The following is a 115,343-nucleotide window of genomic DNA, read 5'->3' as shown; positions in this document are numbered from 1 at the left end:
TTCTTGAGGACGTTCTTCAGGGTGTGGTAGACCTCGACGCCGGCCTGGAGGGCCTCGGAGTAGGTGTCGAAGCCGTACGGGGAGATCATGTACTCCTGGATGTCGGTGGCGAAGTCCGCGTGGGCGCCGCCGTTCATGATGTTCATGTTCGGCACCGGCAGGATGTGGCCGTTGGTGCCGCCGATGTAGCGGTACAGTGGCTCGTCGGCGGACTCGGCGGCGGCGTACAGGGCGGCCAGGGAGACGCCGAGGATGGCGTTGGCGCCCAGACGGCCCTTGTTCGGGGTGCCGTCGAGCTCGATCATCAGGTCGTCGAGGGCGCGCTGGTCGGAGGCATCCATGCCGATGACCTTCGGAGCGATCTCCTCGTTGACGGCCTTGACCGCGTTCAGAACGCCCTTGCCGCCGTAGACGGACTTGTCGCCGTCGCGACGCTCCCAGGCCTCGGCCTCACCGGTGGAGGCACCGGACGGGACCAGACCCAGACCGCGGGCGCCGTCCTCGGTGTCCAGAACGACCTGGACGGTCGGGTTGCCGCGGGAATCGAGAATCTGACGCGCGTAGACGCTTTCAATTGCTGCCACAACTACTCCTTTAACGTTAGGTTGTGATGACATCGTCAAGAATAGTGTGATTGATGGACTACGCGCAAGGGTTGCGCATTGCGTGTTGTGAGCGTTCACATCCCACTGTTCACCGATATTTCAACGTTGTTTCACGCCCCGTTCGACTCCCGTCGACGTTCCACGGTCCGGACAGGCACCACATCCGCCGACTAGACTGGGCCCGCATGAACGACATGCACATCCGCCGCGCCGAGAAGCGCGACATCCCCGAACTCCACCGCCTGCTGCGGCAGGTGGCGGACGTCCATCACGCCGGCCGCCCCGACCTGTTCAAGGCGGACGCGACGAAATACACCGACGACGAACTCGCGGGAATCCTCGCCGACGACGAACGCCCGGTCTTCGGCGCGTTCTCGGACGCGGACGACGCGACGCTCTACGGCTACGCGTTCTGCGTGTTCGAGCGGCATCCGGGCAACCACGTGCTCACCGACGTGACGACGCTCTACATCGACGACATCTGCGTCGACGAGGCGGCGCGCGGGCGGCACGTGGGTACCGCCGTCTACCGGCACGTGCTCGATTTCGCCCGCGGCGCCGGCTGCTACAACGTGACGCTCAACGTGTGGTCGTGCAATCCTGGCGCGCAGGCGTTCTACGAGCGAATGGGCCTCAAGCCCTACAAGATCGGCATGGAGACGATCCTGTAGGGCCTTGCAGGGTCCGCGCCCCGCCCCGCTCCCCCGCCGCTCGGCTACCGGCGTTTGCCCGGCACGTAGGCCAGGTCGTTGAGCAGGTCGGACACCCAGTCCATCACCTGCTCGCCGGGCATCGGCCCCTTGCCGAGGGAGCCGCCGAACGGCGTGGGGATGATCATCTGGTGCGTGACCGGCCGGTACTGGAACCCCTTGTAGATGCGCGACATGCGCATGAGCATCGACTCGGGCGGGTCGACGCGGCCGACGCGCAGACGGTTCGACTGGGCGAGGATCTCGGAGATGCCAAGCTTCCTGGCCCTGAACTTGAGGCGCGCCACGCCGAACAGCATCTCGAACTCCTCCGGCAGCGGGCCGTAGCGGTCGGCGAGCTCCTCGGCGAGGTCCTTGAGGTCGTTCTCGTCGCGGGCGGCGGCGAGCTTGCGGTACGCCTCGAGGCGCAGCTTGTCCGAGTCGATGTAGTCCACCGGGATCGACGCCTCGACCGGCAGGTCGATCGACACGTTCGCCGGTTCGGCGGCCTTGTCCGGCTCCTTGTACTTCTCGACGGCCTCGGAGACCATGCGCACGTACAGGTCGAAGCCGACGCCCTCGATGTGGCCGGACTGCTGGTCGCCGAGCAGGTTGCCGGTGCCCCTGAGCTCCAGGTCCTTCATCGCCACGTCGAAGCCGGAGCCCAACGCCGTGTTCTGCGCGATCGTCGCGAGCCTGTCGTGCGACTGCTGGGTCATCGGCTTGGACGGATCGTACAGGAAGTACGCGTACGCGCGTTCTCGGCCGCGGCCGACGCGTCCGCGCAGCTGGTGGAGCTGCGAGAGGCCGAAACGGTCCGCATGGTCGACGATCAGCGTGTTCGCGTTCGAGATATCGAGGCCCGTCTCGATGATCGTCGTGCACACGAGCACGTCGATGTCGCGGTGCCAGAAGTCGCGGATGATCTGGTCGAGCTGCTTCTCGCCCATCTTGCCGTGCGCGACGCCGACCTTCGCCTCCGGCACGAGCGTGTGGATCCTGTCGGCGATGTGCGCGATGTCCTCCACGCGGTTGTGCACGTAGAACACCTGTCCGCCGCGCAACAGCTCGCGGCGCACCGCGGCCGTGACCTGCGCGTCCTCGTAGGCGCCCACGTAGGTGAGCACCGGCAGACGGTCCTCCGGCGGGGTGGCGAGCGTCGACATCTCGCGGATGCCGGTGACGGCCATCTCCAGCGTGCGCGGGATCGGCGTCGCGGAGAGGGACAGGACGTCCACGTTGGTGCGCAAGGCCTTGAGCGTCTCCTTGTGTTCGACGCCGAAACGCTGTTCTTCGTCGATAATGACGAGGCCCAGGTCCTTGAACCTGATCTTCGGGTTGAGCAGCTTGTGCGTGCCGATGACCACGTCCACGGTGCCGGCCGCCAGCCCCTCGATGGTCTCCTTGATCTCCTTGGGTTTCTGGAAGCGGCTCATCGCCGCCACGTTGACCGGGAAGCCCTCGTAGCGTTCGGTGAACGTCTCGTAGTGCTGCTGGACGAGCAGCGTGGTGGGCACGAGCACGGCCACCTGCTTGCCGTCCTGGATGGCCTTGAACGCGGCGCGCACCGCGATCTCGGTCTTGCCGAAGCCCACGTCGCCGCAGATGAGGCGGTCCATCGGGCGGGGCTGCTCCATGTCGTGCTTGACCTCGTCGATGGTGGTGAGCTGGTCGGCGGTCTCCTGGTAGGGGAACGCGTCCTCCAGCTCCTTCTGCCACGGGGTGTCCGGGCTGAACGCGAAGCCGGGCGTGCGCTGGCGGGCCGAATACAGCTTCACCAGGTCGTCGGCGATCTCCTTGACGTGCTTGCGCGCCTTCGCCTTGGTGGCCGCCCAGTCGGATCCGCCCAGCTTGTTGAGCTTGGGCGCTTCGGCGCCGATGTACTTGCTCACCTGGTCGAGCTGGTCGGTGGGGATGAACAGCTTGTCCGGCGGGGCGCCCCGCTTGCTCGGCGCGTATTCGATGACGAGGTATTCGCGCGTGGTGCGGTTCGCGCCGGTGCCGATGGTGCGCTGGCGCATCTCGACGAACCGGCCGATGCCGTGCTGCTCGTGCACCACGTAGTCGCCGGCCTTGAGCTCCATGAGATCAATGGCCTTGCGGCGGCGCTTCGGGGTCTTCGCCTGCGCCATCGCCGAGGTGCGGCCGGTCAGGTCGCGTTCGGTGAGCAGGGCGGTCTTCGCCTGCCTGTCGACGAAGCCGTCGACGGCCTGCGAGCGGATCGCGTCGAACCGCGTGATGCCGGTCGCGTTGACGGCGCGCTTGAGTCGTGCGAGCGTGCCCTTGGCCGCCGCGGTGATGGCGACGTCGAATCCGGCGTCGATGAGGCCTTCGATGCCGGCGGCGGCCTTCGACTCGTCGCCGCGGTACTCCCCCGGATTCGTCGCGTCGACCTGCACGCGTCCCGGGCGCGAACCGTCGACGGTGAAGCTGGTGAGGCGGATCACGTCGTGCTTCGAGTTCTCGAGCGCGGATATCGCCTCGTCATAGTCGATGAAGCTCGCCTGGTCGAAGGTGATGGGCGCGCCGGCGCCGTGGCCGGACGCGGCGACGTGCCAGCTGGCGGCGAGGAACTCGTTCGCCGTCTTGGCGAGGTCCTCGGCGGAGCGGCGCAGCTTCTCCGGGTCGCTCAGCAGGATGACGGCGTTCCCGGGCAGCAGGCCGGCGACCGGCTCCATGTCGTCGATGAGCGCAGGCATCAGCGATTCCATGCCTTCGACGGGGACGGCGTTCGCGATGGATTCGAGCATGTCGTCGGCGTTCGGGATGGAGCCGATCAGCGATTTCGCGCGGGCGCGCACCCGGTCGGTGAGCTGCAGCTCGCGGCATGGCGTCGCCCAGATGGTCGTAAGGCCGTCGCCGTAGGTGCGCTGGTCGGAGGCGTGGAATTCCCTGATGCCGTCGATCTCGTCGCCAAAGAACTCGATGCGCACCGGGTGGGGCGCGGTAGGCGGGAACACGTCGAGGATGCCGCCGCGCACCGCGAACTCGCCGCGGTCCATGACGAGCTCGACGCGCGTGTACGCGTTCTCGACGAGACGGTCCGCCGCCTCGTCGAGCGGCAGGTCCTCGCCCCGCGTGAACACGAGCGGTTCGACGTCGGCGAGGCCGGCGACGATCGGCTGGATGAGCGAGCGCACCGGCATGACGAGGATGCGGATGCGGCCGAACATCGGATCGGCGTCGCTCGGATGCTTCAGGCGACGGAACACGGCCATGCGGCTGGCGACCGTGTCGGCGCGGGGGCTGAGCCGCTCGTGCGGCAGCGTCTCCCATGCCTCCAATTGGGCGATGTCGTCCGGATTCCCGTCATACCAGGAGCGTAGCGCGCCGACGGTCTCCTCGGCCTCGCGCCCGGAGGCGACGACGAGCACGACCGGCTTGCCGGCCTTGCCTGTTGTGCCGTCTGTGCCGCCCACACCCTGTGCGATGGCGGCGGCGAGCGCCGGGCGCATGCCTTCGGGCAGGCCGACGACGATCGCGTCGTCGACGCCCTCCGGCGGTTCGATGTCGCCGGACGCGACCTTGCGGAACGCGGGATCGCCGTCCGCGAGCCGTTCGAGCAGCCCGGCGAGCGAGCCGTCGACGAGGCCGAGTTCGGACGTGACGGACGCGGGCGTCTCCTTGGCGTCAGCGGCCATTGAACTTCTCCTGGGTCTTGGCGAGTCCCTTGAAGATGATGTCCTCGGCGGCGTCCGCGCCGTCCATGAGGAATTCGGGCAGCTGCTTGCGCTGGTCGGGGCCGAAGCCGCCGAGCACCCAGTTGATGGTGTTGTCGTGCGCGTTGGCGCCGCGGCGGGCATGGCCGACGCCCATGCGCACGCGCGCGTACTTCGGCGTGCCCAGCGACTTGTCGATGGATTTGATGCCGTTGTGGCCGCCGGCGGAGCCGCCGGCCTTGACCTTGATGCGGCCGAAGTCGAGGTCCATGTCGTCGTGGATGACAATGACGTGGTCGGGCTGGATCTGGTAGTAGGAGCAGATCGAGGCGACCGCGTTGCCGGACTCGTTCATGTAGGTGAGCGGCTTGGCGAGGAAGAACTTGACGGCGCGGCCGTCGAGGTGCATCGCGCCCTTGCCGAGCATGGCGAGCCCCTTGTGGTCGGAGAAGGCGACCGACCAGCGTTCCGCGAGCACGTCGGCGGTCATGAAGCCCATGTTGTGCCGCGTGTCCTCATACTTCTTGCCCGGGTTGCCCAGTCCCGCGATCAGCCAGAAATCCGATGCCATATGCGTTGCTCCTTACTGCGCCTTACTCGTTTTCGACCGAACAGATTGTACCCACCGCCTCAGTCAAGGGCGCGGACGCGCAGGTGCCGGCGCCGGCGCCCCGGTCACAGGTCGAGGTACCAGTAGGACATGTCGTGCATGACGCCGGTCGCGTCGGTGGCGGCGGCGGGGAGGAGACCGAACCGAGTGAAGCCGAAGCGGCGCATCAGGGCGGTCGATCCGGCGTTGTCGGCGAAGATGATGCCGATGGCCTTGCGCATGCGGCGGGCCCTCGCCTCGTCGAGCAGGTGGTCGAGCAGGAACGTGCCGATGCCGCGATGCCGCCACTGCGGCGCGATGTAGTAGGCGAGGTCGGTGACGCCGTCGTAGCCGGCGCGGTCGTAGAACACGGACAGCGCGCCGAAGGCGACGACCTTGCGGGGACGAGCGCCGTCGCGATCCCCCTGAACGGTCTCCACGCCGTCGCGTGCGACCTCTTCGTCACCACGGGAGGCATCGTCACCGTCGTCCGTCGCCTCGACGACGAACACCCCGTAGGGCGGCTGGTGCGATTCCACCCATGCGCGGCGTTGGTCGAGGGTGCGGGGCGCGAGGTCGGCGGTGGCGCCGCCTTCGACGACGGACGCGTTGTAGATGTCGGTGATGGCCTGGAGATCGGATGCGGTCGCGGCCCGGAACAGATAGGACATGCCGACAGCCTAGCACCCGGCGCAAGAAATCCCGGAGAACGTCCCCATCGCCCGGGAATCCTTGCGCTGACGGCATCTCAGCACAACATATCCCGGAAGATACAGCCCTTTCCCGGGAATCCTTGCGCCGGGAAGGACTCAGCACTAACAATCCCGGAAATCGCCACTGTCGTCCGGGAAAAGTCGCACTGACGATGGGTCAATGCAGGAAATCCCGGAGAATCGCAACGATTCCCGGGATTTCTTGTGCTATGCGGTGGCCTGGGGATGTATTGGAGGCGTCGGCTACGGGGTTTCCGATGCCCTCGCTCCCGAAACTACTGTTCCAGTTCGATGGCCTTGTTCAACGCGTCCTCGAGGGCCTTCTGGGCTTCGCCATAGGCGGTCCAGTCGCCGTTCCTCATGGCGTCCTGGCTGTCCTTCATCGCCTGGGCGGCGTCGTCGAGCGCCTGCTTGAGCTCAGGGCTGCGCGCGGCGGACGAACCCGACGAACCCGACGAACCCGACGACGAACCGGAATCCTTACCGTCACCTGAACCGGAACCGCCCTTCGACGTGTCACCCGACGAACCGGACGAACCCGCCGAGCCGGAACCGCCCGAACCGCCCGCGACGTTCGCCGCGTCGCCGGCGGACGCGCCGGAGTCGCCGCCGAACACCTGGTCGAGCGCCTCGTCGAGCGTGTCGGCGAACCCGACCTGGTCGCCGAACGCGACGAGCACCTTCTTGAGCAGCGGGAACGACGTGGCGCCCGAGGACTTCACGTACACGGGCTGCACGTAGACGAGGCCGCCGCCCAACGGCAGGGTCAGCAGGTTGCCGCGCACCACGTTCGTGGAGCCGGACTGCAGGAGGTTCAGCTCCTTGGACACGTCGGCGTCGGCGTTGAAGTTGTTCTGCGCCTGTCCGGGGCCGGGCACGTTCGAATCCTTCGGCAGCTCCTGCAATCTGAGGGTGCCGTAGTTCGGCCCGATCTCGCCCTTCGTCGAGCCCGCGTCCGAGTCGACGGAGAGGAATCCGGTGAGGATCTCGCGCGTCGACGTGCCGGCGGGGATGTACGAGGAGGTCAGCGAGAACACCGGCTCCTTGGTGCCGCCGGTCTGGAGGGTCAGATAGTAGGGCGGCTGGAGGATGTCCTGGTCCTGCGCCTGCTGCGATTCGGTCGGGTCGACCGGCGTCTGCCAGAAGTCCTCGCCCGAATAGTACTGGCTGGCGGAGGTCACGTGGTACTTGGCGAGCAGTTCGCGCTGCACCTTGAACAGGTTCTCCGGATAGCGCATGTGGCTCATCAGGTCGCCGCTGATCTCGCCCAGCTGGTGGTACTGGCCGGGGAAGATCTGCTCCCACGCCTTGATGACCGGATCGGACTTGTCCCACACGTACAGGTCGACGGAACCGTCATACGCGTCGACGGTGGCCTTCACCGAGTTGCGGATGTAGTTCGCCTGCTGCGTGCCGAGTCCGGTCACGGTGGACGACGAGACGGTGGTGGAGTCCTTGGTCGCCGACCCGAGGTCGGTCATCTGCGAGTACGGGTAGGCGTCGGACGTGGTGTAGCCGTCGACGATCCACTTGACGCGGCCGTCGACCACCGCCGGGTAGACGCGCCCGTCGAGCGTCAGATACGGGGCGACCTTGGCGACGCGCTCGCGCGGCGACCGGTCGTAGAGGATCTGCGAGGCGGAGGTCACGCGGTCGGAGAAGAGGATCTGGTCGGAGCCGAAGCGGATCGCGTACAGGAGACGCGCGAACAGGTTGCCGACGGACGGGCCGCCGTTCCCCTTGAACGTGTTGGTCGCGCCCTTCGACCCGGTCGGATAGTCGAACTCCCATGCGGCGGTGCCCTCCGGCGCGCCGACGATCGAGTATTCGCCCATGTTCGGCGAGAAATAGATGCGCGGCTCGTACTTCTCGGATTCGGTGAGCTTGCCCTGCGTGGGGATGCCGGATTCGAAGAACTCGGGCTGGCCGTCGGCGGTCACCTTGTTGCCGTAGGCGGCGACGACGCCGTAGCCGTGCGTGTACACGGTGTGGTCGTTCACCCAGTTGCGGTTGTCGTTGCCGGCGAGGTCGAGCTCGCGGGCAGCAATCACCGTGTCCTGGCTCTTGCCGTCGATTTCGTACTTGTCGACGGCGAGCGTGTCGGCGAACGTGTAGTACTGCTTGGACTGCTGGAGCTGCTTGAACGTCGGGGAGACCACCTGCGGGTCGAGCAGTCGGATCTGCGCCGTGGTCTCGCCCTCCGAGCTCAACGCGCCGGATTCGCCCTTCGTCGTGGCCTTGTAGTTCTCGGTCTTGAGCTTGTCGAGGCCGTAGGCGGCGCGCGTGGCGTCGATGTTGCGCTGGATGTACGTGGATTCCATCTCCTGCGCGTTCGGGTTGACGCGGAAGCGCTGCAGCACCGCCGGCCACACGATGGTCAGGACCATGGAGACGACGACCACGACGGCGATGGCGACGATCGGGGTGCGCCACGCCTTCAAGGCGGCGGAGGCGCGCACGCCGAGCGGCTGCGCGCCCTCCAGCGCGTGCGAGCGCATGAGCCACACGCCGAGCACGACGCCGAGAATCGCGATGAGCGCGGCCATGATGAACGTGACCGGGATGGTCGCGTTGACGGTGGTGTACGTGGCGCCGGTGATGCGCGAACCCTGCTGGGTCAGGTGTGCGAACACGCCGAGCGCGGTGGACGCGGCGAGCGCGAACATGTTGAGCATGAGCCACACGGCGATCTGGCGACGGGCCCGCTTCGTGATGGCGAACAGGCCACGGCCGTTCACCGGCATGGTCAGGCGGATGCCGCCCATCATCACGTGCGTGGCGACGGAGAAGACGATGCCGACGAGCAGCAGCATCGACACGGCGGACATGACGAGCCTCAGGCCGGGCAGCACGAACACGTAGAAGCCGTTGTCGAGACCGAACTGCGGGTCCTCGACGCCGAAGCTCTGCGCGTGGAACATGAGCAGCACGTCGGCCCAGTTCGCGTTGAACTGCGCGCCGAACACGGCGCCCACGATCACGGAGATGACGGCGGCGACGCGTCGCGCGGTCTTCGAGCTGACGGTCTGTTTCACCTCGACCACGTCGCCGTTGACGCGTACGCGCGAGCCGTCGGCCGCGTCGGGACGGGCGCGGATCGCCAGCCATGCGGACAGGAATCCGACGAGTCCCATGAGCAGCGCGTACGCGACCCACAGGCCGACCTTCACGCCGAGCTGCGTCCAGACGACGGATTGGAAGCCGAGCTGCCCGTACCACATGAGGTCGGTGAGGAACCGGGCGAGGCCGAAGAACAGGCCGACGAGGATGGCGAGCGCCGCGACCACGCCGATGAGGATCTTCGTGCCGCGGTCCGGGCCGCCATGCGGGCCTTTGCCCGGACGCGAGGGTCTGCGCGTGATGCGCGGGAATCCGGGGCCGAACGGGGGTCGTCCCGCTCCCCCGCCGTGTCGCGCTCCGGAGCCGGCGGCACCGGCGCCCGCTCCCGCGCCCGACGGCCTTGCGTCGTCGCCGTCCGTCTCGACGTCGATGATGATCGGATCGTCGTCGGAGCGTTCCGCCCGCACCCGCGATCCGTTCCGACCGGACCGCCCGCGATCGCCGCGCGGGTCGAAATCGGGGTCGAACATACCGAATATATCTGCGAATGACATGTTCCCAGCCTACAAACAGGTGGGGAATGTCAATTCGCGTCCGTTCGCCGGGAGCCGAGCCGTGCCGGCGTGTATTCTCGTGCGCGGATACGGACGGCCATCGGATATCCGATGGCCGGTGGCCGATGACCGATATCGATGACGGAAAATGATGGAAAGGGGACGTCTGTGCTCACGGGGAATCGTCGGGACGGTGGTGCGACGAGGCGCGGAGGCGCGATGCCGACGCTCGTGACGGCCGTCGCCGCGGCGCTCGCGGTCGTGCTGGTCGTCGTGCTGGTGGTCCTGCCGCGGGTGCGCGACGCCCGGCATCCGGCGGCTCCGTCGGGCCGGACCGCGCACATGTCGCGTTCGGCCGTCCCCACGCCCGGGGATCCGACGTCGATGCGGGCGCGGCGAATCGTCGACGGCATGGATGTGGAGGAACGCGTCGGCCAGCTGGTGATGGCGCCGTTGTTCGCCGGCAGCGAGCCGTCCGCGTTGAAGGACGCGATCGCCGACCGTCACGTCGGTTCGGTGCTGCTCATCGGCAACTGGCGTTCCGGCGTGTCCGGCGTGCGTAAGGCGGTCGACGGGCTGCAATCCTATGTGGGGGACGGTTCGCGGCTGATCGTCGCCACCGATCAGGAGGGCGGCCAGGTGCAGCATCTGACCGGTTCCGGGTTCGACGCGATGCCGAGCGCGGTCGAGCAGGGCGCGATGACGTCCGACCAGCTGCGCGCGTCGGCGGCCGGTTGGGGTGGTCAGTTGGCGGCGGCCGGCGTCAACGTCGATCTCGCGCCGGTCACGGACACGGTTCCCGGCGACCGCAAGCAGAACGATCCGATCGGCGCGTTGGACCGTGATTTCGGTCTCGACGCCGCCGGCAACGCGGCGCATGCGGCGGCGTTCGTCGCGGGGATGCGCGACGCGGGCGTGCAGTCGTCGATCAAGCATTATCCGGGTCTGGGCGCGGTCAAGGGGAACACGGATTTCACGGCGGACGGCATCCTCGACACGACGACCACGGCAGACGGCGCGGAGATCGGCGCGTTCCACACGGTGATCGCGCAGGCGCGGCCGGCGATGGTGATGATGTCGCTCGCCACGTACCAGCGGATCGACGCGGATAATCCGGCCGCGTTCTCCTCCACGATCGTGGACGGCGTGCTGCGCGGCAGGCAGGGCTATGACGGCGTGGTCACGTCGGATTCGCTGTCGGCGGCCGCGGTGAGCGGCACGCCGACCGACCAGTTGGGCGTGCGGTTCGTCGAGGCGGGCGGCGATCTCGTATGCATCGGCCAGAGCGCCTATGTCACGCCGATCCTCGACGGGTTGGCGGCGAAGGCGAAGTCGGATGACGCGTTCGCGGCCAAGGTGGAGCGTTCGGCGGAGCGCGTCGTGCGGCTCAAGCTCGAGATGGGGCTGATGGACTAGCGATACAGGCCGTGCTTGCCGATGTATTGGACGACGCCGTCGGGCACGAGATACCAGACGGGCTCGTCGTGTTCGGCGCGGCGCCGCACGTCGGTGGAGCTGATCGCCAACGCGGGGATCTCCAGCGTGTCCACCTTGCCTTCGGGCAGCCTCACGCCTTCGGGCGACGAGTAGCCGGGTCGGGTGACGGCGACGAAGTGGGCGAGGTCCCACATCTTCTCCGCGTCCTTCCACTGCATGATCTCGGCGACCGCGTCCGCGCCGGTGATGAAGAACAGTTCCGCGTCGGGGCGTTGCGCGCGGATGTCGCGCAGCGTGTCGATCGTGTAGGTGACGCCCGGGCGGTCGATGTCGACGCGGCTGACGGTGAACTTCGGGTTGGAGGCGGTGGCGATCACCGTCATCAGATACCGGTCCTCGGCGTTGGTGACGTGCTTGTCGAGCTTGAACACGGGCCGTCCGGTGGGCACGAAGATCACCTCGTCGAGGTCGTACACCCACGCCACTTCGCTGGCGGCGACCAGGTGGCCGTTGTGGATCGGGTCGAACGTGCCGCCCATGATGCCGATGCGCGGCGTCGCATGCCAGTTGCCGCGCGCCGACCGGCGGACGGCCGCCCCGTGCCGCGCGGCGGCGGGGCCGGATTCGGAACCGCCGGTGCCGGGCGCGCCGGCGTTGGCCACGTTGGCGGTCGCCTCCACCGAGTCGACGGACAGGTCGGACATCCGCCGTTCGCCGGCGGTCATTCCCTCCGCATCGATGCCGGCCGTGTTCACGCGCGTCCCTCCGCCTTGCGTTCGGCCGCCTCCTCGCGCAGTTCGACGTGCTCGGCCTGCTCGGTCTCCTGTTCGATCTCCATGGCGGTGGGGCTGCCGTCCTTCGGGTCAATCTTGCCCATGTCCTCGTCCCATTCGTCCTGCACGACACGACGGATCTCCGCGAACGTGGGCAGCGGGAAGTCGGGCTGGTAGAGGCGGCGCACCTCGGCGACGCGTTCGGTCACGCGGATGAGCGTGTCGGTCATGCCGTCCACGTCGCCTTCGCGTTCGAGCGTGGAGAAACGCGCGATGTAGCTTTCCATGAGGGTCATGTGCTCGCGCACCGCGTGCAGCTGCGCGTCGTCCAGGTCCGCCACGTCCGGCGCGTGCTCGTCGGGCCAGCCGATGAGCACGGCGTCCGCGTATTCGAGCGAGGCGCGTTGGGACGCGGAGGCGATGCCGTCCTCGATCTGCACGAGGAACACGTAGCGCACGATGCTGAGGCGTTCGGCGGCGATCTTGAGCCCGCAGCGCGGGTCGTCCAGGTCGAGGTCGTCGCGCAGTTCGGTGATCGGCACGCTCATGCCGTCGTTCGCGGTCTTCTCGTCGGTCGTCTCGTTCATGTCGCTCATGCGCGCACCTGCCCCCTGCCGTATCCGATCCATTTCGTGGTGGTCATCTCCCTCAGGCCCATCGGCCCGCGCGCGTGCATCTTCTGCGTGGAGATGCCGAGTTCGGCGCCGAAGCCGAACACGCCGCCGTCGGTGAACCGCGTGGACGCGTTGACCATGACGACGGCCGAGTCGATGCGCGCGGTGAACTCTTCGACGGCCGTGTAGTCCTCGGCGACGATCGCCTCGGTATGGCCGGTGGAGTGCGCGTTGATGTGGTCGACGGCCTCGTCGAGCGAGTCGACGACCTTGATCCCCATTTCAAGCGCGAGGTACTCGGTGTCCCAGTCCTCGGCGGTCGCGTGCGTGAGCAGCCCGTCCGCCGCGGCCTGCGGCGCGGCGGCGTCGATGATCGCGTAGGCGCGTTCGTCCGCGTGGAGCGTCACGCCCGCGTCGAGCAGCGCGGCGGCCGCCACGGGAAGGAACGCCGCGGCGACGCGCTCGTGCACGAGCAGCTTCTCGGCGGCGTTGCACACGCCGACGCGCTGCGTCTTCGCGTTGATGATGATGGGGATCGCCTTGGCCGGGTCGCCGGAGGCGTCCATGTAGATGTGCACGTTGCCGGCGCCCGTCTCGATGACCGGCACCTTCGAGTTCTCGACGACGGCGCGGATGAGGCCCTTGCCTCCGCGCGGCACGAGCAGGTCGATGTGGCCGCGCGCCTCCATCATCGCGGTCGCGCCGTCGCGTCCGAAATCGTCGACGGTGGCGACGAGCGACGGGTCGAAGCCTTCCGCGCGCAGCGCGTCGCCGATCACGGCGAGCGTGGCGGCGTTCGTGCGTTCGGCCGCGTGACCGCCTCGCAGGATCGCCGCGTTGCCGGATTTGAGGCACAGGGACGCGACGTCGACGGTGACGTTCGGACGCGCCTCGTAGATCATGCCGATGACGCCGATCGGCACACGCGTCTGGGTCAGGCGCATGCCGTTGGGCAGATTGTAGCCGCGCACGATCTCGCCGACCGGATCGGGCAGGGAGGCGACGTGACGCACGCCGTCGGCGGCGGCCTTGACACGCGGGGCGTCGAAGAGCAGGCGGTCGAGCTTGCCGGCGTCCATGCCGGCCTCGCGCGACACGTCCATGTCGGCGGCGTTGGCCGTCTCGATCTCGCCGGCGCGGGCGTCGAGCGCGTCGGCGATGGCGTGCAGCAGACGGTTCTTGGCGTCCGTGTCCGCGCGCGCGAGCGCCCGCTGCGCGCGTGCGGCGGCGTCGGCGCGGACGCACACGGCATCGAAGACGGCTCCCGCGACCGCGGTTTCCTCGTTGTTCGTCATAACCACCCACCTTACCGCAACACGTGCGCAAAGTCCGGAATACGAAAAGGCTCCCCCGCCGGGCGAGGGAGCCGATATGGACCGATCAGTGGATCTGGTCGAGGTCCGGGTAGAGCGGGAAGTCCTCGACGAGCTTGTCGACGCGGGCCTTGAGGGATTCGACGTCGGCGGACGGGCCGGCGGCGAGCGCGGTGCCGATGATGTCGGCGACCTCCTCGTACTCCTTCGGTCCGAAGCCGCGGGTGGCGAGCGCGGAAGCGCCGATGCGAAGGCCGGAGGCGACGGAGGCGGGACGCGGGTCGAACGGCACGGTGTTGCGGTTGATGGTGATGCCGCACTGGGCGAGCAGGTCCTCGCCCTGCTTGCCGTCCATCTCGCTGTTGCGCAGGTCGACCATCACCAGGTGCACGTCGGTGCCGCCGGTGAGCACGCTGATGCCGTTGGCCTTGACGTCGTCGGCGAGGAGGCGCTCGGCGATGATCTTCGCGCCTTCGAGCGTGCGCTCCATGCGGTTCCTGAACTCCGGAGTGCCGGCGACCTTGAAGCTGACGGCCTTGCCGGCGACCACGTGCATGAGCGGACCGCCCTGCTGGCCGGGGAACACGGAGGAGTTGAGCTTCTTGGCGTACTCCTGCCTGGCGAGGATGAAGCCGGAACGCGGGCCGCCGAGGGTCTTGTGGGCGGTGGAGGAGACGACGTCCGCGTACGGGACGGGGCTCGGATGCAGGCCGGCGGCGACGAGGCCGGCGAAGTGGGCCATGTCGACCCAGAACTTGGCGCCGACCTCGTCGGCGATCTCCTTGATGGCCTTGAAGTCCTCGATGCGCGGGTAGGCGGACCAGCCGCCGATGATCATGGCCGGGTGGGTCTCGAGGGCGCGCTGGCGGATGATCTCCGGGTCGATGCGGAAGGTCTCCGGGTTCACGCCGTAGGCTTCGGCGTGGTAGAACTTGCCGGAGAAGTTGATCTTCATGCCGTGGGTGAGGTGGCCGCCGTGGTCGAGGGCGAGGCCGAGCACGGTGTCGCCGGGCTTGACGAGCGCCTGGTAGACGGCGGCGTTGGCCTGGGCGCCGGAGTGGGGCTGGACGTTCACGTATTCGGCGCCGAACAGCTTCTTGGCGCGTTCGCGGGCGATGGTCTCGATCTGGTCGACGAACTCGCAGCCGCCGTAGTAGCGGCGTCCCGGGTAGCCCTCGGCGTACTTGTTGGTGAGCACGGAGCCCTGGCACTGCAGCACGGCGCGCGGCACGAAGTTCTCGGAAGCGATCATCTCGAGGCCGCCCTGCTGGCGGCGGAGTTCGGAGTCAAGCAGCTCGGCGATCTCCGGATCGGCGGCGCTGATGGGCGCGTTGAATGCGTCGGTGGCCTTCTGTGCGAGGGGTGAAGCGGTCATGTGTGCTCCTTAAACGGTGTGGGTAACGACTGGTTTGCCGTTCGGGCGACGAGTGTACGGTCCGTTTGTGGCGAACCTGTTTCCGCCGTATGACGAATCTCACACCGTGGAACGCCTCCCCGCGACCCCCACCCCCGCCCGTCATGCCCATGGTGCGGCAAACCCCTCATGGTGCGGTCGCCCGAAACGGCGTGATTCCGCCGTTGTGTGGATTATGTGTGACCGCACCATGGGAGATTCGCCGCACCATGGGAGGGTCGCCGGTAGACTTGTGGATGGTTTATCGTCCCCGTTTCGCGTATGAAGGATCCGCCGTGGCCACCACATTCCATTCCACCCGTTCCACCACCGATTCGCTGACCGCCAAGCAGGCGATCCGCAAGGGCATCGCCGACGACGGCGGCCTGTTCGTCTCCGACCAGCTGGGTTCCGTGAAGGTCGAGATCGGCGATCTGGCCGGCAAGTCCTATCAGGAGATCGCGCGCCGCGTGCTGGGCGCGCTGCTGCCCGACTTCACGGCCGAGGAGCTGGGCGCGTGCATCGACGCCGCCTACGGCGACCAGTGGTCGGACGACCGCATCACGCCGTTGAAGCCGCTCGGCGACGACTTCATCCTCGAACTGTTCAACGGCCCGACCTCCGCGTTCAAGGACGTGGCCCTGCAGATCCTGCCCCGCTTCATGGCGCGCACCACGCCGGCCGGCGGCGACGCGGACGAGAGGATCATGATCCTCACCGCCACCTCCGGCGACACGGGCAAGGCGGCGCTGGCCGGCTTCGCCGACGCCCCGGGCACCGCAATCACCGTCTTCTATCCGGAGGGCAAGGTGAGCCAGGTGCAGGAGCTGCAGATGACCACGCAGACCGGCTCGAACGTGAACGTGGCCGCCGTGGAGGGCAACTTCGACGACGCGCAGTCCGCGGTCAAGCGCATCTTCGGCGACAAGGAGCTCGCCGCGAGGCTCGCCGGCGACTCGCACGTGGTGCTCTCCTCCGCGAACTCAATCAACGTGGGCCGTCTCGTGCCGCAGGTCGTCTACTACTTCTCCGCGTACGCGCAACTGCTCGAACAGCAGGTCATCAACGTGGGCGACGAGGTCGAGTTCGTCGTGCCGACCGGCAACTTCGGCGACATCCTCGCCGGCTACTACGCGAAGCTGCTCGGCCTGCCCGTCAAGCATCTCGTGGTCGCCTCCGACAAGAACAACGTGCTGTTCGACTTCCTCACCACCGGCACGTACAACCGTCAGCGCCCGTTCTTCCAGACGATCAGCCCGTCGATGGACATCCTCATCTCCTCGAACCTGGAGCGCATGCTCTACTACCTGTCCGACGGCGACACGCGCCTCATCGCCATGCTGATGAACGACCTCAAGAACTGGGGCACGTACGAGATCCCGGAGCCGCTGCTCGCCAAGATCCGCCAGCTGTTCGGCTGCGGCTGGGCGGACGAGGACCAGGTGCGCGAGATGATCGCCGACTGCTGGGAGAAGAACCGCTACGTCATCGACCCGCACACCGCGTGCGCGTACTTCGTCGCGCAGCAGATGCCGCGCGATCCGCTGACCCCGCGCGTGATCCTCGCGACCGCGAGCCCGTACAAGTTCCCGCGCGTCGTGAACGAGTCCCTCGGTTTCGACGCGACCGGCACCGATTTCGAGTGCATGGACGTGCTCGCGCATGAGACCGGCACGACCGCCCCGGCCGCGCTGCGTGGCCTTGAGACCGCCGATGTCCGCTTCGATACGGTCGTCCCGATCGACGGCATGGAGTCCTTCGTCGAGCAGGCCGCCAAGGCGCTGTGATCGCGTTTCGCAATCCCCCTCGGTAAGGAAATCCCCTTCAGCCCGTACCGGCGGCTGAGGGGGATTCTCTTACAGCAGGGCGAACACGACCGGCATGCCGATGATGACGACAAGCAGCGCGGCGATTCCCGCCCACGCTCCCGGACGCGCGAAGTTGCAGGTCCAGCCGATGCCGAAGCGTTTCGGCACGATCACGGCCGGATCGTCGCGGTTCCAGTAGATCACGCCGCCGATCCAGTATCGGTCGTCATCGCGGGGCATCGTCCCGCCGCCATCGCCGTCCCCGGCCGCATCACCGTCGTCCTCATCGAACACGCGCGCGCCGTTCTGTCCGTAGCGCACGCCCATGCCGATGGCGCCGACGACCGCGGCCACGGCGACGAGCGCCAGCAGCACGCCGACCGTTCCCGCGCCGACCACTCCGATGAGCGAGAGCTGGAAGCCAAGTCCCATCGCCGCGGCGACGAGCAGGCCGACGACGACCAGATACACGCTCCACGCCCGCGCGTACACACCGTAGGCATAGGCGCTGGATGCGGGCCGTTCCGGGTCCACCGGCCGCCGGGAACGCAACAGCACCGCATGGCAGACGACCATCACCGTGGCCATGACCAATTGCACAAGCACCGGATACCAGATCACGGCCGGCGACTTCACCGCCCATGAATCCACATGTCCGGCGAAATCCATGTGCATGGGCACGCGATCGGGCATGCGGTCGTAGCCGAGCACACCGACGAGGGTCGTGACGGCGAGCGCCACGGCCTGCAACGACTCCCAGCCGAATCCGAGAGGTTCGGGCGCGGCGGTTTCGGCAACGGCTGCCGCACGCCGGTCGCCGTCCGCCACCCATCCGCGTTCCCGTTTGACCGTCATGACCTTGCGGCGGCACGCCTGCTGCGCGACGACGGCGAGGACGGCGACGAGTACGGTCGCCATGCCGGCGGCCCACAATGCACCGGTCGCGCCGGCGAGAAGCCAGACCGCGAGCGAGACAGCGACGCATGCCGCGCCGGCCCCGACGACGGCACGCAGATATCCGGTCTTCAGCGTGCGGATGCGCGGGTCGCGGTGCGCGACGGGAGGCACGGTCACGCCGAAGACCTCACGCCGATCGGTCAGCCACGGCGTGAGCGCCATGGGGACGGCGACGAGCGACGGGAGGATGAGGACCGTCAGCAGCAGGGCAACGGTCGCGATGGTCGCGTTCATGGTGATTCTCCTTCATCCCGTCATTCGCCGTATACGCGGGCGAGTTGCGTGTGCACGAGGCCAAGGAACGACGCCGCGTCTCCCCCGCCCGCCTTGTGTTCGAGTATGAGCCGGTGGAGTTCGCCTTCGATGCGCGCGTCGCCGGGCGCGTCCGCGGCTCCGGCGCCTCGTTCGGCGACGACGGCGCCGGAGCCGCGTCGCATCGTGATATAGCCGTCGTCGCGCAGGAGCGCGTACGCCTTGTTGACCGTGTGCAGGTTGATGCCGAGGTCGACGGCGAGCGCGCGCACGGACGGCAGACGGTCGCCGGGCGCGAGTTCGTCGTTCGCGATGCCGGCGATGACGCCGCGTCGCAGCTGTTCGTAGATCGGCACGTCGCTGCGGGCGTCGATGTCGATGATCATCGGCATGCCCCCTTCCCTAAATCGTTCTGCCTGTTCCATATCAACTATAACACTTTTTGTGATCGCGGCGTTGCGCGTATGAACCACGGCGAAACGTCGACCGTCGGCACGGACCGCGACGCAACATAGCAAACATAGCAATCGACATGTTATGATGGTTGTTATGTAGAAACGTCAAAGGAGGCATGATGTGGTCGGAGGAAGAGATCGACGCGCTGCTCGAACCGCTGCGTCATGCCGACAGCGACGATCAGAGCGTCGAGGTCAAGGAGGCCGTCGGAGGATTGCCGACTTCGTTGCCCGAAACCGTCTCGGCGTTCTCCAATGGAAACGGCGGCACCATCATCCTCGGCGTTTCCGAACGCCATGGGTTCTCCTCCATCGATGGATTCGACGCCAGATCGATCGCGGACGCGATGGCGCAGATGTGCCGAGAGAAGCTGATGCCACCGGTCCGCCCGGTCATAGAAATCGCGGCATATCGCGGCTCGAAGGTGGTCGTCGCCGCCATCGACGAAATCGACCCACTGGACAAGCCTTGCTATGTACGTAACAGGGGCCGCTACAGCGGCTCGTTCATTCGTATATGGGATGGAGACAGGAAGCTCAGCCAATACGAGATCGACCGTCTGCTGGAGAACCGTGCACAGCCCACATACGACAAGGAGGTCGTCGACGAGGCCGCCGTCGACGACCTGATTCCGGATGCGCTTCAGGGCATTCTGGATTTATGCCGCAGGCAACGGCCGCGCATTTTCGGGAGAATCTCGGACGATGAGGCCTTGTGCATGCTGGGCGTCACGGGAACCGGCGCCGACGGCGGCATCCATCCCACGCTTGCGGGACTGCTCGTCGCGGGCGGCTACCCGCAGCAGTTCTTTCCGCGTCTGAACATCACGTTCACCCGGTATCAGGGGTACAGCAAGGTGTTCGCCGGTGGGGTGAAGTACATCGACAACCGGACCTTCGACGGCCCGATTCCCGAAATCCTCGAGGAGACGTTGCTCGCCGCGCGCAGGAACATGCGCATCGGCGGCGTGTTGGACGGTCCCCTGCGCAAGGACACCTTCGAGTATCCCGAAGAGGCCATACGCGAAGCGGTGGTCAACGCCGTCATGCACCGCGATTATTCGCCGATGGCCCGTGGCGGCCAGATCCAGGTCAACATGTATGCGGACCGGTTGGAGATACTCAGCCCCGGCGGACTGTACGGCGCCGTGACCACGGACACCATCGGCATGCCCGGCGCCACGTCCACCAGAAACCAGACGTTGGCCAAGCTGCTGGAGCTCACGCCGTTCCGCGGCGGGACCGTCGCGGAGAACCGGGGCACGGGATTCGAACTCATCACGGCCACCCTCACGGAGAACGGCAACGGCGCGCCCGAGATCGCCGACACCTTGACGGCGTTCCGCATGACCTTCCGATCGGCCGACACCGCCAGGCTGCCGGACAGCCGCAGGGATCGACGCTACGCCGCGCAGGGCGAACAGGCAGACGTCGACTACAGCGCCTCCGTGGGATTGGACCATGGCAAGGTGCCGAAACCCACGCATCCGAAGATCGTGCCGTTCCCCCATGGCGGCATCGACGTGCAGGACATCACCGACCGGGAGCTGTACGACCAGACCATCAAGGGCACGCCATGGCTGGAGGAACCATATGCCCGATACATGGGCATCGAACGGGATTCCCGGTCGGATGAAGGGACCGTGCCGGCCGAAGACACCGTGCCTGCGGCATCTTCAGCTATCAGCGCCGTCACGCCCATCGGCGACGACTCCGCGGCTCCACCTCACGAGGATGCCGGATACTCGCCGTTGGAGGAGGCGCTGCTGACGCTCATCGGCGAGCATGGCACCATGGCGACACCGCAGCTGGTGGAGGCGACCGGTGCCCCGCGTTCGACCGTCACCTACCAGTTGCGCAAGCTGCTGCGCTCGGGAGCCATCGAACGCACCCAGCCGGCCCGCAGCCCCAAACAGGAGTACCGTCTCAAGGCCACCTAGGCAAGCGGCACGACGACCCATGTGAATTGCCGGTTAACTCCGTCGCGCCGCACGGCGCATCGTGCCTACAATGGCGAGACGAAGGGAGCAATCATGCCTGACAACAACGCTGTTACGCTGCGCAAGACCGAACCGTCCGATTATCCGCTGTTCGCACGGTGGTGGAACAACCCGTCCGTCGCCGACGGCTGCCGGAAGACCCTGGACGAGACAGCCGACGATGAGGCGGAACGCCTGTTCCACGAATGGAGCGACGTCGACGACGACACCCGTTTCGGGCGGACGGTGCTCGACCCGTTCGGCAACCCCATCGGATTCGTCTCAGCCTGGGACGGCGGGGAACCGGACCGCAATCCCACGATGTCGGTGCTCATCGGCCCGTACTATCAGGATCGCGGCTTCGGCAACCAGGCCATGAAGCTCGGCATCACGCTGGCCGCCGAACAGCTCAAGGCGAAGAAGATCACCGTCAAGGTGTGGTCGTTCAACCTGCGCGCCCGCCACATGGTCGAATCCCTCGGGTTCGTCGAGGTCGACCGTCACGAAGGCGTCGTGGAGCGCGGCGGGCGCACGTTCGGCGAAGTGGTCTACCAGGCGCCGATCGCGCGCCTCACCGGCCGCATCACCGCCGAGGCCGCCGAGCGTGAGGAGGGCGAGAAGCTCGAGGCGCAGCGTTTCGCCGCCGAACGCCCCTCCGACCTCATGCCGGTGCGCTGAAGCCGAACCGGAACGAGTCCTTTAGCGGCGACGGGATTTGACCGGCGTCAGTCGCCGGCGTGAGTGGGAGTCACGGCCACCACGCACCGACTCCCGCTCACGCCGCGCTTGGGCGGCGGCACGAGACTTGGCGGCGCTCTCCTCCTCGAGGGAGGGCAGACCGGCGGCGGCACGACGGCCGTTCTCGCGTCGGTGGCCCCGCTCGTCCTTGCGTTCCGCGGCGATGGAGCCGGGAGCGGGGAACCAATGCAGCTGGACCAGCGTCTGGGCGAGGTTCCACAGATTGTTCGTCATCCAATAGAGCAGCACGCCGAACGGCAACGCCACGCCCGAGACCACGTAGATGGCCGGGAAGACGAACACCGTCATCCTCTGCATGCGGAACTGCGGAGAATCCATCGTATCCTTCGGCGTATTGCGGTGGATGAGCATCCATTGCATCGCGAACAACGACACACACATGACCGCGACGACCATGCCGATGACGGCGCGAGGCCCCACGGATTCGGCCGTACCGAATGTTTCGGACAGACGCACGCCGAACACCGATGACGATTCGACGCTGCCGGCAAGCACACGATCCATGGCACCGAGTGGCTCGGCCTTGCCCGACGCGATGGAGGGCAGCGACTGCAGCACGTAGTACAGGGAGCATAGGATCGGCGCCTGGATCATCGCGGGCATGCATGAGCCGAGCGGTTCGGCGCCATGCTCACGTTGCAACGCCATGAGCTCGCGTTGCAATGCCTCACGGGAACGTTGATCCCTACGTGCCGCGTATCTGCGCCTGATGCGCTGCATTTGCGGCTGGATGGCCTGCATCGCCCGCATGCCGCGCAGCTGACGGACGAACAGCGGGATCAGACATACGCGGATGACGACGACCAGGCACATGACGGACAGGCACCATGCGGGATCGGGACCGTCCGGCAGTCCGGCGGCGACGAACACGGCATGGATGAGGGTGAGTAGTTGGGCGATGACCCATTCGATGGGTCGGAACAGGGGCATGAGGGCATTCATGATGCTAAACGCTTTCCGGATAACGGTCCCGGTCCGGGTCCTGCATGGACCGGGACCGGCACGATGACGAATCTGAATATGAGAGGAACCGGCCGTGACCATGTCACGGCGTACATGAGCAAACAGAAGAGGAAAATTCAGATTCGCGGTTCGGGAAGCGTGTAACGGGCCCAACGCGGCACCCATTGCGGGCGCGCCCACGAGCGCACCTTGTCGCACAACACCGCATCGAAGCGGAAATCACGCGGCAACGGCTTGCGGCCGGCGCAGGACGCGCAGAGGGCGAGCGCATGTACGGCGACGCCTACGACCGTCGCAATCACGATGACGGCACAGGATGCGGCCAACGCGACGACGGCGAGCGCCGTACCGGACGTGTCGGACGCGAACCCGCCGGCCATGCCGATGGACAGCGTCACGACGGTCAATGTAAGCAGGACGGCGAACGACGCCGGTCGGACGACGAGACCTCCACGTGAGAACAATGCAAGCCGTGTCGCGGCGACATGCCGCGTGATCTCCTGCACCAGCACGGCGGGAATGACGACGGGCGCGAGCATCACGAGGAGCATGGCATATCCCAGCCATGTGCCAAATCTGATGCCATCCATGCCGTTGTCGCCCCCCTGACCGTATATCACGTATATCATTCGCCGTACGTTGCGGCCAGTATACGCCCTACAGGTCGCGGGGCGCGTCGTGGAAGTCGAAGAGGACGCCGTCGGCCTCGTCGCAGATCGTGGCCCAGTCCGCATCGGACGAGTCGTCGTGCATGGCCCATACGCGCATGCCCGCGGACTTCGCGGAGCGCACGGCGACGAGCAGGTCCTCGAATACCGTGCAGTCGCATGGTTCCACGCCGAGACGGGCGGCGGCGAGCAGGTAGACGTCCGGCCGGTCCTTGCCCACGTCGTTCACGTCGTCGACGGAGACGATGGCGTCGAACAGGTCGAACATGCCCACGTGCCGCAACGCCGGTTCCCTGAGACGCGGCGGCAGCGAGGTGGCGACGGCGAGCCGCACGCCGCGCGCCTTCAGGTCGCGCAGATAGCCGAGCGCGCCCGGTTTCGCCTCGACGGTGGTCGCGTAGGCGACGCGCGCCATCTCGTCCCACTCGTCCATCAATGCCTCGGGCGTGTCCTTGAGGCCGAACCGCGCGATCGTGTATTCGGCGATCTGCCGGAACTGCATCGGCGCGACCTTGGCCATGTAGTCGTCGGGCACGGCCAGCCCGCGCTTGGCGAGGAAATCGATGTCAACCTGGTCCCATACGCCCATCGAGTCGAGGAGCGTGCCGTCGAGGTCGAAGATGGCGGCCTTGCGGGATGTCCGTGATGTCATAGCGTGCTCTCCTTGAGCAGTTCGCGGGCGTGGTCGAGGGACGCCTCCGACTCGCTGCCGGAGAGCATACGGGCGACCTCGTGGACGCGCGCGGCGTCCCTCACCTCGGCCACGGTGGTGACGACGCCCAGATCGTCGTCGTCCGCGTCCGGCGGCTCCTTGGTGACGACGAACTGCGAGTCGGCCCAGCTGGCCACCTGCGCCAGGTGCGTGACGACGATGACCTGCGAGCTGCGGGCGAGACGGGCGAGACGCCTGCCGAGTTCGACCGCCGCCTTGCCGCCGACGCCCGCGTCGACCTCGTCGAAGATGAACGTCATGTCGGACGGCGCGGCACCATGCTCCCCCACTGCCGCTTCCCCCGCGTGCATGTCCGCGGCGGACAATTCGAGGGCGAGCATGAGACGGCTCAGTTCGCCGCCGGACGCGCTTTTGCCCATCGGCAGCTGCGGCGAGCCTTCGTAGGGGGTGAACAGGAACGCGATGTCGTCGCCGCCGTTCGCGTCGAGCGCGTCGTCGCCGTCACGCGGCGTGACGCGGATCTCCAGCGAGGCGCCGTCCATGGCGAGCGAGGAGAGCTCCTCGGTGACGCGCGCGGCGAGACGCCCGGCGGCCGCCTCGCGCGCCTCGCGCAGACGCGCGGCCGCCTTCGCGGCGGTCTCGTGCAGCCGGTCGCGTTCGGCCTCCAGCTCGGCGAGTTTCTCGGGCGAGGCGTCGAGGTCCTCGATGTCGAACGCGGCCTTGTCGCGCCATGCGATCACGTCCTCGATGCCCGGCCCCCAGCGGCGGGTGAGTTCGTCGAGGTCGTGGATGCGCGCGTTCAGCGTGTCGAGGTCGGCCTCGCCGACGTCCTCGCCGAGATGCCCGGACAGGGTGAAGACGATGTCCGCAAGGTCGGCGTTCACCGATTCGAGCCGGTCGGCGAGCTCGTCGAACCCGCCATCGGACACGTGGATGGCGCGCAGCGCCTGCGCCGCCTCGAGGATCCGGTCGGAGGCGCCGGGCGCTTCGGCGGGCGAGTCGGCGAGTTCCAGCTGCGACGGGTCGAGCGCGGCGAGCGCGTGGGACACGCCTTCGGCGATGTCCGCCGCGTTCTCGATGCGGTCGCGTTTCGCCTTCAGCTCCTCCAGTTCGCCCGGATGCGGGTCGACCGCGTTGATGCGGTCCACCGATTCGCGCAGGTAGTCGGCCTGCGCGCGGGCGGAGGACTCCTGCGAGCGCAGGCGTTCGAGGCGGGCGTCCATGTCGGCGAGTTCGCGCCACGCCGCATGGTAGGCGGCGAGTTCGCGACCGTCGTCGGCCGCGTGGTCGAGAAAGTCGCGTTGGCGGGAGGCGGAGGCGATCCGCAGCTGTTCGGCCTGCCCGTGGATGGTGACGAGTTCGCCGGCCACGGCGGCGAGTACGGAACGCGGCACGGTCTTGCCGCCGAGCACGGCGCGCGATCGTCCGGTGGCGCGCACGGTGCGTGCGAGGAACAGTTCGCCGTCCTCGGGTTCGACGCCGGCACGGCGGGCGATGGCGAGCACGCCGCCGGCGAGCGCCTCGTCGCCGTCCGCGTCGTCGCCGACCGTCTCGTCCGCCGTGTCGGTCGCATGGGCATCGTCCGCCGCGTCGTCGACGGCGAAGATGCCCTGCGCCCACGCTTCGGACGCGCCGACGGAGATGCGTTTCGCGTTGGCGGGGCCGCCGGAGATGAGCGACAGGGCGCTCAGCAGCATCGATTTGCCGGCGCCGGTCTCGCCGGTGATGGCGGTCATGCCGCAGGCGGGGGTGATGACGGCGGACCTGATCGGCCCCAGGTCACGCAGGGAGAGTTCCTCGAGCATCAGCGGCGCGCCTCCCCGTCGCCGTCGTGGTGGTCGTCGCGGTGGTAGTCGTGGTGGTAGTCGGAGTGGTCCGTGTACGCGGAGCGGAAATCGGCGGCGACGCCGTGCTGGGCACGGTTCGCTCCACCGGCGCCGCCCGCGCCGCCGTGCGCGGCCTGTTCGCGCCATCCGACGACGGGCAGGTCGAATTTGGTGACGAGGCGTTCGGTGAACGGCGCGCCGGAGAGGCGCGCGAGGCGCAGCGTGCCGTGCGAGGCGCGCACGTCGACGCGCGTGCCCTTCGGCAGGGCGCGCTGGCGGCGGCCGTCGCAGCAGATCCATCCGCCGGACATCGAATCGTCGAGGATGGTGATCGTGAACGTGGAGTCGGCGCCGATGACGAGCGGACGCGCGAACAGGGCGTGCGCGGCGAGCGGCACCAGCTGGAGCGCCTTCACGTTCGGCCACATGATCGGGCCGCCAGCGGAGAACGCGTAGGCGGTGGATCCGGTGGGCGTGGACACGATGACGCCGTCCGCGCCGAACGAGCTCATCTCCACGTCGTCGACGCTGATGGACAGTTCGACCATCTTGCCGCGGTCGGCGCGTTCCAGCGTGATGTCGTTCAACGCCCAGTTCTCGATGGGCGTCGACGCGCCCGGCAGCCACACGTCCACGTGGGCGATCATGCGCTCGTCGATCGAATAGTCGCGGGTGGCGATGCGTCGGATCGCCTCGTCCATCTGGAAGCTTTCGAACTCGGCGAGGAACCCGACGTGCCCCATGTTGACGCCGAGGATCGGCGTGCTCGTGCACCGCACGAGTTCGGCGGCGCGCAGGATCGTGCCGTCGCCGCCCAGCACGACGACGATCTCCGTGTCGTCGCCGACGACGGGCGGCTGCACGTCGAACGCGGGAGGCTCGAGATTGTCGATGATGGAGACGTCGAATCCGGCGTCGCGCAGCCTGCCCACCACGTCGGACACGACGGTGCCGCTCTGCCTGAGCCGCGTGTGGGTCACCACCACAGCATGACGAACACCGGTCATCGACTCCCCCTTGGATGGACGGAACAGTACAACTGCCACCCATCCTAACCGAATCGAACGGATGTCGGAAACCCCGTTCCCGAACGCCGGCACGCGCGGTTTCTCGACATGCACGCCTACAATGGCCTCACATACGCCGGCGCACGCCGGGAGCACCATGAGACAGACACCACGGACGGACAAGGAGGGGCGAGGGTACATGGCGGATCCCGTCTTCGACCAATCCTCCTCCAACCGGGAGGCCTCGCGCGGCTACGCGTGGTGGTTCTCCGGCAACACGTTCGCGCAGGCGGCGGACGGCGACGGACGCCCGCCGCGCAAACGCACCATCGTCCAGCATCTGGTCTCCCACCCCGGACGCCTGACCATCATCTACTTCATCATCCTGGTCGTCGCCTCGACGACCATGCTCCTCATCCCGCCGTCCACGCCGGAGGGCGAGACGACCACGTTCTCGACGGCGATGTTCACCGCCGTATCCGCGCTGTCCACGTGCGGCATCTCGATCGTCAGCTCGACCACGCACTGGACGACGTTCGGGCAGGCGGTGCTGCTCGTCTCCGTGCAGCTGGGCGGCATCGGCGTGATGACGTTCGCCTCGCTCATCACGCTCGCCATCAACCATCACATGAAGTCGACGCAGCGTCTGCTCACGGCGAGCGAGCTGGGCACGTCGAAGCTCAGCGAGATCCGCGGCGTCCTCACCGTCGTCATCGGCACGACGATGTTCATCGAGTCCGTGACGTTCATCGCCCTGTTCCCCGGCCTGCTCAAGGTCAACGGGGGCGACTGGCGCAAATCCCTGTGGGAGTCGCTGTTCTTCGCGGTCATGTCGTACAACAACGCGGGCTTCACGCCGGACACGGCGGGCCTGCACGTCAACAGCTGGGGCGTGGGCCTGCCGATCATGCTCTCCGCGTTCCTCGGCACGCTCGGCTTCCCCGTGATCCTCAACCTGCTCAAATGCGCGCGCGGGCACGTGCCGCCGAAACGCTGGAGCCTGCACACGAAGATCACCCTCTCCGTCACGTTCATCATCGTCGCCATGTCGCTCACCTGGTTCCTGCTCGTCGAATGGGACAACCCGTTCCTGTTCAGGGACGCCGACTTCAACACGCGCATGCGCTACGCGATGGTCGCCGCCGTCATGCCGCGCAGCTCCGGATTCGACCTGTCGTGGGTGCCGCAGGTGAGCGAGCCGACGAAGGTGTTCATGAGCGTGATCATGTTCATCGGCGGCGGCAGCACGTCGACGGCCGGCGGCATCCGCGTGACCACGTTCGCGGTGATCCTGCTCATCTGCAAGGCCTCGTTCACCGGCCACAAGGACATCAACACGTTCCACCACCGCATCCACACGAACGTGGCGATGACGGCGGTGAGCATCACCAGCACCTGCCTGCTGCTCGTGCTCGTCTCGTCCCTGTCGCTCATGCTCGTCTCCGGCTCGTCGCTGACGAACGCGCTGTTCGACTCCTGTTCGGCGTTCGGCCTCGGCGGCTACACGGTGGGCGTGGCGCGCGAGGACAATCCGGCCGCGTTGGCGATCCTCGCGGCGACGATGGTCGTGGGCCGGCTCGGGCCGATGACGATCGCCTATTCGATCAGCCGCCCCCGTTCGCTGGAGGCGGTGCGCTACCCGACCGAACCGATCGTGGTCGGCTGAATCCCCGCATTATCGCGACATCTCGCAACACACGGAAAGGACTGCAAGGCAATGGCGAAATCAGGCAAGAGCGTGCTGGTCGTGGGATTGGGCCGTTTCGGCAGCGCCGTGGCCATGACCCTCGACGCGATGGGCCAGGACGTGCTCGCCGTCGACAAGGACCCCGACCTGGTGGCCCGCTGGTCCGCGCACGTGCCGGTCGTCCAGGCGGACATGACCGACGTGCTCGCCATCGAGCAGATCGACGCCTCCCAGTTCGATACGGCGGTCGTCGCCATCGGCGACAGCGTCGAGGCGTCGGTCATCACGACCGGCAACCTGCTGGATGCGGGCGTGACCGACCTGTGGGCGAAGTCGGTGTCCGTGCAGCATGCGCGCATCCTGCAGCGCATCGGCGCGCGGCACATCATCAACGCGGAGACGGACGCGGGCAAGCGCGTAGGACATCTGGTGAGCGGCAACTATCTGGACTACATCGAGATCGAGGGCGCGCACACGGTAGTGAAGATCCATACGCCCTCGCACGCGGTGGGCCATTCCATCGAGGACGCGCAGGTGCATGAGCGCTATGGCATCACCGTGGTCGGCATCAAATCGCCGGGCAAGGAGTTCCAGTACGGTTCGAAGGAGCTCATCATGCACCGCAACGACGAGCTGGTCATCATGGGCAAGGAGGACCAGATCGACCGCTTCATCCACGCCGGCAACCGCTGATCGCCCTCAGGCGCGCGCATAGAGAAGGTATTCGGCGTTGCCGTGGGTGCCTTCGATGGGGCTCGGGGCGGTGGCGACGACCTTCAGGCCGTGTTCGCGTGCGCATGCGGTCACGTCGTCCAACGCCTTCTCGCGCAACGATGCGTCGACGACGATGCCGTGGCGGTCGAGCCCCGCACGCCCCACTTCGAATTGGGGTTTGACGAGCAGCACGATGTGCGCGCCGGGCGCGGCGATCCGCGCGATCACGGGAATCACGTAGGTCAGGGAGATGAAGGAGACGTCGGAGACGATCATCGCCGGGGCGTACGGCAGCCCGTCGGCCGTGACGTCGCGGATGTTGACGCCGCTCATCTCGATGACATGCGGGTCGTTCGCGACGCGCGGGTCGAGCTGGCCGTGGCCGACGTCGAGCGCGACGACCCGTCGCGCGCCGCGGCGCAGCAGCACCTGCGTGAACCCACCGGTGGACGCGCCGATGTCGAGGCAGTCGAGGTCCGCCGGCTCGGGCAGTCCGTGCGCGGAGAACACGTCGAACGCGCCGACGAGCTTGTACGCGCCGCGCGAGACGTAGTCGTCGCCCTTGTCGACGACGATGCGCGTGTGCGCGGCGTCGCCGATCGCGTAGGCGGGCTTGGTCACGACCTTCCCGTTGACGGTGACATGCCCGCCTTTGATGAGCCGCTGCGCCTTGGAGCGCGAGTCGACCACTCCCCCGGCGACGAGCCACAGGTCGAGACGGTCGGGCATGTCGATCGGCTCGTCATCGGCCTCGTACGAGGTGATGCCGTCGTTCGTCATTCTCGTTCCCTCCCGTTCCATGGCTGGTGCGCCGGTGTGGTGAGTCGGTGTCAGTCGCCAATCGCGTCGAGTTCGCGTTTCAGCTCGTCGAGCAGGCCATGCAACGCGGCGATGCGCCCGTCGTCGTCCATCTGGTCGAAGCCGGGCAGCACGTCGGCGATGTCGCCGGTGGGCGGCGTGGCCGGGGCGTCGTTCGCGACGCCGTTCACGGTATCGCCGTCGCTCACAGCGTGAACTCCGGCAGCGTGATCGCGGTCATGTCGATGCCGGCGTCGGCGGCCTGCCACGCCGCGCAAATCGCGGCGCGCAGCGCGTCCACGCTCGACGCGTCGGAGACGGCGAGCGTGCCGGCGGCCGCGTCCAGCGTGGCCTCGGCGTCGCCGCACGTCCACCGTCCGTCGCCGTGGTCGCACGGTTCGGGCATGGTCTCGCCGAGCGCGCGCAGGTCCGGCGCCACGTAGGTGGGGCGCAGGTACGCGGGCGCGAGCATCAGCTCATGCGGGTTCGTGACGCCGGTCAGCACGGCGAGGGAGTCGTAGCCGCCCCGGTTGCCCGCCTCGATGTCGGTGTCGAGCCGGTCGCCGATGGCGATGGACTCGTCCTTCGGGACGAGCGCCTGGCCGCCGGACGCGTTGAGTTCACGCGCCTCGTCGTACATGTACGATTCGGGTTTGCCCGCGGAGGCGACCGGTTCGACGCCGGTGGCGGCGATGACCGCGCGGATCATCGAGCCGCAGCCGGGCGCGATGCCGAGCTCGCGCGGGATGGTCAGATCGCGGTTGGTCACGAAGTACGTGGCGCCGGCTTCGACGGCGAACGCGGCGTTCGCCATCATCTGCCAGGTCATCTCCGGGAACCAGCCTTGGATGACGGCCGCGGGCTCGGTGGTCGGATCGTCGGTGACGACGAGTCCGGCGCGCGTGACCTCCTCGCGCAGATGCTCCGCGCCGACGACGAGCACGGTGGAGCCGGCGGGCACGGCCTTGGCGACCATGCGGGCGGCCACCACCGAGGAGGTGATGACCTGCCAGGGTTCGACGTCGAGATCGAAGCCCTTCAACTGGTCGGCGACGACGTGCTGGAAACGCGACGAGTTGTTCGTCGTGTATTCGATGGTCATGCCGGCGGCCTCGGCGGCGCGGATGGACGCCGCGGCGTGCTCCACCGGGTTCTTGCCCCGGTAGACCACGCCGTCGAGGTCGAGCAGCGCGAGCTTGTAGGCTTCTGCGATCGGAGCCGTGGTGCCTTTGAGGAATCGCGTCATGCGTCTGCTCACGCCTCGGTCGTCTCGGATTCGTCGGAGGCGGTCTCGTCGGCAGCCTCTTCCGAGGATTCCTCGGACTGCTCGGCAGGTTCCTCGGTCTCGGACTCCTCCGGCTCGTCGTCGGATTCGGCGCCTTCGGCGGCCTCTTCGGCCGGGGCCTGCGTCTCGTCGGTGTCGGCGGTCTCGCCGTCGGCGGATTCCTCGGAATCCTCCTGGGTCTCCTCCTCGGCGTGGGCTTCGGCTTCGGACTCGCCTTCGGCGGCATCCTCGTCCGCGTCCTCATCCTCGGATTCCTCGTCGGACTCTTCGGTCTCGTCCTCGGGCGCGTACTGGGCGTCGTCCTCGGAGATGCCGAGCTCGGCGAGCACGTCCGGATCGTCGAGGTGCTCGAGATCGTGGTCGATGATCACGTCGTCGCTCTCCTCGTCCTCGTCGAAGTCGGCGTACTGGTTCTCCAGCTTCTCGATGACCTGGTCGAGGGCGATGGCCTCGTCGGAACGGCCGGCCTCCTCGAGGAACAGCTGCTCGGCCTGCAGGGCGCGCATGCGGTAGCTGCCGGCCAGACCCTTGGAACGGCCGAGCGTGTGCACGATCTCGATGGCCTTGTCCCAATGCTCCAGATCGCCGAGCGCGCCGGCGTACACGAGGAACATCTCGGCCTTGGACTCGCCCTTCAGGTACTTGGCGTCGTCGGAGACGGCCATCTCGATGGCCTTCTTCGGGTTGCCGAGGCCACGCTCGCAGTCGGCCATGAACGGCAGGTAGTCGAGGTAGCCGTTCATGCGGTACGCGGTGCGGAACTCCTTGAGCGCGAGCTTGTAGTCGCCCTTGCGGTAGGCGACGAACGCGAGCGTCTCACGCGCGAAGTCGATGCGGGAGGCCTGCTTGGCGACCCACTGGGCGTGCTCGAGCGCGGCCTGCGGGTCGTCGTCGAGCAACGTGTACGCGGCGAGGATGTGCAGGCCGATGTTCTCGGCGTGCTCCTTGGACAGGCCGCGCAGACGCTCCTTCTCGTCCTTGGAGAGCATGCCCCACACCATGCCCTTCGGCATGCGGGGCTCGTTCGGACGACGGTCGGTGTACGGGTTCTGCGAGGGGAAGCTCACCGCGCCTTCGCCGTTGCGGCGCGCAGCGCCCTCGCGACGGTCGTCGAAGCGACGGGAGTCGTCGCGCTGGTAGCGCGGGTTGCCGCCATGGTCGCCGCGGTTGTCCCGGCGGTCGTCGCGACGGAAGTCGCGGTCGCCGTCACGACGGAAGTCACGACGGTCATCGCGGCGGTCGTCACGATGGAAATCACGGCGATCGTCCTTGTGGAAGTCCTTGCGGAAGCCCTGACGCTCGCCGTCACGACGGTCATCGCGACGGAAATCACGATCGCCGTCACGATGGAAGTCCTTGCGGAACCCGCCCTTGCCGCCGCGACGATCGTCACGGTGGAAATCACGGCGGTCATCGCGACGGAAGCCGCCGTTGCCGCGGGAACCGCCGTCACGGCGGAAGTCGCGGTCGCCGCCCTGACGCGGGCCCTTGTGGAAGTCACGACGCTCGCCATCGCCGTCGCGACGGAAATCACGATCGCCGTCACGATGGAAGTCCTTGCGGAACCCGCCGCGGCGATCGTCGTCACGACGGAAGCCGCCGCGTTCGCCGTCCTTGCGGAAACCGCCCTTATGGAAGCCGCCGGACTTGCCGTAGCCGCGACGCTCGCCGTCACGGCGGAAGTCACGGTCGCCGCCCTGACGCGGGCCCTTGTGGAAGTCACGACGCTCGCCATCGCCGTCACGACGGAAATCACGATCGCCATCACGATGGAAGTCCTTGCGGAAACCATCCTTGTGGAAATCCTTGCGGTAGCCGCCGCGACGCTCGCCGTCACGGCCCTCGCCGTCGCGGCGGAAGCCGCCGCGCTCGCCGTCCTTGCGGAAACCGCCCTTATGGAAGCCGCCCTTGCCGCGCGGCTTGAAGCCGTTGCCGCCGCGGGAGCCGGGACGGCCGGAACCGTGGCCGTAGCCGCCCTTGCGGCCGCCGAACGACTTGCCGGAACGCTCGTTGCCTTCTGCCATGTTGTGTATGCCTTTCTCTACTACGAAAGTCTTGGATGATGCGCGTATGCGCGAACGGACGCGCGCCGGTTCAGCGCTTCTCGACGGCGCCGAGCGCCTTCTTGCCGCGGCGGATCAGCGCGAAACGGCCCTGCAGGAAGTCGTCTTCGCCGAGCGTCGCCTCGTCGCTCTCCACGCGCGCGTTGTTGAGGTACACGCCGCCGGACTTGATGGCGCGGCGCGCCTCGGAGACGGTCTTGAACAGACCGGCGGCCTGCGCGGCGTCGATCACGCGCACGCCCGCCTCGACGGACGGGAACACGTGCCCGCCGTTCTCGTCGACGACCTTGAAGCCGTCGAGCACCGATTCGAGCGTCTCCGCGTCGATGTCCTTGAGGTCGCCGCCGCGGCCGAACAGGGCGGCGGAGGCGTCGATCGCGGCCTGCGTGGCGGCCTCGCCGTGCACGAAGCTGGTGACCTCCCAGGCGAGCGCCTTCTGCGCCTCGCGACGGCCCGGATTGGTCTTCGACTCCTCGACGAGACGCTCGATCTCCGCCTTCGGCAGGAACGTGAACGCCTTCAGCAGGCTCTCCATCTCCACGTCCGGACGGTTGATCCAGAACTGGTAGAACTTGTACGGCGAGAGCATCGTCGGGTCGAGCCAGACGGCGTTGCCCTCGGACTTGCCGAACTTCTTGCCGGACGCGTCGGTGATGATCGGACTGGTGAACACGTTGACGTCCACGCCGCGCACCTTGTGGATGAGGTCGAGGCCGGAGGTGAGGTTGCCCCACTGGTCGGAGCCGCCGAGCTCGAGCGTGCAGTGGTATTCGTCGTACAGGTGGAGGAAGTCGTTGCCCTGCAGCACCTGGTAGCTGAACTCGGTGAAGGAGATGCCCTCCTCCGAGTTGAGACGGCGGGCGACCGTGTCCTTGGCGAGCATCGTGCCGAGGCGGAAGTTCTTGCCGACGTCGCGCAGGAAGTCGATGACGCTCATCTGCGCGGTCCAGTCGTAGTTGGAGACGAAACGCACCGGGTTGTCGCCGTCGGTGACGAGGATGCCGCCGATCTGCTTCTTCAGGCGTTCGGCCCAGCCGGCCACCACGTCCTTCGGGTTGAGCGTGCGCTCGCCCGACTGACGCGGGTCGCCGATCAGACCCGTGGCGCCGCCGACGAGGGCGATCGGGTGGTGTCCCGCCGCCTGGAGGTGGCGCATGTTGATGAGCTGGACGAGGTTGCCGATGTGCAGGGAGGCGGCCGTCGGGTCGAAGCCGCAATAATAGGCGATCGGCTCCCCGTTCAACGCTTCTGCGAGTCGATCGCGGTCCGTGGACTGCGAGATCAACCCGCGCCATTCCAGCTCATCGAGCAGGGTGTCGAACCCCGCTTCTTTGAAGTCGATGACGTGAGCCATAACTGGTCGCTCTCCCTATCGAATTGTGGGTATTGTCTTGGATGCGCCCGGATTCCGAGCGCCTACCAGTCTCGCATGCCGCGGCGACAGTGCCGCGCGGCACGCATGCGGCATCGCCCGCGACGCAGCATGCGCCGCGATGTGCGCCGTGACGCACGTCATCACCGGCCATTGCGGCGCAGCTTCTCGAACGCCTCGCGCAGCTGCTGGAGGGCCTCGTCGTTGCGCGTCGCCTTGAGGCGCGGGAAGGAGACGATCATACGGCGCTGCTGGCGGTTGAAGGCCTTGCCGGCGGTCTCGCGGATGCGCAGCGTCAGCTCGGTGGACATCTCCTTGCCGGAATGCCAGGTGCCGCCGACCTTCTCGCCGATCGTCTCGCCCACCTTGCCGGGCACGCCGCCGAGACGCTCGTTCGCGCCGGCGGCGACGCCCGCGGCGAGCTCGGCGGCGCGGCCGGTCGCCTCGCCCATCGCACCGCCGACCTTCTCGCACACCTCGCCGAACGCGTCGCCGTACTTGGCGACGGCCGTCTGGAACTGTTCGAGGCTCTTCTCGAAGTCGACGATGCCGATCACGGTGACCACCGCGTCGACGGTGATGGCGACGAGAAACACGGCGCACATCACGTGGATCAGGACCAGCGGGATCATCGCCGTGACGCGCGCCACCTGCGGCTGGACGACGTCGACGATGGCGACGCCGCCGATGCCGAACACGATCGCGCCGAGCAGGCAGATGCGGCCGTTGAGGTTGAAACGGAAATGCGAGTAGTCCCACCAACGGGCGTGGAACAGCTCCTCCATCGCCCAGGAGGTGAAGTATTCGAGGATGCATGCGCCCACCGAGGAGACGAGGAACACGACCACCGGATCGCGCTGGCCGCCGAACACGACGATGGCGAGCACCGCGCCCGTGCCGTAGATCGGGCACAGCGGGCCGTTGAGGAAGCCACGGTTGACGGGGCGGCGCTGCTGCACGGAGACGAGGACGGACTCGTACACCCAGCCGCAGAAGCTGTAGAACAGGTACCACAGGAACAGGTATTCGAGGAAGAGCATCGTCATCGCGCGCGCTCCTCGTCCTTGCCGTCCTTGCCTTTGTTGAACCGGTCGAGCGAGAACGTCTCGCGCGTGGCGGACAGCTTGTCGGCGGCGGTGACGAGCCACCCCTCCACGTAGCTGGGCGCGGTGGGTGTCATCGGGAACATGTGGCAGGAGATCGAATCGCGTTCGATCGCGTTGAGACGGAAGTCGCGCATCGCGTTGAGCAGCGCGGCGTTGCCGTGCGTGAACCCGTGCAGCCGGTGCGCGCCGCCGTCCCAGTCATGCCAGTCGTAGAGGAAGTAGTCGTGCAGGAGCGCGGCGCGCACGAGCGACTTGAGGTCGACGCGGTCCCACAGGTGCGCGCGGTCGGCGAGCCAGACGGCGAGGCACGCCACGCGGATGGAGTGCGCGAACGTCGACACGTTGCCGTGCTGGTAGTTCGCGCGTTCGCGCTGCATGTTCGGGTGCGCGAGCACTTCGCGCCCGTTTTCGGCGACGATCCGCCGTATCTGCGTTCGGGTGAGCAGACGTCCCACGATGTCGATCCCCTATCAATCGGTTTCCGTTCGGTGCCGATTGTACGAAGGGGATGTGTCGGGTGCGCTCGTCCGCGGGGATGATTCACAAGGCGATTGCAGACGGGCGGGACCGACGTTCCGGCGGACCGCCGGTTGTGGTCATTCCCCTTGCGTCTGTCGGTCCAGGTACGCGCGGTAGGCGCGGAACCCGCCTTCGAGGCTCGCCACGTCGTAGCCGCGGTCGGCGAGGATCTCGGCGACCTCCTCGCTCCACCAGCCTTCCGCGCAGAAGACGACGACGGTGCGCCCGACCGGCACGGTCTTGAGGACCTGAGCGAGCGGGTCGAGCGGCGCGTTGATCGCGCCTTCGATCGGATGCGCGGCCACGTCGGCCGGCTCGCGCAGGTCGAGCAGCGTGACGTTCCGCTTGTCGAGTGCGGCGAATTCGGCCGGCGTGATGCGGCGGATCGCGGATTCAGCGGTGTCGGGCGCGGTCATGGCCGCGTCGGCGGCGTCGCTATCGGCATGCCATGCGATGGGCATTGGTTCCCTTCTCTCTGTCAGATGGCGCAGGCGGGTTGGATGTAGCGGTCCGGGTCGAGCGCGGTGATGGTCGGATGTTCGCCGCACACCGGGCAATCGGGCACGCGTTTGGGCAGCGGCACACGGCGGATGTTCATCGTGAGCGCGTCGACGGTGAGCATGCGCGCGACGAGCGGCTCGCCCACGCCGGCGATCAGTTTGACCGCCTCCGTCGCCTCGAGACTGCCGATCACGCCGACGACCGCGCCGAGCACGCCCGCCTCGCGGCAGGTGGGGATCTCGCCGGCCGCGGGCATGTCACGGAAGATGCAGCGATAGCAGGGGCCCGCGCCCGGCACGACGTCCATCACCTGTCCGGCGAATCCGACGACGCCCGCGTGGATGAACGGCTTGCCGGCGAGCACGCACGCGTCGTTGACGAGGAACTTCGCGGAGAAGTTGTCGGTCGCGTCGATGACCAGATCGTATGGGGCGATGAGGTCCGCGACATTGCCGGCGTCGACGAGCGTGTGGTGCGTCTCGACGGTGACGTCCGGGTTGAGCGCGCGGATCGCCTTGGCCGCCGATTCGACCTTCGGCTCGCCGACGGACGCGGTGGTGTGGATGATCTGGCGTTGCAGGTTGCTCAGGTCCACGACGTCGCCGTCGACGAGGCCGATGCGGCCCACGCCTGCGGCGGCGAGGTAGAGGGCGGCCGGCGAGCCGAGCCCGCCCGCGCCGACGATGAGCACGCTGGACTCCAGCAGCCGCTTCTGCCCCTTGACTCCCAATCCCTTGAGGATCAGATGCCGCGAATACCGTTCAAGCTGTTCATCCGAAAACGCCATTACTCTCCTTCATTCTCGGCTCCCCTTGTCTGCGAGCCACCCGTCCGATGGGCCCTCACTCCGGCTCCCCTTGTCAGGGGAGCTGTCCGCGTAGCGGACTGAGGGGTAGTCTCAGTGCAGGTACCCCGTGGTCGGGCTGGACGGCACAGCCTGTCCCTCCGTCACCTTGCCGAGTCCGGCGAGGTAGGCGGCGCGCCCCGCGTCGATGGCGTGCTTGAACGCCTCGGCCATGAGCGGGATGTTGCCGGCGGAGGCGACGGCCGTGTACGCCATGACCGCATCCGCGCCCATCTCCATCGCGTCGGCGGCCTGGCTGGGCCGGCCGATGCCCGCGTCGATGATGACCGGCACGTTCGCGTTGGCGATGATGATCTTGATGAAGTCGCGCATGCGCAGGCCCATGTTGGAGCCGATGAGCGAGCCGAGCGGCATGACGGCGGCCGCGCCCGCCTCCTCGAGCTGGCGTGCGGCGATCGGGTCGGGGAACATGTACGGCATGACGACGAAGCCCTCCTTGGCCAGCATCTCGGTGGCACGGATGGTCTCGGCGTTGTCCGGCAGGAGGTACTTGGTCTCGTGCTCGATCTCCACCTTCACGAAGTCGGTGTGGCACACCTCGCGCGCGAGGCGGGCGATGCGCACGGCCTCCTCGGCGTTGCGCGCGCCGGACGTGTTCGGCAGCAGCGTGATGCCTTCGGGGATGTAGTCGAGCACGCTGTTCTCGGTGGTGGTGGCGCGGCGCAGCGCCATCGTGACGATCTCGGTGCCCGCATGTTCGACGGTCGCCTTGATGAGGTTCAGGTCGTAGCGACCGGAGCCGAGGATGAAGCGCGAGTGGAACTCGTGCCCGCCGAGGTTCAGCGGCTTGTCTTCGACGGGCAGGATCGGCGCGGCGGTGCCGACCGGGTTGACGACCGAGGGCTGCGGCGGCAGCGGCGTCGCCTCGACGGACGCTTCGGTGACCGGATTGATGTTGCTCATGATATTCCCCTTCCTTGGGTTGATGTCTATTGTGCTCCCGCTGGCGGGACCGGGACCGAGGTTCCTTCCCGCTCCCGCTGGCGGGAGCTGTCCGCGAAGCGGACTGAGGGTGGTCATGCGGACCAGCCCCTTCACGTCTCAGCCGCCCTGGACGAACTGGACGATCTCCATGACGCTCTGGTCGTCGAGCATCGCCTCGCCGCGCTTGTCACGCGGGATGATCTCGCCGTTGAGCTCGATGGCGACACGTTCGGCCCTGAAGCCGTGTGCTTCGAGATACTCGGCGACGCTGACGGGCGCGTCGAGCGTGACCTGCTCTCCGTTGACCTGCATAAGTCCTCGTTCTCCCTTCCGGATTCTCGGTCCGGATATCAAAAAAGGGTGCACGAAAGGAACCGTACCCTAAGTGGTGCGCCCATTCATGAACCCGGTCATGCGACCATGCGGCGCGGATGCCCGGCCACACGGCTTGGTTATCTGGTGCGAACGAGGGCGTTGGGACGTTCGAGGCTCCCGAGGCCTTGGCGAAAGAAGACGATTCCTTACGGCGGCATGACCCGCGTCAAGTTCCCCGGTCGAAGCTGGCGCTTCCTCTCAGCCTTGCGGCTCCCGTTCGTGCTGAAGCCCAGTGTAGATGTCGACGATGACATCCTCCCCCGCTCCCACTGACAGCAATCGGCCGAAGCCCCTCCTTCCCCGTTCCCGCTGGCGGGAGCTGTCGTCGAAGACGACTGAGGGTGGTCAGGAGTCCGGCCCCGAACCACCCTCAGTCCCGCTACGCGGTCCAGCTCCCGCCAGCGGGAGCGACGACGTGCTTTAGAACGTGCCGGGGGCCTTGTACGACGGGCCGTCGGACGTGGAGTCGGCGAAGACCTTGAGCTCCTCGACCTCGCGCTTGGCGTCGACGATCTGCTCGCGCACGCGGCCGTAGGCGGTGCCGCCCTTGCCGTTGCGGGAGTCGACGGAGCCGTGGCTGGAGAGTACCTCGCGCACGCCCGGGGCCTTCTCGGCCGGCAGGAACGCGGCGAACGTGGACTTGAAGTCCTCGTCGGTCAGGTCCCACAGCTCCTGGCCGCGGCCTTCGGCGATCTTCACGCACGCGCCGGAGAGCTCGTGCGCGTGGCGGAACGGCACGCCGTTCTTGACGAGCCATTCGGCGATGTCGGTGGCGAGCGCGAAACCGGTGGGGGCTTCGGCTTCGAGGCGTTCCGCGTCGAAGCGCATGGTCCGGATCATGCCGGTGAACGCGGGCAGCAGCACCTCGAGCGTGTCGACCTGGTCGAACACGGCTTCCTTGTCCTCCTGCAGGTCGCGCGCGTACGCGGTGGGCAGGCCCTTGAGGGTGGCGAGCAGGCCGGTCAGGTCGCCGATGAGGCGGCCGGACTTGCCGCGCGCCAGCTCGGCGATGTCCGGGTTCTTCTTCTGCGGCATGATCGAGGAGCCGGTGGAGTAGGCGTCGTCGAGCTTGACGAACGCGAACTCCTGCGTGTTCCAGATGATGATTTCCTCGGAAAGGCGCGAGATGTCGACGCCGGTCATGGCGGCGACGAACGCGAATTCGGCGACGAGGTCGCGCGAGGCGGTGCCGTCAATCGAGTTGTCGGTCACGCGGGAGAAGCCGAGTTCGCGGGCGACGGCCTCCGGGTCGAGGCCGAGCGTGTTGCCGGCGAGCGCGCCGGAACCGTACGGGGAGGCGTTGATGCGCTTGTCCCAGTCGATGAGGCGTTCGATGTCGCGCAGCAGCGGCCAGGCGTGGGCCATGAGCTGGTGGGCGAGCAGCACGGGCTGGGCGTGCTGCATGTGGGTGCGGCCGGGCATGACGGTGCGGCCGGCCTTCTCGCTCTGGGCGATGAGCGCGTTCACGAGTTCGATGAGGAGCTCGGCGATGACGCGCGCGTGGCGGCGCAGCCACATGCGGATGAGGCAGGCGATCTGGTCGTTGCGGGAGCGGCCGGCGCGCAGTTTGCCGCCGAGCTCGTCGCCGGCGATGTCGATGAGGCCGCGCTCGAGCGCGGTGGCCTCGTCCTCGTCGTCCTCGATGGGCGCGAAGCTGCCGTCGTCCACGTGGCGCTGGAGCGTGTCGAGCGCGTCCTCCATGCGCTTGAGCTCGTCGTCGGTGAGGAGTCCGGCGCGGCCGAGGGCGCGCGCGTGGGCGCGGGAGCCGGCGATGTCGTCGTCGGCGAGTCGCCAGTCGAACTGGGTGGACTTGGACAGGCGGGCGAGCGCGGCGGACGGTCCGGAGGTGAAGCGGCCGCCCCACAGGGCGAGGTGTTCGGTGTTTTCGGCCATGCAGGTCTCCTTCAAGGGTTCATGGATGCTGCTCGGATGATTGCGGATCCACGCACACGCGCGTTCCGCGGCTGTCCGCCAGCCTATCAGCGTCGGACTACATCGCCGGGGCCGGAGTACGGTTCGTCGTCCGTGTCTCCGTCGTCCCCAAACGATTCCTTGCAGCGTTGCGCAATTCGTTGTATGTGTTGGCTCCGACCACATTCCCCAAGATGCCCGTCCCCGGTTTGATATACGCGCCCACGAATGGCATATCAGGCATAGGCTGTCTTCCCTTCCGACTTCCGGGTTTGCCAACGGCATCTCGTCCGATTCATAAATTCCTCGATGGAGAAGCCACCTTCGACATACTCCTTGGCGTCGCTACGGAATTCTGCCGAAACGTGTGCGCTTCCCATTTCGCCGGAGTGAATGGCCGCTTCCATTGCACGTTTACAATCCTCGAATCCTCCGTTCCTCGGACGAACATCTTATCAAGCATGGACTGCTCAGCTTTCTTCTGCAATTCCAACTTGCACTGATGCAAGAATACCGTGAGAATCAAGCCGCGTGAAAAACCAACCGATAACACGTTGTTAGCGTTATGCACGATTCCTAGGCAGACAAATCCATTATTTTATTCTTGGAATATAAAAATGTTGAAACGCCAGATGCCTTGAGCTAGCAAGGTTAGTCAACCACGCACGCAGGTTAATCTCAAGACGTGAACCAGATAATCAAAATCGAAAGTACCGTTTTGTCTATACCCGAAACAGAAGCTGGTCAAATACACGTTGGGCTTGTTTGTAGACCAGACGGTAGGCATTCCAACTTCCTCATCACCATGTACGAAATCCTTTTTGACTCCCCGGACAATCAGAAAATAAATCACATCGCACTTACCCAACTGATGCTGTTCCCTAACAGACGTGCATATCGTCCGCACCTTGGGAATAGACCAGAGCACCAAGAACAAAACTTTATAAACGATTTATGAAGTTGTCGCCGCGGGGAGAAAGCAACCATGGCAAGAATCCCTGTATCCACCAGTATACCAAACTACTCCTTGCATAAGCCCTGGAGAAAATCGACCCTACCTTTAAACAGCCACGTAAGGCATGAATCACTTACCCATGCACCCGACAATCTATAGAATGATAATTCGGTAAATTACGATTCTATAAACCGCATTATATTCATCATGTCCGCGGGAGAGACCCGGGAAACTCGCCATGCTGGAAAGACGATGTGGTCGCCGCATGATGCCTCGACCGTCTAGAGCGCAGCGCGCAAAACCTCATCGAGCCCATGAACCGGTTCCAGAGTATGGGGACGGATCATGAGTACCAACGAAACTATCGACACCACCACGCCCGGCGGTACCCTCGTATTCAACAGCCTTGCGCCCCTTGCTCAATCCGAGCGTGACCTCATGCGAAGGCGCACCAACGCCAGTCGAGGCCGCGCGCACGTGGCCGCAAAGGCGGACATCCTCCCGAGGCTGGACGCCAAGCAGGGACTGAGATTCGTCACCTTTACGATTCCACGACTGTCACCGTTAACCAAATCGCGGTAATGTCGAAGGATCGGAAAGACGACAATATATCGCAATCTGTCCAGCTAAGCCCTTTAAAGTCCGATAAGTACGTCAGGGATAGATTTGTATTTGACTAATAGTGGCGCCGTGGTGGATATATTATTGTCAATAATATTTTTTCTCACTTCTTCTCTATTTGCCGGAAAGTTTGCTTTCACAATAACGCCACCAACGTCACCGCTAAGTTGTTTAAGATATTCGTTTTGAGAAAGAGTATCGGCAATATCTTCGCGAATGTAAAAATTCCCCGAAGAGGCAATGGTCATAGCAATAAGAGCTTTTGCCGCTAAATCAGGAGATACGGAATTTAATCCACGATATGTTGAATCCAATGAGTTCGAATCTTTTCGAGAAAATGCAAGAACAACTGTTCTTTCGTTTCCCTTTTCATCTTTGATTGGAAAGAAACATGAGTGCATTACCTCCATTGGCACTGTAAGGTCAAAAGTATTATTGATGAAGTTATTCCAACAGTCGGCAGACAGCACTAAACTACCCTGTGTTGCAATCGGGAAAAATCTATGAAAAATGTGATAAAACCCAACTTTATAAGGAACCACCTCCCCTCCATTTTTCAGTATTTTATAGTTATTTTTCGCCTCCTTAAATCCTTTCCTATTGTCTTTGATATTAATCTCTTCTACCGCCATTTGTCCTGACATGTTCTTATATTTATCATCTATCCCAAGATTTAAGATTCGCTGATATGCAGACCTTGCTTTAAGATGATCATATAAACCATATAGATAATTTTTCATAGCTATTTCATCAAGAATTAATTGAATATTCTCATTCTTTGTAAACGATTCCGAATAAATACCAGGGTTTTCATATTCTTGGAAGTTCTTACTATCGCATTTAGTACATAGAAGCCTAAAGGTTCCAGCTTGCCTAAGACCTACGATTTCTTTTTCGGTAGGCGACTTAATAAATGAATTTATGTTTTTATATTTACCTCCTAACGATTTAAGGATGAATTGAGGGATTGAATGAGACGTGCAAATACTAACAGGTTTCCTTCCTCTGAATTGTCGATTACAAATTAAGCATTTTGAGATCAGAGAGACATCTTGTCCATGCAATAACTTCTTACGTGCGATTATTTCATCTCTTGACAGCAGAGATCCATCTTGAATATCCGTAAGACTAAGACGATAGTAGTTCATTGTATACATACTGCATATTTTATACATGCTGTCCATATGCCGCATCCCGCGACGTGCCTCACGTTTTTTGAGTGCTTAATGTGCAATGATGCCTCATTGGGAATGAGCACGAACGGTATCGGTCCTGTTCGGCTTGTCTTACGGAAGACAGGATTGGTAGGGTGACGAAGCGGCAGATCACCCTGATGTTCAGGAACGAGTACACGAAGGTGTCGAAGAAGGACAGGGGGTGTTCCAAAGAGATCTACTCACGCATGTAATTGATATCGATATGAGCACTGGAAAAGGTGACCTCGAAACCTGCTTTGACGATGTGACAGCAACCAAGTTTGAGGTTCTTCATGAGGCTGACTTCATGGATAACCCCAACCCTTCCGATATGCCCGTTAAGCACACGCGGACATCCAGCAGGAAGCAACTAAGCAACGCCCCCACCGCCTCCGCCAGCAAGCATCGGCGGACATCACACCGGCTGAGCGAATATCACCATCCCAAAAGAAACTAGAGTATGAAGCCAAGCCGTCACATCCGCACATCGCCCAGCACCTCACGATCGAACTCGTCGAAATGCACGTTCATGCGCAGTACGGTGTCAGTCGGCAGTGCATGCAGTGCCACGCCCTTGCATCGTCGCGCTAGACGAACGTATCGACTACATAGTGCAGGTGCTCGTCGAAATCGATGCCCACAGCGCACGGCGGATTGCATGACGAGACCAACCAAGATATCATTTGTATAGATTTCCGATATACAAATGGAGGCTATGATGACATCGTCCATGGTGAACGTCCGGCTTGACGAAAGCACGAAGAAGGGCATGGCCGAGGTCTGCGGCGAACTCGGCATCAGCATGAGCGCCGCGTTCAACATCTTCGCCAAGACGGTCGTACGCGAACGCCGCATCCCGTTCGAAGTGACCGCGGACCCGTTCTACTCGGCCGAGAATATGTCTCGGGTCCGCAGAGCTGCCGCGAAGCTCGACGCGGGCCAAGGCACCGCCCACGAGCTAATCGAGGAATGACGTGCTGCTTATCTGGACGGACGAAGCATGGGATGACTACCTCTACTGGCAGTCGCAGGACAAGAAGACGATTAAACGCATCAACAAGATCATCAAGGAGATCCAACGCAACGGCGCGGCGAACGGCATCGGCATGCCGGAACCGTTACGCGGAAACCTATCCGGCTATTGGTCTCGTCGTATAGACGACAAGAACCGCATCGTGTACCGCGTCACCGGCGGAGAATCGGACAATCTCGAAATCGCCGTCTGCCGCACCCATTACGGCGATCACTGATACGACGACCTCTCAGATCAACCCCAGCTTCCGGAACGCGTTGGCGATGCCGTTGTCGTGGATGTCGGTGGTCTGGATGTCGCACCATCGCTCGATGCCGTGGATGGCGTTGCCCATGGCGACGGACGTGCCGGCGGCCTTGAGCATCACCATGGCGCAGGCCCCGTTTCCGCAAAACGTCAGCCAAACCAATCAAACCTGCAAACGACCACATATGACGCGGCTCGTTTGCCGGAAGGTACGATTATTTATAGAATCATAATTTAGTAAATTATGATTCTATAAATCGCATCTCGTCCGGGGAAAGGTCGTCGCCATGTTCGTGGGAAGGACCAGGGAACTCGCCACGTTGGAACGGCGATGGAACTCGTCGCAATTCGAGTGCGTCATCGTGTACGGGCGGAGACGCGTGGGCAAGACCACGCTCATCAACCGGTTCCTCGACGGACGCCCGTCAATCTTCTTTCCGGCCATCGAATCCAACACGGCCCGGAATCTTGAGAACCTCAGCCGCAGCATCGCCCTGTACCGCGCCGCCGCCGGCGACGACGATCTCGCCGACATGGCTGACGCCGCACCGGTCTACCAGGATTTCGCTTCGGCGCTGGAAGCGGTGTTCTCGCTCGCCCGACGCAAACGCCTCGCACTCGTCATCGACGAATACCCCTATCTGGCGAAGTCCGACCGGTCCATCAGCTCCGTCCTGCAACACGCCATCGACCGGCACAAGGACGATAGCCGGCTCATGATCATCCTCTGCGGCTCATCGATGTCGTTCATGGAGCGTCAGGTGCTCGGATATTCCAGCCCGTTGTACGGGCGCCGCACCGCGCAGATCAAGGTAGAGCCGTTCGGCTACGCCGACACGCGAACGTTCCTGCCCCGATACGGCGCCGAGGATGCGGCCATCGCATACGGTCTGACGGGCGGAATCCCGCAATATCTCAGACAAATCGACGACACCGAAAGCATCACGGACAACATCCGTTGGAACATCATCGATCCGGACTGCTACCTGTTCGAGGAACCCGGCAACCTGCTCAAGCAGGAGCTGCGCTCGCCGTCAGAATACAACGCCGTCATCCAGGCCATCGCATCAGGCGCCTCGCGGACGAACGCCATCGCCACGGCATGCCATATGGAGACCGCATCATGCGCCACGTATCTACGCAACCTCATCGACTTGGGCATCCTCTATAAGGAGACCCCGTTCGGCGAACACGCGCCACGCAAGACGATTTACCGCATCAAGGACTCGTTCTTCCGATTCTGGTACCGCTACGTACCGGCGAACCTGCCGCTGATCCAGTCGGGCAACGCGGACATCGCCGCCGAACGCATCACGCGATCGATCAACGACTTCATGGGGCCCGTGTTCGAGGGCATCTGCACGCAATGGCTGTGGGCGCACGACACGACCGGGGAACTGCCGTTCCTCATACTCGACTCCGGACGCTGGTGGGGAGCCGACCCCAGGACCCGCAGCCAGGAGGAGATCGACATCGTCGCCACCGGGGAGGACCCGAAGACCATGCTGTTCTGCGAATGCAAGTGGCGCAGCGTCCCGACCGGGCTGCGCCAGCTCGAAACGCTGCGCAGCCGGGCCGAACTCCTGCACCCCGAGCACGGATACTACATGCTCTTCTCCAAAAACGGCTTCGACGAACACGTCACGAGCCGTGCGGCGCAGGCGGACGATGTGTCGCTGGTGAGTTTCAAGGACATGTAAGGCAGCGACCTCCTCGCCCCCTCAGATCAGCCCCAGCTTCCGGAACGCGTTGGCGATGCCGTCGTCATGGATGTCGGTGGTCTGGATGTCGCACCATCGCTCGATGCCGTGAATGGCGTTGCCCATGGCGACGGACGTGCCGGCAGCCTTGAGCATGGCCGTGTCGTTGTCGGAGTCGCCCACGGCGATCGTGTCGGCGACGTCGATGCCGAGCCGGGCGGCGACCTCGCGCACCGCGGTGCCCTTGTCGACGCCGTTGATGAGCAGTTCGCCGTTGTTCGGCGAGATCTTGTCATATGAGCCGTGCACGAGTGTGAACCACGGCGAGAGGTCGCGTTTCGTCTCCTCGAACGTCGCGTCCGGGTCGGGGGCGGTGAAGTACGAGCCCTTGGACACGTGGATCGTCCGGCCCAACGTGGAGCCTTCCGGCACGTCGACCTCGTCGATCCGGTGCCAGAACCGCGCGAACTCGCCGCGGTCGAACGCCTTGCCCTTCGACTTCAGGTGACGCGCATAGCCTTCCGAGATGTACATGCCGTCCGCGCCCTGCCACTGGTACGCCTCGATGCCGTGCTCCTTGAAATACGCGTCGGCGGCGTCCACCGCCTCGGGGTCGACGAACCGTTGAAACAGGACCTCGTCGCCCATGTTCGCCTGCGCGCCGGCCACGGAGACCACGCCGTCGAACCCGAGGTCGAGGATGCTCTTCTCGATCTTCGGCAGGGAGCGTCCGGTGCAGATGAACAGCAGATGCCCGTTCTCCTGCGCCTTGCGGCACGCCTCCTTCGCGGATTCGGGCACCACGTGCCTCTCGTCCGCCAACGTGCCGTCGATGTCGAGGAACACCAGTTTCTTCGCGCCCATGCTTCGCTCTCCTTGTCCGTGAACCCGTTCGTTTATGAACCCGTCTGTCCGTGAGCCGTCACCGAATCCGCCACCATCATACGTGGCGCACACGGTTACGCACACGGCCCCGCTCCCCCGCTCACGCTTCGGCGAGCTGCGTCGTCGCGGCGGAGACCGGCGCGGGACGGGAGCGGCGGATGCGGCCGACCGCGAGCCCCAGCGCGACGAACGCGACGGCGAACAATGCGACGATGCTGGTGCCCGTCGCCCAGCCGGCCGCGTCGATGCCGTCGGACGCCGCCGTGCCGATGCCGAGCGCGTCGTCGATCGACGCGCAATACCACCAGCCGGGCAGCATCCGCCCGACCACGAGCATCGATTCGGGAATCATGTCCACCGGCAGGGAGAGTCCGGAGGTGAACAGGAGCAGCAGGCCGAACACGTTGGCGAAACCGTTGGCCATCGTGTCGCCGGCCCCCGCCTCGCCGAGCAGGAAGCCGCAGGCGACGGTCATCAGCGCGTACACACACGCCGACAGGACCGTCATCGCCACGCCGGCGGGCGCGAGGGACGCGGGATCGAGTCCGGCGGCGAACATCAGCGCGACCGCGGCGATCAGGTAGGCGGCGACCACGACGAGCGCGAACCCGCACAGGGTGGCCATGCGCTGCATACCCATCGTCGAGGAGCGTTGTGGCGAGGCGAACAGCCTACGCCGCGTCTCCCCCGCGTTGAACACGCCGGACACGAGCGCCGTGCACACGGTCATCGCGAGGAACAGCGGGTAGAGGGCCGACTTGATCGTGGAGCCGAAACCGGCCGCCGTCCGCTCCGCCGCGGACGTGTCGGCGGCGTCGGCGGCCGCGTCGGCGTGGTCGACCGTGATCGCATGGTTCGCGGTCTTGTCGCGGGCGAGCGCGCGCACCCGCGTCGTCGCGGCGGTGAGGTCGTCGAGACCGGGACGCGCGACGGCGCCGTCCGCACCGGACGCACCGGACGCACCGCTCGCACCGGACGCACCGCCCACGTTCGCGCCGATCAGTTCCGTGCGCGTGAGCGAAAGGAATCCGCCGGTGGCCATCGACGCCATCGAACCGACGCCGGACGTGTAGCTGGTGACGGTCTCGACGGACGGGACTTTCCCGGACGAACCGTCCGCGCCACCCGATGCGGCCGAGTCGAGCAGCTTGTCCGCGTAGCCGTCCGGGATGATGACGATGAGGTCCACCCAGTTCGACGCGACCGCCTGCTGGAGCGCCTGCGGCTCGTCGGCGAGGTCGATCACGTCGTCGTCCGCCGCGAGGTACGCGCGCAGCGAGGAGGCGACGCCGCCGCGGTCGGAGTCCCGGTCGATGACGGCGACGGTGGCGCGGCCGGGCTCGTACGCGTCGGCCGTGGCGTTCCGGTCGCCGAACAACGCGGATCCGCTGATGGCGAGCATCATGATGCCGATCAGCACCAGGTAGATGATGATGTACAGCTTGTGCGCGGCGAGTACGCGCAGCGTGGCCTTACAGGTGTTCATAGCGTTGCTCCTTGAGCATGACGACGCCGGCGGCCAGGAACACGAGGCTCATCGCGATGAGCACGCCGCAGGTCGTGGCGAACGGACGGTAGTCGTCGTAGTAGAGGATGTCGTAGAACAGGTTCGTCACCTGCTGGGCGGGATTGACGAGCGCGAGCAACGGCGCGTGGCGGGTGATCCAGTCGCTCAGCTGCATCGCGAAGCCGCCGTACAGGCCGGAGAACAGGGACAGCGTGCACGGGATCGCGCTGGTCAGACCAATCTTCACGCTGTGCTTGAGTCCCGGTATCGCGCCGATCATCGTGCCGAACGCGCACGCCATGAACGAGGCGACCGCGACGGCGGCCACTGCGGCCGGTTCGCGCCCACCCAACGGTATGCCGCACACGTAACGGATGTAGGCGAGCGCGATGGTGAGGCTCACGTCGGAGCACAGCCAGCTGGCGAGGAATCCGGCCATGAGCTGCCGTCCGCGGCCGAGCGGCGACACCGTGCGCCGGATGCCCAACGCGGACAGGTTCGCCTGGGCACTGGTGACCGCGGTGATCGAATACCCCATGGCCATGAGGCAGGCCATGCCGAGCAGCGCGTAGAAATACCGTGCCATCACGTTCGGCGTGGCGTTCGTGAGGCTGATCTCTCGCGTCGTCCCCGCGATGCTGCCGATGGACGACCAGAACATGCGGGATTTCAGCGCCTCCGGGTGCCGTTGGAGCAGGTCGCGGGTCGCCGTGTCGGTCCGGTTGTACAGGTCGATCACGCCGGAGAGCGCGGCGACGGTGACGGCGCCGTTCGAATCGGTGGCCGTCGCGCCCTTCATCGCCTCCGCCGCCCGTGACGACAACGTCAATCGGATGCGCCCGTCGCCGTCGACGCGCAGATAGCCTTTCGCGGTGCCGTCGGCGAGCGCGTCGCGCGCCTCGGCGAGCGTGGCGGCCTTCCTGGCGTCGAGCAGTCTGGTGACGGTCACGGTCGTGCCGGTGGCGCTCTCGCTGCTCTCGCCGGTGGCGTCGCCTTTGCCGCCGGCGTCGCTCGTGCCGGTGGTCCCGCCTTTGCCGGACAGACCGTCGATGAACGCCTTCGCACCGGGCGACGCCTTCCAGTTCGCGTCCTCGACGACCGTCACGGGCAGGGTCTTGAGCTCGTAGCCTTCCGCCAGGTTGCCGAGCAGTCCGTTGAACAGGGTGGCGAGCGCGATCGGGAACACGATGAGCCAGAACAGCGATTGCCTGTTGCGCAGGTTCGTCTTCAACGTCATGACGAATGTGGTCCACATGGTTGCCTCCTTTCCGTGGGGCGTGCGGCGTATGCCGGTCAGTCGCGCAGCGCCTTGCCGGTCAGTTCGAGGAACACGTCATTGAGTGTCGGCGGCCGGCTGGTGAGGTGACCGACGTTCACGCCGGCGGCGCGCAGCACGCCGAGCACGTCGACGAGATTGTGGTCGCCGCGGCGGCAGCGCACGTCGAGTTCGCGGCCGTCCCAATCCGCTTCGATGACGAAGCCGAGGGCGCGCACGTGGTCAAGCGTCGTCTCGTCGAGGTCGAGCGTTTCGACGGTGATGCGTTCGCCCGTGTCGATCATGGATTTGAGCTCATCGGCGGTGCCGAGCGCCAGATGCCGGCCGTGGTCCATGATGAGGATGCGGTCGCAGATCCGTTCGACCTCCTCCATGTAATGGCTCGTGTAGACGACGGTCGCGCCGGCCGCGTTGAGCCGTTCGATGCCTTCGAGAATCGCGTTGCGGCTTTGCGGGTCGACGGCGACGGTCGGCTCGTCGAAGAAGATGAGGTCGGGCTTGTGCGCGACGCCGCACGCGATGTTGAGACGTCGCAGCAGACCGCCGGAGAGTTTGCCGGGTCGGAACCGGCGGAATTCGCCGAGTCCGGCGAAGTCGATCGCCTCCTCGACGAGCGGCGCACGGTCGGCCTTCTTCGGCACGTACAGCGAGCAGAAGTAGTCGATGTTCTCCTCGACGGTCAGCTCGTTGAACACGGCGACGTTCTGCGGGACGAGGCCGATGCGCCGTTTGAGCGCGTAGCTGGTCGGCGTCATCGGCTCGCCGAACACGCGGATCGTGCCCGAATCGTAGGAGAGCAGGGCGAGGATGCAGTTGATGGCCGTGGTCTTGCCGGAGCCGTTGGTGCCGAGCAAGCCGAAGATCTCGCCCTGCCGGATGTCAAGGTCGAAATGGTCGAGCGCCACCATGTCGCCGTAGCGTTTGACGAGTTTCGTCACGCTGATGGCCGAAGTCGCGGTGGTCGTGTGGTCGTCCGTCATGTCCGCTCCCTTCCTTGGGTGGTTGTCTCCATCGTCCCACCCGCGTGCGCGTCCCGCCACCTGCAAACGTCACGTATCGGCGTGACGCAGGTGACATTCGTCACCGGTTTCCGATGACATCGGGTGCGGGACGGATTGCGGGAATGGACGGTAGGCGCGGGGCGGTCCGGGATGTGCCGCGGCGAAGCGGGTAGGCTGGAGGATGACGGTTCGGTGCGGACGACGGAGGATTCCATGCGGGCGATGATCGGGAAGGGGGTGCTGCTCGCGTTCTGTCTCACGTTCGCGCCGGTCGCGCACATCGCCGTGGATGCGTCGCTGGTCACGGCGATGCTGATGGCCGTGATTGTCTCCGCCCTGTCCGAATGGTCGTCCGGCAGGCGCGCGGCGCTCCTGCCGGCGACCGTGTTCTGCCTCATCGCCGTAATCGTCTCGGATTGCCGTGTGTTCCTGCCGCTCGTCGCCTTCGATATGGCGCGGATTCCGGCGGTCACGAATCACACGAACCATACGAATCGTCCGAATCGTCTCGCCGGTCTGATGCCGCTGATCGCGCGCTGGCTGTGGGTGGCGCCGCTGGTTCCGATGGCGGTCGAGGCGCATGCGGGCGGCGATGTCGCCCCGACTGCGCTGATGGTCACGGCGACGTGCGTGGGCTTCTTGATGGGTGCGGATTCGCGCGACGTCCCCGCGCTGCGCCGCGCGCTGCGCCGCACCGAGGACCGTCTGCGTGAATCGTCACGTTCGTCGCGAATCAGGATCGCCGATCTGGACGAGGAGCGGGCGCAGTCGGTGCGCATGGCGACGCTCGGCGAGCGCACGCGCATCGCCCGCGACATCCACGACAACGTCGGTCATCTGCTGACGCGCGCGATCATGCAGGCGCAGGCCGGGCGCGCGGTGGCCGACGCCACCGGCGACGCCGTCGCGGCGCGAGGATTCGGCGCGTTGGGCGCGACGTTGGACGACGCGATGACGATGGTGCGCCGGTCCGTGCATGATCTGGAGGATGGCGGCACCGATTTCATCGCGCAGATCGAGGATGCGGCCCGGCCGTTCGCCTCCGCCGGCGAGGGCGGCGGCACCGGTCTGAATCCGGGGTTGGAGGTGCGTCTGGAGAACGATATCGACGCCGCCCCCGCACCGGTTTCACGGTGTCTCGCGACGGTGATCCGCGAATCGTTGGCGAACGTCGCGCATCACAGCATGGCGCACGAGGCGCGGGTGACGCTGCGTGATTTCCCCGCGTTCTGGCAGCTGGTCGTCTCCGACCCCGGCCCCGCGATCCCGTTGGACGGCGATGGCGGTCCCGCCGGCGCTCCCCCGCACGGCATGGGGGTCGCCGACATCGAATCGCGGGTGCGCGCCTTGGGCGGCACCGCGTACTGCGGCCCCTACGATGGGGGTTGGCGTGTGTTCGTCTCAATCCCGAAGGCCCGTTGGGCCGCGGACTGCGGCACACGGAAGACTCCGGATATGGGACATCAGGAGAATCGTGGAAACCGAGGAAAGGCGGGTGCATGATGCGTATCGCGATCGTGGACGACGATCCGATCGTCTGCCAGTCGTTGGAGACGATTCTGACCGCGACCGGCGCGGCCGACGTGTTGTGGACGGCGAACGACGGCGACGATGCGGTCGCGCGGTATTCCTCGACGCCTGACGCGCGGCCGGACATACTGCTCATCGACATCCAGATGCCGGGGCGTGACGGTCTCGACGCGGCGCGGGAGATATTGGGGCGCGACCCGGCGGCGCGCATCCTGTTCCTGACCACGTTCGCGGACCGCGCGTACATCACGCAGGCGATGGCATTGGGCGCGAAGGGCTATCTCATCAAACAGGACGTCACGGCCGTGGGGCCGGCGCTGCAGGCGGTCATGGCCGGCCAGGTGGTGCTGGGCTCCGACGTGCTCGGCAAGCTCACCGGCGACGACGCCACGGCGGCTTCCGCTCCCCCATCCCACGGGCGCACGTCATCGGGCGACACAGGCGCATCGGATGGTTCAGCCACATCGGCCGATGCGGCGGTCGTGGAGTCGATGCTCAACGAGCGGGAGCGTGAGGTCGCCTCGCTCGTGGCCGAAGGATATGACAACCGCGACATCGCGCACCGATTGTGCCTGAGCGAGGGCACGGTGCGCAACCGGGTGAGCGGCGCGCTCGACAAGCTGGGACTGACCAACCGCACCCAGCTCGCCATCCTGTGGATCAACGCCCACCGCTGACGCGGCTTGGATACGACGAAGGGACCGGCGCGAACCGGTCCCTTCGGGAAACCAATCAGACGGAAGCGGCCCTTAGGCGGCTCTCGTCAGACCATCCGTCTTACTCGACGGTGTTGTTCGGCACTTCGATGCCGTTGCCGAACTTGACGTCGCGGGCGGCGGCGACGCGGCTCGGCAGGCCGTAGATGTCGATGAAGCCATTGGAGGACTTCGAGTCGAAGCTGTCGCCGGAATCGTAGGTGGCGAGGTTGTAGTCGTACAGCGAGGTGTCGGAGCGACGGCCGGTGACGACGGCGCGGCCGCCATGCAGCACCATGCGAATCTCGCCGGACACGTACTTCTGGGTGTCCTCGATGAACGCGTTCAGGGACTGGGTGGCCGGGCTGAACCACTGCGCATCGTAGACCAGCTCGCCCCAGCGCTTGTCGATGTCGCGCTTGATGCGGTGCTGCTCGCGCTCGAGGCAGCAGTTCTCGAGCTCCTGGTGCGCGGTGATGAGGGCCACGGCACCCGGGGCCTCGTACAGCTCGCGGGACTTGATGCCGACGAGACGGTCCTCGATGAGGTCGATGCGGCCGATGCCCTGGGCGCCGGCGCGGCGGTTCATCTCCTCGATGGCCTGCAGCGGGGTGACGTCGCGGCCGTCGATCTTGACCGGCACGCCCTGCTTGAACTCGATGACGACCTCGTCCTCGACCGGCGGGAACGCCGGGTCGTCGGTGTAGGAGTAGCAGTCCTTGGTCGGACCGTTCCACGGATCCTCGAGGAAGCCGGTCTCGATGGCGCGGCCCCACACGTTCTGGTCGATGGAGTACGGGCTCTTCTCGGTCTGGGTGATCGGCAGCTTGTGCTCCTTGGCGAACGCGATCTCCACGTCGCGGGTGAGCGCGAGGTCGCGGATCGGGCTGATGGCCTTCAGCGTCGGGTCGATGGAGGCGATGGACACCTCGAAGCGGACCTGGTCGTTGCCCTTGCCGGTGCAGCCGTGGGAGATGGTATCGGCACCGAACTGGTGGGCGGCGCGCACGAGGTGCTTGGAGATGAGCGGGCGGGAGATGGCGGAGACCAGCGGGTACACGCCTTCGTACATGGCGTTGGCCTTGAGGGCCTTCATGCAGTATTCGTTAGCGAACTCGTCGCGGGCGTCGACCACGTAGGCCTCGACGGCGCCGCAGGCGAGGGCGCGCTGCTTGATGGTCTCGAGGCTCTCGCCGCCCTGGCCGACGTCGAGGGACACGGCGACGACGTCCTTGCCGGTGCGCTCCTTGAGGTAGGAGATGGCGACGGAGGTGTCGAGGCCGCCGGAGTAGGCGAGCACGAGTCGATTGTTATCTGCCATGGGATGCCTTTCTTCAAAACAAACTGATGCAAGTATATACAGAAGTCTGTATATTTATGCACGGCGTGTCCAGCATATGTACGCGAGGGTTGCGGGCGGTCCCGAAGACCACCCTCCGTCGCTGCGCGACACCTCCCGCCGGCGGGAGGACCCCCACCCGCTACGCGGGAGCCCCCTCGACAGAGGGGGCCGGGACAACAGTCACTTGGAAGCGAGGGCGAGAAGCCAGTCGGCGCGGGCGACGGCGGTGTCGTCGTCCTTGCAGATCGCCATCACCGTGTCGTCGCCGGCGATCGTGCCGAGCAGGCCGTCGATCGGCTGCTTGTCGATCACCGAGGCGACGTACTGGGCGGCGCCGGACGGCGTGTGGATGACGATGAGGTTGCGGGCCGCCGCGACCGAGGTCACCAGACCGGACAGCACGCGCGACATCTGCGCCTCCGCCTTGGCGGAGTCCTGCTGCTCGTCACCGGACGGCTCATGGCCGACCGCGTAGGCCATCGTGCCGTCCGGAAGCCGCTTCTTGAACGCGTTCATCTCGTCGAGGTCGCGGCTCAGCGTCGCCTGCGTCACCGCGATGCCCTCGTCGGCGAGAATCGACGACAGCTGGGACTGCGAGGTGATGATGTGCGTGAGCAGCACCTCTTCGATGGCGCTCAGACGCGCAGCGCGCGTGGCCGGACGGTGGAGGGACGGACGCGTTTGGCTCATGCGAGCAGGCTTTCGTCGCCGCGCTGCTTGCCGACCAGCCAGGTGAGCAGCGCCTTCTGCGCGTGCAGACGGTTCTCGGCCTCGTCCCACACGACGGACTGCGGGCCGTCGATTACCGAAGCGGTGACCTCCTTGCCGCGGTAGGCGGGCAGGCAGTGCTGGAACAGCGCGTCCGGCTTGGCGAGCGCCATGAGCTCGTCGTTCACCTGGTAGTTCCAGAACGGCTTGGAACGGATCGCGTATTCGGCCTCCTCGCCCATCGAGACCCATGTATCGGTGAACACGCAGTCGGCGTCCTTGACGGCCTCCTTCGCGTCGGTGGTCACGAGGATGGAACCGCCGTTCTCCGCGGCGATGCGCTCGGCGTCGGCGACGATGTCCGGGCGGGGCAGGTAGCCCTGCGGGCCGGCGACGCGCACGTGCATGCCGGCGACGGCGCCGCCGAGCAGGTACGAGTTGGACATGTTGTTGGCCGCATCGCCCACGTAGGCGATGGTCTTGCCCTTGAGCGCGTCCACGCCGCCGCGGAACTGCGCGATGGTGAGGAAGTCGGCGAGGATCTGGCAGGGGTGGAAGTCGTCGGTCAGCGCGTTGACGACCGGGCAGGTGGCGTGCGCGGCCATCTCCTCGACGCGGTCCTGGCCGAACGTGCGCCACACGAGGCCGTAGGCCATGCGGGTGAGCACTTCGGTGGTGTCGCCGACCGGCTCGCCGCGGCCCAGCTGGGAGCCGGACTTGTCGATGACGAGCGGGTAGCCGCCGAGTTCGGCCACGCCGATGGAGAAGCTGGAGCGGGTGCGGGTGGACGGCTTGTCGAACAGCACGGCGACGGCCTGCGGGCCGGCGAACGGCTGATGGTAGAAGCGGTTCTCGCGGAACTTCATGCCGAGTTCGAGGACCTGCTTCTGCTCCTCGTGGTCGAGGTCGTCGTCACGCAGCATGTGGCGCAGTTCGGGGGTCATGGTGGTTGTCCTTTCGGGTGTGCGGGTGGCGGGCGGTTGCGGTCAGTCGTCGGGGAGGTCGCCGGGGACGGTCTTGAGGATGGCGAGCGCGTCGTCGACGTCCTTCTCGGAGACGATGAGCGGCGGGGCGAAGCGCAGGGCGTCGGCGCGCACCGCGTTGACGATGAGGCCGCGTTCGAGGCACCAGTTCATCACGGCGTGGGCGCACGGGTGGGCGAGTTCGACGGCGTCGAGCAGGCCGCGGCCGCGCGTGGAGACGTACAGCGGGTTGCCGGCGGCCATGAGCCCGTCACGCAGCTGATGCCCGCGGGCTTCGGCGTTGGCGACGAGGCCGTCCTCCTCGATCACGTCGAGCGTGGCGAGGGCCGCGGCGGCGCCAAGCGGGTTGCCGGCGAAGGTGGAGCCGTGGGAGCCGGGCGTGAACAGGGCGGAGAGCTTCTCGCCGAAGGCGATCATGCCGCCCATCGGGAAGCCGCCGGCCACGCCCTTGGCGAAGGTGACCATGTCGGGCGTGATGCCGCCGGACAGGTCCTCGCGCTGGAAGGCGAACCATGCGCCGGTGCGGCCGATGCCGGTCTGCACTTCGTCGATGATGAGCAGCGCGTGGTTGATGTCGCACATCTCGCGCACCTTCTTGACGTAGTCGGCGCCCAGGGGCTTCACGCCGGCCTCGCCTTGGATGAGCTCCATGATGACGGCGGCGACCGGCCCTTTGCCGTAGGGGCCGACGCCGGTCTCGCTGAACGCCTCGTACAGGGAGAGCGGGTCGCCGGCGCGCACGAATTCGATGTTGGGCACGAGCGGGCCGAACGGCTTGCGGATGGCGGGCTTCCACGTGGCGGACAGGGCGCCGAGCGTGCGGCCGTGGAATCCGTTGGTCAGGGCGATGATGCGCGCCGGCTTGCCGCCCATCGAGGGCGCGGCGCCGGGCAGGGTGCGGCCGTACAGTTTGGCGAGCTTCAGGGCCGCCTCGTTGCCTTCCGCGCCGGAGTTGCCGAAGTAGACGTGGGAGCCTTCGGGGGCGCCCGCCAGTTTGACGAGGCGCGCGGCGAGCTCGATCTGCGGTTCGGTGGCGAAGTAGTTGCTCACGTGCGCGACCTTCGCGGCCTGTTCGGCGACGGCCTTCACCCACTTGGGATGCGCGTAGCCGATCGAGTTGACGGCGATGCCGCCGAGGAAGTCGAGGTATTCGTTGCCGTCGACGTCCCACACGTGGGCGCCCTGGCCGTGGTCCATGACGCGCAGCGGCGTGCCGAACACGTTCATGTGGACCTGGGAATACTCCCCCAGCCACTGGGAATCCTTGGGGCCGAGCGGTTCCGGGCCCGCAGCGGGCGTGGTGCTGTTCACGTCAGAAGACATAGGAGCTCCTCATTTCGATGCCGTCCTCGGGCACGACCATGGTGCCGATGCCGGCGGAGGTGAAAATCTCGTTCAGGATGGAATGCGGCTTGCGGCCGTCGATGATGTGCGCCTGGGGCACGCCGCCGTCGATGGCGCGCACGCACGCCTCCATCTTCGGGCGCATGCCGGATTCGAGGTCGGGCAGCATGTCGCGCAGGTTCTCCACGCCGATGCGGCCGATCAGCGAGTTGCGGTCCGGCCAGTCGGCGTACAGGCCGTCCACGTCGGTGAGGATGACGAGCTTGTGCGCGCCGACGGCGGAGGCGAGCGCGGCGGCCGCGGAGTCGGCGTTCACGTTGAGCACTTCGGTGGCGTCGTCCTCGTTCGGAGCGACCGAGGAGACGACGGGGATGCGGCCCGCGTTGACGAGGTCCTCGACGGCGGAGGCGTCGACGGAGACGACGTCGCCGACGAGGCCGATGTCGGTGGGTTTGCCGTCGATGACGGGCCGGCGCTGCATGGCGGAGAACAGGCCGCCGTCCTCGCCGGAAAGCCCCACGGCGAGCGGGCCGTGTGCGTTGATGAGACCGACGAGCTCACGCGACACCTTGCCGGTCAGGACCATGCGCACCACGTCCATCGCCTCGGGCGTGGTGACCCTGAGGCCGCCCTTGAACTCGGATTTGATGCCGAGGGCCTTCAACATCTGGGAGATCTGCGGGCCGCCGCCGTGCACGACGATCGGGTGTAGGCCCACCTGACGCAGGAACACCATGTCCTCGGCGAAGCACTGCTTGAGGTGTTCGTCGATCATCGCGTTGCCGCCGTATTTGACGACGATGCGCTGGCCGGCGAACTCCTCGAGCCACGGCAGCGCCTCGATGAGCACTTCGGCCTTCTGGTCGGCGCGCAAGTCGGTGTGCACGTCGAAGTGGAATCCGGGTCCCTTCAGTTCGCTTGACATATCCTCTTTCAGCTTTCGTAGTCAGCGTTGATGTGGACGTATTCGTGGGTGAGGTCGTCGGTCCAGACGGTCGCCTCGGCGTCTCCGGCGTTGAGGTCGATGTCGATGTGGACCTCACGCGGGGTCATGTCGACCTCGGAGCGGTCACGTCCGGCGCCGCCGTTCTCGCAGATGCGCACGCCGTTGACGTCGACGGTCACCTTGTCGGACTCGTAGGGGGCAACTTCCGGCGGCACGGTACCGAGCGAGGAGACGATGCGCCCCCAGTTCGGGTCGTTGCCGCTGATCGCGCATTTGAGCAGGTTGGAGGCGGCGACGGCGCGGCCGCAGGCGAGCGCCGCGTCCTCGCTGGTCGCGCCGGTGACGGTGATGCGGATGTCGTGGCTGGCGCCTTCGCCGTCGCCGATGATCTGGCGGGCGAGCGAGGCGCAGGCGTCCTTGACGAGCTTGTTGAACTCGTCCTTGTCGGGCTCGACGCCCGAGGCACCGGAGGCGAGCAGGAGCACGGTGTCGTTGGTGGACATGCAGCCGTCCACGTCGATGCGGTTGAACGAGTGTTCGGTGGCGACGGCGAGCGCGGCCTGGAGCTGGCCGGCGCTCACGACGGCGTCGGTGGTGATGACGCACAGCATGGTGGCCAGCTGCGGGGCGATCATGCCGGAGCCCTTGACCATGCCGCCGATCCTCCAGCCGCCCGTGCCTTCGAGTTCGACGGTCTTCGGCTTGGTGTCGGTGGTCATGATGGCGTGCGAGGCGTCCGCGCCGGCCTCGGGCGTGGCGGCGAGCGCCGCGTGGGCGGCCTTCGCGCCGCCGAGCACGTGGTCGAGCGGCAGCAGTTCGCCGATGAGGCCGGTGGAGCACACGGCCACGTCGTCCGGTTCCGTGCCGACGAGCGCGGCGACGGTTTCGGCGGTGGCCTTGGACTGCGCGTAGCCTTCGGCTCCGGTGCACGCGTTGGCGCCGCCGGAGTTGAGAATCACGGCCTTGACGTGGCCGTCGGCGACGACCTTGCGCGACCACTGCACGGGCGCGGCGCAGAAACGGTTGGAGGTGAACACGCCGGCGGCCGCGTCGAGCGGGCCGTTGTTGACGACGAGCGCGAGGTCCTTCTTGCCGGCGACGGCGGAGATGCCCGCCTCGACGCCGGATGCGGCGAATCCTTGTGCGAATGTGACGCTCACGGGGCGACTCCGATCTTGGTCAGGCCCTGGTCTTCGGGAAGGCCGAGGGCGATGTTCAGGGACTGCACCGCCTGGCCGGCGGTGCCGCGGTTGAGGTTGTCGATGGCGGCGAAGGCGATGATGCGGCCGGCCTTGCGGTCGGTGACGACCTGGATGTGGGCGGCGTTCGAGCCGATGATGTTCGCCGTGGCGGGCAGCGTGCCTTCCGGCAGGAGCACCATGAAGTCCTGGCCTTCGTAGGCGTGGGCCCACACGTCGCGGATCTCCGCGTCGCTCAGGCGCTTCGCCTTGTCGGTCATCTTCGCGCTCACGCAGGCGAGGATGCCGCGCGACATGGGCGCGAGCACCGGCGTGAACCCGAGCGTGAACCCGTCGGCGGCCGCGGCGTCGAGGCCGGCGGCGTGCGCGAGGTTCTGCAGGATCTCGGGGATGTGGCGGTGCGTGCCGCCCACGCCGTACGGCAGGGCGGAGCCGAACGCCTCGGCGGCGAGCAGGTTGGTGCGCTTGAGGTTCTTGCCGGCGCCGGAGTAGCCGACGACGAGGTCGGCGACGATGTCCGTGTGCTCGACGAGGCCTTCGGCGACGCCGGGTTGCAGGGCCAGCGTGGTGGCGGTCACGTTGCAGCCAGGGCCGGCGATGCGCTTGGTTCCGGGCAGCGCGGCGCGCTGGCGCGTGTACGAGCCGTCGGCGGCCTTGCCGGTGATGAGCTCGGGCATGCCGTAGGTCCAATGCTCGTAGAAGTCACCGCCGTAGAACTCGTCCCACGCGCTCTTCTCCTCAAGACGGTGGTCGGCGCCGAGGTCGACGACGACAGCGTCAGGGTCGAGCTGGGACGCCAGCTTGCCGGAGGCGCCGTGCGGCAGCGCGAGGATGATCACGTCGTGGCCGTTCAGGACTTCCGGGGTGGTGTCTTCGACGGTCAGATCCGCCAGCTGCGGGATATGCGGCATGTGCTTGCCGAGCTTGTCCCCCACCGAGGAGTGACCCGCCACGCAGGTCACCTCGAACGCGGGATGGGCGGCCAGAATGCGCAGCGCCTCGCCTCCCGCATAACCCGTGGCACCCGCCACGGCCACCGTGTATTTCGCCATATCACGTCCTTCACTTCATGGGCAATACCCACGAGCATACATACCTATGCAGACTATTGCATAATTATGTAATCACGTGTCGAGACGATCGGTCATGTGGTCATCGTGTCGCCGGAGGTGGAGCCGCCGCCGACCATATCGAGCATCTGGTTGGTGAGATCGGTCACGTCGACGCCGTTGACCCACATCCAGATCTGCAATGCGGTGGTGAGCACGTTGATGACGATCGCGGCGATGGCGAGCCAACGGCCCTTCATGTGGAAGGTGCCGGTGCGCCACACGGAGATGACGCCCATGATGGTCGGCAGCAGGGGCACGCTGAACACGATCGCGAACACGAAGGCGATGATCGCGTAGGAGTCCCAGCGCCCGTACAGCGGGTTCTGGTTGGGGTCGTTCACGTCGATGCCGTAGAAGTAGCGCGGCGTGTGGCCGTCGTTCGCGCCGGCACCGACACCCGGACCCGTCGGCGACTGGTTCGGATTGCCGGGGTTCCCGTTCGGGCCGTACGGGCCGTTCTGCGGATATTGGCCGTTCTGCCCGTAGCCGCCGGGATACGCGGCACCCGGCGTGCGCTGCGTCACCTGCTGCGGCATCTGCCGCGCGTTCTCCCCCGTATCGTCCTTCTTCGGCTCGGGGTCGGGCGCGCCGTACAGATACGGATTGTAGTTCGGACCATATTGGCTCAACATCGCGCCGTAGTCGGGATGCGCGTACTGCCCGTACTGCGGCTGTGGCTGCGACGGTGCCTCCCCGGATACGACGGGACCCGGTGAGCCCGCCCCCGGTGCGACGCCGTCCCCTCCCGTCTGTCGTGCGGAATCGTTCGGCTGCTGTCCGGGTGCGCTCATCGGGTCCTCCTCGTGTTGCACCTTATGTTAACTTATGTCGTTTCGCTTTCGGCCCAGCGGTTCATCGCCGCCGGACCGGAAGCCAGGCCGGAAAGCCGCCCGGAACAAGCCGGAACGGCCCGGCGGCTCAGGCGCGCAGCTGCGCGCCGAGCTCGGCGGCCTTGTCGACGATGGCCTTGCGGATCGCCTCGCTGTCCTCGGCGGACAGGGTCTTGTCGGGCGAGCGGAACACCACCGCGAAGGCGAGGGACTTCTTGCCCTCACCCACCTGCTCGCCGGTGAACACGTCGAACAGTTCGATGGATTCGAGGTTCGCGCCGGCGGCCTCGCGCACCACGCCTTCGAGCTGGGCGGCGGTCACCGTGTCGTCCACGGTGAAGGCGAGGTCCTGCTTGACGGGCGGGAACGTGGAGATCGGCTTGGCCTGCACCGGCTTGCCGTCGAGCGTGGCGAACAGCGCGGTGAGGTTCAGCTCGAACGCGGCGGAGTGCTCGGGGAAGCCGAGCGCCTCGTTGACGTGCGGGTGGAGCTCGCCGACGAAGCCGACGAACGTGCCGGCGGCGGTCACGCGGGCGAAACGGCCCGGATGCCACTGGGCGGGCACGTCGGCGGCGGCCGGCTGCTCGAGCTCGATGGCGGCGCCGAGACGGTCGGCGATGCGGTGCACGGCCTCGACCGCGTCGGACCAATCGACCGGACGCTTGCCGCCCAGCCAGCCGGTGTTCTCGGCGAGACCGGTCAGGATGCCGGCCACGTGGTCGGGCTGGTCGGGCAGGCCGGCGTCGAGCGCGGCGAGCTGCTCGGGCGTGGGCTTCACACCGCCGGGCAGGGCCGGGATAGCGGGCGCGTCCGGGTTCCACAGGTACACGTGGCCGAGCTCGTAGAGCGACACGTTCTCGATGCCGCGGCGGATGTTGCGCTGCACGGTCGTGGCGAGCGTGGGCAGGATGTGGCGGCGCAGGTACGGACGGTCGCCGTACAGCGGGTTCGCGATCTCGACGCTGACCTTCTTGGTGGCCTCCGCGTCGTAGCCGAACGCCTTGTAGTCGTTGTCGCCCACGAACGGGTAGCTCAGGGCCTCCACCATGCCGTACTCGGCGAGCTCGTCGGCGACGCGGCGGCGGCGCAGCTGGTCGGCGGTCAGGCCGACCATGCCCTCGACCGGCGCCGGCGGCACGGTGACGGGGATCTCGTCGTAGCCGACGAGGCGCGCGACCTCCTCGACCAGATCGCACGGCTCGTTGAGGTCCGGGCGCCAGGTCGGCGGGGTGACGGAGAATTCGCCGTTGCCGCCGCCGGCCACGGTGCAGCCGATGTCGGTGAGGATGTCGGAGATGGCGTTGACGCCGGTGTCGAGGCCGGCGACGCGCTTCACCTCGGAGGCCTTGAAGTGGATGGCCTTGCGGCGGACCGTGTTGTTCACGTCGGTCGGATGCTCGCTGGCCTCGCCGTCGCCGTACTTGATGAGCAGGTCGGCGGCCATCTGCGCGGCGGCCGGCTGCAGCTGGTAGTCGACGCCGCGCTCGAAGCGGCGGGACGCCTCGGACGGGATCTTGTGGCGGCGGGCGGAACGCGCGATGGACACCTGGTCGAAGTGCGCGGCCTCGAGCAGGATGTTCTTCGTCTCCGCGGTCACCTCGCCGTACAGGCCGCCCATCACGCCGGCGAGACCGATGATGCGCGAGGCGCGCTGGCCGTTCGGCGAATCGGTGATGAGCAGGTCCTCGGGGCTGAGCTCGTGCTCCTTGCCGTCGAGGGTGACGAGCTTCTCGCCCTCGTTCGCGCGGCGCACGACGATCGGGCCTTCGAGCTTGTCCAGATCGTAGGCGTGCATCGGCTGGCCGAGGTCGAGCATCACGTAGTTGGTGACGTCCACGGCGAGCGAGATGGAACGCACGCCGGCGCGGATGAGACGACGGCGCATCCAGTTCGGCGTGCGCGAGGACGGGTCGAAGCCGCGGATGGCGCGCGCGTAGTAGCGGTCGCAGCCGGGCACGCCGTGGATCGGGTTGTCGTCGTCGATCTCGACCTGCACGTCCGGCACGGTGCCGGAGGCCTCGCCGGCGGCGACGGGCACGCGGGCGTTGAGCTCCTTGACCGGATCCGTGTACGCGGCGCCGGTGGAGTGGTGGTATTCGCGGGCCACACCACGGTAGGACAGCGTGTAGCCGCGGTCCGGCGTGATGTTGATCTCCAGCAGCGGCTGGTCGAGGTGCAGCAGGTGCATCGCGTCGTCGCCGGGCTTCAAGGCCTCGTACTCCTCGGGAGTGAAGCCGTAGTGGCGCAGCAGGATGATGCCGTTGTGGTCGTCGCCGAGGCCGAGCTCACGCTCGGAGGCGCACATGCCGTTGGAGATGTGGCCGTACGTCTTGCGCGGCTCGATGCGGAAGTCGCCGGGCAGGACGGCGCCCGGAAGCGTCACGACGACCTTCTCGCCGGCGGCCATGTTCGGCGCGCCGCAGATGATGCCGCGCGGCACCTTGTTGCCGTTCTCGTCGGTCTCGTTGTATTCGTCGCCGACGTCGACATGGCACCAGTTGATGATCTTGCCGTTCTTCTGCGGCTCCGGCGTGGCGTCGACCACGTAGCCGACGACGATCGGGCCAGTCACCTGGGAGGCGTGGATCTCCTCCTCCTCGAGGCCGACCTTGACCAGGTCCTTGGCGAGCTGCTCGTAGGTGAGGTCGGACGGAACCTCGACGTGCTCCTTGAGCCAATCGATATCAACCATAGGCATGGGTAATCACTCCCCCATCACAAACTGTTCGGCGAAACGCACGTCGCCCTCGACGAGGTCGTGCATGTCGTTGATGTCGGAACGCAGCAGCAGCGTGCGCTCCATGCCCACGCCGAACGCGAAGCCGGTGTATTCGTTCGGGTCGATGCCCGCGGACTTGAGCACGTTCGGGTTGACCATGCCGCAGCCGCCCCATTCAAGCCAGCCCGGGCCGCCCTTCTTGTCGGGGAACCACAGGTCGAGCTCGGCGCTCGGCTCGGTGAACGGGAAGTAGCTCGGACGCAGGCGGGTCTTGGCCTCCGGGCCGAACATGGCGACGGCGAGCTTGTCGAGCACGCCCTTGAGGTCGGCCATGGTCAGGTGCTTGTCGACGGCGAGCGCCTCGCACTGGTGGAACACCGGGGTGTGGGTGGCGTCGAGCTCGTCGGTGCGGAACACGCGGCCCGGGGAGGCGATGTACAGCGGCACGCCGCGCGACAGCAGGGCGCGCACCTGGTCGGACGAGGTCTGCGTGCGCACGACCATGTTGGAGCCGACGAAGCCGGCGGCGTCCTTCGCCTGGTTGCCCTTCACGTAGAAGGTGTCCTGCATCTGGCGGGCCGGATGGTCCGGTCCGAAGTTGAGGGCGTCGAAGTTGTACCATTCGGCCTCCACTTCGGGGCCGGCGGAGATCTGCCATCCCATGGAGATGAAGAAGTCCTCGACGTCCTCCATGAGCTTGGCGAGCGGGTGGCGCGCGCCGAGCGGCTTGCGCGCGACCGGCAGCGTCATGTCGACGGTCTCGGCGGCGAGCGCGGCGGCCTCGGCGGCCTCCTTGAGCTCCTTCTCCTTGGGGCCGTAGGCGCGGCCGAAGTCGGCGCGCAGCTTGCCCATGAGCTTGCCTGCATCCTTCTTCTGGTCCTTGGGCAGTGCCCCGATGGCCTTGCTGGCCTGCGTCATCGCCGAGTCGGCTCCGGCGTATTCGCTCTTGATGGCCTTCAATTCCTCCAGCGTGGAGGCGTTCTGGATTTTCGCGATGCCTTCGGCGACCGCATCGGTCACCGCTTGCGCATCGAATAGCGCTTCTGCCACGAGCACCCTTTCCTTTATATCTGCTTCACTGACGTGCATTGCACGTGGGGAGACACGCGAAAACGCACGTTTCCCAAGCGTTGTCCAACATCACATTGTCACGGTATGACTCGACATGGCCGCCCGGTTCCATCACGTGGTCGCGGGGCGGCCGGCACGTGACCGACATACGACCGACATACGACCGGCGCGTGCCGTGCGTCTCAGCGTCCGCTCATGGCGAGGCTCATGAGCATGACCGCGGCGGACGTGCCGAGGTTCAGCGATTCGGCCTTGCCGTACAGCGGGATGGACACGATGCGGTCCATGCGCTCCAGGATGGCGGCGGGCAGTCCCCGCGCCTCGTTGCCGAACAGCACGGCGTCGCCGCGCACGCCCTTCGCGCCGCTTTTCGCGCCGTCCGCGCGTTCGGCGAGCATGTCGGGCAGCGATTCGGGCTTGCGTTCCGGCGTGCCGTACACGTCGGCGGCGATGGTGGCGAGGTCGTCGCGTTCCATCCACTTGAGGAACGTGCCGGTGTCCATGCGCAGCACGGGGATGTGGAACAGGGAGCCGGCGGTCGAACGGATGACCTTCGGGTTCAGCGGGTCCACGCATTCGTCGACGAACACGACCGCGTCGCAGCCGGCGGCGTCCGCGGCGCGAATCACGGTGCCCGCGTTGCCGGGGTCGCGCACCTGCCAGAACGCGGCGATGAGCGGGCGTTCGGAGAGGCGGACGGCGGAGATCTCCGTGTGGAGCGTCTCGATGTCGCCCACGGCGACGATGCCCTGCGCGTCCTTGCTGATCTTGGCCATCACCTCGCGCGTGACGTGATGCACGTAGATCGGCGTCTTGCGCGATTCCTGCGACTTGTCGACGATCGAGGCGATCGTCTCGGAGACGTACGGTTCGCCGTCGGGGTCGACGTCGATCGCGACGTACAGGTCGCTCACCACGTCGGGACGCCACGCGACGGCCTCGCGCACGGACTGCGGCCCTTCGATGAGGAAGCGGCCGGAACGTTCGCGGCCTGCCGGTCGCGCGAGTCCGGCGACGCGCTTGATTCGGTCGGATTTCGGATTGTCGATCACTGCATGGTTGATGGGCATGCCCTCCACCCTACCGTCACGCCTACCGCGCCACGGCACACGCGCATACACGCGTCTCGACTGCAGTGGACGTCACGCGCCTTGGAAGGAGAAGTGCCAGTTGCCGGTGGCGACGGCGACGCCGAGCGCGATGAACGGGATCACGAAGCAGATCGCGCAGAACACCGCGTCGATCGGATGCAGGCGCGAGACGCGCGCCGCCGAGCGCGGCCCTTCGCCGCCGAAACCGCGCGCCTCCATCGCGGTGGCGAGTTTCGTGGCGCGACGGATCGACAGGACCAGCAGACCGAACGCCTGCGAGAACGCACGCTGGATCGCGTTGCCGTCGCCGAGACCGCGCGAACGGCGCGACAATCCCAACGCACGCCAATCATCCTGCAGCAGCGTGAACATGCGCATGCCGGCGAGACCGCCGTACACGAACCGGGGCGAGAGGTGCAGGATCTGCACGAGGCCGTCGGCCAGATCGGTCGGGTCAAGGCCGAGCGCGAGCACCACGCCGGGCACGGCGATGGCGAGCACGCGCAGGAACGTGGCGCAGGCGAGATACACGGAGCCTTCGGACACGACGATCCAGCCGGCGGTCCACAGGATCTCGCCGGACGTGCGGCCGTAGAGCAGCACGGAGATGAAGCCGCCGACCGCGGCGATCCATACCGGCCATGTGCTGCGGCAGATGCGGATCGGGTCGACGCCGCCGATCCACAGCAGCGCGACCTCGAGTCCCAACGCCACGGACGCGGAGACCACGTCGAGGCTCACAAACATCGGGATGCACAGCAGCAGCGCGCCGATGATGCGCGTCACCGGGTTCACCTTCGCGATGAACCACGAGGGCGACGCGGGCCGGGCCGGTTCCTTGCGCGCGCCCGGCGGCGAGACGATGACCGAATCGTTCATACCCACTCACTCCCCTGCGAATCCGAACATGATGCGGCGCGCGTCGAGCGCCCTGACGAGCGCCTCGTCGTGCGTGACGACGATGACCGCGGAACCTTGGTCGCGCACTTTGGCGATGAGGTCGACCATCTCGGTCCACGTGGTGAAGTCCTGGCCGAAGGTCGGCTCGTCCATGACGAGGATCTTCGGCGCGCCGGCCAGCATGGAGGCGACGGACAGTCGCCGCTTCTCGCCGCCGGACAGCGTGTACGGGTTGGCTTTGGCGAACCGCGAGAGGTTCATGCGTTCCAGCATTTCGTCGGCGATCGCGTACGCGCGCGCCTCGTCGGCGCCCATCGATTTCGGCCCGATGGCGACCTCGTCGCGTACGAGCGCCGCAGCGAACTGGTGTTCCGGCTCCTGGAAGACCATGCCGATGCGGCCGAGCAGTTCGCGGCTCCTCCACTTGTCCGGCTCGTCGCCGCGCGCGCCTTCGGCGATGTCGGCGCGCACGCGCACATGCCCGGCGAGCGGCTTCAGGAGTCCGGCGAGCGTCAGCGCGAGCGTGGATTTTCCGGCGCCGTTCGGCCCCATCAGGGCCGTCACCTCGCCGGCGAAGAATTCGAGATCGATATGCTCGCCGAGCGGGAATCCGCGGCCGAAGCTCAGGTCCTCGGCGACGAGCGCGGGTTCGCGGACGTCCGCGCGTGCGCGCGTCGGCGCACGGTCCGGAATCGCGCGTCCCGGCACCCATGCGCCGCCCTGCGCGAGCAGGTCGCCGAATCGTCCGAACACCTCGTCCGGTCTTCCGTCGGCGATGACGCCGCCCACGTGCGAATCCGGGTCGGGATGGCCGATGACGATGACGCGGTCGATCAGGTCCATCCACACGTCGATATGATGCTCGACGACGACCATGGTCTGCCCGGTGCGGGCAAGCACGTCGCGCACCGCGTCGTGGACTTCGCGCACGCCTTCCGGGTCGAGGTTGGCGGTCGGCTCGTCGAGCAGCAGGAGTCCCGGCTGCATGGCGAGCACGCCGGCGAGCGCGAGGCGCTGCCGCTGCCCGCCGGACAGGTGGCGCGTGGACCGGTCGAGGTCGATGTCCTTCAATCCGACCAGGTCGAGCGATTCGCGCACGCGCCGCCACGTCTCGTCGCGTGGGACGGCGAGGTTCTCACAGCCGAAGGCCGCGTCGTCGCCCACGCGTTCGAGGATGATCTGCGAATCCGGGTCCTGCAGCACGAGGCCGGCCTTGCCGCGGGCGATGCCGGCTTCGACGCCGTCGATGGTGAGCGAGCCTTCCTGCTCGCCTTCGTCGGATCCGCCGAGCACGCCGGCCAGTCCGGCCATGAGCGTGCTTTTGCCCGCCCCGGAGGCGCCGAGGAGCAGCACGTGCTCCCCGGGGCGGATGTCGAAGTCGAGCCCGCGCAGGGCGAAGTCCTTGCGCGTGGCGTGACGCCATCCCCAATCCTTCGCCTCGACGCGGGCGGGCGTGATGCGCATCAGACGCGCGCCTCGGCGCGGCCGGAGGCGAAGCGGTCGAGCACGCCGGTGGCGGCGATCGCCTTGTGCAGCGCCCACATGAGCGCGCCGGCGATGATGACGCCGGAGATGATGGAGCCGACGAGGTACCAGCTGACGCGCATCGCGTTCCAGCCGGGGTTGGTCATCCAGTAGTAGGCCCAGCAGGCGACGCCGGCGAGAGCGCCGGACAGGATGGTGGTGCCGATGTTCCACTGCTTCCACGCGAAGATCGCGAAGGCGATCTCGGCGGCGAGGCCCTGCATGATGCCGACGATGAGCGAGCCGCCGACGCCCCACTGGTTGCCGAGCGTGAGCTCGAGGAACGCGGCGAGGGTCTCGGCGAAGAGGGCGGCGCCCGGCTTGCGCACGATGATGGCGGCGAGCGGGCCGGCGAACAGCCAGAATCCGTTGAGCAGGCCTTCGAAGCCGGGGGTGACGGCCTCGAACAGGGCGAGCGGGGCGGCGCAGACGACGTCCCAGCCCCAGAAGATGACGCCGGATGCGACGGCGATGATGGCGGCGACGACGATGTCGACGACGCGCCACTTGTAGTTGGTCTTGGCGACGGTTTCGGCCATGGTGATGTGCCTTTCTCTGTGCTTCCTTCTCAAGGCACGGGTGGAGGACAGTTCCGTGGTCGGCATTGCCCGTCCACGTTCCATCGGTCGGGACCCGTTGCGGCCCCCTCTCAGCCGCCTTCAAGCGGCTCCCGTGTCAGCCCATGACTATATGACAAACCGCTGTCGAACGCAATACGAAGATTGTATTGTGCGCGACAGCGGTTTGCAGGCTTACGTTGGTTCTATGCCCGTAGAAATTCTTCAGGAATGATTCAACCATGGCTCCGTCGTCGGAAGAACGGCATGTGCATTATTCATTGCTCTTCCTTTCAACCATGATCTCATGTATGACGACAATGAAACTGGTTTCATCATTAGCGTTAAAAACAACTTCGGTCGCTTTGGGAAATCTCTCGACGGGAACCGAAATCGCAAACACTCCTTCACCGGGGCATTCACCTATATCCGCCACCCAATATGAAGCACCACCACGCCGTAGTCGTATCGAAAATGATGCTGCCGTTTGGGGATTACACATATACGTGATGTCATATCGATGAGTACGATCGGCCACCATATCAATGGGGATGATTCCGGTACCGGAAAATTCTCCGGAACCTAAAGGACGGATATCCTCCAGACCTTGCGATCGAGAAGCAACATAACGCTCTCGCGCATATGTTTCCAAACCTTCTACTGTGAATTCTTTATATGTTTTCTGCTCCTTCGATGAAGACGGAGATCTTATATCGTTACCGGATTGCAAAGAGGCGGATTGATACGACAACCCACAGAGCAGCAGCACTGCTAAAAAAACCAAAAGACAGCTACGAGTTGCTTTTCTCATCCCACACACTCTCTGCAACCAGTCGGATGCTATAACCAAGCGATGAATCTCCAATGATTCATCACCCTAAGAGCCTTTACTCTTATATTTGTTAGGCATAACATATGCTACATATGATACACAAGTCGAGCAATACTTCATTTGTGAATAATTCATTCCAAGCATACTCGATGTGTGTATATATAATTCTTATGGCACACCCAAGTGCAAATAGTGGCACTGCAAGCCCACACACAAGAGATAGAACCTATGACAAGCACAAAGGATTCATGTTTGACATCATCGACTCCCATGACGGAAATAGCCATCGTCGACAACGACGCACGTTCCTTGGATTCCTTATACCGGCTTTTGACCGAACGTCTACCGACAGCCCGTGTCATATGGATGGCCCAGTCAGCCAAGGAAGCGATGCTTCTGACCAAGACACATGTTCCGTCCTTATTGCTGCTGGACATGTCGCTGGAAGGAGTTCAGGGGACCAGTGCGTGCAGGCGCATACGGAAACGGTCCCTTGACTTCCCTATTCTCGCGATGACGAGTTTCTCGCTGAACCTGTATGAGGTGAAAGCGAAGGCCGCCGGTGCACAGGGACTGGTCAGCAAGAATACCGAAGACGACCTCGTCACCGCCATCGACTCGGTGATCCGCAACGGTTCGATGACGGGCTTCGAATCACGGCAGCTCGCGCACATCCGTCTGATGAATGAGACGGATCACGATCAACGGCTCACGTTGCGGGAGGAGGAGATCATCAACCTGTGTGCGGATGAGGGACTGCTCGATACCGAAATCGCCGGCAGACTCGGCATTTCGGAGGCGACCGTGCGCAAACATATGCAGCACATCATGCAGAAACTCGGAGCGCGGACGGCGCGTCAGGCGGTGGCGATATGGCTTTCACCACGTGGCTGAACCTCGGGAAGGCGCCAACGCCTTTGATTCCCCCGCTAAAGGCACGTGTCGCCCTCTCATCGGCCTTCTCGTCGTTGCTTATCATCCAATGGGCGTACAATCCCCCGTCCGGCGGAATCGCATTGGCTCTCTCGCTCATGCAGGAGGCCTTGCTCATCGGCACCAGCATCCTGCCTCTGCCATCCTCCGTAGCACTCATCGTCATCGACGGTCTGACGACGGTCTGTTCCAACGGCACGGGTCCCACGTCCACGTTCAGCGTGCTGTACGCGTTGGGATTGTTGGCGTATATGACCTCCGACCGCATGGCGGCGGCGCTGACCATCGCGATGATCCTGTTGCAGGTGGTCTACACCGGACTCCCGAACGGCTGGAACGTCGACTGGTACGTATTCATATCCCTCATACCGTTCAGCGTCATGGCGTCACTCGTCGGGCGATCGCTGCGTTGGCGAGAGGACGGATTCAGACGACAGGTGAAACTCGCCCAAGCGGAGGACGATCTACGCCAAGTAGCGTTCACCGCGCGTGCCGCCCAGCGTATGCATGACGCCGTCACCGGGGAATTGTCGCTCATCGCACGCATGGCCCAACGTCATATCAGAGCAGGCGGCAACGATATCGACGATTGGCGTCAGATCAATGAGTCGGCGCTCAATGCGCTGGACAATACGCACAAGGTCGTCGATTCCCTCAACGAATGGGACCACGGCATCCATGGCACGACGTCCTCGGAGACGGAAGCGTTTGCCGATCGCCTTCATCGGGTTTTGGACGACAACGACAGACGCATAAACCGTCTCGGTTTCGAAGGCGGGAGCGTCCTCGGCATCGACGACGACCCCGCCCCGATGAGCGAAGAGCGGATGGCCCTCTGCACCGGATTCATCGGCGAACTCTACGCCAATATCATCAGGCATGCGAAACGGGAGTCATATGAGGTTTCCGTCGTATGGAACGGCAACGGCATCGAAGTCACCACCTCCAACGCATTGTCCGACGAGGAGCTGCCACGGCATGGGCAGGGCATGACGTACTACCGACGTGAAATCGAACGCATCGGCGGTGCCTTCGTCACGGGGCGACTGGATGACGGTACATGGTATTCGTTCGCGGCCATTCCCCCACAATCCCATGGTCGGGACCAGCAAAGCTGATCCCGACCGATTCCAAGGAAATGGAGAACATCACCTGCCGAGCTTGTCGAGCAGGAGGGCTTCGGTGATGACGTTGTTCTTCAGGCCGGACAGCGAGATGGATTCGTTGGGGCTGTGCGCGTTGGCCTTCGGATCCTCCGGGCCGGTGACGAGCACCTGCGCCTCGGGGAAGATGCGCTGCAGTTCGGGGATGAACGGGATGGACCCGCCTTCGCCCTTGTTGATCGGGGCGACGCCGAACGCCTCCTCCATCGCCTCGAGCGCGTCCTTGGTGGCGACCGCGTCCGGATCCATGCCCCAGCCCATCCCGTTCTCCAGCTTGGTCACCTCGACCTCGGCGCCGAACGGCGCGTGGGTTTCGAGGTACGCGGCGAGCGCGGCCTGCGCCTCTTCGGGGCGCTGGTTCGGCGCGGTGCGCAGGGAGAGGCGGAAGCGGGTCTCGGGACTGATCACGTTGAACGAGCCGTCGACCGGGTGCGCGTCGAAGCCGATGACGGTCAGGCTCGGCTTGGTCCACAGGCGCGAGGCGAGCGAGCCGGTGCCGGCGAGCGCGTAGGAGTCGACGACGCCGGCATCGGCGCGCACGGATGCCTCGTCGAGGTCGCGCTGGAGGCCGCCGATCGGCTCCTCGGCGGCGACGCCGGGCACGGCGAGGTCGCCGTTCGCGTCGTACAGGGAGGCGATGAGCATCGCGGCGAGCGTGTTCGAGTCGAGAATCGGCCCGCCGTACTGTCCGGAGTGGACCGGGTGCTTCAGTCCGCGCACGGTCACGTCCACGCAGGTGTTGCCGCGAAGCGAGGTGGTCAGGGACGGGATGTCCGCCGACCAGTTGCCGGAGTCGGCGACGATGATGACGTCGGATTCGAACTCGGCCTTGTGCGCCTCGATGAACGGGATGAAGCTCGGGGAGCCCATCTCCTCCTCGCCTTCGATGAACACCTTGACGTTGACCTTGAGGTCCTGGCCAAGCGCCTTCAACGCGCCGGAGTGGATGGCGATGCCGCCGCCGTCGTCGGCGGAGCCGCGGCCGTAGAGGCGGCCGTCGATCTCGGTGCCGACGAACGGGTCGGTGTCCCATGCGGACGCGTCCGGCACGGGCTGCACGTCGTGATGCGCGTAGAGGAGCACGGTGGGCGCGGACTCGTCGACGATGCGCGAGCCGATGACCTCCCACGCGCCAGGCGTGCCGTCCGGGTTCGAGGACTGGACGACCTTCGCGTCGACGCCGACCTCGCGCAGCTGGTCGGCGACGAATTCGGCGGACCGCTTCATATGCTCGCCGGTGATGCCCTCCGCGGACACGGACTTCAAGGCGATCTTGCGGTTGAGGACGTCGACGATGCGCGTCCAGTCGGATTCCACGCGGGCGCGGACCTCGTCGGGGGTGAGCCTGGCCATGTGCCTCTCCTTATATATAGGTGTCGTACAGTCGCGCACGGTCGGCGCATCCGGCCGCGACCGGCCTCCCGGCCTTGTTTTGGTGCCGTTTCGCCGCCCTGCGCGCGTCTAGACGTCACCGTAACCTGCAAGCATGACATGGAACCCGTTGAAGAAGAAGGAATCCGCGCAGGAGCCGGTCGGGGAAGCGACCGAGCAGCCTGCGAAGCCGGTGAAGAAGGACCGTACGAAGAACGCGCCCACCCCGAAGATGAAGCAGGCGCAGGCCGCTGGCGTGCGTCCGCTGGTGCCGACCGACCGCAAGGCGAGCGCGAAGGCCGCGAAGGCGAAGCTGCGCGAGCGTGAGAACGCCGAATACGAGGCGATGCAGAAGGGCGACATCAACCACATGCCGAAGGCGGAGCGTCTGCCGTGGCGCATCTACATCCGCGACTACGTGGATGCCCGCTTCAACATCGGCGAGTTCTTCATCCCGGTGGCATTCGTCATCCTCATCGGTTCGATGATCGTCACCTCCGTCTCCCAGAACCAGACCGCCTCGATGATCATGATGCTGCTCATGTACGTGTACCTGGCGGCCGTGGTGCTCGACGTGTGGCTCATGTGGCGCAAGCTCAAGAAGAAGCTCGTCGCCAAGTATGGCGAGCGCGCGGTGGCGAAGGGCTCGCGTTCCGCGTCCTACGCGTGGAGCCGCGCCATCCAGGTGCGCCGCTGGAGGCTTCCGAAGCCGCGCGAGAAGAAGCGCGGCCACTTCCCGGAGTGATATGCACCCGACGGACTGATGAGGGGTGGATGGGCTGATGCCCGTCCACCCCTCATTGTTGTTGTCTACCCCTCAGTCAGCTTCGCTGACAGCTCCCCTGCAAGGGGAGCCGAAGACGATATCCGTTTGTCAGCTCCTCGGTCGGCTTCGCTGCAAGGGGAGCCGAGGGCCGTGCGTCTATCATGGGCACCATGACTGAACAATTTGACATCGCGATCATCGGCGCGGGACCCGGCGGATACTCGGCGGCGTTGCGGGCCGCGGAACTCGGCAAGTCCGTCGCCCTCATCGAACGTGACGCGACGCTCGGCGGCACGTGCCTCAACCGCGGGTGCATCCCGTCGAAGGCGCTCATCACCGCCACGCACACCATCGACACGGTGCGTCGTGCCGCCGAACTCGGCGTGCAGGCGCACGTGGACGGCATCGACTACGGCACGCTGCGCGACTACCGCGTGCACGTGGTCGAAACGATGACCGGGGGCCTGGCCGCCCTGCTCGCGCACCGCGGCGTCACCGTGTTCCACGGTGCGGCCACCGACCTGCGCGAGATCGCCGGAACCGCCGACGCCGCGGCCGGTGCGAACCTCGCCGTGACCGTCACCGGCGACCCGGTCGAACGGTTCCGCAAGGCGGAGGCGGCCGAGCCGATGGACCCGACGGTCGTCATCGAGGCCGGCGACGTGATCCTCGCGACCGGCGCCTCGCCCCGCCCACTGCCGGGCATCCCGTTCTCCGGCGCGCTCATCGACTCCACGCAGGCGCTGGAACTCGACGAGTTCCCCGCTTCCGCCGTGATCGTCGGCGCGGGCGCGGTCGCCATCGAATTCGCGTCCATGTGGAACGCGGCCGGCGTGGACGTGACGCTCCTCATCCGCAAGGACCGCGTGCTGTCGGGCTGGAACCGGCGCACCGCGACGACGCTGACGCGCGAACTGACGCGACAAGGCGTGAAGGTCGTCAAGGGCACCGCCGTGACTCGGGTGGACGTCGGCGCGAACCTCGGCGCGACCGTTCACTACACGCAGAACGGCGGCGAAGAACAGCAGGCGTGGGGCGAGATCGCACTGGCCGCGATTGGCCGCGACCCGAACACCCGGTTCGACTGGCTCGCCCGCGCCGGAGTCACGCTCGACGACCATGATTACGTGACGTGCGACGCGCTGGGACGCACGCACGCGCCACACGTGTGGGCGGTGGGCGACATCGTCGCCGGCCACGCGCTCGCACACCGCGCGTTCGAGCAGGGCGTGACGGTCGCCGAGGCGATCGCCGGGCTCGACCCGAAGCCGGTGGACGAGACCACCGTGCCGCAGGTCGTGTTCTCCCACCCGGAGGCGGCGTGCGTGGGCCTGACCGGCCAGGAGGCGACCGCCGACCCGGACCTCAACGACGTCAAGGAGACCACGTACCCGATGCTCGGCAACGCGCGCATGCTGATGAGCGGCGTCGGCGGCGCGATGACGGTCGTCAGCGGCGAACGCGCGGACAGGCCGGACGTGCCGGTCGTGCTCGGCGTGCACATCGTCGCGCCCGTCGCCTCGGACCTGATCGCCGAGGCGGAGCAGCTCGTCGGCAACCGGGTGCCGCTCGCCGAGGCGGCGCGGCTCATCCACCCGCATCCCACGTTCAGCGAGACGCTGGGCGAGGCGCTGCTCAAGGCGGACGGCCGCCCGCTGCACACGCGCTGACCGCGTGCATGCGTGCCCCGCGGCGCACGCCACGCCCCGGGGCACGCATGCTGGTAGAATCAACGGCCAGTATGCGCAAATCCGACTCCAAGCGAGGGAAGAATGGCTGACAAGGACGAGAAGAAGCCCAAGAAGAACAGCACGATCAAGCAGATCATCCAAATCTTCAAGTTCACCTACAAGGACGACAAGCAGCTGCCGTGGCTGTGCGGCGGCGCGTTCGTCGCCCCGATCGTGCTGGCCGTCATCCTCGGCGTCGTGATGCAGTGGATGTGGCTCACCTGGATCCTCACCATCATCGCCGCCGTCATGCTCGGCGTCCTGCTCGCCACGATGACGCTCACCAACCGCGCCGACAAGGTCGGATACAAGCAGCTGGAAGGCCGTCCGGGCGCTGCGGTCAGCGTGCTGAGCAACATGACGAAGGCCGGATTCACCTTCCCGGAGCAGCCCGTGTGGGTGGACGCCCGCACCAAGGACGCGATCTGGCGCGGCACCGGCTACAACGGCATCTACCTGCTCGGCGAAGGCTCCCACGACCGCATCAAGCGCCAGATGGACCGTCAGGAGCATGAAATCAAGGGCGTGACCGCCGGCTCCTCCATCCCCGTCTACCGCATCATCATGGGCGACGGCTCCAACGGCACCACGCGCCTGCGCGACCTGCGCAAGACCATCACGCACAAGAAGAGCTACGTGCCGTCCAACCACTCCAACAAGTTCATGGCCGCCATCCACCCGCGCCGCCGCTTCATCCTCACCAAGGAGGAGCTGGCCATCCTCAACGACCGTCTGCGCACGCTGCAGGCGAAGCGCGGCTACGGCATCCCGAAGGGCGTCGACCCGAACCGCATGCAGAAGGTCAGCCGCCGCGCCATGCGCGGACGCTGACGCCACGCGGCGCTTCCCGAGCCACAGGCCCCGGTCGTCACCGACGACCGGGGCCTTCGCATATCCGGACGCGTCCGCGTTCTGGACGCTCGCGCGGCGGCCACTCCCGTCGCGAGACTGCGGCGAACCGCGCCAACGCAACGATTGACGGTTCCCGTTACCAGTCACGAAACATTCTCGTAACCGAAGTTTCGAGCGCGCGAAACGCGCGTTCCTATGCTTTTACCCTGTAAATCATTTCGATAAAAGGAGCGATCGTGGCTGAGAACAAGATCTTCGCCCATACGCCGGAAGAGGCCGAAGCCCTCATCAACAAGGAAGGCGTCGAGTACGTCTCCGTCCGTTTCACCGATCTGATCGGCGTGCAGCAGCACTTCACCGTTCCGGTCAGCGAGTTCCTGGACAACGCGTTCACCGACGGCATGCCGTTCGACGGCTCGTCCGTGCAGGGCTTCCAGGCCATCAACGAATCCGACATGAAGCTGGTCCCGGACGTGACCACCGCCTTCATCGATCCGTTCCGCAAGCACAAGACCCTGGACGTCTCCTTCTCCATCGTCGACCCGCTGACCGATGAGCCGTACTCCCGCGACCCGCGTCAGGTCGCCGGCAAGGCCGAGGCCTACCTGAAGTCCACCGGCATCGCCGACACCGCGTCCTTCGCGCCGGAGGCCGAGTTCTTCATCTTCGACAAGGTCCGTTACGAGAACTCCGCCCAGCGCTCCTTCTACGAGGTGGACTCCATCGAGGCCCCGTGGAACACCGGCGTCGACACCGAAGAGGACGGCACCCCGAACATCGGCTTCAAGAACCGCGTCAAGCGCGGCTACTTCCCGGTCCCGCCGATCGACCACAACCAGGATCTGCGCGACGACATGGTCGCCAACCTGCAGAAGGTCGGCCTGCAGCTCGAGCGTTCCCACCACGAGGTGGCGGGCGCCGGCCAGCAGGAGATCAACTACCGCTTCAACACGCTGCAGCACGCCGGCGACGACCTGATGAAGTACAAGTACGTCGTCCACGAGACCGCCGCCCTCGCCGGCAAGTCCGTGACCTTCATGCCGAAGCCGATCGCCGGCGACAACGGCACCGGCATGCACTGCCACCAGTCCCTGTGGAAGGACGGCAAGCCGCTGTTCTACGATGAGCAGGGCTACGGCGGCCTGTCCGACATCGCCCGCTGGTACATCGGCGGCCTCATCAAGCACTCCTCCGCGGTCGTCGCGTTCACGAACCCGTCGCTGAACTCGTTCCATCGTCTGGTCCCGGGCTTCGAGGCCCCGGTCTCGCTGGTCTACTCGGCCCGCAATCGTTCCGCCGCCATCCGCATCCCGCTGGCCGGCACCTCCCCCGCCTCCAAGCGCATCGAGTTCCGCGCCCCGGATCCGTCCTGCAACCCGTTCCTGGCCTTCTCCGCCCAGATGATGGCCGGCCTCGACGGCATCCTGAACCACATCGAGCCGCCGGCTCCGGTCGACAAGGACCTCTACGAGCTGCCGCCGGAAGAGCACGCGAACATCAAGCAGGTGCCGAGCTCCCTCGGCGAGGCGCTGAACGCCCTCGAGGAGGACAACGACTTCCTCACCGCCGGCGACGTGTTCACCCCGGATCTCATCGAGACCTGGATCGAGCTGAAGCGCGACGAGATCGACCAGGCCCGCCTGGCCCCGACCCCGCTCGAGTACGAGCTCTACTACCACATCTGATTCTTGCCGAATCGCATGTGCAAGACCCCGCGGTCCACACGGATCGCGGGGTCTTCCCGTTTCCGGGAATCTCGGGAATCTTCGGGCGGCGGATTCCCCAGGTTCCGACCGAAGCCCGCCGCAAGCGGCTATGATGGGAACTGCACAGACCCCGACGGCGCATGGATGCGTTCGGCGGGGCACGAATCGGAGTCCCGGCTCGGGAATCCGACCGACGAGAAGGGAACATACGATGACCGACAACAACCAGGCACCCCAGCCGCAGAATCCCTACGGTCAGCCGGAATACGGCGCGGCCGCCCCGCAGACGCAGCCGACGCAGCCCGCGCAGCCGTCCCAGCCCCAATATGGCGCTCCGGCCCCGGCCACGCCGCAGTACGGCGCTCCCGCCCCCGCATACGGCGCGCCGCAGCAGAACCCGTACGCCCAGCCGGCTCCCGGCTACGGCGCGCAGCAGCCCGCCTACGGCCAGCCCGCCGCCGGCTACGGTTATGGCGCCCCGCAGCAGGCGCCGTACGGCGCTCCGGCCCCCGGATACCCCGCCCCGCAGCCCGTCGAGGAGAAGGGCTCGTTCGGCTGGGCCGTCCTCGGCTTCCTCATCCCGCTCATCGGCCTCATCCTGTTCCTCGTGTGGAAGGATTCCAAGCCCGGCGACGCGAAGATGGCCGGCATGGGCGCGCTCGTCTCCGTGATCGTCAGCGTGGTCCTGTGGCTGCTGCTCGTGATCATCGGCGTCATCGCCGGAGTGTCGTCGAACTTCGCCGTACTGCTGTGACGTGACGCGCTGACGCGATCCATCCGCATCGTGGGCGTGGGATGCCTCCCGAATCGGGGATTCATCCCGCGCCCACGTTTCGTATCACGCCATGTCCGCAACGCCGCGGGGAACGCGCCGTCACGGGCGTCACGCGTCTACAATCGCATCCTGAGGAGAGGATAACCGTGGCAGACAACGACAAGACCATTGAGAACGGGAAGACCAAGGCAGGAGCGGCGGTGAAGGCCGCTTTGGCGGCGAACATCGGCGTGGCGCTCGCGAAGTTCGCGGCGGCCGCGTTCACCGGATCGTCGTCCATGTTCTCCGAATCCGTGCATTCGGTGGCGGACTGCGCGAACGAGATCGTGCTGATGATCGGCGACCGGACCTCCGACCACAAGTCGGACGGCGACCATCCGTTCGGGTTGCACCGCATCAAATATCTGGCGAGCTTCATCGTGGCGACGCTCCTGTTCTTCGTCGGCGGCGTGTTCGCCGTCTCCCAGGCGGCGTCCAAGCTCACCGGGCTCATCGACGGCTCCCTGCCGCGCGAGGCGGAGCCCATCGAGCTCGTCGCCGCACTCGTCGTCGTGGGCGTCTCCGCCTGCCTGGAAGGCTACGGCCTGCACACGTCCATCCACGAGGCGCGTGAACGCATGAAGCGCGTCAAGGTGGAGAGCGATTCGCTGGTCAAGTTCTGGCGTCGCACCAAGTCCGCCGAACTCGCCTCCGTGATGATGGAGGATACGCTCGCGCTGATCGGCCTCGCGTTCGCAGGTCTCGGCATCGGACTGTCCATCGCGACCGGCGACGAACTCTATGATGCGATCGGCGGCCTCATGGTCGGCCTCGTGCTGGTGTGCGGCTCGGCGGCGCTCGCGTTCAAATCCGGTTCGCTGCTCATCGGCGAGGACATCGACCCGCGTACCCGCGAGATGCTGGTCGAGGCGGTCGAGGGCACGCAAGGCGTGAACCGGCTCATCAACATGCAGGCCATCCACATGGACGAGGACGCGGTGCTGCTGTGCATCAAGGTCGAGACCGACAAGTTCGACCGCGACTACGACGTACAGACCGTCGACAAGATCGAGACGAGCATCCGCACCGCCCTGCCGTGGTATGAATGGGAGATCTACGTCGAACCGGATATCTGGCGCGCCCAGCACTGAACCGCGACCGATCATCCGTCGACACCCTCGAAAGGACCATATGATGACCAACGACGACCAGCAGCCGCAGACGCCCTACGGCCAGGAGACGCCATCACAACCGGAGTACGGCGCGCAACAGCCGTACCAGCCAAACCCCGGATATGAGGCCCGGCAGCAGACACCGAACTATGGGTACGCCTCCACCTACGGGCAGCCCCAATACAGCCAATCCCCGTACGCCCAGCCCCAGTACGGCCAGCCCGCCTACGGATACGGATACGGCTACGGCTATGGCTATGGCTATGCGATGACCGATTCCGACCGGACCATGCGTCTGGTCGCCTTCGTGCTCAACCTCGTCACCACCATCCTCACGGGCTGGCTGATCATCCCGCTCGCCTGGGAGATTCCCATGACCGTCCACAGCTGGGGCGTCTACAAGGGCACCAAGGCCAACACCACCGCCTTCGCCGTCTGCGACCTGATCTTCCTCAATATGGTCGCCGGCATCCTGCTGCTCCTCAGCACGAAGGAGGCCTGACCCGTCCGGCACATCCCCACCGGTCCCTTCCGCGTCCGGGTAGAATCGATGCGGAAACCATCGGACACGGCCAAGGCGGGGATATGACGGACGAGCAGCTTTCATGGGATTTCGACGCGATGACGGCCGGCGACGGCGCATCCGGCGACACGACGCCGACCATCGTCGCCGACGAGGGCATTACGCATCTCACGCCCGGAAGCGAGGCGTGGATCGCCGCCCTGACCCCCACTGACGCGGACGCGACCCGTCTCGACCATCTCGACGTCAACACGCTGAACGCGGAGAACGCGGCGCGCCTGTGGGCGCGCGTCGCCGCGTGGGTGGAATCCGACCAGATCGCCTACTACATCGACGACGCGCCGGTTTCCTCCGATGCCGCCTATGACGCGCGACTGCGCTGCCTGCAACGATTGGAGGCCGCGTTCCCCGCGCTCGACAACCCGCAGAGCCCCACGCACCGGGTGGGCGGCACGTTCTCGAACGATTTCACGTCCGTACGCCATCCGAGCCGCATGATGAGCCTCGACGACGTGTTCTCCATCGAGGAGCTCAGGGACTGGTACGACTCGGTCATCCGCGACCTCGACTGGCCGGAGGGCAAAAAGCTGCCGATGAGCTGCGAGGTGAAGATCGACGGCCTCGCATTGAACCTCATCTACCGCAACGGCGTGCTGGAACAGGGGCTCACGCGAGGCGACGGCGTGACCGGCGAGGACATCACCCTGAACGTGCGCACCATCGGCTCCATCCCCGCGAACCTAGGCGGCGAGAAGGACGACATCCCCGAATTCGTGGAGATCCGCGGCGAGGTGTTCATGCGCTGGGACGACTTCCACGAGCTCAACCGCGAGCAGGAGGACGCGGGCCGCGCACCGTTCGCGAACCCGCGCAACGCGGCCGCCGGCTCGCTGCGCCAGAAGGACCCGCGCATCACCGCCACCCGTCGTCTGAGCTTCTATGCGCACGGCCTCGGCACGCTGCGCTGGGGCGCGAACGCCGCCGGGAAGCACGACCAGGTCGACGACCAGTCGGAGGCGTACGCCCTCTACGAGAAGTGGGGCGTGCCGGTCTCGCCGCACAACCGCACCGTCACGTCGTTCAGCGAGATCCTCGCGATGATCGACTACTACGGCGAACACCGCGGCGACATCGAACACGCGCTCGACGGCATCGTCGTCAAGGTCGACGACCTCGCATTGCAGCGCACGCTGGGCGCGACCTCGCGCGCGCCGCGCTGGGCCATCGCGTACAAGTACCCGCCGGAGGAGGTCAACACCGAACTGCTCGACATCACCGTGCAGGTGGGCCGCACCGGCCGCGTCACCCCGGTCGCGATCCTCAAGCCCGTGTACGTGGCCGGTTCGACGGTCGCCCGCACCACGCTGCACAACCCGTCCGAGGTGAAGCGCAAGAACGTGCTCATCGGCGACACGGTCGTCGTGCGCAAGGCGGGCGACGTGATTCCGGAACTCGTCGGGCCCGTGCTGGAACGCCGCAAGGGGCGTGAAGGCGAACTGCGCGAGTTCGTCATGCCGGAGCATTGCCCCTCGTGCGGCGCGAAGCTCGCGCCCGCCAAGGAGGGCGACAAGGATATCCGCTGCCCGAACGTGGAAAGCTGCCCGGCGCAGCTGACCGAACGCGTGATCTCGCTCGCCTCGCGCAAGGCGTTCGACATCGAGCATCTGGGCGACCAGTCGGCGATCGCGCTCACGAACCCGGAGGAGAACCGCCCCGATTCGGTCGCGACCTACGCGCCGAACATCACCGAAATCCTCGTCAAGCCCGGCGAGGAGCCGGAACCGTACGAGCCGGTCGAGGGACTGGAACTGCCCCAACGCCAGACACCGGTGCTGTCTAGCGAGGCCGGACTGTTCGCGCTGACCGCCGCCGACCTGCGCGACGTGCGCGTGTGGCGTGAGGCGCCAATCATCGAGATCCACGAGACCGTCGGCGCGAACGGGCGCAAGAAGAGGACCCGCAAGCGCGTGGGCGGTTCCGGACTGTGGCATCAGGTGCCCGCGTTCTGGACGGCCCCCGCGCCGGCGAAAAAGCTCACCGCCAAGCAGCTGGCGGCGCGCGCCGGCGCGACGACGACCGCCGACGACGTGACCGTGACCGCCTACCCGGACTACGACGTGCCGGCCGACGCGGTCGTCGTGCGTGTCGAGCATAAAAAGACGCGTGCCGGCGAGACCGACGTGCCGGTAGTCGTCCGCCCGGCGGAGAACACGCGCAAGATGTTCGACGAGATGGACAAGGCGCGTCACGCCGACCTGTGGCGTGTGCTGGTGGCATTGTCGATCCGCCGGCTCGGTCCGCCGACCGCGCGGCTCATCGCCTCGTCGCTCGGCTCGCTCGACGCGATCGAAGAGGCGAGCGTCGACGAGCTCACGCAGATCGACGGCGTGGGCCCGGAGATTGCCGAATCGGTGGTGCACTGGTTCACTGCCGCGAAGGAGCCCGGTGACTGGCGCGGCGAGACGCTGCGCGCGTGGCGTGCCGCCGGCGTGGGCGTCGCGGCCGCCGAGAAGAGCACGCTGCCGCAGACGCTCGCAGGCAAGACGGTGGTCGTCACCGGTTCGTTGGAAGGCTATTCGCGTGACTCCGCGAAGGAGGCGATTCTCGAACGCGGCGGCAAGGCGGCCGGGTCCGTCAGCAAGAAGACCGATTACGTGGTCGTCGGCGCGAACGCTGGCTCCAAGGCCACGAAGGCCGAGGAGCTCGGCATCCCCATGCTCGACGAGGCCCAGTTCCACATCCTGCTGGAGACCGGCGAGGTCCGAGCCACGGAAATCGAGGAACCCGCAGATATCGAGTAGGCCGGAAGCTCACGCCACGGCGAGCATGAGGAACGGCAGGACGATGGCGATCACCAGTAGCGCCACACCGGACAGCCGGATCCACGCCAAGGCGAAATCGGTGGGCTCGCCACCTTTGACGTCCAGCAGATGCTCCAGACGCCACAGCAGTTCCGGCTTCCACAGAAGGAACACGCCGGCGGCGACGAACACCAGTTCGAGTGCAGCCACTTGCAGGATAATCATCGCCGGCTTCCTTTCTCCCGTGTGTACATTCCATGATATATCTGGCATGCCGTGGGGCCGCACGCTACGCTGGTGTGCGGCATAACGACGATACGGCGACAAGAGGAGGACGCGTTGACGGACAGCAGGCACATCGAGGCGGCGATCTACGAGAGGCTGAGCAAGGTCATCGATCCGGAGCTGGGGCGTTCGGTCACGGACCTGGGCATGATCGCGGCGATCGACGCGACGCCCGCCGCCGCACGGAACGACGACGGCACCGCGGCCGACGCACGAGACGCCTACGACGTGACCGTGCACGTCGAACTCACCGTGCCTGGCTGCCCGCTGAGCGAGACCATCACGAACCAGATCAACGGCGCGGTCGCCTCCTATCCGGACGCGGACCTCACCCCGCATATCGAGGTTGGTTCGATGAGCCGCGACAAGCTCGACGACCTCGTCGCCGGACTCAAGGCGGAACGCAAGCAGAACCCGTTCAACAAGCCGGGCGTCAAGACCCGCATCTTCGCGATCGCCTCCGGCAAGGGGGGTGTCGGCAAATCGTCGGTCACCGCGAACCTGGCCGCCACGTTCGCCGCGCTCGGCTACGACACGGCCGCCATCGACGCGGACATCTACGGCTTCTCCCTGCCGCGCCTGTTCGGCGTGCATACGCAGCCCACGAACCTGAACGGCATGCTGATGCCCGTCACCGCGTGGGGCGTCAAGCTCATCTCGATCGGCATGTTCGCCGGCGCGGACCGCGCGATCCTGTGGCGCGGGCCGCGCCTGCAGCGTTCGCTCGAACAGTTCCTGTCCGACGTGTGGTGGGGCGAACCGGACGTGCTGCTGCTCGACCTCGCCCCCGGCACCGGCGACATGGCGATCTCGGTGGCGCAGGCGCTGCCCAACGCGGAGCTCGTGGTCGTGACCACGCCGCAGCCGAGCGCGTCCGACGTGGCCGTGCGCTCGGGTCTCGTCGCGCTGCAGGTGCCGATGAAGGTGCGCGGCGTCGTGGAGAACATGAGCTTCTACGAGCACAAGGGCGAGAAGCTGGAGATCTTCGGCCATGGCGGCGGCGAGCGCGTGAGCGAGCAGCTGACCGAGGCGCTCGGCTACGACGTGCCGCTGATGGCGCAGCTGCCGCTCGAACCGGAGCTGCGCGAGACCGGCGAGGCGGGCCGCCCGGCCGTACTGGACGCGGACGGCGCGTTGAGGACGGACGGCGTCGGCCCCGAGTTCAAGGCGCTGGCCGAGCGGCTGATGGCCGCGTGATTCGTTCGCTCAGCCGCGTGACCCGTTCGCTCAGTTGTTGAGCGAACGGATGAACTGGGCCTGCACCACGTCGATGCCGTTGTTCTCGTCGTCGTTCATGCGGGCGGCGGCGACGGACAACGTGCGCGCGGGCACGAACAGGCCCTCGTCCACGGTGATGCGCGCCGCGTCGCGCACGATGCCGGCCACCTCGGTGTGCGGCCAGACGGGCAGATCGTGGTCGGCGAGCACGCGCGCCGCGTCCTCCACGCTTTCCGGCACGCGGATGCACTGCGAGTCGGCGCGGGCGACGAGCTCCTGCAGTTCGCTTTCCAGAGAGCCGATCTGACCGGGTGCGATGTGGTCGCTCATCAGGTAGGCGGCCACGGCCGTGTCGAAGCGGTCTTGCATCCATTCCGCGTAGGCGAGACGGTAGTAGGCGAACGCGGCGTCGTCGCGGTCGAGCGCCACGTTGAGCGCGTTGAGGCATGCGGCGCGCGCCGAATCCCAATCCTCGCTGCGCGCCAGCTGCACGGCGAGCTTCAGATGCGTGAGCGGGTAGGCGGGCGCGTAGGAGACCATCATGTTGAGGTGTTTGAGCGACGCCTTCGCACCCTTGATCTGGGCGAGCACGTCGGCAAGCTCCATGTGCGCGTAGAACAGGTTGTCGGGGATGAGCACGGTGCGCTCCCCCGGCGTGGCGAACAGCCGGTTGTAGATCACGCGCTCCGCATACGAGTTGAAGTAGCGGGGCACGCCGTCGCCCTTCGCGTAGAGCGCGTCGAGCCGGCCGATCGCCGATTCCGCGGTTTCGAACGCCTGGTCCACCTGTCCGCCGAACAGCAGGTCGCGCGCCTTGAGCCGCTCCCGGTCGAGCTCGTCGGCCATGGCCATCGTGACGGGAGGCGTGTCGCGCCCGTCGATGAGCGCGCTGGTGATGTTCGGCGCCTGTTCGGAAAGCTCCGGGTCGCCGATCATGTCGACGATGCGCATCGCCTCCTTCGCCTTCGCGACGGAGGGCGTCGTCTCGTCGGAGGCGAGACGGTGGAAGTCGGATTCGGCGCGCTGCAGGAGGTCGACGCGTTGGATCGACAGTCCGACCGCGTCCGGCGTGCCGAGCACGCGCGCCGCGGCGGGTGTGAACCGGTGTTCGGAGGATTCGGGCTGCTCCTGCGCGCCGGCGGGCGCGAACCGCTGGTCGCGCAGGTCGAAGCCGGCGTCGACGGGTTTGAGCGCGCCGTCGCCGTCCACGTCCATCACCGCGTCGAACATGCGGTACGTGTCCATCGGATGGTCGAGCGCGTCCTCGCCGATGCGGGCAAGGAACGCGTCGCGCGTGAACGTGACGGTGGCGAGGTTGCGCACGGTCGGATTGCGCTTGAGCACGCTCATCGGATCGTCGTCATCATCCGGATCCGCATCGTCGCCCGCGACGCCCGCGGCAGCCGCGTCGCCGGCGTCACCGTCCGTCGCGGCGATGCCGAACGCGTCGCCGTTCCGACCGTCGTCCCTGCCGTCGCCGGGCATCGCGAACGCGGTCTCGTCGATGTCGACGCCCTGCATGAGGTCCTCGAACCGGCGTTCGATGCTGTCGTCGCCGTCCGTCTCCTCCCCCGCGTCGCCGGACGGCGCCTGGACGTCCGCGCCCGGCTGCGCCGCGTCGGAGACCGGATGCACCGGCGTGTGCGTCGGATCGCCGTGGAAGTCGCCGTCCTTCGGCTCGGCCTTGCCGCGCACCGCGCCCATGCCGCCGGTGTGCATGCGTTCGAACGCCCCCAGCGCCTCGCTCATCATCGCCTCGATGGCGGAATCCTGTTCGGAGACGGCCTCCTCCAGTCCGAGCGAGTCGACGTGCAGCGACACCTCGCGCACCTTGTCGCTCGCGGCGAAGCTCATCGCCGCCATGATCAGGCCGACGCGCAGGTTGTAGGCGGCGCTCATCTCGGCGCGTTCGCTCTCGCTCAGCGACACCCAGCGGTGGTCGGCCTCGTCGTAGCGGGTGGCGGGCATCATCGACACGCCCGCCGTGGTGAATCCGACCGCCACCTGTCCGGCCGCGAGGTTCGAGCGGATCTCCACGTCGAAGCGGTAGGGCAGGCGCAGGCGGCGCACGAGCAGCGCCATGCTCTGCCGGTACACCCATTCCGATCCGGTGTCGCCGTGTTCGCCCGCCTGCTCGCCGATGTGGCGGGCGATGCGGTGCGCCTCGCGCACCAGCGAGGTCATCGCGTTGTGGTCGGCTTCGCGGTCCATCCGCGCGTCGCGTCCCGCGGCCGCGCCGTCGACCGCGTTGCGCGCGCCGGCCGCCGTGTCGTCGTCGCCGTCGGCGTCGTCGGTGCCGAGCGCGATCAGCGCCGGATCGTCGAGCAGTTTCAGGTCGATGGTGGCCGCCTGGGCGCGCGTCACCGTCTCCTCGGTGGGTTCCAGGCCGAGGCGCGCGTTGCGTTCCAGCCACGCGCTCACCGAGGCGAACCGGTTGAGATTGCCTTCGATGGCGAGCGCGCGCAGCGCCGGCGCGAGTGACAGGGACGAATCCCAGGTGAAGAAGTAGGAGCCGGAGTAGCTGGACGTGTACAGGTGCAGCGGTTCCGCGCCGTGCACGGCCTCGAGTCCGGGCGCCTCGTCGAGCGCGCCGGCCTCGTGCATGAGTTCGGCGAAATGGTCCTCGAGACCGGAGACGCGCATGCCGTGCGCGCGCACTTCGAGCATGTCGCGCACGGACCGGCGGATCGCGCCCATCGGCGCCTCGCGGTTGAGCCGGCGGAAGATGTTGCCCGCGCCGAAGCCGACGAGCATGCCGCGCATCTGGGGCAGCATGTAGGCGGCGAAGAACGCGATGGCGACGGCGTCGCGGAATTCAAGGCCTTCGCGCATGTCGCGGCGCAGCGGGTAGCGCATCTGCTCGAGCGTGTAGGTGCCGTCCCGGCCGTCGCGCCGCCATGAGGCGAGCCAGGTCAGACGTCCCGTGTCGTCGCGGCCGACGATGCCGCCGCCGACCCGGTCGCGCCGCGGTTCGCGGGTGAGCATGAACCGCGGCTCCATGCCCTGGACGTCCATGCCGATCTCGGTGCCGACATACACGCGTCCCTTGCCGTCCGCGTAGGCGATCTGCGAGAAGTGGTCGCGGTCGGCGAACACGCCGAGCGAGAAGCCCGCGCCCGCGCCGTTGCCGCCGAGGCCGGCCTTCGACGGCAGCTGCGCCCAGCCGAGCGTGAGCCGGCCGGGCACGTCGTCGAAGTCGAGTTGGCGACGTTTGACGAGCGGGCCGAGACGGCGCGAATGGCTGGCGAGCTCCTGCGCCACGTCCATTTCGGTGCGGGTCCCGGACGATTCACGCAGGAATCCCGCGGCGGCCGCCTCCTGCGCCGCCTTGTCGATGGTCGCGCCGAACGGGTCCGCGGATTCGAGCATCCCCCGGCCCGAACGCGTCAGGCGCCTGGCAAGCCCACGTACCCGCCCCATCGCGGCCTTCCATGGTTCCGAGGGGCTTTCGTGGTGGTGTGACTTGCGTACTGACATGCCTCACATTGTTCCAACGCAACCCGACATGGAGCCGGTCGTGAAGCCCTGAGAATAACTGCCTATAGAATGGTCGCGTGCCTCATCTTCCCCATCCGTTCGCCAAGGGTTCGCGCCGCCGCGCGGCCGTCGCCGTGATCGCCGCCGTACTCGTCGTGCTCGCCGTCGAATGCGTGGGGTTCAATCTGCCGTTCTGGCGCACGCTCGGGGCGAGCACCGATTCCGCCTCCTACGAGAACACGATGGGACCGGGGCTCGAACGCACGGACACGGGGCTCCTGCGCGTCACCGATCCGACGGCGGCCTGGCTCGAGGTGAAGGCGGACGGCTCGTCGGACTATGCGCGCGTGGACGCGTTGGAGCCGAAGCAGGACGCGCTTCGCGTCATCCATCTGCGCGCCTCGTTCGTCTCGGGTTCGTCCGCGGGCGACGACGCCGAAAACGGCGACGCGACGGCGACGCGGTCGGTGTCGGTGTCGCCCGCCTCGCCGCGTTCGCTGTTCCTCAAGGCGCCCGGCTCCGGCGTGATGCGCGTATGGGTCCAGGAGGCGAAGGGCTCGGTCATCCCGATCGAGGCGATCCGCGCGAACGTGCGCATCCCGTTCTCGTTCAGCCCCGCGCGTGTGGCGCTCATGCTGGCCGCGCTGCTGGCGGTCGCGCTGTGGCGTCCCGGCTCACGGCTGTGGCGGATCGCGCTCGACCCGTCGAGCCGCGCGCAGCGTCTCGCGTTCGCCGGTCTGGTCGCCCCGTTCGCCGTATGCACCGCCGTGAACGTGATCTGGCAGATGCGTTACGCGACGCCGTTGTCGTTCCACCAGCCCGGCGGCTACACGTACGACATCGACCAGTACGGCCATCTCGCCGACGCGCTCCTTAACGGCCATGTCTCGCTCGATCTCATCGTGCCGGAGGCGCTCGCCGCCGCCCCGGACCCGTACGACGTGGCGACGCGTTCGCGTCTGCTCGCCGGGGGCGTCAGTCCGATCTATTGGGATTACGCGTATTACGACGGCCACTGGTATTCGTATTTCGGCGTGGTTCCGGCGGCGGTCCTGTTCGCCCCCTACCGTGCGCTGACCGGCCGCATGCTGTCAAGCGCGGCGGCCGTCCACCTGCTCATGTTCGTCGCGCTGGTGTTCGTCTGGCTGCTCACGATCCGTCTGATCGCCCGTCTCGCGCCGCGCACGTCGCTCGCGGCCACGTCGATGATGCTGCTGTTCGTGCCGTTGGCCGCCGACTTCCCGTATCTCGCCTACCGTACGAACTTCTATTCGGTGCCGTTCGCGGCCTCACTCGCGTTCACCGCCGCGGGATTGTGGCTATGGGTGGGCGCTTCGACCGTGAAACGTCCGTTGAATCCCGCCGACCGGTGGCGCATGGACGGCGCGCCGGAGCTGTCGCTGCCCCGGCTGGGGCTCGGCGCGTGTCTCATCGCCGTGAACTTCGGCTGCCGCCCCACGTTCTGTCTGGCCGCGATGCTCGGCTTCCCCCTGTTCTGGCCGCAGATCCGCGCGATGGCCGCGAATCTCAAAGCGCGCCGCGTGCGCGTGAGGCACGCGCTGCGCGCCCCGCTCGTGGTGCTCGCCGCGGCGGCGGTCCCGTTGCTGCCGCTCGCCGCCTACAACCACGCCCGTTTCGGTTCGTTCCTCGAATTCGGCAACGACTACCAGTTCACGGTGACGGACATGACGACGTTCCGGCAGCCGATCGCCGACATCCCCGCGATGGTCGGCTACTATCTGGCCCTGCCGCTCAGGATCGTGCGTGATTTCCCGTTCGTGGCGCTCTCCCCCGCGCCGCTCGGCGAATGGGCGTTCGCGGAGCCGATGGTCGGCGGCCTGTTCGTGCTGTGCCCGCTGCTGCTCGCCGTGTTCGCGCTGCCGTTCCTCATGCGGTGCCCCCACCTCTCCCCCCTCATGCCGGTGATGGCGACCGCGGCGGTGCTCGCCCTGTTCATCACCGTGTTCGACGCGTCGAGCGCCGGCCTGGGATGGCGCTATATGGGCGATTTCGGATGGCTGTTCGCGTTGGCGGCGTTGCCCGGCCTGCTGCGGGCGGTGAACGGCGCCGGCGACGGCTCCGCGCCGGCCTCCACCGGGACGAGGATCGTGCGGGTCGTCGTGCTCGCTGTGCTCGCCGCCACGGTGCTGGTCAACGTGCTGTGCCTGTTCACGCCCGGCAGGCAGGATCAGATGATCGGCACGAGCCCGGGTCTCTTCCACGACGTGATGACCTGGTTCACGCTCTGACGCGGTCCTCCCTCCCCTCCCATCGGAGGCGGCGCCGGACCTTCGACTTTCAGGCAAATCCCAGTGGAACCCCAAGAATTCCAAGGGCGCGGGCATAATACTGAGTGGGTCAGTGTGCAATAGCGTCCGCAGCCAGAAAGCCGGAATCATCACAATGAAGCGAACAGCAAACAGCAATCTCGTATTGAAGATCGTGGCGGCAGCCGTCACACTCGCCGTCGCATGCGGCCTGTGCCTCGTCACGCAGGACAACGTCGACGCGGCGATCAAGGAGCATCGCGTCGAACGACTCAACGCGCGCATCGAGAACATCTACACCGCCGACTACCAGAAGATGGCCGACGAGAACCTCGCCGTGGCGCGCGACAAGTCGGCCGCCACGCTCGACGACCCGTTCGTCGAGGAGAACCCGTACGGCACGAACACCACGTCCCTGTACGTCTACTTCACGACGGACCAGAAGACCAGCGTCTCCTACACGGTGAGCGCGGCCGGATACCCGGACTTCTCCGCCACCGCCGAACAGGGCGACGACTACGCGACGACGCACGAGTTCCTCGTGCTCGGCCTCATCCCGAACGTGAAGAACACGATCACGCTCACGTTGAAGGACTCGTCCGGCGCGACCGTCGCCACCAAGCAGATCACGCACAAGGGCGCGAAGATCCTCGGCGAGGAGGAGGTGCGGCTCGAACAGCCGGTCGAGCCGACGAGCGAGGCCACGCAGGCGCTCGGCAACGGCCTGTACGCGATTCTCGGCAACGACTCCAACGACCAGGACTTCATGTACTACTACGACGTGAACGGCGTGCTGCGCGGCGAGGTGCCGGTGCTCTACTACCGTTCGCACCGTCTCCTGTTCGACGACAATGGCCTCATGTGGTTCTCCGCCTCGACGAAGCACTTCGTCGGCATGAACCGTCTCGGCAAGCTGGAGAAGATCATCGACTTGGGCGACCGGTTCATCCTCCACCACGACTACGCGCTCGATTCGGACGGCAACATCGTGTCCCTCGCCACCGATCTGACCCGTTCCGACCACGCGGTCCAGGACCAGGTCATCAAGGTGGACACGACGACCGGCAAGGTGACCCAGCTCATCGACTTCGGCGACATGTTCCCCGACTACAAGGCGTCCACCGACCATTCCGGCATCGACGAATCCGACCCGACCGCCACGAACCGCTGGGACTGGATCCATTTCAACACAATCCAGCTGCTGCCCGACGGCTCCGCGCTGTTCTCCGCGCGCGAGACCCCACCATCATCAAGGTGGACGACGTGGAGGGCACGCCGAAGCTCGACTGGATGATCGGCGAGCCGACCGTGTGGGACGGCACCTCCTACAAGAAGTCGTTCCTCACCAAGATGGGCGACTTCGGCGACACGGGCGGCCAGCACTCGATCACCTACGAGGAGGACCCGTCGCTGCCCGACGGCCAGTACTACATCTACATGTTCGACAACAACTTCGGCTACGCGATGACCCGCCCCGACTTCGACTGGACGACGATCAAGGGCATCTCCACCGCGCAGAGCTCGAAGGACCCGGACTCCCGCTCCCAGTTCCGCAAGTACCTAGTGGACGAGAAGGCCGGCACGTACACCGAGGTACAGTCGTTCGACGTGCCGTACTCCCCGTACGTGAGCTCCTCGCAGGAGATCACCGATTCCATCAACCTGGTGGACACGGGCATGCAGGGCGTGCTCGGCGTGTACGACGACGCCGGCAACCTGCAGGCGCAGTACAAGATGGCCCTGTCCACCGGCTACATCTACCGCGTCTACCACTACGATTTCAAGGGCTTCTACTTCGCCTGACGGCCCGATCCACCCCAGCTCCGGCCCCCTCAGTCGGCCTCCGGCCGCCAGCTCCCCCTAAAAGGGGGCGCAACAGTGGGATGCTCCCCCTTTTAGGGGGAGCTGTCCGCGCAGCGGACTGAGGGGGTGCACCACGCGACCCCTCAAGGCGCATCGGCCCATGCCACTTACTACAGTAGGCGGCATGGGCTTTTTCTTTTCCCGCAGACCCGCCGCGAAGCCGGCGTCGCTCACCTTCACGCTCTCCGGCGCCGGTCACGTCTACGATGACGGCCACGTGGGCCTGAACCCCACGGACCTGACGATCGGCGAGAAGCGCGTCGCGATCATCGGCCTCAACGGCTCCGGCAAATCCACGCTGCTCGGCCTGCTTGACGGCTCGCTCAAGCCGTCCGCCGGCACGGTCACGATCACCGGCGGCGACCGGACCGATCCGGCCGCCGCCACGCTCGACACCTCGTCGAAGAAGGATCTCAGGACGGTCGACGAATGGGTGGGCAAGGTGCGCCGCGAGGAGATTCCGAACGTGTTCTACCGTGCGCAGGACATCACGCAGGCGGTGGACGAATCGTTGAAGAAGCACAAGATCGCGGACGCGGAGCGCGCGGCGCGCATCGGCAACCTGTTCGCGCATTTCGGCCTGCAGCGCCTGCGCAAGGCGAAGGCGGCGGAGCTCGATTCGGAGAAGCGCCATCTGCTCGCCATCGCGGCGGCGCTCGCGTTCGACCCGGCGGCGATCGTCGCGGACGAGCCGTCGAAGGGATTGGACGAGATCGGCACGCGCCATGTGGCCGAGGCGTTGTTCACCTACGACAAGCAGGTGATCGTCGCCACGCATGACACGGACATGATCGTCCGCCCCGAATACGCGATCGACCGCACGCTCGTGCTCGACGCGCAGCACGTGGTCTTCGACGGCTCCCCGGCCGACGCCGTCGCCTTCTACATGGATCTGATTCGCAAACGCTACGAGGCGGCGAAGTCGGCGGCGTGAGACCGGTCCGCCGTCATCGGGATAGCCGTCGCCGCCGTCACGTTCGCCGTCAGCCGAGGTCGAGCATCGCGGCGACCGTGTCGAGCACGGCCGTCACGTTCGCGCGGAACTCGTCCGCCTCGGGCAGCAGCGACAGCGCGAGATAGCCGTTCGTCGTCATGTCGAAGAAGTAGCCGGGTTGTCCGGTGAGACGCCTGGTCCCGATGAGTCTGAGTACGAGCTCGTTCTCGTCGATGACGGCCGGTACGCGCAGCAGCACGTTCCAGCCGCCCTCCGCGCGCAGCACGTCGACGAGTCCGTGCTCGTCGCGTGCGAGCAGCGCGTGCAGGGTGGCGAGGTTGGCGCGCACACGGTCGCGCACGCGCGCCGTCTGGTGCGGCGCGACCGACAGCAGTTCGGGCAGCCGGTCGGCGATGATGTCGCTCATCGGCAGATAGTCGTCGGCGATGACGTCGAGTCGGCGCTGCGCCTCGCGCACGTCGTCCTCCGGCCCGGAGACGCGGATCCAGCCGACTTTGGCGTGCGGCGCGGCGAGCATCTTGGAGAAGCCGTCGAGCGCGAACGTGAGCGCGCCGGGCTCCCCCGCGAGCCGCGCGTTGCCGTCGAACGGCTCCAGCGCGTAGTCGTAGAACACCTCGTCGGCGATGATGGCGATGCCGCGTTCCCGGCACAGGCGCACGAGCGTGGCGCGCTCTTCCGGTTTCACGTAGGAGCCGGTCGGATTGTTCGGGTTGATGAGGACGAGCGCGCGGATGCGGTCGCCCTCCTGCGAGTAGAGCAGCTCCTCGATGGCGGCGGTGTCGATGTACCAGGAGCCGTCGAACTGGAGTTGGTATTCGATCGTGTCGACGCATTCGAGGCGCGCGATCGATTCGATGAGCGGATAGCCGGGCTTCGGGGCGAGCACCGCGTCACCGGCGTCGCACAGCAGTTTGATGAGCCACGAATACGCCTGCGACGTGGAGCTCAGCAGGTACAGCGAATCCGGGTCGATGTCCCCTTCTTCTTGGCCCCCGCCGGCGGGGGCTGTCCGCGAAGCGGACTGGGGGTGGTTCCCGCTTCCGAGGAAGCGGGCCAGCGACTCCCTCGCCGCACGCGGCCCGCGCGGCTCCGCCGTATACTCCCCCGGTACCTCGGCCGGGGCGAGCCCGTGCCTGGTCGGGTTGGAATCGTTGAGCTTGCCGAGCGTCACGCCCTGCGCGCGTGCCTCGGCTTCGGCGGCGGCAATCGGGTTGGGCGCGGAGATGTCCACGCGGGAGGAGAATCGAACGGTCATGCCTCCACTGTAGCGCGGGCGACGAAAAGGGCCGTCCGGAACGGATCCGGGCGGCCCCATGCCGTCTTCGGAAGACGGCGATCGGACTCAGTGCTGCTTGGTGCTCGCGTAGTAAGCGGCGCCGACGATGCCGGCCTCGTTGCGCAGCGCGGCGGGCACGATCGGGGTCTTGATCTCGATGAACGGCAGGAACTTGTCCGCCTTGCGGCTCACGCCGCCGCCGACGACGAACAGATCCGGGTTGAAGTACTTCTCCAGCAGACCGTAGTACTTGGTGAGGCGCTTCGCCCACTTCTTGTAGCCGAGGTCCTCCTGCTCGCGGATGGAGCTGGCCGCGTACTTCTCCGCGTCCGGGTGCTTGTCGGAGAGAATGAGGTGGCCGAGCTCGGTGTTGGGCACGAGCACGCCGTCGATGATGAGCGCGGTGCCGATGCCGGTGCCGAGCGTCGTGGCGATGACGAGGCCGTCCTTGCCCTTGGCGGCGCCGAACTGCTGTTCGGCGAGGCCCGCGGCGTCCGCATCGTTGACGACGGTGACGGGGCGGCCGGCGGCCTCGGAGAACACTGCGGTCACGTCGACGCCGACCCACGACTGGTCGAGGTTGGCCATGAAGTCGAGCGGCTTGCCCGGCTTGATCGGTGCCGGGAACGCGATGCCGACCGGAGCGGATTCGGGCACTTCGAAGTGGTCGAGCTGCTGGCGCACGATCTTGGCGACCGCGTCCGGAGTGGACACCTCGGGGGTGAGGATCTTGAGTCGGGGTTCGGCGAATTCGCCCTTCTCCAGGTTGACGGGTGCGGCCTTGATGCCGGAGCCGCCGATATCGATGCCGAACGCCTGCGCGGTTTCAATCATCGTCGATTCTCCTCCTTGTATTGGATTTCCTAACCGTTACCTGCATCGTACCGCCCTCGCATCCCAAACAGCGGACGAACGCCCGCATGTCGCGCACACGTTTGCACCGTCGCCGCATCGTGCGGTGCCATAATGCGGTGCCATAATGGGAGGCATGGCAGAACACACGCAACTGATCGATGCGGTGAACATCCGCACCGCCATCCGCTCCTACGACGACGAACCGATCGACGACGACACGGCCCGTCAGCTCGACATGACCCTCGCGCCGTTGAATCTCCTCGGAGACCTGCATCTCCAGCTGGTGCGCAACCACCCGGAGGTGTTCGCGGAGGCGAACGCCTCCGGACATCTCAGGAACGCGGCGAACTATCTGGCCATCGTCGGCCCGAAGAACGACGCCGAGGCCAAGGAGCGCGCCGGCTTCTACGCGGAGCGCGCCGTGCTCGCCGCGACCTTGAGGGGCCTGGGCACCCTGTGGGTGGCGGGCAGCTGGGACCGCGCGGAGGCGGCGAGGCATTGCCATATCCGCAACGGCGAGGAGCTGTACCTCGCCGTGGTGATCGGCCACCCGGAGCATCATGTGGAGCGCCTGGCGAAGTCGTATGAGGAGCTCGTCGAGTTCCAGCGCACGCATCGTCCCACGAAGTCGTATGAGGAGTTCACCGCCGGCATGTCCGACGAGGCGCGCGAGGCGGCGCCGGCATGGTTCAAGGCGGGCGTCGAGGCGGCGATGAAGGCGCCGAGCGCGATGAACCGCCAGCCGGTCACGTTCACCTACGATGCCGACGACGATACGGCGGCCGCGCACATCGATCCGGCCGCGGGCGACGGGCATTGGGCGCTCAACGATCTGGGCATCGCGAAGCTGCACTTCCAGATCGGTGCCGGCCAGGGCCGGTGGGCGTGGGGCGACGGCGGCCTGTTCCTGCACAAGTAGGCTCCCGCCCGGAATCACCGCCAAACGACCGTATCAACGGCCCTCCGCATCGACACGCGCGTCATGCGGAGGGCCGCTTCGCATGCGACGGGTTTTCCGCACAGTGAAACGGGATTTGCGCGAAATCCACGGTCACGCGTATACAGTGTCTTGTCAGTTTCAGGGAAGGTGCGATTCCTTACTGGCGGTAACCCGGCCCCCGGGATTCACAACGGGAGGCGTCGGGAAGCCCGCGAACCGCGAAAGCGGCCGATCCGGTGCGAATCCGGAGCCAACGGTCATAGTCCGGATGGGAGAAACGGAGAGCTCGGCATGAGCGTATCTTCTGATAATCATTTCCAGTCCAAGACGGTCGACCACGCCACCGGCACGCACGCCACGGGCGTCGCGGATTCCGGCCGCTGGTCCACCCGCCGCATCGCCGTCTACGCGCTGTTCGTCGCGTTGGCGATCGTCACCAGCTTCATCGAACTGCCGATCTTCCCGGCGGCCCCGTATCTGAAGTACGATCCGTCCGGCATCGTGAGCCTCATCGCCGGTTTCGCGTTCGGTCCGGCCGCCGCGGCCATCGTCTCCGTGCTCGGCTTCCTGCCGCACGCGTTCACCGATCCGTGGGGTGCGCTCATGGCGATTCTCGTCGCGCTCGCGCTGTCGCTGCCCGCGTCCGTCATCTACCGTCGCGACCGCACGCGCAAGGGCGCGATCATCGGCATCGTCGTGGGCGCGGTCGTCGCGCTCGCCGCGGCCATCCTCGGCAACCTCGTCATCACGCCGATCTACGCGCACATGACCGTCGCGCAGGTCGCCGCCATGATCGTGCCGATCCTGCTGCCGTTCAACGTGCTCAAGTTCGCAATCCATGCGGTCGTCACGTTCCTCATCTACAAGCCGATCACCAAGCTGCTCGACAAGTAACCGACGACCGTGAACCTCGCCGAACTCGACCACATCCGCTTCAGCTACGACGGCGGCGCCACCTGGGCGCTCGACGACGCCTCCCTGACCGTACGGGAAGGCGACTACATGGCGCTCACCGGCGCGAACGGATCGGGCAAATCGACGCTCGCCCGTCTCGTCGCCGGTCTCGCCGCGCCTGACGCAGGCACCGTGATCCTGCTCGGACATACCGTCTTCTCCGACGCCGGTCCCGACGCGGACGCCTATCGTGCGGCCCGTCGGGGCATCGGCGCCGTGTTCCAGAATCCGGAGGACCAGCTCGTCACCACCGTGCTCGAGGACGATGTGGCGTTCGGACCGGAGAATCTCGGCATACCGCGCGACGGCGACGACGGCAACGGGCGTGGCGGCATCGGCGAGCGCATCGCCGAATCATTGCACGCCGTGCGGCTGGACGACATGCGCCGCGCGAACCCGATCCGCATGAGCGGCGGCCAGCAGCAGCGCGCCGCCATCGCCGGCATGCTCGCCATGCGCCCACGCCTGCTCGTGCTCGACGAGCCGACCGCCATGCTCGACCCGCTGGCACGACGCGAGGTGATGGACGTGCTCGACGAGCTGCACGCCGCCGGCACGACCATCGTCCACGTGACGCACCATCCGGACGAGATCGCGCGGGCGGGTCGCGTCGTGCGGCTCGAACATGGTCGGATGGCGGACGACGACGCGCATCCTTCGTTCCCGCCGGCGGGGGATCCCGCGAAACGGGCGGGGGTGGTCCCGCGACAGGCGACGCACTCCCACGCCACCGACATCATGCTGTCCGTCTCCCACGTCTCCTACGCCTACGCCGGCGGCGGGCCAATCCTCGACGACGTGTCGCTTAGGATCCGCCGTGGCGAGACGGTGGCGCTGATGGGCGCGAACGGTTCCGGCAAGTCGACGCTGCTGCGGCTCGTGTGCGCGCTCGCCAAGCCGGATTCCGGTTCGATCATCGTGGACGGCATCCGCGTCGAGGAGGCGAAACGGCGCGACCTCGCCGCGCTGCGCCGCACGGTGGGGCTCGTCATGCAGCATCCGGAACGCCAGCTGTTCGCCGATACGGTGCGTGACGACGTGGCGTACGGCCCCACGAATCAGCGGCTGCCGCGGACCGAAATCGACGAGCGCGTGGATTGGGCGCTGCGGGTCGCACGTCTGGACGGTCTCGCCGACCGTTCCCCGTTCGATCTGTCGGGTGGACAGCAGCGGCTCGCCGCCATCGCCGGCGTCATCGCGTGCAGGCCGAAGCTGCTGGTCATGGACGAGCCGACCGCGGGTCTTGACGCGGACGCGCGCGAACGCATCTACCGGCTCGTCGACGAGCTCAAGACGCAGGGCGTGACCATCCTCGTCGTCACCCACAGCCATCAGGAGGCCCGTCGCATGGCCGACCGCATCGTCGATATGGCGGCGTTGTCGGCGTCCGATGCCGGTACAACGCACGACGCGCTCGGCATCCCCGCGGGCGCGGATGCGCCACAGGACGTTTCACAAGGCGTTTCACAATACGTTTCACGGGATGTTCCACGCGCCGGCGCCCGGACCGCCGCCAAGTCCTCCCCCATGGCCCGTCTCGACCCGCGCGTCAAGATGGTGGCGTTCCTCGTCGCCATGTTCTCCGCGTTCGCGATCGGGAACGCATGGCAGCTGCTGCTCGGCGCGGCGTTCACCGCCGGCGTGGCCACGGCCGCACGCATCAGACCAGCACGGCTACTCGGCTCGGTGAGGATGTTCCTCGGCCTGTTCACGGTGATGGGGCTGCTCAACATGTTCTTCGTGCGCACCGGCGACACGCTGTTCACGTTGGGTCCCATCCCCGTGACGGACGACGGCGTGGCCACGGCCGTGCTGTACACGTGCCGTTTCGCGCTCGTCATCATCCTGGGCGCGGTGTTCCTCGCGACGACCACCCCCACCGCGATCACCGACGCGTTCGCCTCGCTTCTCTCACCGTTGCACCGGCTCGGCGTGCACACGCAGGAGATCGCACTCGTGCTGAGCCTCGCCCTGCGGTTCATCCCCACGCTGGCCGTGGAGGCGCAGGCCGTGGCGGACGCGCAGGCGGCGCGCGGCGGTTCGATCGAGACGGGGACGCTCCCGCAGCGGGTGAGGGCGATGACGGCGATCATCGTTCCGATCTTCGCCGGCGCGCTGCGTCACGCGGACAACCTCTCGCTTGCGTTGGATGCCCGCTGCTATGAGGAGGGCGCCCGCCGCACGCACTGGCGCGTGATGCGGGTCGCCGCACGCGACGTGGCGTTCGCCGCCGTGCTCGTCCTCTATCTGGCCGCGCTCGCCGCGCTGTCCGTGCTGGCCTGACGGTTCCGTCTGACGGAACCGGCCCGACGGGAACCGGCCTGACGGGAACCGGCCGACGGGAACCGATGCCCGGCCTCAATCGCAATCACATCGCGAACGGCTCGTAGTAGATGTCGTCGGCGTTGACGCCCCGCTTGAGCAGGAACGCACGCCACGCCCTGAGCATCCCGTAGGGGCCGGCGATGAGGTAGAGCGCGCCCGGACGCATGGCGTCGGCGACGTCCTTCTCCTCGAAACGGCCGCCGGCGCGCAGGGTGACGTGCACGTTGGCGTGGTCGTGGTCCATCGCGCGCAGGTCGTCCGCATGCACGAGGTCCTGTTCGCCGCGCGCGCCGTAGAGCAGGGTCACGCTTCTGCCGGTCGGCGCATACGCCTCGATGAGCGACAGCAGCGGCGTCACGCCGATGCCGCCACCGAGCATGACCAACGGCGCGCCGTCCGCATGTTCGTCGATGAAGCGACGGTAGCGGCCGTAGCTCGGCTGCACGAGCGCCGGCGTGCCCACGGGCAACGTGGCGATGCGGCGCGTGAAATCGCCGTCGGCGCGGATGTCGAAGCGCATGGGCACCAGTCCGGAACCCGTCTGCGCGCCGACGGCCGTGTTGATCATCGAGAACGGATGGTATTCACGCATGCCCTTCGTCTCGGGGAAGCGGATGAACGTGAAATCGCCGGGCTCCCATCGGGCGTCCTTGGCGGGCACGTCGAGGGTGAGCTCGGTGACGCCCGGCGCGACCTGACGCACGTCGGCCACACGGGCGGCGACGGCACCGGCGCGCTGGCGGATTTTGGAGACCACGTACCAGACGAACACGGCCACGGTGGCGGCATCGAACAGGATGATGAACGGCAGATCGTCGCGCACGAACGCGATGGACTGCACGTGCAGGAAGATGAGCGCCACGGCCACGAGGTTGAGACGGTGGATCCACACGCTCGACTCATGACGGAACACCCGTTCCAAGGCGCGCTTGAGCGAGGCCACCCACCGCACGCGGGCCGACAGCCATCCGGCCATGAACACCAACGAGTAGACGGCGAGGAAGATGAACAGGTAGAGGCCGGCGCCTCCGAACAGTTTGGTCAGGCCTTCTGCGGGCAGCAGGTTGGCGTGCAGGAACGCGAGCGCGATGGCCAACAGGCTCAGCACGCCGTGGATCATATACATGTGGGGAAGACCCACCGTGCGGTCCACCCAACGCGGCCGTCCGGCCAGGTAGACGGCGGTGAGCATCCACACGTACGCGACGACGCCGATGCCGATGCCGGCGGACATGTCCGCGAAGAACGCGGGCATTCCGGCTCTCAGCGCGGCGAGGAACGGCAGCGGGATGACGAACAGCGCCACCACCCAGGCGAGGGCGGTGGATGTGGTGATGCGTCGCAGCATGGTTGCGATGTCCTTTCGATATGCGGGTTCGCTAGGTAGCGGTGATTGTGGTTGGGATGAAGCGGCGTCGCGGTCGCCGTCACGCCGCCGATGCGGGATGCGGCGTGACGGTGTGCTTGGCCCCGTCCCGGTCGATGAGCAATGCGGAGAACAGCGAATCGGATTCCCCGGCGACGAGATCGGCGAACCGCTCGCGTCCGGCGGCGATGGCGGTGGTGGCCCACATGTCCGCGTCGGTCAGATGCGTGCCGATGACGGTGGCCTGGATGAGGTCGTCGGCCGTCCGGTCGATGTGTTCGCCGCGTTTCGACGTGCCGCTGGTCGCGACCGCCCCGTCGGCGAGACGCACGGTGCCGGCGAGCATGCCGGCGTCGCGCGGATCCTCGATGCCGACGCCCCAGACGTAATCGCTGTCGGAGGCGACGCCCAGCTGCATGTCGCCTCCGCCGCCGAGCGCGGCCGCCTCGGCGCGCCCGGAGTCGAGCAGCGGGCGCAGGAAGCGCGTGAACGCGCGTTCGATGGCCCACCCCTTGACCAGGCCGACCGGATCGTAGTGTCCGTCGCGCATCGCACGGAAATGGCCGTGCGTGACGTCGGCGGCCATGGCGGCACGCGCATAGACCTCGTGGAAGTCGTGGTCGTCGAGCAGGCCGCTCCAGTCGCCGCGGTTGGCGCGCGAGGTGAGCGAATCGTCGCGGAACGGCGAGAACGTGCGGTCCACGTGCGACAGGAATTCACGGCATGATTCGGCGGCCCCGCGCAGGATGGATTCGTCGGCGCGCCTCAGACGCAGCGTGAACGGCATGGTCATGAGGTGGAAGACCGCGGTGCGCAGCATGCCGTCGTCCGTGGCGTGGTAGGCGATGGCGGTGGACGTCATGTCACTTCGCCTGGTCGAGCGCGTCCTGCAGCGAGCCGATGAATCCTGTGGAGGTCTCGGTCGCGCCGGAGACCATCTGGATGTCGGCGCTTTGGGCCTTGACGGCCTCGTCGGACAGCTGCGGGATCGCCTGCTGGGCGATTCCGAGCGAACGCGGGTTGTCGCTCGGGTATTTGACGGCGGCGACCTGCGTGACCTTGCCGTCGGCCACGGTCACCTGCACCTGCACGTCGCCTTTGGATGTGGCGACGACCGCGCCCGTGTAGACGCCGTCCTTGAACGCGCCCGAATCGGACGAGGTGCCATCGGAGCCATCGGCAGAGTCGGTGCCGGAATCGGAATCGGCGCCGGCGCCCCCGTCCGATGCCGCCGAGCCAGAGCTTCCCTTGCCGGAGGCGGACGAGGAGCCGGACGTGCCCGACCCCAGCGGCGTGCCCGAGGCCACCGACGGGGAGGCGGCGCTCCCCCTGCCGGCGAACAGCAGCATCATGTCGGCGGCCGCGGCGAGGATGCCGATGACGGCGATGACGGTCGAGATCGCTTTGCGACGCATATGGTTTCCCTTTGCAATCGATGAATAGGCTGAAATATCAAATACCACGATTCGTGGTATTCCCCTGCCTTGCCATCATAGGGAAGCCACCGACCCCAAAGCCTAGAAAAACCTGAAAAACCGGTGGAAAAAGGCTTGCGCTGTGGGCAAGCTCACATTGCGGCGGTTTCGGCCGGTTCCTCCGCCGTCACATAACGGCGCAGCAGCGTGGTGATGACGACGGCGAGCGCGGCGAAGACGGCACCGAACGGGCCGAGCCAGGTGAGTCCCAGATGGTCGTTGACGAGTCCGCCGACCGCGGATCCGATGGCGATGCCGATGTTGAAGCTCATCGAGTTGAGCGAGGCGGCGAGGTTCATCGATCCCGGGTGCGACTGGGCGGCGACGTCCATGTACAGCACCTGCGACGACGAGTTGAACAGGTACATCATCATGCCGAGGGCGACGAGCAGGATCGCGCCGTACACGGGGACGACGGGCGCGAGCGCGAGCGTGGCGAGCAGTACGGTGTGCAGGCAGAAGACGGGGCGCGTGCGCACGAGCGGTTCGACGCCGCGGCCGCGCTCGGCGAGCTTGCCGCCGTACAGGTTGCTCCACAGGCAGGCGACGCCGTAGAGGACGAGTCCGATGCTCACATAGCGTTCGGGCACGCCGATCTCGTCGCGCATGATCGGCGTCAGATACGTGTAGAACACGTAGCTGGAGGCCGCGCCGCACACGACGGTGAGCACGCCGCCCCAGATGCGGTGGTCGAAGAAGAGACGGAACTGGCGCAGGAAGCCGATGGTCACCGGGTGCGAGTTGCGCGGCAGGACGAGGAACATCATCGCCATGAGCGCGGCGGTGGCGGCGGTGATGATGAGGAACGTGATGCGCCAGCTGAACGTGTTCGCCACCCACGTGCCGAACGGCACGCCGACGACGGAGGCGATGGAGAACCCGGAGAACACCCATGCGATGAACTTGGTGCGGTATTTGTCCGTGGTGACGTCGGGCGCGTAGGTCATGGCGATGGCGACGAGCGTGCCGGAGACGAGCGCAATCATGATGCGGGCGACCAGCAGGACGGCGTAGTTGGGCGCGAGCGCGCACAGGAGGTTGCCGACGAGGAAGACGCCCATGAGCGTCAGGTAGGTCGCGAAGCGCGGGAACCGGGCGGAGATGGCGGAGCCGAGCGGCGTGACCGGCGCGTAGACGAACGCGAACAGGGCGACGAGGTTGCCGACGGTCACCTCGGACACCTTGAGTCCCTGCGCGATGTCGGGCAGGATGCCGACGACCACGAACTCGCTCATGCCGAGCATGAAGCTCGCGAGGACGAGAATCGTCACCGGCAGGTTGAAGAAGCGGTCGGATCGGGTCGAAACAGGTTTCTCGCCGGGTTCCGTCACGGGTGCGGGATTATTCGTCATCTTCCTGGTTCTTCCTCGTCATGTCGTTCCATGTGCATGCTATTGGCCCAGCCCTACAATGGAGATGAAGCGACACGCGGGTGGAAGGGGCGCGGCATGTTCGGCGATTCCGATAGCGGACAGATCAGGTGGGACGGCGACGGCGCCGGGACCGATGGCGGGACCGGCAAGCCGGATACGAACGACACGATCAATGGGAACAGCGGGGCCGACGGTCCACGCGAAGGCGGCGGACCCGATAAACCCGATAACCCCGATAAACCCGGCAAACCTAACGACTCCGGCGAGACCGACCGATTCGAGAAAGCGACGATGCACCGGGTGCGCACACTGCTCATCGTCGCCGCCGTGGCCGTGCTGGTCGTCCCCCAGCTCGTGGGCTTCTGGCGGGTCACACGCGCCATGAAGTCCATATCATCATCGTCATCATCATCGTCCTGGAGCACGACGCCGGCACCGCAGGACCCGGAGATATCGGTCAAGGAGGGCAACGGCCCGTTGACCGGAAGCGACACGGACGACACGGCCGTCCTCACCGTCGACAAAGCCGTGTCGGGAGGCGTGGACCGCATCGACGGCCGACCACTCATCGTCGTCTACTTCACGCTGGAGAACACCTCGGAGCATGCGATACAGCTCAACCTGATTTCCGACCCGCAGGCCTCGCAGCATGGGCTGGAGCTTCCACGCTCCTCCGTGCAGGACGTCTACGAGAACGGCGAGCACCATACGCCGCTCGAAGGCTACGACGCGGACTCGCGGCAGCGGACCGTCATGCCGAAGGAGAAGACCTCGATCCAGTCCACCTACCGGATCATGGACGCGTCCGCGCCGGTGACGTTCACGGCGCTCGGATTCCACGGGACCGACGCGGTGTCCGCCGCGTTCTCCGTCGCCGCGGGCAGGCCGATGGGCGAGGAGTTCGGACGCATCGCACTGGATTCCGCCCCCAAGGCCACGGCACCCGACGAATCCGATCTCAAGAGCTACATCCCGTTGCGAGACTGGCGCGGCACGACGGTCCTCGGCTACGTGAAGCCGCTGAAGGCGGAGCGCGGACCGGACACGAGCAGGGGCGAGCACACGATCGTCGTCACCTATGCGTGGGTGAACAAGCGCAACAAACCCCAAGGCCTGACCGACATGGCCAGCCTCGAGGTATGGAAGGACGGGTCGAAGCTCGATATGACGTACCTACCCGAGCATGACGGCGACGACTACACGGCCAACGAACAGCTGCTGGACCTCGACGCCGGCGCGTCGGCCCGGATCCAGGTCGCCTACCTCGCCGACGAGCCCGGGAAGGTCGAGGTGCGCATCCGGTCCTCCGCGCAGCCGTCGGACACGAAGCCCGTCACGAGGACGTTCACCGTCTCCTGACCGCCGCGGCCGCGACCCGTGGCGAAGCAACGGCACATGGCAACATGGCAATCACACGGAAAAGGCGGGGCTTCCAGCAACAGGAAGCCCCGCCTTCACGCATGCGCGCCGACCGCACCTTACCCTTACAGCTTCGGCAGGTACGTCTTGAGCTCGTACGCGGTGACCTGGCGGTTGTACTCCTCCCACTCCTGACGCTTGTTGCGCAGGAAGTAGTTGAACGCATGCTCGCCGAGCACGTCCGCTACGAAATCGGACTTCTCCATGATCTTCAACGCGGCGCCGAGCGAGCGCGGCAACGGCTCGATGCCCATGGACTGGCGCTCCTCGTCGGTGAGCTCCCACACGTCGTCGCTCGTCGGCTCGGCCAGCGTCATCTGCTTCTCGATGCCGTCGAGGCCGGCGGCCAGCAGCACCGAGTACGCGAGATACGGGTTGGCGACCGGGTCGAGGCCGCGGAACTCCATACGCGCGGAATTGCCCTTGCCGGGCTTGTACTGCGGGATGCGCAGCAGCGCGGAACGGTTGTTGTGGCCCCAGCAGATGTAGCTCGGCGCCTCGTTGCCGCCCCACAGGCGCTTGTACGAGTTCACGTACTGGTCGGTGACCGCGCAGATCTCCGCCGCATGGTGGAGGATGCCGGCCGCGAACTGGCGGGCGGTCAGGGACATGTTGAACTCCTGGCCGGCCTCGTAGAACGCGTTCGCATCACCCTCGAACAGGCTCAGATGCGTGTGCATGCCGGAGCCGGGCGCGTCGGCCAGGGGCTTGGGCATGAAGCTCGCGTGGATGCCGCGTTCCAGCGAAATCTCCTTGACCACGGTGCGGAACGTCATGATGTTGTCGGCCGTGGTGAGCGCGTCCGCGTACCGCAGGTCGATCTCGTTCTGACCGGGGCCCGCCTCATGATGCGAGTACTCCACCGAGATGCCCATCTGCTCGAGCATGTTCACGGTGGCGCGGCGGAAGTCCATGCCGGGGCTGCGCGGCACGTGGTCGAAATAGCCGCCCTCGTCGATCGGCGTCGGGGCCTTCGACCAATCGTCCTGCTGCTCGAACAGGTAGAACTCCATCTCGGGGTGCACGTAGAACGTGAAGCCCTTCTCCTTCGCCTTGGCGAGCGAACGCTTCAGCACGTGGCGCGGGTCGCCGAGGCTCGGCTCGCCGTCCGGGGTGAGCACGTCGCAGAACATGCGGGCCGTCCCCTGCGGTCCGCCGCGCCACGGCAGGATCTGGAAGGTGGAGGGATCCGGCTTGACGATCATGTCATCCTCGGACACGCGCGTCATGCCCTCGATGGCCGAACCGTCGAATCCGAGCCCCTCCTCGAACGCAGCCTCCAGTTCCGCCGGCGCGATGGCCACGGACTTCAGCGTGCCGAGCACGTCCGTGAACCATAGACGAATGAAGCGCACGTCGCGTTCCTCGACGGTGCGCAGGGCGAACTCCTGTTGCTTATCCATAGTGCCCAATCCTCACACCCACGTGTTAGGGCTTTGTTACCTCGGCGCACGTCACGCTACAGTGGTGCCCATGAGCGAAGCCGCACAAGACCATCTCACCCCATCCGCCAATCCGCCCATCGACGTCACGTCATGGGAACGGGCCGACTCCCCCCGCGAGCGTTCGCGCGCCGGCATCGCCGCACGCGCGAAGGCGCCGCTCGAATCGCACGCCGTCTGGCAGGTGCGGTCCGGCCGCCGCGAGGCGATCGACCTGCTCGAGGAGCAGTCCGCGATCCGCGTGCCCGATCTGATCCCGCTGCGTTACAAGCGCATGAGCGCCAGCCCGTTCACGTTCTACCGCGGCACGGTGCTCATCATGACGAACGATCTGGCGACCACGCCGGTCACCGGCATCCCCGTGCAGTGCGTGGGCGACGCGCACATCGGCAATTTCGGCATCTTCCGCTCCCCCTCCGCCCGTCTCGTGTTCGACATCAACGACTTCGACGAGACGGCGACCGGACCGTGGGAGTGGGATCTCAAGCGTCTCGCCGTGTCCGTGGAGATCTGCGGACGCGCGAACAAGCTCAAGGAGAAGGCGATCCGCGAGGCCGTGCTCCAATGCACGCGCGAATACCGCGAGCGCATCAAATGGTTCTCCGAAATGGATTATCTCGACGCCTGGTACGAGCATCTCGACGTGGAGGAGACGCTCGACCGGTTCGAGACGACCGGCGGCGGCAAGCGCAACGGCACGCTGCGCCAGGCCGCGATGAAGGCGCTGCTCAAGGACAACGACGCGGCCGCCGCGAAACTGTGCCGGTTCAAGGACGGCAAGCTCAGGTTCAAGTCGAATCCGCCCGAACTCGTGCCGATCAACGAGCTCGACAGCTACGCGGATCTCGACGCGTTGCAGGCCCGTCTCGACACGCTGTTCGAGAACTACCGCCATTCCCTGTACGAGGATCGCCGCTGGGTGTTCGACCATTTCCGTTATCAGGATGCGGCGCGCAAGGTCGTGGGCGTCGGTTCGGTGGGCCAGCGCGCCTGGGCGAGCGTGTGGATCGCGCGCGACATCGACGATCCGATGATGATCCAGATGAAGGAGGCCACGTATTCGGTGCTCGAGCATTACTGCGGCGCCTCCCCGTACGCGACGCACGGCGAACGCGTGGTGCAGGGCCAGAAGCTCATCCAATCCACGGCGGACGTGCTGCTCGGCTGGACGAGCTTCCTCGCCGAGGACGGTAGGAAGCGCGACTACTACGTGCGTCAGTTGTGGAACGGCAAGGGGTCGATCGACATCGACAACCTCAACGCCACGGCATTGTCCGATCTGGCGCGCATGTGCGCCTGGTGCCTCGCCCACGCGCATGCGCGCACCGGCGATTCGATCGCGATCGCGAACTATCTGGGCGGCTCCGACGAGTTCGACCAGGCGATCGCCTCGTTCGCCGTCAGCTACGCCGAGCAGAACGACGAGGACTACGCCGTCTTCAAGAAGATGATCAAAAAGGGCCAACTGCCCTGCGCGTAGAGGATGTGAGGGACACGCTCCGCCCCTCCGGGAATCCTGGCGCCGACCTCTCTCGGCACGGCGCCGCCCTTTCTCGGCGCAAGGATTCCCGGAAATCATCCCCTTCTTCCGGGAATCCTTGCACTGAGACGACGTCAACACAAGAAATCCCGGAAGACTTGCGTATCTTCCGGGATTTCCCGCGCCGGCTCATCAATCGTCATCCTTCGGACGACATCCGGCACCTACTTGGTCTTTCGATGCCTACTTCGCGACCTCGAGCGCCTCTTCGAGCGTAAACGCGCGCGCGTAGAGCGATTTGCCGAGGATCGCGGAGTCGACGCCGAGGTCGGCGAGCTCGCGGATGTTCCTCAGATCGTCGAGCTTGGAGATGCCACCGGAAGCGGTCACCTTCGCGTCGGTGCGTTCGGCGACCTCACGCAGCAGGTCGAGGTTCGGCCCGCTCATCATGCCGTCGCGCGCGACGTCGGTGACGACGTAGCGCGAACATCCGGCATCGTCGAGCATCTTCATCGTCTCGAACAGGTCGCCGCCTTCGCGCGTCCAGCCGCGCGCGGCGAGCGTGTGCCCGCGCACGTCGAGACCGACGGCCACGCGGTCGCCGTATTTCGCGATCGCCTTGCGCGTCCATTCCGGGTTCTCGAGCGCGGCGGTGCCGATGTTGACGCGGGCGGCGCCGGCTTCGAGCGCGGCGTCGAGCGACGCGTCGTCGCGCACGCCGCCGGACATCTCGATGTTGACGCGGCTGCCGAGCTCGTGGACGATCTCGCGCAGCTGGGCGCGGTTGTCGCCGGTGCCGAACGCGGCGTCGAGGTCGACGAGGTGGATCCATTCCGCGCCGGATTCGACCCACGTGCGCGCCGCCTCGAGCGGGGAGCCGTAGTCGGTTTCGGAGCCGGACTCGCCTTGGCGCAGTCGCACGGCCTTGCCGTCGCGCACGTCGACGGCGGGAAGCAGGGTGAGGGACATGATGGGAGCCTTTCTCGGGGATTGGTGGTTGGCCGCGATGACGCGGTTGTGACGATGGCGGCCGGTGACGTCGGTCAGAACGTGGCGATCCAGTTCTTCAGGAGCTGGGCTCCCGCATCGCCGGACTTCTCCGGGTGGAACTGGGTGGCCGACAGGGGCCCGCGCTCGTAGGCGGCGACGAAGCGGCTGCGGCCGTACGTGCACCAGGTGACGTGCTGTTCGTCAGCGATCTCGATCTGGAGTCCGGACAGATCCTTCGCCGTCGCCTCATGCGCGGCGTAGGAGTGGACGAAGTAGAAGCGTTCGTCCTCCACGCCCTTGAGCAGCGTGGAGCCTTCCGCGCCTTCGACCGTATCCCAGCCCATGTGCGGCACGACGTCCGCGTCGAGCGGGTCGACGGAGCCGCCGATCAGGCCGACGCCGGCGGCGTTCTCGCCATGCTCATGACCGGTCTCGAACATCACCTGTTCGCCGACGCACACGCCGAGCACCGGGCGTCCGGCGCGCAGACGGTCGACGATCACGCGGTCGCCCTGCACGTGGCGCAGGCCCTCCATGCAGGCGGCGAACGCGCCGACGCCCGGCACGACGAGACCGTCGGCCTCGAGCGCCTGACGGTAGTCGGAGGTGAGCGAGGTGTCGATGCCGAGTCGTGCGAGCGCGCGCACCATGGAACGCACGTTGCCGAATCCATAGTCGAAGACGACTGCTGTGGTCACGGGATTCTCCTTATCGATATGACAGGTTATTCGATGCTGGAACCGCGGGTGGCTCCCCCACGGCCCATGCGCGTGTGGTCGGCGATCACCTTCATCGCCTGATCGTGGTCCATACTCCCCGAGTCGACCACTTCGAAGCCCTTCGACTTCAATTGGGCGACGGTGGTGATGCCGAGCATAAGGTCCTCCACGAACCGCGGCGTCGAGTTGAACAGGATGGGCGGGGCGAGCGTGGATCCGGCCTGTCCGCCCGCGTACAGGGTGACTTCGAGCTTGTCGGCGCGGTTGACGCCGAGCACGACGCTCATGCCGCCGACGACGGTGGTGATGTCGCGCGCCGCCGCCTCGGGCGCGTCGCCGTCGAGACTGCGCAGTACGGCGACGGCACCCTGGTTGGAGCCGATGCAGTCGGCGGAGATGTCGGACAGCTGGCAGAACGCGGCGAGCAGCTGCGCCGACGCGATGCGCGTGACGAGCGCCGCCATCTTCGCCTTGTTGCCGAGCAGTCCCTCAAGCGCGTCCTCGAATCCGGTGGCAGGATCGATCGAGGAGGCATCATCGGGGATGTCGATGCCGTCGATGTCCGGCAGGTCGCCGTCGGAGGCGGAGGCGCCGGATCCGTCGGCATCGCCGGTGCCGCTCTCCTGCGCGAACTCCTTTTCGAAGCCCTCCATCGCCTTGGCGATGTCGTCATCGGAAAGATGGCCCGCGTCCGGATCGAAATCGTCGGGGCCGTCGCTCTTGCCGTCGTCCCAGCCGGACATCACAGCGATCCCTTCGTGCTCGGGATCAGACCCTCGATGCGCGGATCGGGTTCGACGGCGAACCGCAGCGCACGCGCGAACGCCTTGAACTCGGCTTCGGCGATGTGGTGCGGATCGCGGCCGGCGAGCACCTGCAGGTGCAGGCAGATGCCGGCGTGCAGCGCGATCGACTCCATGACGTGGCGCACGAGGGAGCCGGTGAAGTGGCCGCCCATCATGCAGTATTCGTAGCCTTCCGGCTCGCCGGAGCACACCACGTACGGACGGCCGGAGATGTCGACGACGGCCTTGGCGAGCGCCTCGTCGAGCGGCACGGTGGCGTCGGCGAAGCGGCGGATGCCGCGCTTGTCGCCGAGCGCCTGCCTGAGCGCCTCGCCGAACACGATGGCCGTGTCCTCCACGGTGTGGTGCACGTCGATGTCGGTGTCGCCGTGCGCGTGAATCTTCAGGTCGATGAGCGAATGCTTGCCGAGCGCGTTCATCATGTGGTTGTAGAACGGCACGGAGGTGTCGATGTCGGTCTGGCCGGTGCCGTCGAGATTCAGTTCGAGGTCGATGTGCGACTCGCTGGTCTCACGGACGATGTGCGCGGTGCGCGCCATGATGTTGCTCCTTCAGGAAAGTTGCGGGAAAGTCTGCGTTGCGACGTGGTGATGCCGTTCGCGTGGCCTCATTCGGCTTCCACGATGCGCAGGGTCTCGGCGAGGGCGTCGCGGAATCGCGCCATCTCCTCGTCGGTGCCCATGCACACGCGCAGCCAGCCGTCCGGACCGACGACGCGGATGAGGACGCCGCGCTTCAACAGCTCGTCGAAGATCGCGTCGCGCTTGTCGAAGCGTCCGCCGAACAGCAGGAAGTTGGAGCCGGATTCGGCGACTTCGAGATGCACGCCCTTGTAGGTCTGCTCCTTCAGCCATGCGGCGGTCGCCTCGCGCGTCTCGCGCAGGTGGCCGACGCGGCTCAGCTGCTCGTCGGTGTGCTCGAACGCGGCGAGGGCGGCGGCCTGGGTGACGGCCGACAGATGGTACGGCATGCGCACGATGCGCACGCAGTCGATGATGCCCTTGGACGCGGCGAGATAGCCGACGCGCGCGCCGGCGAAGGCGAACGCCTTGCTCATCGTACGGCTGACGGCCAAGTTCGGATGATCCTTGATGAGGCTCACGGCGCTCGGGGTGCCGGGGTTGCGGAACTCCACATACGCCTCGTCGATGACGAGGATCGGGTGCACGCCTTCGCCGGCGCCCTCCACCTCGGCGGTCTCGCAGGCGGCGAGGATGCGCTCGATGTCCTCCATCGGCAGCGGCGTGCCGGTCGGATTGTTCGGGCTGGTGAGCAGCACCATGGACGGCTTGACCTCGTGGATCGCCTCGATGGTCTTCTCCACGTTGAGCGTGAAGTCCTCGTTGCGGTGGGCAAGCTTCCAGCCGGTGAACGTGTCGCGCGCGTACTCCGGGTACATCGAGTACGTGGGGTCGGCGCCGAGCGCGGTGCGGCCCGGGCCGCCGAACGCCTGGAACAGCTGGAGCATGATCTCGTTGGAGCCGTTCGCGCCCCACAGTTCGTCCACGTCGAGGCGCGTGCCCGACTCGCGGGCGAGATAGTCGCTGAATGCACGGCGCAGTTCGATGTGCTCGCGGTCCGGGTAGCGGTTGAGCGTTGGGGCGATCTCGCGCACGCGGCGGGCAATCGTGTCGCACACGGCCGGATCGGGCGCATACGGGTTCTCGTTGACATTGAGGCAGACGGGCACGTCGAGCTGCGGCGCGCCGTACGGCTCCTCGCCGATCAGATCGTTCCTCAGGGGCAGGTTCGAGGGGATGGCACTCACAGCAGACCAGCTTCCTTCTCCTGCTCGCGCAGGGTCGCCTTGTCGTACGGATCCTTGACGAAGCGGGACAGCACGCACTCGCCGTGGGCGGGCAGGTCCTCGGACACGGCGAACGCGTTGATGCGCGCGGCGAGGGCCTTCAGACCTTCCTCGTCGTATTCGATGACCTCGACGGGCTTCATGAAGGTGTGCACGCCGAGACCGGCGGCGAAGCGGGCGGTGCCGCCGGTGGGCAGCACGTGGTTGGAGCCGGACATGTAGTCGCCGAGCGGCACCGGCGAGTAGGGGCCGCGGAAGATGGCGCCCGCGTTCTTGATGCGCTTGACGACCTCGTCCGCGTTCGCGGTCTGGATCTCGAGGTGTTCGGCCGCGTAGGCGTTGGCCGCGTCGATGGACTGGTCGAGACCGTCGGTGAGGACGATGGCGGACTGCGTGCCGGAAAGGGACGTGTGGACGCGTTCGGCGTGCTCGGTGCGCGGCACGCGGTAGTTCAGGTTCTCCTGCACCTTCTCGGCGAGCTCCGGCGAATCGGTGAACAGCACGGAGCCGGCGAGCTCGTCGTGCTCGGCCTGGCCGATGAGGTCGGCGGCCACGAGGCTCGGGTTCGCGTCCTTGTCGGCGATGATGCCGATCTCGGTGGGGCCGGCGACCGCGTCGATGCCGACGAACGCGGAGACGAGGGACTTGGCGGTGGCGACGAAGATGTTGCCCGGGCCGGTGATCTTGTCGACCGGATCGCACAGCACGGCGCCATCCTGCGGCTCGGAGCCCTTCGCGCCGTAGGCGAACATGGCGATGGCCTGGGCGCCGCCCACCGCGTACACCTCCTTGACGCCGAGGATGGCGCAGGTGGCGAGGATGGTCTTGTTCGGCAGGCCCTTGTCGTTGTCGCGGGCCGGCGGGGTCGCGATGGCGAGGGATTCGACGCCGGCGGCCTGCGCGGGCACGGCGTTCATGATGACGGAGCTCGGGTACACGGCCTTGCCGCCGGGCACGTACAGGCCGACGCGCTGGATCGGAATCCAGCGTTCGGCAACGCGGGCGCCGGGCGCGAGATCGGTGTGGAAGTCCTTCGGCACCTGGTTGGTGGCGACGGCGCGGGCGCGGCGCACGGATTCCTCGATGGCGGCGCGCACTTCCGGGTCGAGCGTGGTGAGCGCATCCTGGATGGCCTCTTCGGGCACGCGCAGGTGCTCGGGGCGCACACGGTCGAACTTCTCCTCGAAGTCGCGCAGGGCGGCCGCGCCGCGCTCCTTGACGTCGTCGAGGATGGGGCGCACCAGATCGGTGGCTTCGGAGGTGCCCATGGCGGCGCGCGGCATCGCGGCCAGCAGTTCGGCACGGGACAGGACTTGACCGCGAAGGTCGATGATTCGCATGATGTTCTCGCTCATAACAGCCCATCGTAACAACGGCGATGGTTGGAATGACGGGGAATGTCCACTTTTCACCCGCATGGTGAGACATGTCCGGGTATGCGTGGACCCCCGGGAGCGTGTGCTCGACCGGGGGTCCTTATCGTTATAATGCGGCGGCGTGCTACTCTCCCACACTCTCTCGGGTGCAGTACCATCGCCGTGCCAGGTCTTAGCTTCCGGGTTCGGAATGGGACCGGGCGTCTCTCCTGGGCTATGACCGCCGCAAATCTTC

At 66.5% G+C, this 115,343-nt stretch carries 95 protein-coding genes, 1 rRNA gene, 2 pseudogenes and 1 riboswitch (1 of these 99 running past the window's edge); of the genes and pseudogenes, 32 read left to right on the top strand and 66 right to left on the bottom strand.

What is annotated here, in order from left to right; translation table 11 throughout:
* Window positions 1-584: the beginning of a phosphopyruvate hydratase gene (gene eno, locus AC1AYX_RS03075; RefSeq protein WP_034526353.1), read on the bottom strand. Its footprint begins 715 nt before the window's first position; the window shows 584 of its 1,299 coding nt (coding positions 1-584); the start codon lies at window positions 582-584; its stop codon lies off the left edge, out of view.
* A 206-nt stretch (window positions 585-790) separates the two neighbouring features.
* Here eno and AC1AYX_RS03070 point away from each other — a divergent pair, with 206 nt between their 5' ends.
* The gene (locus AC1AYX_RS03070; protein ID WP_476502129.1) at window positions 791-1,276 is read left to right on the top strand and encodes an N-acetyltransferase family protein; all 486 of its coding nucleotides are present in this window, start codon (window positions 791-793) and stop codon (window positions 1,274-1,276) included.
* 44 nt (window positions 1,277-1,320) lie between these two features.
* Here AC1AYX_RS03070 and mfd read toward each other — a convergent pair whose 3' ends face one another.
* The 4 genes from mfd to AC1AYX_RS03050 form a co-directional block, all read right to left on the bottom strand.
* The gene (gene mfd, locus AC1AYX_RS03065; protein ID WP_476502128.1) at window positions 1,321-4,935 is read right to left on the bottom strand and encodes a transcription-repair coupling factor; all 3,615 of its coding nucleotides are present in this window, start codon (window positions 4,933-4,935) and stop codon (window positions 1,321-1,323) included.
* Entirely contained in the window at window positions 4,925-5,524 is a 600-nt protein-coding gene (pth, locus tag AC1AYX_RS03060) for an aminoacyl-tRNA hydrolase (RefSeq protein WP_476502127.1), read from the bottom strand. The genes mfd and pth overlap by 11 nt, the downstream gene beginning before the upstream one ends.
* Before the next feature lie 104 nt (window positions 5,525-5,628).
* Window positions 5,629-6,213 carry an N-acetyltransferase family protein gene (locus AC1AYX_RS03055; RefSeq protein WP_476502126.1) on the bottom strand — a complete coding sequence of 195 codons (585 nt, stop codon included), beginning with the start codon at window positions 6,211-6,213 and terminating at the stop codon, window positions 5,629-5,631.
* A 317-nt stretch (window positions 6,214-6,530) separates the two neighbouring features.
* Window positions 6,531-9,869, bottom strand: a complete 3,339-nt coding sequence (locus AC1AYX_RS03050; RefSeq protein WP_476502125.1) for a UPF0182 family membrane protein — start codon at window positions 9,867-9,869, stop codon at window positions 6,531-6,533.
* Window positions 9,870-10,088: 219 nt separating this feature from the next.
* Here AC1AYX_RS03050 and AC1AYX_RS03045 point away from each other — a divergent pair, with 219 nt between their 5' ends.
* Entirely contained in the window at window positions 10,089-11,285 is a 1,197-nt protein-coding gene (locus AC1AYX_RS03045; RefSeq protein ID WP_476502124.1) for a glycoside hydrolase family 3 N-terminal domain-containing protein, read from the top strand.
* On the opposite strand, the gene nadD is transcribed toward AC1AYX_RS03045, so the two are convergent.
* From nadD to glyA, 4 genes are all read right to left on the bottom strand, one after another.
* Window positions 11,282-12,031 (bottom strand): nicotinate-nucleotide adenylyltransferase, encoded by a 750-nt coding sequence (gene nadD, locus AC1AYX_RS03040; RefSeq protein ID WP_476502203.1) that lies wholly within the window; start codon window positions 12,029-12,031, stop codon window positions 11,282-11,284. The two genes, AC1AYX_RS03045 and nadD, sit on opposite strands and share 4 nt — an antisense overlap.
* 26 nt (window positions 12,032-12,057) lie before the next feature.
* On the bottom strand, window positions 12,058-12,666 hold the full coding sequence (locus tag AC1AYX_RS03035; protein ID WP_476502202.1) for a phosphoribosylglycinamide synthetase: 609 nt from the start codon (window positions 12,664-12,666) through the stop codon (window positions 12,058-12,060).
* A gap of 5 nt (window positions 12,667-12,671) precedes the next feature.
* Complete coding sequence (locus AC1AYX_RS03030) at window positions 12,672-13,988, bottom strand: glutamate-5-semialdehyde dehydrogenase (protein WP_476502123.1); 1,317 nt, start codon at window positions 13,986-13,988, stop codon at window positions 12,672-12,674.
* Between the two features lie 85 nt (window positions 13,989-14,073).
* Window positions 14,074-15,381 carry a serine hydroxymethyltransferase gene (gene glyA, locus AC1AYX_RS03025; protein WP_476502122.1) on the bottom strand — a complete coding sequence of 436 codons (1,308 nt, stop codon included), beginning with the start codon at window positions 15,379-15,381 and terminating at the stop codon, window positions 14,074-14,076.
* A 314-nt stretch (window positions 15,382-15,695) separates the two neighbouring features.
* On the opposite strand from glyA, the gene thrC reads away from it, so the two are divergent.
* On the top strand, window positions 15,696-17,186 hold the full coding sequence (gene thrC, locus AC1AYX_RS03020; protein WP_476502121.1) for a threonine synthase: 1,491 nt from the start codon (window positions 15,696-15,698) through the stop codon (window positions 17,184-17,186).
* A gap of 69 nt (window positions 17,187-17,255) precedes the next feature.
* Here thrC and AC1AYX_RS03015 read toward each other — a convergent pair whose 3' ends face one another.
* Window positions 17,256-18,398, bottom strand: a complete 1,143-nt coding sequence (locus AC1AYX_RS03015) for a DUF1648 domain-containing protein (RefSeq protein ID WP_476502120.1) — start codon at window positions 18,396-18,398, stop codon at window positions 17,256-17,258.
* A gap of 20 nt (window positions 18,399-18,418) precedes the next feature.
* A complete protein-coding gene (locus tag AC1AYX_RS03010; protein WP_476502119.1) occupies window positions 18,419-18,808 on the bottom strand; it encodes a GntR family transcriptional regulator in 390 nt (129 codons plus the stop codon).
* Between the two features lie 179 nt (window positions 18,809-18,987).
* On the opposite strand from AC1AYX_RS03010, the gene AC1AYX_RS03005 reads away from it, so the two are divergent.
* A complete protein-coding gene (locus AC1AYX_RS03005) occupies window positions 18,988-20,811 on the top strand; it encodes an ATP-binding protein (RefSeq protein WP_476502118.1) in 1,824 nt (607 codons plus the stop codon).
* 93 nt (window positions 20,812-20,904) lie between these two features.
* The gene (locus AC1AYX_RS03000) at window positions 20,905-21,528 is read left to right on the top strand and encodes a GNAT family N-acetyltransferase (RefSeq protein WP_476502117.1); all 624 of its coding nucleotides are present in this window, start codon (window positions 20,905-20,907) and stop codon (window positions 21,526-21,528) included.
* Window positions 21,529-21,549: 21 nt separating this feature from the next.
* Here AC1AYX_RS03000 and yidC read toward each other — a convergent pair whose 3' ends face one another.
* The 5 genes from yidC to AC1AYX_RS02975 all read right to left on the bottom strand — a co-directional run bounded on the left by yidC (window position 21,550) and on the right by AC1AYX_RS02975 (window position 26,746).
* Window positions 21,550-22,539 (bottom strand): membrane protein insertase YidC, encoded by a 990-nt coding sequence (yidC, locus tag AC1AYX_RS02995; RefSeq protein WP_476502116.1) that lies wholly within the window; start codon window positions 22,537-22,539, stop codon window positions 21,550-21,552.
* Window positions 22,540-22,688: 149 nt separating this feature from the next.
* The gene (locus AC1AYX_RS02990; protein WP_476502115.1) at window positions 22,689-23,123 is read right to left on the bottom strand and encodes a hypothetical protein; all 435 of its coding nucleotides are present in this window, start codon (window positions 23,121-23,123) and stop codon (window positions 22,689-22,691) included.
* A 106-nt stretch (window positions 23,124-23,229) separates the two neighbouring features.
* Window positions 23,230-23,892, bottom strand: coding sequence for an HAD family hydrolase (locus tag AC1AYX_RS02985; RefSeq protein ID WP_476502114.1), 663 nt, complete (start codon window positions 23,890-23,892; stop codon window positions 23,230-23,232).
* Complete coding sequence (locus AC1AYX_RS02980; RefSeq protein ID WP_476502113.1) at window positions 23,889-25,718, bottom strand: DNA repair protein RecN; 1,830 nt, start codon at window positions 25,716-25,718, stop codon at window positions 23,889-23,891. Before AC1AYX_RS02980 ends, AC1AYX_RS02985 begins: the two co-directional genes overlap by 4 nt.
* Window positions 25,718-26,746, bottom strand: coding sequence for an NAD kinase (locus AC1AYX_RS02975; RefSeq protein ID WP_476502112.1), 1,029 nt, complete (start codon window positions 26,744-26,746; stop codon window positions 25,718-25,720). The genes AC1AYX_RS02980 and AC1AYX_RS02975 overlap by 1 nt, the downstream gene beginning before the upstream one ends.
* Window positions 26,747-26,945: 199 nt before the next feature.
* Between AC1AYX_RS02975 and AC1AYX_RS02970 the strand changes: the two genes are divergently transcribed.
* The gene (locus AC1AYX_RS02970) at window positions 26,946-28,412 is read left to right on the top strand and encodes a potassium transporter TrkG (protein ID WP_476502111.1); all 1,467 of its coding nucleotides are present in this window, start codon (window positions 26,946-26,948) and stop codon (window positions 28,410-28,412) included.
* A 51-nt stretch (window positions 28,413-28,463) separates the two neighbouring features.
* The gene (locus AC1AYX_RS02965; protein ID WP_476502110.1) at window positions 28,464-29,126 is read left to right on the top strand and encodes a potassium channel family protein; all 663 of its coding nucleotides are present in this window, start codon (window positions 28,464-28,466) and stop codon (window positions 29,124-29,126) included.
* 6 nt (window positions 29,127-29,132) lie between these two features.
* Here the strand turns inward: AC1AYX_RS02965 and AC1AYX_RS02960 are convergent, their stop codons facing one another.
* The 12 genes from AC1AYX_RS02960 to argH all read right to left on the bottom strand — a co-directional run bounded on the left by AC1AYX_RS02960 (window position 29,133) and on the right by argH (window position 40,848).
* On the bottom strand, window positions 29,133-29,927 hold the full coding sequence (locus AC1AYX_RS02960) for a TlyA family RNA methyltransferase (protein WP_476502109.1): 795 nt from the start codon (window positions 29,925-29,927) through the stop codon (window positions 29,133-29,135).
* 50 nt (window positions 29,928-29,977) lie between these two features.
* Window positions 29,978-30,154 carry a hypothetical protein gene (locus AC1AYX_RS02955; protein ID WP_476502108.1) on the bottom strand — a complete coding sequence of 59 codons (177 nt, stop codon included), beginning with the start codon at window positions 30,152-30,154 and terminating at the stop codon, window positions 29,978-29,980.
* The gene (locus AC1AYX_RS02950; RefSeq protein ID WP_476502201.1) at window positions 30,151-31,191 is read right to left on the bottom strand and encodes an HAD-IIA family hydrolase; all 1,041 of its coding nucleotides are present in this window, start codon (window positions 31,189-31,191) and stop codon (window positions 30,151-30,153) included. Before AC1AYX_RS02950 ends, AC1AYX_RS02955 begins: the two co-directional genes overlap by 4 nt.
* An 8-nt stretch (window positions 31,192-31,199) precedes the next feature.
* Complete coding sequence (locus AC1AYX_RS02945; protein ID WP_476502107.1) at window positions 31,200-33,254, bottom strand: tetratricopeptide repeat protein; 2,055 nt, start codon at window positions 33,252-33,254, stop codon at window positions 31,200-31,202.
* A 70-nt stretch (window positions 33,255-33,324) separates the two neighbouring features.
* Complete coding sequence (gene tyrS / locus AC1AYX_RS02940; protein ID WP_476502106.1) at window positions 33,325-34,647, bottom strand: tyrosine--tRNA ligase; 1,323 nt, start codon at window positions 34,645-34,647, stop codon at window positions 33,325-33,327.
* Between the two features lie 161 nt (window positions 34,648-34,808).
* Window positions 34,809-35,705, bottom strand: a complete 897-nt coding sequence (locus AC1AYX_RS02935; RefSeq protein ID WP_476502200.1) for a putative ABC transporter permease — start codon at window positions 35,703-35,705, stop codon at window positions 34,809-34,811.
* Between the two features lie 2 nt (window positions 35,706-35,707).
* Entirely contained in the window at window positions 35,708-36,226 is a 519-nt protein-coding gene (locus tag AC1AYX_RS02930; protein ID WP_476502105.1) for an HD domain-containing protein, read from the bottom strand.
* A 141-nt stretch (window positions 36,227-36,367) separates the two neighbouring features.
* Window positions 36,368-36,751 (bottom strand): rhodanese-like domain-containing protein, encoded by a 384-nt coding sequence (locus tag AC1AYX_RS02925; RefSeq protein WP_476502104.1) that lies wholly within the window; start codon window positions 36,749-36,751, stop codon window positions 36,368-36,370.
* A 17-nt stretch (window positions 36,752-36,768) separates the two neighbouring features.
* Window positions 36,769-37,578 carry a thiazole biosynthesis adenylyltransferase ThiF gene (thiF, locus tag AC1AYX_RS02920; protein ID WP_476502103.1) on the bottom strand — a complete coding sequence of 270 codons (810 nt, stop codon included), beginning with the start codon at window positions 37,576-37,578 and terminating at the stop codon, window positions 36,769-36,771.
* A 111-nt stretch (window positions 37,579-37,689) separates the two neighbouring features.
* A complete protein-coding gene (locus AC1AYX_RS02915; RefSeq protein ID WP_101621613.1) occupies window positions 37,690-38,559 on the bottom strand; it encodes a thiazole synthase in 870 nt (289 codons plus the stop codon).
* 138 nt (window positions 38,560-38,697) lie between these two features.
* Entirely contained in the window at window positions 38,698-38,892 is a 195-nt protein-coding gene (gene thiS, locus AC1AYX_RS02910; RefSeq protein WP_476502102.1) for a sulfur carrier protein ThiS, read from the bottom strand.
* A 483-nt stretch (window positions 38,893-39,375) separates the two neighbouring features.
* Window positions 39,376-40,848, bottom strand: coding sequence for an argininosuccinate lyase (gene argH, locus AC1AYX_RS02905; protein WP_476502101.1), 1,473 nt, complete (start codon window positions 40,846-40,848; stop codon window positions 39,376-39,378).
* A 1,318-nt stretch (window positions 40,849-42,166) separates the two neighbouring features.
* On the opposite strand from argH, the gene AC1AYX_RS02900 reads away from it, so the two are divergent.
* Window positions 42,167-42,403 (top strand): recombinase family protein, encoded by a 237-nt coding sequence (locus AC1AYX_RS02900; protein ID WP_476502100.1) that lies wholly within the window; start codon window positions 42,167-42,169, stop codon window positions 42,401-42,403.
* Window positions 42,404-42,456: 53 nt separating this feature from the next.
* Here AC1AYX_RS02900 and AC1AYX_RS02895 read toward each other — a convergent pair whose 3' ends face one another.
* A complete protein-coding gene (locus AC1AYX_RS02895; protein WP_476502099.1) occupies window positions 42,457-43,590 on the bottom strand; it encodes a hypothetical protein in 1,134 nt (377 codons plus the stop codon).
* Between the two features lie 763 nt (window positions 43,591-44,353).
* On the opposite strand from AC1AYX_RS02895, the gene AC1AYX_RS02890 reads away from it, so the two are divergent.
* Window positions 44,354-44,611, top strand: coding sequence for a type II toxin-antitoxin system RelB/DinJ family antitoxin (locus AC1AYX_RS02890; protein WP_476502098.1), 258 nt, complete (start codon window positions 44,354-44,356; stop codon window positions 44,609-44,611).
* 1 nt (window position 44,612) lies between these two features.
* Window positions 44,613-44,888, top strand: a complete 276-nt coding sequence (locus tag AC1AYX_RS02885; protein ID WP_476502097.1) for a Txe/YoeB family addiction module toxin — start codon at window positions 44,613-44,615, stop codon at window positions 44,886-44,888.
* 12 nt (window positions 44,889-44,900) lie between these two features.
* On the opposite strand, the pseudogene AC1AYX_RS02880 reads toward AC1AYX_RS02885, so the two are convergent.
* Window positions 44,901-45,035: pseudogene (locus tag AC1AYX_RS02880) on the bottom strand (HAD hydrolase family protein); the annotation flags it as partial.
* A gap of 169 nt (window positions 45,036-45,204) precedes the next feature.
* On the opposite strand from AC1AYX_RS02880, the gene AC1AYX_RS02875 reads away from it, so the two are divergent.
* On the top strand, window positions 45,205-46,617 hold the full coding sequence (locus AC1AYX_RS02875; protein ID WP_476502096.1) for an ATP-binding protein: 1,413 nt from the start codon (window positions 45,205-45,207) through the stop codon (window positions 46,615-46,617).
* A gap of 21 nt (window positions 46,618-46,638) precedes the next feature.
* Here AC1AYX_RS02875 and AC1AYX_RS02870 read toward each other — a convergent pair whose 3' ends face one another.
* The 4 genes from AC1AYX_RS02870 to AC1AYX_RS02855 form a co-directional block, all read right to left on the bottom strand.
* Entirely contained in the window at window positions 46,639-47,481 is an 843-nt protein-coding gene (locus AC1AYX_RS02870) for an HAD family hydrolase (RefSeq protein WP_476502095.1), read from the bottom strand.
* A 121-nt stretch (window positions 47,482-47,602) separates the two neighbouring features.
* Entirely contained in the window at window positions 47,603-48,988 is a 1,386-nt protein-coding gene (locus tag AC1AYX_RS02865; RefSeq protein ID WP_476502094.1) for an ABC transporter permease, read from the bottom strand.
* Window positions 48,975-50,264, bottom strand: coding sequence for an ABC transporter permease (locus AC1AYX_RS02860; RefSeq protein WP_476502093.1), 1,290 nt, complete (start codon window positions 50,262-50,264; stop codon window positions 48,975-48,977). The genes AC1AYX_RS02865 and AC1AYX_RS02860 overlap by 14 nt, the downstream gene beginning before the upstream one ends.
* 38 nt (window positions 50,265-50,302) lie before the next feature.
* Entirely contained in the window at window positions 50,303-51,265 is a 963-nt protein-coding gene (locus AC1AYX_RS02855; protein ID WP_476502092.1) for an ABC transporter ATP-binding protein, read from the bottom strand.
* Between the two features lie 234 nt (window positions 51,266-51,499).
* On the opposite strand from AC1AYX_RS02855, the gene AC1AYX_RS02850 reads away from it, so the two are divergent.
* Both AC1AYX_RS02850 and AC1AYX_RS02845 read left to right on the top strand, forming a co-directional pair.
* Complete coding sequence (locus AC1AYX_RS02850) at window positions 51,500-52,789, top strand: sensor histidine kinase (protein ID WP_476502091.1); 1,290 nt, start codon at window positions 51,500-51,502, stop codon at window positions 52,787-52,789.
* Window positions 52,789-53,493 carry a response regulator gene (locus AC1AYX_RS02845; RefSeq protein WP_476502199.1) on the top strand — a complete coding sequence of 235 codons (705 nt, stop codon included), beginning with the start codon at window positions 52,789-52,791 and terminating at the stop codon, window positions 53,491-53,493. The genes AC1AYX_RS02850 and AC1AYX_RS02845 overlap by 1 nt, the downstream gene beginning before the upstream one ends.
* Before the next feature lie 100 nt (window positions 53,494-53,593).
* Here the strand turns inward: AC1AYX_RS02845 and AC1AYX_RS02840 are convergent, their stop codons facing one another.
* From AC1AYX_RS02840 to AC1AYX_RS02770, 15 genes are all read right to left on the bottom strand, one after another.
* Window positions 53,594-54,832, bottom strand: a complete 1,239-nt coding sequence (locus AC1AYX_RS02840) for an argininosuccinate synthase (RefSeq protein WP_476502090.1) — start codon at window positions 54,830-54,832, stop codon at window positions 53,594-53,596.
* A 201-nt stretch (window positions 54,833-55,033) separates the two neighbouring features.
* On the bottom strand, window positions 55,034-55,543 hold the full coding sequence (locus AC1AYX_RS02835; RefSeq protein ID WP_476502089.1) for an arginine repressor: 510 nt from the start codon (window positions 55,541-55,543) through the stop codon (window positions 55,034-55,036).
* Window positions 55,540-56,505, bottom strand: coding sequence for an ornithine carbamoyltransferase (gene argF / locus AC1AYX_RS02830; protein WP_476502088.1), 966 nt, complete (start codon window positions 56,503-56,505; stop codon window positions 55,540-55,542). The genes AC1AYX_RS02835 and argF overlap by 4 nt, the downstream gene beginning before the upstream one ends.
* A gap of 42 nt (window positions 56,506-56,547) precedes the next feature.
* A complete protein-coding gene (locus AC1AYX_RS02825; RefSeq protein WP_476502087.1) occupies window positions 56,548-57,867 on the bottom strand; it encodes an acetylornithine transaminase in 1,320 nt (439 codons plus the stop codon).
* Complete coding sequence (gene argB / locus AC1AYX_RS02820; RefSeq protein WP_476502086.1) at window positions 57,857-58,813, bottom strand: acetylglutamate kinase; 957 nt, start codon at window positions 58,811-58,813, stop codon at window positions 57,857-57,859. The genes AC1AYX_RS02825 and argB overlap by 11 nt, the downstream gene beginning before the upstream one ends.
* Before the next feature lie 8 nt (window positions 58,814-58,821).
* On the bottom strand, window positions 58,822-59,994 hold the full coding sequence (gene argJ, locus AC1AYX_RS02815; protein WP_476502085.1) for a bifunctional glutamate N-acetyltransferase/amino-acid acetyltransferase ArgJ: 1,173 nt from the start codon (window positions 59,992-59,994) through the stop codon (window positions 58,822-58,824).
* Window positions 59,991-61,085, bottom strand: coding sequence for an N-acetyl-gamma-glutamyl-phosphate reductase (gene argC, locus AC1AYX_RS02810; protein ID WP_476502084.1), 1,095 nt, complete (start codon window positions 61,083-61,085; stop codon window positions 59,991-59,993). Before argC ends, argJ begins: the two co-directional genes overlap by 4 nt.
* 92 nt (window positions 61,086-61,177) lie before the next feature.
* The gene (locus AC1AYX_RS02805; protein WP_476502083.1) at window positions 61,178-61,936 is read right to left on the bottom strand and encodes a hypothetical protein; all 759 of its coding nucleotides are present in this window, start codon (window positions 61,934-61,936) and stop codon (window positions 61,178-61,180) included.
* Window positions 61,937-62,063: 127 nt separating this feature from the next.
* Window positions 62,064-64,673, bottom strand: a complete 2,610-nt coding sequence (gene pheT / locus AC1AYX_RS02800; RefSeq protein WP_476502082.1) for a phenylalanine--tRNA ligase subunit beta — start codon at window positions 64,671-64,673, stop codon at window positions 62,064-62,066.
* 6 nt (window positions 64,674-64,679) lie between these two features.
* Window positions 64,680-65,783, bottom strand: a complete 1,104-nt coding sequence (gene pheS, locus AC1AYX_RS02795) for a phenylalanine--tRNA ligase subunit alpha (RefSeq protein ID WP_101621642.1) — start codon at window positions 65,781-65,783, stop codon at window positions 64,680-64,682.
* A gap of 164 nt (window positions 65,784-65,947) precedes the next feature.
* A complete protein-coding gene (locus tag AC1AYX_RS02790; protein WP_476502081.1) occupies window positions 65,948-66,835 on the bottom strand; it encodes a TrmH family RNA methyltransferase in 888 nt (295 codons plus the stop codon).
* Window positions 66,836-66,907: 72 nt separating this feature from the next.
* Window positions 66,908-67,735, bottom strand: a complete 828-nt coding sequence (locus AC1AYX_RS02785) for an energy-coupling factor transporter transmembrane component T family protein (RefSeq protein ID WP_476502080.1) — start codon at window positions 67,733-67,735, stop codon at window positions 66,908-66,910.
* Window positions 67,736-67,741: 6 nt separating this feature from the next.
* On the bottom strand, window positions 67,742-69,220 hold the full coding sequence (locus tag AC1AYX_RS02780) for an ABC transporter ATP-binding protein (protein ID WP_476502079.1): 1,479 nt from the start codon (window positions 69,218-69,220) through the stop codon (window positions 67,742-67,744).
* The gene (locus tag AC1AYX_RS02775) at window positions 69,220-69,819 is read right to left on the bottom strand and encodes an ECF transporter S component (protein ID WP_034526515.1); all 600 of its coding nucleotides are present in this window, start codon (window positions 69,817-69,819) and stop codon (window positions 69,220-69,222) included. The genes AC1AYX_RS02780 and AC1AYX_RS02775 overlap by 1 nt, the downstream gene beginning before the upstream one ends.
* Before the next feature lie 292 nt (window positions 69,820-70,111).
* Complete coding sequence (locus tag AC1AYX_RS02770; protein WP_476502078.1) at window positions 70,112-70,648, bottom strand: hypothetical protein; 537 nt, start codon at window positions 70,646-70,648, stop codon at window positions 70,112-70,114.
* A 249-nt stretch (window positions 70,649-70,897) separates the two neighbouring features.
* On the opposite strand from AC1AYX_RS02770, the gene AC1AYX_RS02765 reads away from it, so the two are divergent.
* A complete protein-coding gene (locus AC1AYX_RS02765; protein ID WP_476502077.1) occupies window positions 70,898-71,563 on the top strand; it encodes a response regulator in 666 nt (221 codons plus the stop codon).
* Window positions 71,542-72,720: a sensor histidine kinase gene (locus tag AC1AYX_RS02760; RefSeq protein WP_476502076.1), complete on the top strand. Its 1,179-nt coding sequence runs from the start codon at window positions 71,542-71,544 to the stop codon at window positions 72,718-72,720. Before AC1AYX_RS02765 ends, AC1AYX_RS02760 begins: the two co-directional genes overlap by 22 nt.
* A gap of 30 nt (window positions 72,721-72,750) precedes the next feature.
* Here the strand turns inward: AC1AYX_RS02760 and AC1AYX_RS02755 are convergent, their stop codons facing one another.
* A complete protein-coding gene (locus tag AC1AYX_RS02755; RefSeq protein ID WP_476502075.1) occupies window positions 72,751-74,118 on the bottom strand; it encodes a M20/M25/M40 family metallo-hydrolase in 1,368 nt (455 codons plus the stop codon).
* 133 nt (window positions 74,119-74,251) lie between these two features.
* On the opposite strand from AC1AYX_RS02755, the gene AC1AYX_RS02750 reads away from it, so the two are divergent.
* The 8 genes from AC1AYX_RS02750 (at window position 74,252) to ligA (ending at window position 84,440) form a co-directional block, all read left to right on the top strand.
* On the top strand, window positions 74,252-74,881 hold the full coding sequence (locus AC1AYX_RS02750) for a DUF3043 domain-containing protein (RefSeq protein ID WP_476502074.1): 630 nt from the start codon (window positions 74,252-74,254) through the stop codon (window positions 74,879-74,881).
* Between the two features lie 191 nt (window positions 74,882-75,072).
* The gene (locus AC1AYX_RS02745; RefSeq protein WP_476502073.1) at window positions 75,073-76,572 is read left to right on the top strand and encodes an FAD-dependent oxidoreductase; all 1,500 of its coding nucleotides are present in this window, start codon (window positions 75,073-75,075) and stop codon (window positions 76,570-76,572) included.
* A 102-nt stretch (window positions 76,573-76,674) separates the two neighbouring features.
* Window positions 76,675-77,463 carry a DUF4191 domain-containing protein gene (locus AC1AYX_RS02740; RefSeq protein ID WP_476502072.1) on the top strand — a complete coding sequence of 263 codons (789 nt, stop codon included), beginning with the start codon at window positions 76,675-76,677 and terminating at the stop codon, window positions 77,461-77,463.
* A 257-nt stretch (window positions 77,464-77,720) separates the two neighbouring features.
* Window positions 77,721-79,169 carry a type I glutamate--ammonia ligase gene (gene glnA / locus AC1AYX_RS02735; RefSeq protein ID WP_051922743.1) on the top strand — a complete coding sequence of 483 codons (1,449 nt, stop codon included), beginning with the start codon at window positions 77,721-77,723 and terminating at the stop codon, window positions 79,167-79,169.
* 232 nt (window positions 79,170-79,401) lie between these two features.
* Complete coding sequence (locus tag AC1AYX_RS02730; protein WP_476502071.1) at window positions 79,402-79,944, top strand: hypothetical protein; 543 nt, start codon at window positions 79,402-79,404, stop codon at window positions 79,942-79,944.
* Between the two features lie 167 nt (window positions 79,945-80,111).
* Entirely contained in the window at window positions 80,112-81,095 is a 984-nt protein-coding gene (locus AC1AYX_RS02725; protein ID WP_476502070.1) for a cation diffusion facilitator family transporter, read from the top strand.
* A gap of 40 nt (window positions 81,096-81,135) precedes the next feature.
* Complete coding sequence (locus tag AC1AYX_RS02720) at window positions 81,136-81,618, top strand: hypothetical protein (protein WP_476502069.1); 483 nt, start codon at window positions 81,136-81,138, stop codon at window positions 81,616-81,618.
* An 83-nt stretch (window positions 81,619-81,701) separates the two neighbouring features.
* Window positions 81,702-84,440, top strand: coding sequence for an NAD-dependent DNA ligase LigA (ligA, locus tag AC1AYX_RS02715; protein ID WP_476502068.1), 2,739 nt, complete (start codon window positions 81,702-81,704; stop codon window positions 84,438-84,440).
* A 9-nt stretch (window positions 84,441-84,449) separates the two neighbouring features.
* Here ligA and AC1AYX_RS02710 read toward each other — a convergent pair whose 3' ends face one another.
* Window positions 84,450-84,665 carry a DUF6199 family natural product biosynthesis protein gene (locus AC1AYX_RS02710; protein ID WP_476502067.1) on the bottom strand — a complete coding sequence of 72 codons (216 nt, stop codon included), beginning with the start codon at window positions 84,663-84,665 and terminating at the stop codon, window positions 84,450-84,452.
* Window positions 84,666-84,779: 114 nt separating this feature from the next.
* On the opposite strand from AC1AYX_RS02710, the gene AC1AYX_RS02705 reads away from it, so the two are divergent.
* The gene (locus tag AC1AYX_RS02705; protein WP_476502066.1) at window positions 84,780-85,922 is read left to right on the top strand and encodes an Mrp/NBP35 family ATP-binding protein; all 1,143 of its coding nucleotides are present in this window, start codon (window positions 84,780-84,782) and stop codon (window positions 85,920-85,922) included.
* Between the two features lie 30 nt (window positions 85,923-85,952).
* Here AC1AYX_RS02705 and AC1AYX_RS02700 read toward each other — a convergent pair whose 3' ends face one another.
* A complete protein-coding gene (locus tag AC1AYX_RS02700) occupies window positions 85,953-89,363 on the bottom strand; it encodes a tetratricopeptide repeat protein (RefSeq protein ID WP_476502065.1) in 3,411 nt (1,136 codons plus the stop codon).
* Window positions 89,364-89,497: 134 nt separating this feature from the next.
* Here AC1AYX_RS02700 and AC1AYX_RS02695 point away from each other — a divergent pair, with 134 nt between their 5' ends.
* The 3 genes and pseudogenes from AC1AYX_RS02695 to AC1AYX_RS02685 all read left to right on the top strand — a co-directional run bounded on the left by AC1AYX_RS02695 (window position 89,498) and on the right by AC1AYX_RS02685 (window position 94,484).
* Window positions 89,498-91,669, top strand: a complete 2,172-nt coding sequence (locus tag AC1AYX_RS02695; RefSeq protein WP_476502064.1) for a hypothetical protein — start codon at window positions 89,498-89,500, stop codon at window positions 91,667-91,669.
* Window positions 91,670-91,823: 154 nt separating this feature from the next.
* Window positions 91,824-93,490, top strand: a pseudogene (locus AC1AYX_RS02690) (aryl-sulfate sulfotransferase).
* A 184-nt stretch (window positions 93,491-93,674) separates the two neighbouring features.
* A complete protein-coding gene (locus tag AC1AYX_RS02685) occupies window positions 93,675-94,484 on the top strand; it encodes an ATP-binding cassette domain-containing protein (protein ID WP_476502063.1) in 810 nt (269 codons plus the stop codon).
* A 49-nt stretch (window positions 94,485-94,533) separates the two neighbouring features.
* On the opposite strand, the gene AC1AYX_RS02680 is transcribed toward AC1AYX_RS02685, so the two are convergent.
* Window positions 94,534-95,760, bottom strand: coding sequence for a pyridoxal phosphate-dependent aminotransferase (locus AC1AYX_RS02680; protein ID WP_476502062.1), 1,227 nt, complete (start codon window positions 95,758-95,760; stop codon window positions 94,534-94,536).
* An 87-nt stretch (window positions 95,761-95,847) separates the two neighbouring features.
* On the bottom strand, window positions 95,848-96,615 hold the full coding sequence (gene ppgK / locus AC1AYX_RS02675) for a polyphosphate--glucose phosphotransferase (RefSeq protein ID WP_476502061.1): 768 nt from the start codon (window positions 96,613-96,615) through the stop codon (window positions 95,848-95,850).
* 154 nt (window positions 96,616-96,769) lie between these two features.
* On the opposite strand from ppgK, the gene AC1AYX_RS02670 reads away from it, so the two are divergent.
* From AC1AYX_RS02670 to AC1AYX_RS02660, 3 genes are all read left to right on the top strand, one after another.
* Window positions 96,770-97,555 (top strand): nitroreductase family protein, encoded by a 786-nt coding sequence (locus AC1AYX_RS02670; protein WP_476502060.1) that lies wholly within the window; start codon window positions 96,770-96,772, stop codon window positions 97,553-97,555.
* 151 nt (window positions 97,556-97,706) lie between these two features.
* Window positions 97,707-97,860: riboswitch (FMN riboswitch) on the top strand.
* 7 nt (window positions 97,861-97,867) lie between these two features.
* The gene (locus AC1AYX_RS02665; protein WP_476502059.1) at window positions 97,868-98,470 is read left to right on the top strand and encodes an ECF transporter S component; all 603 of its coding nucleotides are present in this window, start codon (window positions 97,868-97,870) and stop codon (window positions 98,468-98,470) included.
* 9 nt (window positions 98,471-98,479) lie between these two features.
* Window positions 98,480-100,813 (top strand): energy-coupling factor transporter ATPase, encoded by a 2,334-nt coding sequence (locus tag AC1AYX_RS02660; RefSeq protein ID WP_476502058.1) that lies wholly within the window; start codon window positions 98,480-98,482, stop codon window positions 100,811-100,813.
* 85 nt (window positions 100,814-100,898) lie between these two features.
* Here AC1AYX_RS02660 and AC1AYX_RS02655 read toward each other — a convergent pair whose 3' ends face one another.
* The 4 genes from AC1AYX_RS02655 to AC1AYX_RS02640 all read right to left on the bottom strand — a co-directional run bounded on the left by AC1AYX_RS02655 (window position 100,899) and on the right by AC1AYX_RS02640 (window position 105,048).
* Window positions 100,899-102,203: a ferric reductase-like transmembrane domain-containing protein gene (locus AC1AYX_RS02655; protein ID WP_476502057.1), complete on the bottom strand. Its 1,305-nt coding sequence runs from the start codon at window positions 102,201-102,203 to the stop codon at window positions 100,899-100,901.
* Window positions 102,204-102,282: 79 nt separating this feature from the next.
* The gene (locus AC1AYX_RS02650) at window positions 102,283-103,083 is read right to left on the bottom strand and encodes an FAD:protein FMN transferase (RefSeq protein ID WP_476502056.1); all 801 of its coding nucleotides are present in this window, start codon (window positions 103,081-103,083) and stop codon (window positions 102,283-102,285) included.
* 1 nt (window position 103,084) lies between these two features.
* A complete protein-coding gene (locus tag AC1AYX_RS02645) occupies window positions 103,085-103,636 on the bottom strand; it encodes an FMN-binding protein (RefSeq protein ID WP_476502055.1) in 552 nt (183 codons plus the stop codon).
* A 152-nt stretch (window positions 103,637-103,788) separates the two neighbouring features.
* Complete coding sequence (locus AC1AYX_RS02640) at window positions 103,789-105,048, bottom strand: MFS transporter (RefSeq protein ID WP_476502054.1); 1,260 nt, start codon at window positions 105,046-105,048, stop codon at window positions 103,789-103,791.
* A 96-nt stretch (window positions 105,049-105,144) separates the two neighbouring features.
* Between AC1AYX_RS02640 and AC1AYX_RS02635 the strand changes: the two genes are divergently transcribed.
* Window positions 105,145-106,428 (top strand): DUF5067 domain-containing protein, encoded by a 1,284-nt coding sequence (locus AC1AYX_RS02635; RefSeq protein ID WP_476502053.1) that lies wholly within the window; start codon window positions 105,145-105,147, stop codon window positions 106,426-106,428.
* 125 nt (window positions 106,429-106,553) lie between these two features.
* Here AC1AYX_RS02635 and glnA (AC1AYX_RS02630) read toward each other — a convergent pair whose 3' ends face one another.
* On the bottom strand, window positions 106,554-107,891 hold the full coding sequence (glnA, locus tag AC1AYX_RS02630; RefSeq protein WP_476502052.1) for a type I glutamate--ammonia ligase: 1,338 nt from the start codon (window positions 107,889-107,891) through the stop codon (window positions 106,554-106,556).
* Between the two features lie 70 nt (window positions 107,892-107,961).
* Between glnA (AC1AYX_RS02630) and AC1AYX_RS02625 the strand changes: the two genes are divergently transcribed.
* On the top strand, window positions 107,962-109,410 hold the full coding sequence (locus AC1AYX_RS02625) for a DUF2252 domain-containing protein (RefSeq protein WP_476502051.1): 1,449 nt from the start codon (window positions 107,962-107,964) through the stop codon (window positions 109,408-109,410).
* A 243-nt stretch (window positions 109,411-109,653) separates the two neighbouring features.
* Here the strand turns inward: AC1AYX_RS02625 and priA are convergent, their stop codons facing one another.
* From priA to rrf, 7 genes are all read right to left on the bottom strand, one after another.
* Complete coding sequence (gene priA / locus AC1AYX_RS02620) at window positions 109,654-110,379, bottom strand: bifunctional 1-(5-phosphoribosyl)-5-((5-phosphoribosylamino)methylideneamino)imidazole-4-carboxamide isomerase/phosphoribosylanthranilate isomerase PriA (protein ID WP_476502050.1); 726 nt, start codon at window positions 110,377-110,379, stop codon at window positions 109,654-109,656.
* 74 nt (window positions 110,380-110,453) lie between these two features.
* A complete protein-coding gene (hisH, locus tag AC1AYX_RS02615; RefSeq protein WP_476502049.1) occupies window positions 110,454-111,098 on the bottom strand; it encodes an imidazole glycerol phosphate synthase subunit HisH in 645 nt (214 codons plus the stop codon).
* A 26-nt stretch (window positions 111,099-111,124) separates the two neighbouring features.
* Window positions 111,125-111,862 (bottom strand): hypothetical protein, encoded by a 738-nt coding sequence (locus AC1AYX_RS02610; RefSeq protein WP_476502048.1) that lies wholly within the window; start codon window positions 111,860-111,862, stop codon window positions 111,125-111,127.
* A complete protein-coding gene (hisB, locus tag AC1AYX_RS02605; protein WP_476502047.1) occupies window positions 111,862-112,464 on the bottom strand; it encodes an imidazoleglycerol-phosphate dehydratase HisB in 603 nt (200 codons plus the stop codon). Before hisB ends, AC1AYX_RS02610 begins: the two co-directional genes overlap by 1 nt.
* A 68-nt stretch (window positions 112,465-112,532) precedes the next feature.
* Window positions 112,533-113,693 carry a histidinol-phosphate transaminase gene (locus AC1AYX_RS02600; RefSeq protein WP_476502046.1) on the bottom strand — a complete coding sequence of 387 codons (1,161 nt, stop codon included), beginning with the start codon at window positions 113,691-113,693 and terminating at the stop codon, window positions 112,533-112,535.
* Entirely contained in the window at window positions 113,690-115,087 is a 1,398-nt protein-coding gene (gene hisD, locus AC1AYX_RS02595; RefSeq protein ID WP_476502045.1) for a histidinol dehydrogenase, read from the bottom strand. The genes AC1AYX_RS02600 and hisD overlap by 4 nt, the downstream gene beginning before the upstream one ends.
* A 132-nt stretch (window positions 115,088-115,219) precedes the next feature.
* Window positions 115,220-115,336: ribosomal RNA gene (gene rrf, locus AC1AYX_RS02590) — 5S ribosomal RNA — on the bottom strand.
* Window positions 115,337-115,343 lie beyond the last annotated feature (7 nt).

The sequence above is a fragment of the Bifidobacterium sp. LH_419 genome, assembly GCF_056356955.1.
The sequence above is the reverse complement of the archived record's forward strand: the minus strand, read 5'-3'. Positions and strand labels throughout refer to the sequence as shown.

Excerpts from the sequence above, each read along its gene's own strand:
- AC1AYX_RS03070 (WP_476502129.1), top strand. The coding sequence starts at position 791 with ATGAACGACATGCACATCCGCCGCGCCGAGAAGCGCGACATCCCCGAA.
- mfd (WP_476502128.1), bottom strand. The coding sequence starts at position 4,935 with ATGGCCGCTGACGCCAAGGAGACGCCCGCGTCCGTCACGTCCGAACTC.
- pth (WP_476502127.1), bottom strand. The coding sequence starts at position 5,524 with ATGGCATCGGATTTCTGGCTGATCGCGGGACTGGGCAACCCGGGCAAG.
- AC1AYX_RS03055 (WP_476502126.1), bottom strand. The coding sequence starts at position 6,213 with ATGTCCTATCTGTTCCGGGCCGCGACCGCATCCGATCTCCAGGCCATC.
- AC1AYX_RS03050 (WP_476502125.1), bottom strand. The coding sequence starts at position 9,869 with ATGTCATTCGCAGATATATTCGGTATGTTCGACCCCGATTTCGACCCG.
- AC1AYX_RS03045 (WP_476502124.1), top strand. The coding sequence starts at position 10,089 with ATGCCGACGCTCGTGACGGCCGTCGCCGCGGCGCTCGCGGTCGTGCTG.
- nadD (WP_476502203.1), bottom strand. The coding sequence starts at position 12,031 with ATGACCGCCGGCGAACGGCGGATGTCCGACCTGTCCGTCGACTCGGTG.
- AC1AYX_RS03035 (WP_476502202.1), bottom strand. The coding sequence starts at position 12,666 with ATGAACGAGACGACCGACGAGAAGACCGCGAACGACGGCATGAGCGTG.
- AC1AYX_RS03030 (WP_476502123.1), bottom strand. The coding sequence starts at position 13,988 with ATGACGAACAACGAGGAAACCGCGGTCGCGGGAGCCGTCTTCGATGCC.
- glyA (WP_476502122.1), bottom strand. The coding sequence starts at position 15,381 with ATGACCGCTTCACCCCTCGCACAGAAGGCCACCGACGCATTCAACGCG.
- AC1AYX_RS03015 (WP_476502120.1), bottom strand. The coding sequence starts at position 18,398 with ATGAACGCGACCATCGCGACCGTTGCCCTGCTGCTGACGGTCCTCATC.
- AC1AYX_RS03010 (WP_476502119.1), bottom strand. The coding sequence starts at position 18,808 with ATGCCGATGATCATCGACATCGACGCCCGCAGCGACGTGCCGATCTAC.
- AC1AYX_RS03005 (WP_476502118.1), top strand. The coding sequence starts at position 18,988 with ATGATGTGGTCGGAGGAAGAGATCGACGCGCTGCTCGAACCGCTGCGT.
- AC1AYX_RS03000 (WP_476502117.1), top strand. The coding sequence starts at position 20,905 with ATGCCTGACAACAACGCTGTTACGCTGCGCAAGACCGAACCGTCCGAT.
- yidC (WP_476502116.1), bottom strand. The coding sequence starts at position 22,539 with ATGCCCCTGTTCCGACCCATCGAATGGGTCATCGCCCAACTACTCACC.
- AC1AYX_RS02990 (WP_476502115.1), bottom strand. The coding sequence starts at position 23,123 with ATGCTCCTCGTGATGCTCGCGCCCGTCGTCATTCCCGCCGTGCTGGTG.
- AC1AYX_RS02985 (WP_476502114.1), bottom strand. The coding sequence starts at position 23,892 with ATGACATCACGGACATCCCGCAAGGCCGCCATCTTCGACCTCGACGGC.
- AC1AYX_RS02980 (WP_476502113.1), bottom strand. The coding sequence starts at position 25,718 with ATGCTCGAGGAACTCTCCCTGCGTGACCTGGGGCCGATCAGGTCCGCC.
- AC1AYX_RS02975 (WP_476502112.1), bottom strand. The coding sequence starts at position 26,746 with ATGACCGGTGTTCGTCATGCTGTGGTGGTGACCCACACGCGGCTCAGG.
- AC1AYX_RS02970 (WP_476502111.1), top strand. The coding sequence starts at position 26,946 with ATGGCGGATCCCGTCTTCGACCAATCCTCCTCCAACCGGGAGGCCTCG.
- AC1AYX_RS02965 (WP_476502110.1), top strand. The coding sequence starts at position 28,464 with ATGGCGAAATCAGGCAAGAGCGTGCTGGTCGTGGGATTGGGCCGTTTC.
- AC1AYX_RS02960 (WP_476502109.1), bottom strand. The coding sequence starts at position 29,927 with ATGACGAACGACGGCATCACCTCGTACGAGGCCGATGACGAGCCGATC.
- AC1AYX_RS02950 (WP_476502201.1), bottom strand. The coding sequence starts at position 31,191 with ATGACGCGATTCCTCAAAGGCACCACGGCTCCGATCGCAGAAGCCTAC.
- AC1AYX_RS02945 (WP_476502107.1), bottom strand. The coding sequence starts at position 33,254 with ATGGCAGAAGGCAACGAGCGTTCCGGCAAGTCGTTCGGCGGCCGCAAG.
- tyrS (WP_476502106.1), bottom strand. The coding sequence starts at position 34,647 with ATGGCTCACGTCATCGACTTCAAAGAAGCGGGGTTCGACACCCTGCTC.
- AC1AYX_RS02935 (WP_476502200.1), bottom strand. The coding sequence starts at position 35,705 with ATGCTCTTCCTCGAATACCTGTTCCTGTGGTACCTGTTCTACAGCTTC.
- AC1AYX_RS02925 (WP_476502104.1), bottom strand. The coding sequence starts at position 36,751 with ATGCCCATCGCATGGCATGCCGATAGCGACGCCGCCGACGCGGCCATG.
- thiF (WP_476502103.1), bottom strand. The coding sequence starts at position 37,578 with ATGGCGTTTTCGGATGAACAGCTTGAACGGTATTCGCGGCATCTGATC.
- AC1AYX_RS02915 (WP_101621613.1), bottom strand. The coding sequence starts at position 38,559 with ATGAGCAACATCAATCCGGTCACCGAAGCGTCCGTCGAGGCGACGCCG.
- thiS (WP_476502102.1), bottom strand. The coding sequence starts at position 38,892 with ATGCAGGTCAACGGAGAGCAGGTCACGCTCGACGCGCCCGTCAGCGTC.
- argH (WP_476502101.1), bottom strand. The coding sequence starts at position 40,848 with ATGGCCGAAAACACCGAACACCTCGCCCTGTGGGGCGGCCGCTTCACC.
- AC1AYX_RS02900 (WP_476502100.1), top strand. The coding sequence starts at position 42,167 with ATGAGTACCAACGAAACTATCGACACCACCACGCCCGGCGGTACCCTC.
- AC1AYX_RS02895 (WP_476502099.1), bottom strand. The coding sequence starts at position 43,590 with ATGAACTACTATCGTCTTAGTCTTACGGATATTCAAGATGGATCTCTG.
- AC1AYX_RS02890 (WP_476502098.1), top strand. The coding sequence starts at position 44,354 with ATGATGACATCGTCCATGGTGAACGTCCGGCTTGACGAAAGCACGAAG.
- AC1AYX_RS02875 (WP_476502096.1), top strand. The coding sequence starts at position 45,205 with ATGTTCGTGGGAAGGACCAGGGAACTCGCCACGTTGGAACGGCGATGG.
- AC1AYX_RS02870 (WP_476502095.1), bottom strand. The coding sequence starts at position 47,481 with ATGGGCGCGAAGAAACTGGTGTTCCTCGACATCGACGGCACGTTGGCG.
- AC1AYX_RS02865 (WP_476502094.1), bottom strand. The coding sequence starts at position 48,988 with ATGAACACCTGTAAGGCCACGCTGCGCGTACTCGCCGCGCACAAGCTG.
- AC1AYX_RS02860 (WP_476502093.1), bottom strand. The coding sequence starts at position 50,264 with ATGTGGACCACATTCGTCATGACGTTGAAGACGAACCTGCGCAACAGG.
- AC1AYX_RS02855 (WP_476502092.1), bottom strand. The coding sequence starts at position 51,265 with ATGACGGACGACCACACGACCACCGCGACTTCGGCCATCAGCGTGACG.
- AC1AYX_RS02850 (WP_476502091.1), top strand. The coding sequence starts at position 51,500 with ATGCGGGCGATGATCGGGAAGGGGGTGCTGCTCGCGTTCTGTCTCACG.
- AC1AYX_RS02845 (WP_476502199.1), top strand. The coding sequence starts at position 52,789 with ATGCGTATCGCGATCGTGGACGACGATCCGATCGTCTGCCAGTCGTTG.
- AC1AYX_RS02840 (WP_476502090.1), bottom strand. The coding sequence starts at position 54,832 with ATGGCAGATAACAATCGACTCGTGCTCGCCTACTCCGGCGGCCTCGAC.
- AC1AYX_RS02835 (WP_476502089.1), bottom strand. The coding sequence starts at position 55,543 with ATGAGCCAAACGCGTCCGTCCCTCCACCGTCCGGCCACGCGCGCTGCG.
- argF (WP_476502088.1), bottom strand. The coding sequence starts at position 56,505 with ATGACCCCCGAACTGCGCCACATGCTGCGTGACGACGACCTCGACCAC.
- AC1AYX_RS02825 (WP_476502087.1), bottom strand. The coding sequence starts at position 57,867 with ATGTCTTCTGACGTGAACAGCACCACGCCCGCTGCGGGCCCGGAACCG.
- argB (WP_476502086.1), bottom strand. The coding sequence starts at position 58,813 with ATGTCAAGCGAACTGAAGGGACCCGGATTCCACTTCGACGTGCACACC.
- argC (WP_476502084.1), bottom strand. The coding sequence starts at position 61,085 with ATGGCGAAATACACGGTGGCCGTGGCGGGTGCCACGGGTTATGCGGGA.
- AC1AYX_RS02805 (WP_476502083.1), bottom strand. The coding sequence starts at position 61,936 with ATGAGCGCACCCGGACAGCAGCCGAACGATTCCGCACGACAGACGGGA.
- pheT (WP_476502082.1), bottom strand. The coding sequence starts at position 64,673 with ATGCCTATGGTTGATATCGATTGGCTCAAGGAGCACGTCGAGGTTCCG.
- pheS (WP_101621642.1), bottom strand. The coding sequence starts at position 65,783 with ATGCACGTCAGTGAAGCAGATATAAAGGAAAGGGTGCTCGTGGCAGAA.
- AC1AYX_RS02790 (WP_476502081.1), bottom strand. The coding sequence starts at position 66,835 with ATGCCCATCAACCATGCAGTGATCGACAATCCGAAATCCGACCGAATC.
- AC1AYX_RS02785 (WP_476502080.1), bottom strand. The coding sequence starts at position 67,735 with ATGAACGATTCGGTCATCGTCTCGCCGCCGGGCGCGCGCAAGGAACCG.
- AC1AYX_RS02780 (WP_476502079.1), bottom strand. The coding sequence starts at position 69,220 with ATGCGCATCACGCCCGCCCGCGTCGAGGCGAAGGATTGGGGATGGCGT.
- AC1AYX_RS02775 (WP_034526515.1), bottom strand. The coding sequence starts at position 69,819 with ATGGCCGAAACCGTCGCCAAGACCAACTACAAGTGGCGCGTCGTCGAC.
- AC1AYX_RS02770 (WP_476502078.1), bottom strand. The coding sequence starts at position 70,648 with ATGAGAAAAGCAACTCGTAGCTGTCTTTTGGTTTTTTTAGCAGTGCTG.
- AC1AYX_RS02765 (WP_476502077.1), top strand. The coding sequence starts at position 70,898 with ATGACAAGCACAAAGGATTCATGTTTGACATCATCGACTCCCATGACG.
- AC1AYX_RS02760 (WP_476502076.1), top strand. The coding sequence starts at position 71,542 with ATGGCTTTCACCACGTGGCTGAACCTCGGGAAGGCGCCAACGCCTTTG.
- AC1AYX_RS02755 (WP_476502075.1), bottom strand. The coding sequence starts at position 74,118 with ATGGCCAGGCTCACCCCCGACGAGGTCCGCGCCCGCGTGGAATCCGAC.
- AC1AYX_RS02750 (WP_476502074.1), top strand. The coding sequence starts at position 74,252 with ATGACATGGAACCCGTTGAAGAAGAAGGAATCCGCGCAGGAGCCGGTC.
- AC1AYX_RS02745 (WP_476502073.1), top strand. The coding sequence starts at position 75,073 with ATGACTGAACAATTTGACATCGCGATCATCGGCGCGGGACCCGGCGGA.
- AC1AYX_RS02740 (WP_476502072.1), top strand. The coding sequence starts at position 76,675 with ATGGCTGACAAGGACGAGAAGAAGCCCAAGAAGAACAGCACGATCAAG.
- AC1AYX_RS02730 (WP_476502071.1), top strand. The coding sequence starts at position 79,402 with ATGACCGACAACAACCAGGCACCCCAGCCGCAGAATCCCTACGGTCAG.
- AC1AYX_RS02720 (WP_476502069.1), top strand. The coding sequence starts at position 81,136 with ATGATGACCAACGACGACCAGCAGCCGCAGACGCCCTACGGCCAGGAG.
- ligA (WP_476502068.1), top strand. The coding sequence starts at position 81,702 with ATGACGGACGAGCAGCTTTCATGGGATTTCGACGCGATGACGGCCGGC.
- AC1AYX_RS02710 (WP_476502067.1), bottom strand. The coding sequence starts at position 84,665 with ATGATTATCCTGCAAGTGGCTGCACTCGAACTGGTGTTCGTCGCCGCC.
- AC1AYX_RS02700 (WP_476502065.1), bottom strand. The coding sequence starts at position 89,363 with ATGGGGCGGGTACGTGGGCTTGCCAGGCGCCTGACGCGTTCGGGCCGG.
- AC1AYX_RS02685 (WP_476502063.1), top strand. The coding sequence starts at position 93,675 with ATGGGCTTTTTCTTTTCCCGCAGACCCGCCGCGAAGCCGGCGTCGCTC.
- AC1AYX_RS02680 (WP_476502062.1), bottom strand. The coding sequence starts at position 95,760 with ATGACCGTTCGATTCTCCTCCCGCGTGGACATCTCCGCGCCCAACCCG.
- ppgK (WP_476502061.1), bottom strand. The coding sequence starts at position 96,615 with ATGATTGAAACCGCGCAGGCGTTCGGCATCGATATCGGCGGCTCCGGC.
- AC1AYX_RS02670 (WP_476502060.1), top strand. The coding sequence starts at position 96,770 with ATGGCAGAACACACGCAACTGATCGATGCGGTGAACATCCGCACCGCC.
- AC1AYX_RS02665 (WP_476502059.1), top strand. The coding sequence starts at position 97,868 with ATGAGCGTATCTTCTGATAATCATTTCCAGTCCAAGACGGTCGACCAC.
- AC1AYX_RS02655 (WP_476502057.1), bottom strand. The coding sequence starts at position 102,203 with ATGCTGCGACGCATCACCACATCCACCGCCCTCGCCTGGGTGGTGGCG.
- AC1AYX_RS02650 (WP_476502056.1), bottom strand. The coding sequence starts at position 103,083 with ATGACGTCCACCGCCATCGCCTACCACGCCACGGACGACGGCATGCTG.
- AC1AYX_RS02645 (WP_476502055.1), bottom strand. The coding sequence starts at position 103,636 with ATGCGTCGCAAAGCGATCTCGACCGTCATCGCCGTCATCGGCATCCTC.
- AC1AYX_RS02640 (WP_476502054.1), bottom strand. The coding sequence starts at position 105,048 with ATGACGAATAATCCCGCACCCGTGACGGAACCCGGCGAGAAACCTGTT.
- AC1AYX_RS02635 (WP_476502053.1), top strand. The coding sequence starts at position 105,145 with ATGTTCGGCGATTCCGATAGCGGACAGATCAGGTGGGACGGCGACGGC.
- glnA (WP_476502052.1), bottom strand. The coding sequence starts at position 107,891 with ATGGATAAGCAACAGGAGTTCGCCCTGCGCACCGTCGAGGAACGCGAC.
- AC1AYX_RS02625 (WP_476502051.1), top strand. The coding sequence starts at position 107,962 with ATGAGCGAAGCCGCACAAGACCATCTCACCCCATCCGCCAATCCGCCC.
- priA (WP_476502050.1), bottom strand. The coding sequence starts at position 110,379 with ATGTCCCTCACCCTGCTTCCCGCCGTCGACGTGCGCGACGGCAAGGCC.
- AC1AYX_RS02610 (WP_476502048.1), bottom strand. The coding sequence starts at position 111,862 with ATGTCCGGCTGGGACGACGGCAAGAGCGACGGCCCCGACGATTTCGAT.
- hisB (WP_476502047.1), bottom strand. The coding sequence starts at position 112,464 with ATGGCGCGCACCGCGCACATCGTCCGTGAGACCAGCGAGTCGCACATC.
- hisD (WP_476502045.1), bottom strand. The coding sequence starts at position 115,087 with ATGAGCGAGAACATCATGCGAATCATCGACCTTCGCGGTCAAGTCCTG.